This window comes from Arthrobacter sp. SRS-W-1-2016 (genome assembly GCF_002009585.1).
In the GTDB taxonomy this organism is placed as follows: domain Bacteria; phylum Actinomycetota; class Actinomycetes; order Actinomycetales; family Micrococcaceae; genus Arthrobacter; species Arthrobacter bambusae_A.
The window spans coordinates 1-104,069 of record NZ_MTPV01000006.1 but is presented as its reverse complement, the minus strand read 5'-3'; the positions used below and the strand labels follow the sequence as shown (position 1 = coordinate 104,069).

General features: G+C 64.0%; 94 protein-coding genes and 1 pseudogene. 39 read left to right on the top strand and 56 right to left on the bottom strand.

Annotated features, from left to right (window positions below):
- Positions 1-373: 373 nt before the first annotated feature.
- The 4 genes from BMF89_RS02020 to BMF89_RS02005 all read right to left on the bottom strand — a co-directional run bounded on the left by BMF89_RS02020 (position 374) and on the right by BMF89_RS02005 (position 6,276).
- Positions 374-1,240, bottom strand: a complete 867-nt coding sequence (locus BMF89_RS02020; protein ID WP_078105419.1) for a MurR/RpiR family transcriptional regulator — start codon at positions 1,238-1,240, stop codon at positions 374-376.
- 89 nt (positions 1,241-1,329) lie between these two features.
- Positions 1,330-2,574, bottom strand: coding sequence for a pyridoxal phosphate-dependent aminotransferase (locus BMF89_RS02015; protein ID WP_078105418.1), 1,245 nt, complete (start codon positions 2,572-2,574; stop codon positions 1,330-1,332).
- A 102-nt stretch (positions 2,575-2,676) separates the two neighbouring features.
- On the bottom strand, positions 2,677-4,110 hold the full coding sequence (locus BMF89_RS02010) for an amino acid permease (protein WP_253190658.1): 1,434 nt from the start codon (positions 4,108-4,110) through the stop codon (positions 2,677-2,679).
- A 1,404-nt stretch (positions 4,111-5,514) separates the two neighbouring features.
- Positions 5,515-6,276, bottom strand: coding sequence for an FCD domain-containing protein (locus tag BMF89_RS02005; RefSeq protein WP_078105416.1), 762 nt, complete (start codon positions 6,274-6,276; stop codon positions 5,515-5,517).
- Between the two features lie 142 nt (positions 6,277-6,418).
- On the opposite strand from BMF89_RS02005, the gene BMF89_RS02000 reads away from it, so the two are divergent.
- From BMF89_RS02000 to BMF89_RS01970, 7 genes are all read left to right on the top strand, one after another.
- Positions 6,419-7,720 carry a sugar ABC transporter substrate-binding protein gene (locus BMF89_RS02000; protein ID WP_078105415.1) on the top strand — a complete coding sequence of 434 codons (1,302 nt, stop codon included), beginning with the start codon at positions 6,419-6,421 and terminating at the stop codon, positions 7,718-7,720.
- Positions 7,721-7,789: 69 nt separating this feature from the next.
- Positions 7,790-8,743 carry a sugar ABC transporter permease gene (locus tag BMF89_RS01995; protein ID WP_078105414.1) on the top strand — a complete coding sequence of 318 codons (954 nt, stop codon included), beginning with the start codon at positions 7,790-7,792 and terminating at the stop codon, positions 8,741-8,743.
- A gap of 86 nt (positions 8,744-8,829) precedes the next feature.
- Positions 8,830-9,621 (top strand): carbohydrate ABC transporter permease, encoded by a 792-nt coding sequence (locus tag BMF89_RS01990; protein WP_253190662.1) that lies wholly within the window; start codon positions 8,830-8,832, stop codon positions 9,619-9,621.
- A gap of 7 nt (positions 9,622-9,628) precedes the next feature.
- Positions 9,629-10,777 carry a galactonate dehydratase gene (gene dgoD, locus BMF89_RS01985; RefSeq protein ID WP_078105412.1) on the top strand — a complete coding sequence of 383 codons (1,149 nt, stop codon included), beginning with the start codon at positions 9,629-9,631 and terminating at the stop codon, positions 10,775-10,777.
- Positions 10,778-10,782: 5 nt separating this feature from the next.
- The gene (locus BMF89_RS01980; RefSeq protein ID WP_253190657.1) at positions 10,783-11,433 is read left to right on the top strand and encodes a bifunctional 4-hydroxy-2-oxoglutarate aldolase/2-dehydro-3-deoxy-phosphogluconate aldolase; all 651 of its coding nucleotides are present in this window, start codon (positions 10,783-10,785) and stop codon (positions 11,431-11,433) included.
- Positions 11,430-12,416 carry a sugar kinase gene (locus BMF89_RS01975; protein ID WP_253190656.1) on the top strand — a complete coding sequence of 329 codons (987 nt, stop codon included), beginning with the start codon at positions 11,430-11,432 and terminating at the stop codon, positions 12,414-12,416. The genes BMF89_RS01980 and BMF89_RS01975 overlap by 4 nt, the downstream gene beginning before the upstream one ends.
- A 322-nt stretch (positions 12,417-12,738) precedes the next feature.
- A complete protein-coding gene (locus BMF89_RS01970) occupies positions 12,739-13,350 on the top strand; it encodes a carbonic anhydrase (RefSeq protein WP_139359507.1) in 612 nt (203 codons plus the stop codon).
- A 435-nt stretch (positions 13,351-13,785) separates the two neighbouring features.
- Here the strand turns inward: BMF89_RS01970 and BMF89_RS21820 are convergent, their stop codons facing one another.
- The 7 genes from BMF89_RS21820 to BMF89_RS22700 form a co-directional block, all read right to left on the bottom strand.
- Entirely contained in the window at positions 13,786-13,935 is a 150-nt protein-coding gene (locus BMF89_RS21820; RefSeq protein ID WP_171983373.1) for a hypothetical protein, read from the bottom strand.
- Between the two features lie 891 nt (positions 13,936-14,826).
- Positions 14,827-16,284, bottom strand: coding sequence for a cytosine permease (locus BMF89_RS01965; RefSeq protein ID WP_216353775.1), 1,458 nt, complete (start codon positions 16,282-16,284; stop codon positions 14,827-14,829).
- 619 nt (positions 16,285-16,903) lie between these two features.
- Positions 16,904-17,641, bottom strand: a complete 738-nt coding sequence (locus BMF89_RS01955) for a hypothetical protein (protein WP_078105408.1) — start codon at positions 17,639-17,641, stop codon at positions 16,904-16,906.
- On the bottom strand, positions 17,638-18,156 hold the full coding sequence (locus tag BMF89_RS01950; RefSeq protein WP_253190655.1) for a sigma-70 family RNA polymerase sigma factor: 519 nt from the start codon (positions 18,154-18,156) through the stop codon (positions 17,638-17,640). The genes BMF89_RS01955 and BMF89_RS01950 overlap by 4 nt, the downstream gene beginning before the upstream one ends.
- A 168-nt stretch (positions 18,157-18,324) precedes the next feature.
- Positions 18,325-18,957: a hypothetical protein gene (locus tag BMF89_RS01945; protein ID WP_078105406.1), complete on the bottom strand. Its 633-nt coding sequence runs from the start codon at positions 18,955-18,957 to the stop codon at positions 18,325-18,327.
- A gap of 977 nt (positions 18,958-19,934) precedes the next feature.
- Positions 19,935-21,821 (bottom strand): S-layer homology domain-containing protein, encoded by a 1,887-nt coding sequence (locus BMF89_RS01940; RefSeq protein ID WP_078105405.1) that lies wholly within the window; start codon positions 21,819-21,821, stop codon positions 19,935-19,937.
- A gap of 9 nt (positions 21,822-21,830) precedes the next feature.
- Positions 21,831-23,264 carry a GH25 family lysozyme gene (locus BMF89_RS22700; RefSeq protein WP_078105404.1) on the bottom strand — a complete coding sequence of 478 codons (1,434 nt, stop codon included), beginning with the start codon at positions 23,262-23,264 and terminating at the stop codon, positions 21,831-21,833.
- Positions 23,265-24,215: 951 nt separating this feature from the next.
- Between BMF89_RS22700 and BMF89_RS01930 the strand changes: the two genes are divergently transcribed.
- A complete protein-coding gene (locus BMF89_RS01930; RefSeq protein WP_216353774.1) occupies positions 24,216-24,359 on the top strand; it encodes a helix-turn-helix domain-containing protein in 144 nt (47 codons plus the stop codon).
- A gap of 324 nt (positions 24,360-24,683) precedes the next feature.
- Complete coding sequence (locus BMF89_RS01925; protein ID WP_078105403.1) at positions 24,684-24,920, top strand: hypothetical protein; 237 nt, start codon at positions 24,684-24,686, stop codon at positions 24,918-24,920.
- Positions 24,921-25,035: 115 nt separating this feature from the next.
- On the opposite strand, the gene BMF89_RS01920 is transcribed toward BMF89_RS01925, so the two are convergent.
- The 5 genes from BMF89_RS01920 to BMF89_RS01900 are packed head-to-tail and all read right to left on the bottom strand — an operon-like array spanning position 25,036 to position 30,949.
- The gene (locus tag BMF89_RS01920; protein WP_253190654.1) at positions 25,036-25,773 is read right to left on the bottom strand and encodes a 5-oxoprolinase subunit PxpA; all 738 of its coding nucleotides are present in this window, start codon (positions 25,771-25,773) and stop codon (positions 25,036-25,038) included.
- Complete coding sequence (locus BMF89_RS01915; RefSeq protein WP_078105402.1) at positions 25,770-27,266, bottom strand: amidase; 1,497 nt, start codon at positions 27,264-27,266, stop codon at positions 25,770-25,772. Before BMF89_RS01915 ends, BMF89_RS01920 begins: the two co-directional genes overlap by 4 nt.
- Positions 27,267-27,292: 26 nt before the next feature.
- Complete coding sequence (locus tag BMF89_RS01910; protein WP_078105401.1) at positions 27,293-28,300, bottom strand: ABC transporter permease; 1,008 nt, start codon at positions 28,298-28,300, stop codon at positions 27,293-27,295.
- Positions 28,297-29,850, bottom strand: coding sequence for a sugar ABC transporter ATP-binding protein (locus tag BMF89_RS01905; protein WP_171983372.1), 1,554 nt, complete (start codon positions 29,848-29,850; stop codon positions 28,297-28,299). The genes BMF89_RS01910 and BMF89_RS01905 overlap by 4 nt, the downstream gene beginning before the upstream one ends.
- A gap of 1 nt (position 29,851) precedes the next feature.
- The gene (locus tag BMF89_RS01900; protein WP_078105399.1) at positions 29,852-30,949 is read right to left on the bottom strand and encodes a sugar ABC transporter substrate-binding protein; all 1,098 of its coding nucleotides are present in this window, start codon (positions 30,947-30,949) and stop codon (positions 29,852-29,854) included.
- Between the two features lie 143 nt (positions 30,950-31,092).
- Between BMF89_RS01900 and BMF89_RS01895 the strand changes: the two genes are divergently transcribed.
- On the top strand, positions 31,093-31,893 hold the full coding sequence (locus tag BMF89_RS01895; RefSeq protein ID WP_078105398.1) for a FadR/GntR family transcriptional regulator: 801 nt from the start codon (positions 31,093-31,095) through the stop codon (positions 31,891-31,893).
- A gap of 602 nt (positions 31,894-32,495) precedes the next feature.
- Here the strand turns inward: BMF89_RS01895 and BMF89_RS01885 are convergent.
- From BMF89_RS01885 to BMF89_RS01870, 4 genes are all read right to left on the bottom strand, one after another.
- Complete coding sequence (locus BMF89_RS01885) at positions 32,496-34,142, bottom strand: NAD(P)/FAD-dependent oxidoreductase (protein WP_078105422.1); 1,647 nt, start codon at positions 34,140-34,142, stop codon at positions 32,496-32,498.
- A gap of 68 nt (positions 34,143-34,210) precedes the next feature.
- Complete coding sequence (locus tag BMF89_RS01880; protein WP_078105396.1) at positions 34,211-35,032, bottom strand: nitrilase-related carbon-nitrogen hydrolase; 822 nt, start codon at positions 35,030-35,032, stop codon at positions 34,211-34,213.
- On the bottom strand, positions 35,029-36,297 hold the full coding sequence (locus BMF89_RS01875) for a M20 family metallo-hydrolase (RefSeq protein ID WP_078105395.1): 1,269 nt from the start codon (positions 36,295-36,297) through the stop codon (positions 35,029-35,031). The genes BMF89_RS01880 and BMF89_RS01875 overlap by 4 nt, the downstream gene beginning before the upstream one ends.
- A gap of 5 nt (positions 36,298-36,302) precedes the next feature.
- Complete coding sequence (locus tag BMF89_RS01870; RefSeq protein ID WP_078105394.1) at positions 36,303-37,790, bottom strand: amino acid permease; 1,488 nt, start codon at positions 37,788-37,790, stop codon at positions 36,303-36,305.
- A gap of 154 nt (positions 37,791-37,944) precedes the next feature.
- Between BMF89_RS01870 and BMF89_RS01865 the strand changes: the two genes are divergently transcribed.
- Complete coding sequence (locus BMF89_RS01865; protein WP_078105393.1) at positions 37,945-39,168, top strand: helix-turn-helix domain-containing protein; 1,224 nt, start codon at positions 37,945-37,947, stop codon at positions 39,166-39,168.
- Between the two features lie 120 nt (positions 39,169-39,288).
- Here BMF89_RS01865 and BMF89_RS01860 read toward each other — a convergent pair whose 3' ends face one another.
- From BMF89_RS01860 to BMF89_RS01845, 4 genes are all read right to left on the bottom strand, one after another.
- On the bottom strand, positions 39,289-39,969 hold the full coding sequence (locus BMF89_RS01860) for an RraA family protein (protein ID WP_078105392.1): 681 nt from the start codon (positions 39,967-39,969) through the stop codon (positions 39,289-39,291).
- Complete coding sequence (locus BMF89_RS01855) at positions 39,966-40,391, bottom strand: RidA family protein (RefSeq protein WP_078105391.1); 426 nt, start codon at positions 40,389-40,391, stop codon at positions 39,966-39,968. Before BMF89_RS01855 ends, BMF89_RS01860 begins: the two co-directional genes overlap by 4 nt.
- Positions 40,388-41,746, bottom strand: coding sequence for an MFS transporter (locus BMF89_RS01850; RefSeq protein WP_078105390.1), 1,359 nt, complete (start codon positions 41,744-41,746; stop codon positions 40,388-40,390). The genes BMF89_RS01855 and BMF89_RS01850 overlap by 4 nt, the downstream gene beginning before the upstream one ends.
- Positions 41,747-41,903: 157 nt before the next feature.
- On the bottom strand, positions 41,904-43,121 hold the full coding sequence (locus tag BMF89_RS01845; RefSeq protein WP_078105389.1) for a helix-turn-helix domain-containing protein: 1,218 nt from the start codon (positions 43,119-43,121) through the stop codon (positions 41,904-41,906).
- Positions 43,122-43,273: 152 nt separating this feature from the next.
- Here BMF89_RS01845 and BMF89_RS01840 point away from each other — a divergent pair, with 152 nt between their 5' ends.
- From BMF89_RS01840 to BMF89_RS21810, 6 genes are read left to right on the top strand one after another with little or no spacing between them, the layout of a single operon-like run.
- Positions 43,274-44,611 carry an MFS transporter gene (locus BMF89_RS01840; RefSeq protein WP_078105388.1) on the top strand — a complete coding sequence of 446 codons (1,338 nt, stop codon included), beginning with the start codon at positions 43,274-43,276 and terminating at the stop codon, positions 44,609-44,611.
- A complete protein-coding gene (locus BMF89_RS01835) occupies positions 44,608-46,224 on the top strand; it encodes a thiamine pyrophosphate-dependent enzyme (protein WP_078105387.1) in 1,617 nt (538 codons plus the stop codon). The genes BMF89_RS01840 and BMF89_RS01835 overlap by 4 nt, the downstream gene beginning before the upstream one ends.
- Positions 46,225-46,236: 12 nt before the next feature.
- Entirely contained in the window at positions 46,237-47,643 is a 1,407-nt protein-coding gene (locus BMF89_RS01830) for a gamma-aminobutyraldehyde dehydrogenase (RefSeq protein ID WP_078105386.1), read from the top strand.
- A gap of 9 nt (positions 47,644-47,652) precedes the next feature.
- Positions 47,653-49,347: an amidohydrolase gene (locus BMF89_RS01825; protein ID WP_078105385.1), complete on the top strand. Its 1,695-nt coding sequence runs from the start codon at positions 47,653-47,655 to the stop codon at positions 49,345-49,347.
- Positions 49,348-49,373: 26 nt separating this feature from the next.
- On the top strand, positions 49,374-50,633 hold the full coding sequence (locus tag BMF89_RS01820; protein ID WP_078105384.1) for a M20 family metallo-hydrolase: 1,260 nt from the start codon (positions 49,374-49,376) through the stop codon (positions 50,631-50,633).
- 46 nt (positions 50,634-50,679) lie between these two features.
- Positions 50,680-50,829 (top strand): hypothetical protein, encoded by a 150-nt coding sequence (locus tag BMF89_RS21810; RefSeq protein WP_171983371.1) that lies wholly within the window; start codon positions 50,680-50,682, stop codon positions 50,827-50,829.
- 74 nt (positions 50,830-50,903) lie between these two features.
- Here the strand turns inward: BMF89_RS21810 and BMF89_RS01815 are convergent, their stop codons facing one another.
- The 9 genes from BMF89_RS01815 to BMF89_RS01775 all read right to left on the bottom strand — a co-directional run bounded on the left by BMF89_RS01815 (position 50,904) and on the right by BMF89_RS01775 (position 60,885).
- A complete protein-coding gene (locus BMF89_RS01815; RefSeq protein WP_216353773.1) occupies positions 50,904-51,938 on the bottom strand; it encodes a DUF4862 family protein in 1,035 nt (344 codons plus the stop codon).
- Positions 51,939-51,963: 25 nt separating this feature from the next.
- On the bottom strand, positions 51,964-52,914 hold the full coding sequence (locus BMF89_RS01810; protein ID WP_078105382.1) for a sugar kinase: 951 nt from the start codon (positions 52,912-52,914) through the stop codon (positions 51,964-51,966).
- Positions 52,911-53,597 carry a bifunctional 4-hydroxy-2-oxoglutarate aldolase/2-dehydro-3-deoxy-phosphogluconate aldolase gene (locus BMF89_RS01805; protein ID WP_078105381.1) on the bottom strand — a complete coding sequence of 229 codons (687 nt, stop codon included), beginning with the start codon at positions 53,595-53,597 and terminating at the stop codon, positions 52,911-52,913. Before BMF89_RS01805 ends, BMF89_RS01810 begins: the two co-directional genes overlap by 4 nt.
- A gap of 77 nt (positions 53,598-53,674) precedes the next feature.
- Positions 53,675-55,069 carry an MFS transporter gene (locus BMF89_RS01800; protein WP_078105380.1) on the bottom strand — a complete coding sequence of 465 codons (1,395 nt, stop codon included), beginning with the start codon at positions 55,067-55,069 and terminating at the stop codon, positions 53,675-53,677.
- Between the two features lie 50 nt (positions 55,070-55,119).
- Positions 55,120-56,172: an NAD(P)-dependent alcohol dehydrogenase gene (locus BMF89_RS01795; protein WP_078105379.1), complete on the bottom strand. Its 1,053-nt coding sequence runs from the start codon at positions 56,170-56,172 to the stop codon at positions 55,120-55,122.
- Positions 56,169-57,695, bottom strand: coding sequence for a mannitol dehydrogenase family protein (locus BMF89_RS01790; RefSeq protein WP_078105378.1), 1,527 nt, complete (start codon positions 57,693-57,695; stop codon positions 56,169-56,171). The genes BMF89_RS01795 and BMF89_RS01790 overlap by 4 nt, the downstream gene beginning before the upstream one ends.
- 3 nt (positions 57,696-57,698) lie before the next feature.
- The gene (manD, locus tag BMF89_RS01785; RefSeq protein WP_078105377.1) at positions 57,699-58,916 is read right to left on the bottom strand and encodes a D-mannonate dehydratase ManD; all 1,218 of its coding nucleotides are present in this window, start codon (positions 58,914-58,916) and stop codon (positions 57,699-57,701) included.
- Entirely contained in the window at positions 58,913-59,893 is a 981-nt protein-coding gene (locus BMF89_RS01780; protein ID WP_078105376.1) for a 2-hydroxyacid dehydrogenase, read from the bottom strand. The genes manD and BMF89_RS01780 overlap by 4 nt, the downstream gene beginning before the upstream one ends.
- A gap of 2 nt (positions 59,894-59,895) precedes the next feature.
- Complete coding sequence (locus tag BMF89_RS01775) at positions 59,896-60,885, bottom strand: LacI family DNA-binding transcriptional regulator (RefSeq protein ID WP_078105375.1); 990 nt, start codon at positions 60,883-60,885, stop codon at positions 59,896-59,898.
- Between the two features lie 571 nt (positions 60,886-61,456).
- Here BMF89_RS01775 and BMF89_RS01770 point away from each other — a divergent pair.
- Positions 61,457-61,801, top strand: a complete 345-nt coding sequence (locus BMF89_RS01770; RefSeq protein ID WP_253190653.1) for a hypothetical protein — start codon at positions 61,457-61,459, stop codon at positions 61,799-61,801.
- Position 61,802: 1 nt separating this feature from the next.
- On the opposite strand, the gene BMF89_RS01765 is transcribed toward BMF89_RS01770, so the two are convergent.
- Together BMF89_RS01765 and BMF89_RS01760 are read right to left on the bottom strand one after the other, a co-directional pair.
- A complete protein-coding gene (locus BMF89_RS01765; protein WP_078105374.1) occupies positions 61,803-62,363 on the bottom strand; it encodes a DUF6036 family nucleotidyltransferase in 561 nt (186 codons plus the stop codon).
- The gene (locus BMF89_RS01760) at positions 62,360-62,971 is read right to left on the bottom strand and encodes a helix-turn-helix domain-containing protein (protein WP_078105421.1); all 612 of its coding nucleotides are present in this window, start codon (positions 62,969-62,971) and stop codon (positions 62,360-62,362) included. Before BMF89_RS01760 ends, BMF89_RS01765 begins: the two co-directional genes overlap by 4 nt.
- A gap of 163 nt (positions 62,972-63,134) precedes the next feature.
- On the opposite strand from BMF89_RS01760, the gene BMF89_RS01755 reads away from it, so the two are divergent.
- The gene (locus BMF89_RS01755; RefSeq protein WP_078105373.1) at positions 63,135-63,314 is read left to right on the top strand and encodes a hypothetical protein; all 180 of its coding nucleotides are present in this window, start codon (positions 63,135-63,137) and stop codon (positions 63,312-63,314) included.
- 122 nt (positions 63,315-63,436) lie between these two features.
- On the opposite strand, the gene BMF89_RS01750 is transcribed toward BMF89_RS01755, so the two are convergent.
- On the bottom strand, positions 63,437-64,372 hold the full coding sequence (locus BMF89_RS01750; RefSeq protein ID WP_078105372.1) for a LysR family transcriptional regulator: 936 nt from the start codon (positions 64,370-64,372) through the stop codon (positions 63,437-63,439).
- 127 nt (positions 64,373-64,499) lie between these two features.
- Here BMF89_RS01750 and BMF89_RS01745 point away from each other — a divergent pair, with 127 nt between their 5' ends.
- The 6 genes from BMF89_RS01745 to BMF89_RS01720 all read left to right on the top strand — a co-directional run bounded on the left by BMF89_RS01745 (position 64,500) and on the right by BMF89_RS01720 (position 72,213).
- The gene (locus BMF89_RS01745) at positions 64,500-65,639 is read left to right on the top strand and encodes a PrpF domain-containing protein (protein ID WP_078105371.1); all 1,140 of its coding nucleotides are present in this window, start codon (positions 64,500-64,502) and stop codon (positions 65,637-65,639) included.
- Positions 65,640-65,696: 57 nt separating this feature from the next.
- Positions 65,697-67,007, top strand: a complete 1,311-nt coding sequence (gene dctA / locus BMF89_RS01740) for a C4-dicarboxylate transporter DctA (RefSeq protein ID WP_078105370.1) — start codon at positions 65,697-65,699, stop codon at positions 67,005-67,007.
- 566 nt (positions 67,008-67,573) lie between these two features.
- Complete coding sequence (gene istA / locus BMF89_RS01735; protein ID WP_078105369.1) at positions 67,574-69,250, top strand: IS21 family transposase; 1,677 nt, start codon at positions 67,574-67,576, stop codon at positions 69,248-69,250.
- A complete protein-coding gene (istB, locus tag BMF89_RS01730) occupies positions 69,247-70,074 on the top strand; it encodes an IS21-like element helper ATPase IstB (protein WP_078105368.1) in 828 nt (275 codons plus the stop codon). The genes istA and istB overlap by 4 nt, the downstream gene beginning before the upstream one ends.
- 506 nt (positions 70,075-70,580) lie before the next feature.
- The gene (locus BMF89_RS01725; RefSeq protein ID WP_078105367.1) at positions 70,581-70,841 is read left to right on the top strand and encodes an META domain-containing protein; all 261 of its coding nucleotides are present in this window, start codon (positions 70,581-70,583) and stop codon (positions 70,839-70,841) included.
- A gap of 307 nt (positions 70,842-71,148) precedes the next feature.
- Positions 71,149-72,213 (top strand): S1 family peptidase, encoded by a 1,065-nt coding sequence (locus BMF89_RS01720; RefSeq protein ID WP_216353772.1) that lies wholly within the window; start codon positions 71,149-71,151, stop codon positions 72,211-72,213.
- Positions 72,214-72,388: 175 nt separating this feature from the next.
- On the opposite strand, the gene BMF89_RS01715 is transcribed toward BMF89_RS01720, so the two are convergent.
- Entirely contained in the window at positions 72,389-72,727 is a 339-nt protein-coding gene (locus tag BMF89_RS01715) for a hypothetical protein (RefSeq protein ID WP_216353771.1), read from the bottom strand.
- Positions 72,728-73,245: 518 nt separating this feature from the next.
- Between BMF89_RS01715 and BMF89_RS22295 the strand changes: the two genes are divergently transcribed.
- The gene (locus BMF89_RS22295) at positions 73,246-73,515 is read left to right on the top strand and encodes a hypothetical protein (RefSeq protein WP_253190652.1); all 270 of its coding nucleotides are present in this window, start codon (positions 73,246-73,248) and stop codon (positions 73,513-73,515) included.
- Between the two features lie 1,031 nt (positions 73,516-74,546).
- Here BMF89_RS22295 and BMF89_RS01700 read toward each other — a convergent pair.
- From BMF89_RS01700 to BMF89_RS01675, 6 genes are read right to left on the bottom strand one after another with little or no spacing between them, the layout of a single operon-like run.
- A complete protein-coding gene (locus tag BMF89_RS01700; protein ID WP_078105363.1) occupies positions 74,547-76,304 on the bottom strand; it encodes a glycoside hydrolase family 15 protein in 1,758 nt (585 codons plus the stop codon).
- A 16-nt stretch (positions 76,305-76,320) separates the two neighbouring features.
- Entirely contained in the window at positions 76,321-77,439 is a 1,119-nt protein-coding gene (locus BMF89_RS01695; protein WP_139359504.1) for an enolase C-terminal domain-like protein, read from the bottom strand.
- Entirely contained in the window at positions 77,439-79,232 is a 1,794-nt protein-coding gene (locus BMF89_RS01690; protein WP_078105362.1) for a thiamine pyrophosphate-requiring protein, read from the bottom strand. The genes BMF89_RS01695 and BMF89_RS01690 overlap by 1 nt, the downstream gene beginning before the upstream one ends.
- 2 nt (positions 79,233-79,234) lie before the next feature.
- The gene (locus BMF89_RS01685) at positions 79,235-80,863 is read right to left on the bottom strand and encodes a GMC family oxidoreductase (RefSeq protein WP_078105361.1); all 1,629 of its coding nucleotides are present in this window, start codon (positions 80,861-80,863) and stop codon (positions 79,235-79,237) included.
- A complete protein-coding gene (locus tag BMF89_RS01680) occupies positions 80,860-81,510 on the bottom strand; it encodes a gluconate 2-dehydrogenase subunit 3 family protein (RefSeq protein ID WP_078105360.1) in 651 nt (216 codons plus the stop codon). The genes BMF89_RS01685 and BMF89_RS01680 overlap by 4 nt, the downstream gene beginning before the upstream one ends.
- Positions 81,507-81,962, bottom strand: coding sequence for a hypothetical protein (locus BMF89_RS01675; RefSeq protein ID WP_078105359.1), 456 nt, complete (start codon positions 81,960-81,962; stop codon positions 81,507-81,509). The genes BMF89_RS01680 and BMF89_RS01675 overlap by 4 nt, the downstream gene beginning before the upstream one ends.
- Before the next feature lie 82 nt (positions 81,963-82,044).
- Here BMF89_RS01675 and BMF89_RS01670 point away from each other — a divergent pair, with 82 nt between their 5' ends.
- The gene (locus tag BMF89_RS01670) at positions 82,045-82,545 is read left to right on the top strand and encodes a MarR family transcriptional regulator (protein WP_253190651.1); all 501 of its coding nucleotides are present in this window, start codon (positions 82,045-82,047) and stop codon (positions 82,543-82,545) included.
- Positions 82,546-82,586: 41 nt separating this feature from the next.
- On the opposite strand, the gene BMF89_RS01665 is transcribed toward BMF89_RS01670, so the two are convergent.
- Positions 82,587-82,886 (bottom strand): hypothetical protein, encoded by a 300-nt coding sequence (locus BMF89_RS01665; RefSeq protein WP_139359503.1) that lies wholly within the window; start codon positions 82,884-82,886, stop codon positions 82,587-82,589.
- Between the two features lie 14 nt (positions 82,887-82,900).
- Entirely contained in the window at positions 82,901-83,920 is a 1,020-nt protein-coding gene (locus BMF89_RS01660; RefSeq protein WP_078105356.1) for an SDR family oxidoreductase, read from the bottom strand.
- Between the two features lie 585 nt (positions 83,921-84,505).
- Between BMF89_RS01660 and BMF89_RS01655 the strand changes: the two genes are divergently transcribed.
- The 3 genes from BMF89_RS01655 (at position 84,506) to BMF89_RS01645 (ending at position 86,768) form a co-directional block, all read left to right on the top strand.
- Entirely contained in the window at positions 84,506-85,030 is a 525-nt protein-coding gene (locus BMF89_RS01655; RefSeq protein WP_078105355.1) for a ferritin-like domain-containing protein, read from the top strand.
- Between the two features lie 746 nt (positions 85,031-85,776).
- Positions 85,777-86,034, top strand: coding sequence for a hypothetical protein (locus BMF89_RS01650; protein WP_078105354.1), 258 nt, complete (start codon positions 85,777-85,779; stop codon positions 86,032-86,034).
- Between the two features lie 50 nt (positions 86,035-86,084).
- Positions 86,085-86,768: a haloacid dehalogenase type II gene (locus BMF89_RS01645; protein WP_253190650.1), complete on the top strand. Its 684-nt coding sequence runs from the start codon at positions 86,085-86,087 to the stop codon at positions 86,766-86,768.
- Here BMF89_RS01645 and BMF89_RS01640 read toward each other — a convergent pair.
- Complete coding sequence (locus BMF89_RS01640; protein ID WP_216353770.1) at positions 86,736-86,996, bottom strand: hypothetical protein; 261 nt, start codon at positions 86,994-86,996, stop codon at positions 86,736-86,738. The two genes, BMF89_RS01645 and BMF89_RS01640, sit on opposite strands and share 33 nt — an antisense overlap.
- A 314-nt stretch (positions 86,997-87,310) precedes the next feature.
- Here BMF89_RS01640 and BMF89_RS22695 point away from each other — a divergent pair, with 314 nt between their 5' ends.
- Positions 87,311-87,658, top strand: a complete 348-nt coding sequence (locus BMF89_RS22695; RefSeq protein ID WP_171983368.1) for a hypothetical protein — start codon at positions 87,311-87,313, stop codon at positions 87,656-87,658.
- A gap of 30 nt (positions 87,659-87,688) precedes the next feature.
- On the opposite strand, the gene BMF89_RS22285 is transcribed toward BMF89_RS22695, so the two are convergent.
- Positions 87,689-88,927, bottom strand: a complete 1,239-nt coding sequence (locus BMF89_RS22285; RefSeq protein WP_078105351.1) for a PRC and DUF2382 domain-containing protein — start codon at positions 88,925-88,927, stop codon at positions 87,689-87,691.
- A gap of 283 nt (positions 88,928-89,210) precedes the next feature.
- Here BMF89_RS22285 and BMF89_RS22690 point away from each other — a divergent pair, with 283 nt between their 5' ends.
- Complete coding sequence (locus BMF89_RS22690) at positions 89,211-90,371, top strand: hypothetical protein (RefSeq protein ID WP_171983367.1); 1,161 nt, start codon at positions 89,211-89,213, stop codon at positions 90,369-90,371.
- On the opposite strand, the gene BMF89_RS01620 is transcribed toward BMF89_RS22690, so the two are convergent.
- Positions 90,308-91,120: an IclR family transcriptional regulator C-terminal domain-containing protein gene (locus BMF89_RS01620; protein WP_078105349.1), complete on the bottom strand. Its 813-nt coding sequence runs from the start codon at positions 91,118-91,120 to the stop codon at positions 90,308-90,310. The genes BMF89_RS22690 and BMF89_RS01620 overlap by 64 nt on opposite strands.
- 68 nt (positions 91,121-91,188) lie before the next feature.
- Positions 91,189-92,076 carry a shikimate dehydrogenase gene (locus tag BMF89_RS01615; RefSeq protein WP_290439662.1) on the bottom strand — a complete coding sequence of 296 codons (888 nt, stop codon included), beginning with the start codon at positions 92,074-92,076 and terminating at the stop codon, positions 91,189-91,191.
- A gap of 142 nt (positions 92,077-92,218) precedes the next feature.
- On the opposite strand from BMF89_RS01615, the gene BMF89_RS01610 reads away from it, so the two are divergent.
- Both BMF89_RS01610 and BMF89_RS01605 read left to right on the top strand, forming a co-directional pair.
- Complete coding sequence (locus tag BMF89_RS01610) at positions 92,219-93,547, top strand: MFS transporter (RefSeq protein ID WP_078105347.1); 1,329 nt, start codon at positions 92,219-92,221, stop codon at positions 93,545-93,547.
- A gap of 458 nt (positions 93,548-94,005) precedes the next feature.
- Entirely contained in the window at positions 94,006-94,983 is a 978-nt protein-coding gene (locus tag BMF89_RS01605) for an ANTAR domain-containing protein (protein WP_078105346.1), read from the top strand.
- A 723-nt stretch (positions 94,984-95,706) separates the two neighbouring features.
- Here the strand turns inward: BMF89_RS01605 and BMF89_RS01600 are convergent.
- The 3 genes from BMF89_RS01600 to BMF89_RS21475 are packed head-to-tail and all read right to left on the bottom strand — an operon-like array spanning position 95,707 to position 97,162.
- The gene (locus BMF89_RS01600) at positions 95,707-95,949 is read right to left on the bottom strand and encodes an acyl carrier protein (protein ID WP_078105345.1); all 243 of its coding nucleotides are present in this window, start codon (positions 95,947-95,949) and stop codon (positions 95,707-95,709) included.
- Positions 95,946-96,266: a 2-oxo acid dehydrogenase subunit E2 gene (locus tag BMF89_RS21480; RefSeq protein ID WP_171983366.1), complete on the bottom strand. Its 321-nt coding sequence runs from the start codon at positions 96,264-96,266 to the stop codon at positions 95,946-95,948. Before BMF89_RS21480 ends, BMF89_RS01600 begins: the two co-directional genes overlap by 4 nt.
- A complete protein-coding gene (locus BMF89_RS21475; protein WP_171983374.1) occupies positions 96,182-97,162 on the bottom strand; it encodes an HAD-IC family P-type ATPase in 981 nt (326 codons plus the stop codon). The genes BMF89_RS21480 and BMF89_RS21475 overlap by 85 nt, the downstream gene beginning before the upstream one ends.
- Before the next feature lie 249 nt (positions 97,163-97,411).
- Here BMF89_RS21475 and BMF89_RS01585 point away from each other — a divergent pair, with 249 nt between their 5' ends.
- A complete protein-coding gene (locus tag BMF89_RS01585) occupies positions 97,412-97,615 on the top strand; it encodes a DUF1918 domain-containing protein (RefSeq protein ID WP_078105344.1) in 204 nt (67 codons plus the stop codon).
- A gap of 224 nt (positions 97,616-97,839) precedes the next feature.
- On the opposite strand, the pseudogene BMF89_RS22265 reads toward BMF89_RS01585, so the two are convergent.
- A pseudogene (locus BMF89_RS22265) lies at positions 97,840-97,968 on the bottom strand (amino acid permease); the annotation flags it as partial.
- A gap of 15 nt (positions 97,969-97,983) precedes the next feature.
- On the opposite strand from BMF89_RS22265, the gene BMF89_RS01580 reads away from it, so the two are divergent.
- Positions 97,984-98,301 carry a hypothetical protein gene (locus BMF89_RS01580; protein ID WP_253190649.1) on the top strand — a complete coding sequence of 106 codons (318 nt, stop codon included), beginning with the start codon at positions 97,984-97,986 and terminating at the stop codon, positions 98,299-98,301.
- Between the two features lie 41 nt (positions 98,302-98,342).
- Positions 98,343-99,017: an HAD family phosphatase gene (locus BMF89_RS01575; protein WP_290439661.1), complete on the top strand. Its 675-nt coding sequence runs from the start codon at positions 98,343-98,345 to the stop codon at positions 99,015-99,017.
- Positions 99,018-99,116: 99 nt separating this feature from the next.
- Here the strand turns inward: BMF89_RS01575 and BMF89_RS01570 are convergent, their stop codons facing one another.
- Positions 99,117-99,866 carry a dienelactone hydrolase family protein gene (locus tag BMF89_RS01570; RefSeq protein WP_078105342.1) on the bottom strand — a complete coding sequence of 250 codons (750 nt, stop codon included), beginning with the start codon at positions 99,864-99,866 and terminating at the stop codon, positions 99,117-99,119.
- 514 nt (positions 99,867-100,380) lie between these two features.
- Positions 100,381-101,391 (bottom strand): aldo/keto reductase family protein, encoded by a 1,011-nt coding sequence (locus tag BMF89_RS01565; RefSeq protein WP_078105341.1) that lies wholly within the window; start codon positions 101,389-101,391, stop codon positions 100,381-100,383.
- Positions 101,392-101,616: 225 nt separating this feature from the next.
- Here BMF89_RS01565 and BMF89_RS01560 point away from each other — a divergent pair, with 225 nt between their 5' ends.
- Complete coding sequence (locus BMF89_RS01560; protein ID WP_078105340.1) at positions 101,617-102,600, top strand: aldo/keto reductase; 984 nt, start codon at positions 101,617-101,619, stop codon at positions 102,598-102,600.
- A gap of 74 nt (positions 102,601-102,674) precedes the next feature.
- Entirely contained in the window at positions 102,675-103,049 is a 375-nt protein-coding gene (locus BMF89_RS01555) for a hypothetical protein (RefSeq protein WP_078105339.1), read from the top strand.
- Between the two features lie 61 nt (positions 103,050-103,110).
- On the opposite strand, the gene BMF89_RS01550 is transcribed toward BMF89_RS01555, so the two are convergent.
- Positions 103,111-103,485 carry a hypothetical protein gene (locus BMF89_RS01550; RefSeq protein ID WP_078105338.1) on the bottom strand — a complete coding sequence of 125 codons (375 nt, stop codon included), beginning with the start codon at positions 103,483-103,485 and terminating at the stop codon, positions 103,111-103,113.
- Positions 103,486-104,069 lie beyond the last annotated feature (584 nt).

The following is a 104,069-nucleotide window of genomic DNA, read 5'->3' as shown; positions in this document are numbered from 1 at the left end:
TCAGGACAATGCCCGAGAGCACGTCAGTTATTCAGCAAGTCAGACCCGCCCGGAGCCGCAACTCCATCTTCATTGTTTATCAGACAATCCCCGGTGTTGAGCTGGGCTTGGCCTTACTCGTCCCCGTGGAGGCCTTTAGTTCGCCGAGGAGGTCACCGGTCCTGAGCGCTCGGGAGTCGCTGCGTCGAAGTTCCCGGACAATCCGCCGAACGAGTGGGGGCCGCTTCGACCGCCAGGGTCGCGAACTGTTCCTATGCCCGGAGCACGTCTGCGGCGGCGTATCGGCGGCTCTGCTCCGGGCACGCACTGGCCTTCGTGTAACTCGGCCCCTGGCGTCCTGAAGTAGGTGTTCGATGAACTGTGCGGCGCCCCGTCAGTCCTGGTAGTAGACGTTGAAGTCCTCGAGGAGCTGCTCGTCGAGCATGAGTTCGTTCCGGCTGCGTGCGCCGCTGCGGATGGTGACGGCTGTGGCGAGCGTCTGGACAACTGACGTGAACACCGACATCGATCTAAGGATAGTGACGCCTTCGGTGTCGATGTAGAACGTTGTTTCGGCGAGGCGGGCGAGCGGGGAGGACGGGTCGTCGGTCAAGGCGAGGGTTCTTAGTCCACTGTCTTTGGCGTGCTTGAGTGCCCTCACAGTGTCCGCGGTGTAGCGGCGAATCGACATCGCGACGAAGACTCCGTCTGGATCGAGGTCGCGCAGCTGGTCGATAATGACACCGGTGGCAGGGGCGATTTGTTCAACGCCGGGGCGCACCAGGTGCAGCAGGTAGGTGAAGAGCTGGGCGATGGCGGAACATTTACGCAACCCCATCACGTAGATCCTGGGCGCCTGGCTGAGCTGGTCGACAGCCCGGGACCAGTCGGCGTCCTCGATCCGGGCGTAGGTCCTGAGGAGGTTGCTTTTCTCGTGCTCCAGGACTGCGTCGAACAGTGACTGGCTTTCGGCGTGTTTCTCGGACTGTTCCAGCCGGTTGATGAGGTTCGCTTCTTTGGCCAGGTTCTGCTGGCACAGCTTAACGAGGGCCGGGTAGCCTTTCAGCCCCAAGAGAGCGGAAAACCTGACCAGTGAGGACTGGTTCACCCCAGCAATGTCCGCCGTTTCGGCGATGGTCCGAAATGCTGTTCCGTCCGGATCGTCGAGCAGGACCCTGGCGATCCGCTGCTGACCCGGCGCCAAAGTCGGGAGTCGTTCCTGTAGTACCCGTGTCAGTTCCCGGTAGGTGTCCACGGTCATGGGTTTCTCCCGCCTAGTGAGGAATGATCTGCACGCAACTCTAGTTGCAAGCAGGTCATTCCTCACTCTTTTCTCAGCGTGGCGGCTTCTTAGCTGGTCAGCTCCTGCAGGGCAGTCCGCAGGTGCTCGAGTGCTGAAGCGATCCAGGGAAGGGACAGCGGGTCGTCGGACCGCAGTGCCTCCCACCGCTCTTCGCCGGTGGCGCCGTACAGGAGGCTGGTCGCTACACGGGCGCGGAGCGCCGCTGGGTCATCGCCGAACGCTTCGCCGGCGAGGATTCCGACGCCGTGCTGGTCGAGCATTGCTGCCGCAAGGTCGCTGCCGGAGTAGATGCCTTTGGCACCGAGGCGTTCACGGAGCGGTTCGAAGTCCGGGTAGAGGTAGAAGCCGGCTACGGGCTTGCGGCACGCAGCTCCCGCGGCGATGAACTCCTCATACACGGCGTTGGCCACGATTGCGTGAAGCCGGACCGAGCGTTTGATGTGGTCCTTGACTTCATCCGGTTCGTTCAGGACGTACGCTGCTACCGCCTGCATGGGGGCGGCGAGGCTGGACCACACTTCGCTGGCGATCCCGATCATGTCGTCGAGGATCTTGTGGCCCCACTCGTTTTGGGGGACCCGTGCAAGCCCGATCCGCCATCCGCCCAGGGCGAGCGATTTGGACAGGCCGGTCGTGATGATCGTCCGCGATTCCAGGTAGGTGGCGGCGGAGGGCGCAGCTCCGGAGTGGACCACTTCCGCGTAAATTTCGTCAGAGACGATCGCCAGTTCGTACTTCTGGGCGATGCGGCAGATCCTCTCGATCGCTTCGGGACGGGCCATTGTTCCCGTGGGGTTGTCCGGAACGGTAAGGAGCAGGACGCCCGGGTTGCCTCCGGACGACATTGACCGGATGATGGCGGCCTCCAGGAGGTCCGGGTCCGGGATACCACCGGCGTCGTCCGGAATCGGGACGTCAATGATTGGCTTGTTCAACAGCGCGGCTTGGGCGGCGTAGCTCACCCATGAAGGACGCGGGAGAATGAGGTCGCCGGGGACGGTGGCGAGTGCGGCGAAAAGCAGCGCCTTGCTGCCCGGAGCGAGGAGAATCTGCTCTGCGCCCGTGGGAAGTCCCCGCCGGCTGAACCAGCCCGCCGCGGCGGTTCTGGCCTCTTCCGACCCGACAACGGCTCCGTAGCTGTTCTGGTCAGCGGAGATCCGGAGGACCTGGGTGATGAACTCGGGGACTGGAAGGCCGGACTCTCCAAAGCCGAGGTGGAGAAGCTTTTCCCCGTTGGCCTTACGTTTTTGTATCGCTTCGTTGATGGCCAGGGTGGCCGAGTGCATGGTCATGATGCCGCCTGTTGGAAGTCTTGGTAATTAACGTTGGAGTGGGCTGCGTCCCGGACTGGTAGTGGGACGCAGGGGGGCCTCTTCAGGAGGATCGCCCGCCGCTCAGTGGCCGTTGGTGAGGACGTCATCCAGTTCCGGACGGTCACTGTTAACCGGGGCGGTGACCGCCCGCGCTCTCCGCTTCTGGTGCACCACACCGGCAACAACCGCGATGGCCGTGATCAGGCTGGTGAGTTCCAGCGGCGTCCGGGAAGCCGGCGTCAGTGCCATCCCGCCGATAATGACGAGCAGGATGGCGGCAACCAGATAGGACAGGTAAGGGAAGCCCCACATCTTCACGGGAAGCTCATTCCGTTGGGCGGGCGTCTTTTTGAGGCGCCCAACAATTTGGGTTGCACAGATCGTGAGGTAAACAACGATGGCCACGGATCCCGAGCAGCTGAGCAGGAAGGTGAAGACGGTCCCGGTCGGAAGGAAGTAGTTGGCGATGACGGCCAGGAACCCGGCACTGGACGCGGCCAGGACAGCCTTCACCGGGACACCGTTCGTCCCGGTGGTTCCCAGTGCACGCGGGCCCTCGCCACGGCGGGCCAGGGAGAACAGCATGCGGGAGGAAGAATAGATGCCGGAATTGAGGCACGAAAGCACGGCGGTCAAAACGACCAGGTTCATCACGAGCTGGGCGCCGGGAACATGCAGTTCGTTCAGTACCGCCGTGTAGGGGCTCTTGGTTACTTCCGTGGCGTCCCAGGGGAGCAGCGTCACGACAATGAGGATTGAGCCAACGTAGAAGATCAGAATCCGCCAAGAGACGCTCCGCATGCTCCTCCGGACAGCCAGCACAGGGTCCTTGGCTTCGCCGGCGGCTATCGTGACGAGTTCCGTTCCGAAGTAAGAAAAGAAGACCGTCAGCGTAGCCAGCAGCACCGGGGTCATGCCCTTGGGAAAGAGACCGCCGTGCCCGAGCAGGTTGGACGCTCCCGGTGACTGGAACCCGGGAAACACACCAAGGAAGGCTGCGATGCCAACGACGATAAAGAGGACGATGGCAGCAACTTTGATCATGGCGAACCAGAACTCGAAGCGGGCGAAGGACGTCACCGCCGCCAGGTTGACCGCGGTAAGTATCACCATGAAGATCAGCGCATAAACCCACGTCGGCACGCCGGGAACCAGCTGGGCGGCCACGGCAGCGCCGGCAATCGCCTCAAAGGCCACCGTCACACACCAATGGAATGCATAGAGCCAGCCCACCGCCAAACCGGCCCAGGATCCCAGCTCCCGGGAAGCATACGTCGAGAAGGACCCGGTTTCCGGGCTGGCGGTAGCGAGTTCGGCCAGCATCCGCATGACCAGGATGATCACCAGGCCAACGAAGAGATAAACGAAAACGATACCGGGACCCGACCCGGAGATGGTGCTTCCGCTACCGACGAAAAGGCCGGCGCCAATCACGCCGCCGATGCCGATCATTGTCAATTGACGGGTATTGATCGAGTGCTTCAACGGATTCGAAGCAAGAGCCGATGTTGGCAAAATGTCCTTCTTTCATCCAGAAAATGTGATCCAGGTAACTAGCCCCGGTCAATACAACCCCGATTTTCAACATTGCGCAAGTAGAGTTGCATGTATGGATGTAGCTGCAACTTGAATTCTCTTTTAAGGTCGACCGGAGAGGGTTTGGTCCCCTCAGTCGCCCACTTGAATTGGAAATTTGTTGCCATGGGGTGAGTGGTCGGTCCCGATCTGACCGGGATAGCTTGCTGTTACCAACGGGGCGCGGGTGGACGCTGAAGCAGTGCAACTCACTGGGGGAGTTGGAAGTCCCCTCGGATAAGAACGGCCCCGTCGTTCGCCCGTTCGTGTTGAATCGCCGGCTTGGCACATCATCCGTGGCGGCGGTGGGTTGGGGTAGTGCATCCATCCACTCGGCACGCTCTGATCGATCCTTTGCCCGGGTGACGGCCGTCTTGGCTCCGTCTGCTGCTATGAATCCCCAGCCGGCGGAACACGCGCAGTTTGACGGTATCTGCGACGAGGGCTGCCCCCAGAATTGCGGCTGCCACGCCTGCCACCACGGGTGGGGGCAGGGGCTGCATCAATGTGCCGGTCAGCGCGAGGCCAGCGGCGGCCAGGACGGCCAGGACGGCCAGGACGGCCAGAGTAGTGGCGGCCAGCAACCATCTCGAGGGCGCGCGTTGACTCATAAAAAACCTCCGCGTAGCCGCATACGTTGCCTCATGGGAAAAGATCCGGGAAGGGTGGCCGCGGAGATCCTTGAGGGATGGGATTGACGATGGGTGAACGCAAAGCCGTGACGAAGCACCTGGCCGAGTCCTACCGGGCCCTCTGGCTGTGCATAATTCAGCCTTTTGTGGGCCCTTTGGGGCTGTTTTTGTTGGTGGCCGTCGTGTGGCCGGGTGCCTCTTTCCTTTGTGTCGGGCGTTAGGTCTGGGTTCTTGCTTCTTCGTGGGTTGACGAGGGCGGGCTATATGACTTGGCTTACGTGGGCTGGAGAAGCGGAAACCCGTCTAAAACGCCGCACCGGCTGGCTTCAACGCTGCGAGCTGTCGCCGGGTCACGCCGCCAGCCGCGACCCGGTTGGCTGACCTGCCATCGTTGCCCGCCCGGCCGGCAACGGGCCTCCCTACCTGATGGAGAAGGATGGAGCCAGAGGAAGGCTTCGCGTTACCAAGGCCCGGAGCCGTCGAATGAGAGTGTCCCGCGGCTGCCTGCACGTGAGTGTTTGCCGGGCCGGATGGTGTGAGGCCGGGGTTGTCTGCGTTGGAGCGGTTTTGGTGAGTGAGATGGCCGGCGCCAAGGTTCGGTAGTCAGAGTGCTCTGGCTGGGTATGGGCTGAGGACTGCTCACCAAGCCCTCCGGACATGTCGTCTGGTGCCGCAGGTCCAACGTGGTGGGGTGTCGCGGGCTGCGTGGATGTTAGTCGGCGGCCCCGGGCTCCTGTGCCGGCCCCGAGGGGGTTTGATGCTGTGACCAGATGTCGGTCATTTCCTCAGCGAACTGTTCGACGATCCTGCTCATGGCGGCATGCGCTTTTTCCGCTTCGCCGCGTTGGATGGCGCTGGCCACATCCACGTGCAGTTGAAGGGCTTCGTGGTCGGGCAAGTGCGGCATCAGTCCGTGTTCCGCGCGTCCGGTCAGGAGCTCTTGGACGAGGTTGTGAAGCTGGGAGAACATGGGGTTGCCCGAGGTGCGAAGAACTGCTGCATGGAATTCGATGTCCAGTCGGAGGAACTCGTCCTGATTGCCGCCATGGCCTGCGGCCCACAACCGGGCGGCCAGCGACACCAGATCACTGCCGGCATCCAACGAGGCGCGCCCGGCCGCGAGCCGGGCGGCTTGCGGCTCGATCGCACCTCTGAGTTCGTTAAGCGCCTGTAGTTGGTTAAGTCTCCTGGAAGACGCGAGTCGCCAGCGGATGACCTGCGGGTCGTAAAGGTTCCAGGATTCTTCGGGTTGCACCACGGTGCCGAGGCGCCGCCGTGATTCCAACATGCCCATCGAGCAAAGCACCCGTGTGGCCTCCCGGACCACTGAGCGGGACACGTTGTGTTCATTTTCCAATTTATCCAGGCGCAGGACTGAGTGCGCGTGGAGCGTCCCCTCGGCGATGGCAAGCCCCAGGTTCTGGACCAGCGCCGAATGAAGGTCTGGCGTGGGCTCCGTCTTGGGGTTTTCCATAAATAAATCATACCGGTGGGCGCCAAGGTCTTGTTTAAGTATGCTTTATTTCTCTAAGCTCTCATCCGGAGCAGATGTATAGGTACATCTGCGGTTGGCCGGATGATGGTGTCCGGCTCTGAACACTAAACGGGGAGTCGTAATGAAGCGGCGTTCAATTGTGAAATATGCGGCAGCTGCCGCAGTCCTATCGCTGGGCCTGACCGCATGCGGCGGCAGCGGCGGCAGCGGCAGCAGCGACAACAAGGCAGCAGGGACCGTCCGGGTCACGCTGGCCAACCATGTCTGGACCGAGGGAATCAAAGCTGCGATTCCGGAATTCGAGAAGTCCACAGGGCTCAAGGTCGAACTCACCCAGCTAGGCGAAGACCAGCTCTCGGATCAGTACAACGTCAAGCTCAACGCAGGCAGTGACGAGATTGACGTGATGATGTACCGCCCGCTGCAGGAGGGCAAGGCTTTCGCCAAGAACGGCTATCTCGCCGACTTGACCAGCAAGGTTTCCCAGGATGCCGGCTGGGACTGGAAGGATTACCAGGATGGCCCGGTCAAGGCAAGCACGGTTGATGGCAAGGTGGTCGGCGTCCCCATCATTACCGAACGCGAAGTGCTTTACTACCGCAAGGACCTGCTGAAGGCCGCGGGCCTTGAGGTTCCCAAGACCATGGACGAGCTCCAGGCCGCAGCCCAGGCTATCTCCACCTCCTCGCCGGGCACCGCGGGTTTTGTGGCCCGCACCAACAAGTCCGCTGCCGTCACCCAGTTCTCCAGCTTCCTGTACAGCTTCGGTGGCGATTTCGTCGACGCGAGCGGCAAGTCGGCCGTCGGCAGCGACGCCGCCAAAAAGGCGTATTCGTTCTACGGCGGCCTGATCAAGAACTACGGCCCGAAGAACGTCAGCACCGACATGAGCTGGCCCGAGGCCATGGCGATCTTCACCCAGGGTAAGGCGGCCTTTTACACCGAGGCGGACTCGCTCTACAAGAACGCGACAGACCCGGCCAAGTCCAAGGTTGCCGACAATGTCGGCTTCGCAGCCCTGCCCGCTGGCCCGGCAGGTTCCAAGCCTTACAACATCGCCTCGTGGGGCTTGGCCGTCAATAAGGCCTCCACCAACCAGGACAACGCCTGGAAATTCATCCAGTGGGCTACGAGTAAGGAACGCACCCTGGCCGCACAGAAGGCCGGCGTGCCGGGAGCGCGCTCCTCGGTCTGGGCTGATCCGGCAGGTACGTCGACCTATCCGAAGGACCTTGCGGAGGCCATCGCCGCCAGCGCCAAGAACGGCGTCGGGCACGACCGTCCCGAGGTCATCACGGTAGGCAAGGCCCGCGAAATCGTAGGCACACCGATCGTTTCCACGATCACCGGAGCCGATGCCTCGGCGGCAGCTGAGAAAGCCAACAGCGAATTCCAAAAGTTCCTGGACAGCGAAAAGAAATAGCCTTAGTGCCCGCCGGCCCGGCCGCCGTCTGGCCGGGCCGGCCTTTCACCCCCAACTCTTAGGTGAGCCATGTCTGTACAAACTGCTCCCCCCGCCGCGCCTTCCCGCCGCGCCCTCCGCGCTCCCGGCGCCCGTGAGCCTTTCTCGGCTTGGGCCAACCGGCACCGCAAGTGGCTCTTCGCGGCCCCTGCCATGATTTTTGTCGGGATACTGATCGTCTTCCCCCTCGCCTGGACGCTTTACCTGAGTCTGACGGATTCACAAGGTTCCGTCCGGTCCGCCTCGGAGTTTGTAGGGCTGCAGAACTACGTCACCGTCCTCGCAGACGCGGAACGCTTCTGGCCTGCCGTAGGAAGAACCCTGTCCTTCACCGGCGTTGCGCTGGCCTGCGAAGTCGTGCTGGGTATGGGCATCGCCCTGCTGTTGTGGCGCCCATTTCGCGGCGAGCGTTGGGTGCGAGTTGCCATCCTCCTGCCGCTCGTCGCCACTCCTGTGGCCGTGGGTATGATGTGGCGGCTGATCTTGGATCCGAACATCGGCTTCGCCAACCAGTTGCTGGGCCTCGTCGGCGTTCCACCGCAGCCGTGGCTGTCCGGGCAGGATTCAGCGCTTCCCACCACCATCTTCATGGACGTGTGGCAGTGGACCCCCATGGTGGTGCTCATACTTCTTGCCGGCCTCACGTCCTTATCCGATGAACCGGACGAGGCCGCCCGGGTGGACGGTGCCAACGCGGTCCAGCGGTTCTTCTTCGTCACCCTGCCCCTTATGATGCCCACCCTGATCGTTGCCATACTGCTGCGGGGCATTGATGCGCTGAAGACCTTTGACATCCTGTATGCCACCAAGGGCAAGGGCGGCGGTTCCTTCCACGAGGTAGAGACCCTGAACGTCTACGCCTACGGACTGAGCTTCGACTACAACCAGTACGGGTTGTCCTCCGCAGTTTTGATCCTGTTCTTCATGATCATCATCGGCGCCATGTGGCTGCTGACCATGCGCAAGAAAGCGGTAAGTAAATGACCGTCCTGACCGAATCCCGCACCACCGGCTCAGGCCCCCGAACGGCTAATCGCCGTCGGAAGCCGGTACGCACCCGTGCATACAAAATGTTCCGCGTGGCTGCGCTTATTGCCGTGGTGCTGTTCCTCGTCGCGCCGCTGCTCTGGATGCTGCTGGCCTCCCTCAAAACCAACGTGGACATCTACGACGCCGGCAAGTCCTTCCTGTTCACGCCCACGGTCGAGAACTACGCGAACGTGCTGCAGCGCAACAACTACTTCGTCTTCATTTTCAACAGCTTCTGGGTGGCGTTCGTCTCAACGGCGCTCTCACTGATCCTCGGAGTCCCTGCCGCCTACGCGATGAGCCGCTTCACCATGCATCGCTCAGCCCTCGTGGTCCTGATGGCCCGAGTTATCCCGGGCGTATCGCTTCTGGTGCCTTGGTACTACGTCTTCTCGAACTTGAAGATGGTCGGCGGGTTCGAAGTGCTGATCCTCAGCCACATGTTCGTGGCTCTGCCGCTGATCGTTTACATCATGATGAGTTACTTCGACTCCCTGCCGATTGAGCTCGAGGAGTCGGCCCAAGTGGATGGACTCACGCCGATCGGCGCGTTCCGCCGCATCACGCTGCCGCTCTCCGTTGGCGGCATGGCCACGGCAGGAATCTTGTCGTTCATTTTTTCTTGGAACAACTTCATGTTCGCGTTGGTTCTCTCGGGTTCCAAGACAAAGACCCTCCCGGTCGCGATCTTCGATTTTGTGTCCTATGCCAGCATCGACTGGGGCGGGCTCATGGCGGCGGCCACTGTAGTCACCATCCCGATCATGATCATCGCGCTCTTCACGCAGAAATACATCGTTTCCGGCATGACTGCCGGCGCGACCAAAGGCTAGGCGCAGCATGACGCGAATCAACAGGATCGAAACCTTCCTTGTGCCTCCGCGCTGGTTGTTCGTCCGGATCGAGACCGAGAGTGGAATCGTCGGGTGGGGAGAGGCCAGTTGTGAGGGTCGCAGTGAAACGGTGCGGACCGCCGTCGAGCAGCTTTCGGAGGTGCTTATTGGAAACGATGCGCTCCGGATAGAAGATCACTGGCAGGTCATGACCAAGGGGTCCTTCTACCGCGGCGGACCGATCCTGGCTAGCGCGGTTTCGGGCCTGGACCAGGCGCTTTGGGACATCGCCGGCAAGCATTTCAACGCTCCGATCCATCAGCTCCTGGGCGGCCCCGTGCGTGATCGGATCCGGATGTACGGCTGGGTGGGCGGCGATGAGCCAAACGAAGTTGCGGATGCCATTAGCGCCCAGCTTGAAGTAGGCCTTACTGCGGTCAAGATGAACGCCAGCGGCCGGATGAGCCCGGTCGCCTCAGTAGCGGAGATCGACGGCGTCATTCGCCGGGTTGCCGCCGCCCGCGAAGTTCTGGGGGACCATCGCGACGTGGCGGTGGACTTCCACGGCAGGTTCAGCCTCGCCAACGCGCGCCGGATTGCTCCGCTGCTGGAACCGTACAGGCCCTTCTTCCTTGAAGAGCCGGTGGTCCCGGAAAACACTCACCTCCTGCGCGAATTCACCTCCTCCACCACGACGCCGGTCTCAACGGGCGAGCGTCTCTACAGCAGGCAGGAATTCCTGCCTGCGCTGCAGGCGGGTATCGCTGTGGCCCAGCCGGACCTCTCCCACGCCGGCGGCATCACCGAGGTCCGCAAGATCGCTTCTCTGGCCGAAATCTACGAGGTCCAGCTCGCCCCGCATTGCCCTTTGGGCCCGCTCGCCTTGGCGGCTTGCCTGCAGGTGGGCTTCGCGACGCCCAACTTCCTGATCCAGGAGCAGAGCATCGGCATTCACTACAACCGGGGTGCCGAGGTTCTGGACTATGTGCTGGACAAGGCGCCGCTGAAGTTCGTGGACGGGCACATTGAACGCCTGACCGGGCCGGGCCTCGGTCTCGAAATCGACGAGGCCGTGGTCCGCGCCGCCGACAAACAGGGGCATGCATGGCGCGGTCCCGTGTGGCGCCATTCCGACGGCTCCTTCGCAGAATGGTGAGGGACATGACTCCAGAACAGTTTCTTGACGGACTCAGCGAGTCCAGGCTCGTGGCGATCGTGCGTGGTACGGACGGAAGCGCAGCGGCGGAAGCCGCACTGGCTGTCATGGAGGAGGGTTTTTGCTACGTTGAGGTCGCCCTCACGACGCCGGACGCCCTCGGGGCTATCACGCGCATCCGTGCTTCCGCACCGGAGTCCTGCTTCGTGGGAGCCGGAACGGTTCTTACGGAGCATGACGTGCATGACGTGGTCGCGGCCGGCGGCCAGTTCATTGTCACGCCGGCCCTGGCCGGGTCCATCGAGGCCGGTGCCAGCCTCGGGCTGCCTGTCCTCGCCGGCGCGTTGACCCCCAGCGAGGCGCATGGGGCGATGACCCGCGGCGCGACCGCGGTGAAGCTCTTCCCGGCCTCGCTTGGTGGCCCGTCGTACCTCAAAGCGCTCCGTGACCCGTTTCCACGGACCCCGTTCGTCGCGGTCGGCGGCGTCGGTCTCAAGGAAGCTCCTGCCTTCTGGGAGGCCGGCGCCATCGCAGTTGGCCCGGGAGGGCCGCTCGTCGGAGACGCTGCGTCCGGCGGTGACCTAAACGCCCTCCGCGACCGCGCCCGTGCTTTCGTTGCCCTTGCTGCGCGTCACGGGGAAGGCAAGCGGCCTTGAGTGCCGCCGTCGACCTCCTCACGTTCGGCGAATCCATGGTCTCGCTGAGGAGTCCCGGCCCGCTGTCGGCGGGCGGGAGCCTTGGCATGCACGTCGCCGGAGCCGAATCGAACGTGGCCGTTGGCATAGCGCGGCTCGGCCACACCGTGACGTGGGCCGGGGTTCTGGGGGCAGACCCGCACGGTGATTTCATTCTGCGACAATTGCGCTCCGAGGGGCTCGGCGTGCGGCACCGGGTGGACCTGACCCGCGGCACCGGGGTCATGTTCCTCGAACAGCGCACAGCGGACATCAGCCGAGCCTACTACTACCGGGCAGGTTCGGCCGGTTCCACTCTCCGAAGGGACGACATTGAGTCGGCGCTCGACGCCGGTGCCAAGGTCCTGCATCTGACCGGGATCACTGCCGCCCTGGGACCGCTGCCGCTGGAAGCCGTGGAATACGCGGCTGAACGTGCCGCCCGGGAAGGGATTCTGGTTTCTTTGGACGTCAATTACCGCAGCAAGCTTTGGTCCCGGGATGAGGCGCGCACGGCCCTCGCCCCCATCGTCCGGCACGCCGGGATCGTGATTGCTTCCGAGGACGAACTTGATCTGCTCAATTCCAATCATGGGTCCCCGCGGGGCACCGGAAATGGCGGATCAGGGGCAGAGGCTTCCATGGCGGCCGGACTCCTGGATCGCGGAGTGCGGGAGGTCGTGGTCAAACGGGGAGCAGATGGAGCGTGCGTCTACACCGCCGCCGGTTGTCTTGAGAAGCAGGCAGTGCCCGTCTCCAGTATTGACACAGTGGGGGCCGGCGACGCCTTCACCGCCGGTTACCTGTCCGCACTGCTCGACGGCGACGACCTTGCCGAGCGTCTGCAGCGCGGTGTCCTGGCCGGTGCTTTCGCGGTCAGCACGGCGGGCGACTGGGAAGGACTCCCCCGCAGAGGGGAACTGGGGCTGCTGGGCGATCACTTGCTCGGAAACACCCAACGCTAGGTTGTCCTGGTGAGGGTTGGAACCGGCACGGCGGTGAAGTGGCTGCGGTGCGGAAAGACCCCGGCGGGGGGCGAAGGTAGTAGTGGACAGGGGATAAGCAGTAACACATGCTGGACAGGCCCAACCTCGCCAACCGGATCGAGGGGACCCACTCGCCGCAAGGAATTGTGAAGCGCTCGTCACCTTGTGGCCAGAAGTTCGCCGGTGTGCGGGTGGCGGGCGACTCGACGAAGGCAAAATGAGGGTTGTGCGCACAACCCCAGACCCGCAAGGCGAATGGTCGCTTTCATGCAGTCCCGGTCGGAACCGTAAAGTAAGTAGGGTGACTAATCTGATCAGCCCGTCCGAAGCCTGGCAGCGCCTGCGCGAAGGCAACGAACGTTTTGTTTCCGGGGCCGCCCTGCACCCGAACCAGGGCGCCTCGCGGCGCAGCGAACTGGTGAACACCCAGAACCCCTTCGCGGTCATCTTCGGCTGCTCAGACTCCCGCCTGGCCGCGGAGATCATCTTCGACCTCGGCCTCGGTGACGCCTTTGTGGTCCGCACGGCCGGGCATGTGCTCGACGACGCGGTCCTCGGTTCCCTCGAGTACAGCGTTTCGGTGCTCAATGTCCCGCTGATTGTTGTCCTGGGACACGACAGCTGCGGCGCCGTGACCGCCACCAAGGACGCAGTGGAGACCGGGCAGATGCCCCCGCGGTTCATCCGGGATCTTGTCGAACGCATTACCCCCTCGGTGTTGACGTCGCTCCGGGAAGATAAAACGGACGTCAATGACATGGTCGTCGAACACGCCAAGCAGACCGTGGACCGGCTGCTAGAAAGTTCTCAGGTGATCTCCGCCGCTGCGAACAACTCCTCCACGGCCGTGATCGCCGTCGCGTACCGGCTCGAAGAAGGCCGCGCGCAACTCGTCACGGCAGGAGTCCTCTAAAGCCGGCGACGTGATTTGGCCACGACGGCAGGATACTGGCCCGGCTCATGCAGGAACACGGGGCCCAGGTGTCGTATTCAACCGGAGCACACACGTCGGTGCGGGCCGGCGCTTAGCAATTGGTGACGAAGGTTCTTGAGTGCTGAACTCCTCAGCACGGTGCGGGCTTTCGAAAAGTGCCGAGGAGCCGTTGGCCACAAGGGAGTGATTGCCTGTAGTCCGGCTAATCCTTCCAGCCCGCGAAAGGTTCGGCTTATGCGACAGTCGACGGAATCCAATGAGGGCCGGTCCCGGCGGTCTAGCTCACGGTAGTGCCGTCGGCCAGGCTACTAATTCTTCCTTCGACCGAAGCCCCATCCAGGCGCCGATGACCACCGTCTGCAAATAACCTCCTCAGCGCTTGCAGGACTCGTCGCCACAAACTGCCCGCTGAGGTCAGGGCACGGGCGTGTCCAGGTTGGCGGGGAAGGCGTACGTGGCCGGGACTGGTACGGGGGAGATCCCCTGTACGAGTGCGATTTCTTCCTTCGGGTGCAGGACGACGGTGTCGGGTTTGTCCTCCGATCGGGTGCCGTTGACAAACACCGACCAGTCGCCGGCGGGGTGGCCGCCAAATGCTCGCCTGTTCCTTCGTTCGCCAGCAGCGGCAGGCCTGTGTCCCGGATCGGGTTCGCGGCGCGTAGGAGCCCGGGCCCGAACCAGGACACCACGGCGAGGGTGAGACCGAGAAGAATCAGGGCGCTCAGGCCGTGATCGCGAGTCCGTAATGGTCCGGGCGTATCCGTCCCGGCGTCCTGGCCATTGTGCAGGGGCCGGCTTTCCTGCCGCGCGGGTTGCGGGGGCTGGCTCCGGGCCGTTCGTTGGATGCTCATTGTGCCGGTTGTGGGCTGGGGCGCAGTGACCGGGAGCACCCAGCGCTAGCCTGCCGTTGTGAGCGCGCCGGTGATATTGGCACGGGCCTGTGGTGGCTGCGCGGGGTGGCAAGCCCCGTAGGGATCCCCGGTGGGGATCGAAGACAGCGGCGGACGGGGATACTCTCCCGGTCCGCGGCTCCGGTGGTTTTGGTACGCCCCGCTTGACTTGCAGCGCGGCGCCAGCCCGATCGACAGACACCTCCTTCGCCGGCAGGTGTGGTGAAGCGGTCCCAAGCTGATGGCCCGGAGTTGGGACTCCCACCCGAAAGAGCGAGGGACACGCCGGGGGCTAGGAAACCACCGGCTGCACTATCAGAAAGCTCGTCAGGCCTTGCGCCCGCTCCGCGCGGCGACGATCGCCTTCGGGGCCGACGGATCATCAACTCCGGCCCCACCGATCATCGGGCAAGACGCTCGCGGGATCCTCGACGGGCTGCCACCCATCAACGCTCCAGGGCGCTGAACCTGGCCGGGTCAGGCGGCGGGTTAAACACGACGGCGCACGACGGCGCCGCCCCCCGCGGTGGGGAGCGGCGCCGTCGTCCGTTAGCGGACCGCGGTGCTACGGCATCACGTGCTCGTGGGCCGCGATGTCGAGGCCTGCTTCGCCGGATTCCGCAACCTCGTTTTCGGCCGCGACATTCGTCTTACGCGCGAGAAGCCAGTAGAGCACGGCTGCCACGGGCAGCCCGATGAACAGGGAGATGTCTGCACCACTCATCGCCTCGGCCACGGGACCGACAAAGAGCTTTCCAGCGGAGAAGAAGGGAATCATCACCGCGAAGCCGACGAGGTACGAGATGATGCCAGGCCATCCCCAGCGGCCGTAAATGCCGTTGGGCTTGAAGATCTCGGCGATGGCGTAGTGGCCCTTCCTGACCACGAAGTAGTCCATGAGGTTCACTGCGGTCCAGGGGATGAAGAAGTACAGCACCAGCAGCAGGAAGTCGTTGAAGTTGGCCAGGAAGTCCTCGGAGGCGATGTTGGCGAGGACCACGGAGATCGCGGCGGTGATAGCGATGGTGACGATCCGCAGCTTGAGGGTCGGCTTGATCTTCTTGAGGCTGTCGATCGAGGAGATGAGGGTCAGCGAGCCGCCGTACATGTTCAGCGCCGTTACGGAGACGAGGCCGAGGGCAGCGATGAAGAGCGCGATCGAGCCGAACCCGCCGAAGAGCTTGTCCGCCGTCGCCTGGATAGATCCAATGGTGTCGAAGTCCTTGCCCGCGGAAGAGGCAATGAACGCTCCGAGGAACATCACCCAGATTCCGCCGAGCGCGCTGCCCCAGAAGGTGTAGCTGAACGTTCGGCGTGCGGCGCTCGGGGGAAGGTACCGGGAGTAGTCCGAAACATAAATCGCCCAGGAAATCTGGTAACCCGCGGCAACGCCCAACTGGGCGAGGAAAGGCACCGGCTGGAAGTCCCCGAGGTTAAGCGCGCCGGCAGGGAGGTCGAGCCTGGTGAGTGCCGCTATGGTCAGCAGTGCGAGCATCGCGATCGTGAGGTACGTCAGATAGCGCTCGAAGCGGTGGATCAGGTCATATCCGAAAAGGGCGACGACGACGGCAACGACCGTCACGACCCAGAACCAAAGGTTGTCCGAACCGACGTGAACGGAGCCGGCGATGGCCTGCCCGGCCAGCACAGTGTTGAAGATGTTGAAGCCGGCGTACTGGAGGTAGGCGAAAAGCCAGACCAGGAGAGCGCCGACGTATCCGAATTGCGGGCGGGACTGGATCATCTGAGGCAGACCCAGTTGAGGCCCTTGGGATGAGTGGGCCGCCATGAAGAGGGTCCCGACGAGCACGCCGACGGCGATCGCGATCAGGGACCAGGCCAGGTTGCCGCCGGTGGTGACGCCGATGAGGCCCACTGCCAGCGTGGCGATCTGCGCGTTGCTCATGAACCACAGTGGCCCAATACTGGAGACTTTTCCGTGTCGCTCGTCCAACGGGACGTAGTCGATAGAGCGGACCTCAAGTCCGCCGCTTTGGGCTTGGCCCGTTGTTGAGGTGGTCAAATTCCATCTTTCCTTGAACTCGAGTCGGCCCTCTGGGATCCGATCGCCGGCAGTAATGGCAGCCGCGCACATTGTGGTCTGCACAACATTCGAATAGAGACTAAGGGGGCCAGAAGCCAGCTGAATATGTGCGGTTGCACTGTCGGGCTACCTCGGTTCTAGGCAGGCGCACCGTTTGTAACCGTGGCGTGCAACCTATGTATTCTCATTGTGAACAATGCCGAGGCGCGATAAGGAGCCAAGTCATCGTTGATCATCACTCACAGGGAAAGTGTCAAACAAACCTTCAGCATTCCCTCTTGGGTGCCTGCGCTCTGTAGATGGGTCCGGGCCAGTTCCAGTACCCGCTCAAACTTCGGGTCGACGAACCCGATCAAGGTGCTCTTGTAGGGCCTGAAGGGTGCCGGCATGTGATCGTTGAAGAGCCGCCGGGGACTGGGGTCGGGGGGCTCTGTGGCGTGGGGTACTTGTCTGCTTGCGGGCACTGTCAGGGCCTTGCTCCCGGCGCGGTCCATCGTTCCCCCTCTTCCCTCGATTTTTCTGCGTTTACGAATCTAAGTTCGGCCAAGATCACCTGCGATGCCGGCGCTCGTCCCCGGTCGGCGCAGCGGCAGCGTTTTTAGGGGCGTCCGGGGTGGGACGTGGTTTGGCTGCCGGGCGCGGGCGCAGGGACAGGGGTTGCGGGCGCGGACGCAGGGACAGGGGGTGCGGGCGCGGGCACCGCTGGCTGGGGCATAACCGGTGCAGGGTGTGCCGGGTGTTCGGTGACCGGGGGGCCATGCCGGCCAGAGTTGGTTTGAGGACCTGGCACAGTTTCGTCCCGGTGCGGGACGGAGCTTGCCCGCGGCGTCGCTGTGGGTCCGCCCGGCACGGCTTTGCCGGGCGGTGTCGGTTGGCCGGACGTAGCGGGTGCGGGGCTGTCAACGGGCCCCGGTGTGCCTGGTGGCCGGTCGTTCGGAGTGGACGTGAGGGTGTTGATGAGGGTGGTGACGGTCTTTTGGACGGTGTCGCGAAAATCCGGGTTCACGGCGGCGGCGGCTGCGCCGGCTCCCACGGTGAGCGAGAGCGCGGTGGCGGCGATGACCAGCCGGGTGTGCCGTTTCCGGCGCCGGGTTTCGAGGCTGGAGAGGGTGCCTGTTTCCGGGGCCATGGTTGGTCCGGTATCCAGGCTTGCCAGCAGGGCGGCGAATTCACCCCGGGGTATCGGCCGCGGGCCGTGCGCGACGCCGCGGACGTGCATCAGGGCGGGCTTCAGTTCTCCTGCGTCGGCGGGGTCCATACCGGTTTCGGCCAGCAGGTCCTCGACGATCTGCCGGTCGTGCACTTCTTCGGCGCTGCGGAAATCATTGGTGGTCACGATCTACCCTGGCCTTTCGATTCCTGCTGGGCTTCCTTGAGGCGGGCCAGCGCGCGGCGCTGCAGTTGCTTGATGGCGCCCGGTGTTTTGTTCATGATCCGGGCGGTGGACTCCAGGGACAGTTCGGCGATGATCCGCAGGGCGAGAACCTCCCGGTAATCTTCGGTCAGGTTTTTCAGCAGCGCGAGTCCATCGGCCATCCCCTCGAGGGCCTGTTCTTCAGCCGACTCCGTGAGACGAGGATCCCAGGCGGGGTCATATTCAATCGAGACCGGTGTCCGGCCTCTGCTGCGGTGGGAATCCACGGCCCGGGCATGGGCGATAGTGAAGACCAGCGTCCGCAGCCCTGCTGGGCCGCCCCGGAGGTCCCCGAGTCGCGGGTAAAGGGCCAGAAAAACGTCCTGGGTCACAGCCTCGGGATCCTCCACCCCGCGGGTCCGCAAATACCCGCAGACCCCGGGCGAGTACTCCCGGTAGGCATCAACGAACAACGCATCCGGGTCTATTCGTGCCAAACCCGTCCCGTCTGTCACCGATGTCTTCACCAACCACCCCCGGCAGCCACTCTATCCAACCAGGCAGGACGGTCCGGACCCGTCGGCCCTTTCCACGCCTTCGCGTGCTGCTGGTCGGGGACGCCCCCAGTGGCGTCCCCGACCAGCAGCAAATGCAGGCAACTTCCCCTACGGCCGGCCGGCCGTGGCAGGCTTGTGCGCGGTGCCGGCGGCCTGCTGCGGTGTCGCCGAAACGACTTCCTGGGCCGGCAACTGCGGCGCGGACGGGACAACTGCCTGAACGGGCAGCTTAGGTGCTGCGGGGACGTGTCCGGCGGCGTCGGCAGGAATGTGGGCGGTGGCCGCGCCAGCGCCGGTTTCGGCCGGGCGGTGGCTTGCGGACTCTCCCGGTGAGACAACGGCGGCGCAGTAGGCAGCGATGTCCGATGCGCCGGAGGCTGCGATGGTCAGGGACCTGTAAGCGGTCGATGAGCTGTCCAGTCCGCCGCGGGTGAAGGCCTGGCAGAGCCCGTAGGCTGCCGGTCCCGTTGCATCAGGGCCGACCGGGGTCGCCGAGGGGCTATCCGTGGCCGTTGCCTTCTCGGTGGCTTCGGTGGTGGTGTCCGTGGGGGTTGCCCGGGTTGCCAGGGCGGCCGAAGCTGCCGGCGCCGGCGCGCCGACCAGGTTGTGGGCGCTCTGCTGCAGCGGTGTGGGCAGGCTCCCGGTGTAGGCGGCGGCAGCAGTTCCCCCGACGGCTAGGGTTCCGGCGGCCAGTGCGCCGGCGGCGACCTTGCTGGTGAGCAGCGCGGTGAAGAATGACATGAGACCTCCAAGGCCAAACAAAGTGAACACCCGGAAGGGTGCAGGGTCCCAACCCCTGGCTATGTAATCGTTACTGAGACCCGAAAAGTTACGCCCGGCCGGAAAAGTTCTGCCGGCCACAGTCAGCCAAACAAGAGGATCTAACCTGCATGGTAAGCCCGGGCCTTCATACGGGTACTGCCTCTTTGACCACAGAGGCATCCACCGTCTCGTCACAGGGCCTCAACAAGCCCCTCGGCTGCAAGAGCGTGGGCCTTCCAGGTGCGGACTTCACTACCGACCCACGGTATCTACTACCGGATGCGACGTCCTGCGGAAATGCGGCCGATCGAACTTGGGAGCTTCCCGCGCACATTGGACCCGCGTGAGAGAGTGACCAACCGTAGCCATCTCGGCGATGAACATGTTCGCGTTCGCCCGCTTCGAATGCGAAGGGCAAGAATTTTGTCTTTGCGTTGCTGGTGACAGGTCTGATGATCCCTGGAATCGTCGTTATACACCGGCGTGGATTGCGAAAAAGTGAAGGGCCCGACGCTCGCGTTCCAGGTTCCGGTTCAAGGGTCCCGACGGGAGCGAGCCGAGGGCGGTATCGCGCAGAAGCCCGGATTTCCAGGTCGACGGCGAGGTGTGTTTTGCCGCTGCTTGAAGGCCCGGGCAGGACGATCTTCTTGCCCTTCGGTCGGCAACCCGTCCTGCTCAGATGGGCGATCGGCGTGCGGTCCGCGTACGGTGGACGGTCGACCTGGATGTGTCTGGCAAAGGCGGTCAAGGAGCGATCGAATCCGGAATGCTGAGGGCATCCGGTGCCGTCGTTTTGGGTGAGCACCTGGCGTCCGGACAACGCACCGCCAGGGTGGTTGATGCCGTAGCCGGTGGTCCTTCGTGTCCGGTTCAGGCCTTCGTTCTTATGTGCGCAACGCCGGTCTTGGGTTGCTGTGCTGGCAGCGCCTTCCGGGCGAGTTCACCCGCCGGGCGGGTCAGTTGTTGGGAAACGCGTTGCTGTACCGGTGCATGAATGCCGCCATCGCGTCCCGGTTCACCGGGCTGCCGGGCCTGAAAGTGCCGTCGGGGTATCCGGTGCTGATCCCGGTGGAAGCCAGCCAGCTGATCTCCTTGTAGAACGGGTCCGTCGTCGCCACGTCGGTGAATGCAGACGTGGCCGGGGGCGCGTAGCTCGGCGACCCGGCGAGGCGGTAGAGGAACGCGGCCATGGCGTCCCGGTGCACAGAGTCGAGCGGTCGGTAGGTGCCGTCCGGGTAACCGGTGGCGATACCGTTGGTCGATAGCCAGCTGATTTCTTTGTAGAACGGGTCCGTCGGTGCCACGTCGGTGAACGGGGATGTCGTCGGAGGCGTATAGGCAGGGGAGCCTTTCAGCCGGTACATGAACGCGGCCATCGCGTCCCGGGCCACCGGTGTGGTGGCCTTGTACGTTCCGTCGGGATATCCGGTGGAGATCCCGACCGAAGACATCCAGCACATATCCGAGGAGAACGGGTCGACGACGAGGACGTCGGTGAAATTGCACTGCCGCGGGGCGATGGCGCGCAAACCACGGAGTGTTCCGGTGCCGGTGGGGCCGTCGTAGCCGGTCTGGGCGTTGCAGAGGTAGGCAATGCTGCAGGTGCCGTTGCTGCCGTTGCCGGGATCGAACAGGCCGGTGGGTGCCGTGTAGGGAAGTTTGGCAGGGTAATCGGTGGTGGGCTTGCCGGTCAGCGCGTAGGCGGCGGCGATGATGGGAGCGGCGGCGCTCGTGCCGCCGATGACTTCCCAGCCGTTGAGGCCGTTCTGGTCCGGGATGCTGTCATAGATCGAGACCCCGGTCGAGGGGTCCGCGACCGCGGCAATGTCCGCTTCCGTCCGACTGCTGCATCCTGGGTCGCGCTCCCAGACGGGTTTGGTTTCGTAGGCCGAGCAGCCGCTGCCTCCCGCGTGCCAGGCACTCTCGGTCCACACGCCGGTGTCCGGGTTCTGGACCAGGCTGGTTCCTCCGACAGCTATCACGTCGGGCGACGTGGCCGGGTACTCCGGTCCGAAGTTGTAGCCGGCGTCCCCGGTGCTGACTGTGATCGGGATCCCGGGATGGTTGTAGTAGGCCTTGTCGTAGGCTGGTTCGCTGTTGTATTCGCTGTTGCCGTAGCTGTTGGAGACCGCATTGGCGCCCAGGCTGACCGCGGTGTTGACTCCGCGCCCGAGGTCATCCATGTACGTGGAGTCGGTTTCGACGAGCAGGATATTGCAGCCCGGGCACGCGGCGGAGACCATGTCCAGGTCCAGCGATATTTCCTGCGCCCAGCCTTGGTCCATCGCCGGGTAATTCGTTCCGCCGCGCTGGTCGACCTTCCGGAAGCAGCCGTTCGCGGTGGTGCAGGCCGGCAGGCCGTACTTGCTGCGGTAAAGGCCGAGATCGGACTCGGCATTCGGGTCATTGTACGAGTCGACGACGGCCACGGTTTTACCTGTTCCCGCCGCCCCGCCGGGCAACCCGTAGGCGGACTGAAGGTCGGCCGGAGCGTAGCCGTAGGGGGAGATGTCCGGGCTCACCTGCCCGCTCACGTCCAGGTCGACCACCGAGTTGCAAGCGGCCCGGCCGGGTTGGGCGGTACCGCATACGGGTGCATGGCGGTGGCCTTTGAGTTGGGCTGGCACCTGCGCGCCGTGGCGGTCCGGTGACGGGTTGCTGTCCGCGGTGGTGGATGCCGCCGTTGCGGCGTGCTCCGAGGCAAAAGCCGCGGTCGGGACACTGAGGTTCAGTCCCAGCACCAGGAGCGTTGGCAGCGCTAGCGCCGCGAGTCGGGAAAAGGGGATGAGTGCGCGCGAGGTCACGACGGCGTTTTCGGTTCTTCTGCGGGTCGGTGAGGTCATGGTCGCTGCCTAGCCATGGAAGGTGTTGCGGAAGCGGTAGAGGAACGCGGCCATGGCGTCGCGGTGCACCGGGTCCAGCGGCCGGAAGGTCCCATCCGGGTAGCCGGTGCTGATACCGGTGGAGGCAAGCCAGCTGATCTCTTTGTAGAACTGGTCGGTGAGGCCGACGTCGGTGAACTGGGAGGTGGCCGGTGGGCTGTATGCGGGTGATCCTTGGAAGCGGTAGAGGAAGGCTGCCATGGCATCCCGGTTTACCGGCTGGCCCGGCTGGAAAGTTCCGTCGGGGTAGCCGGTGGCTATCCGTGTGGACGCGAGCCAGCAGATTTCCTTGTAAAACGGGTCGGTAGTGGCGACGTCGGTGAACGGGGAGGTGGCCGGCGGGGTGTAGGCCGGGCTGCCCGCGTATCTATAGAGGAAGGCAGCCATCGCGTCGCGGTTGACGGAGTTCAGCGGGCGGTAGGTGCCGTCGGGGTAGCCGGTGGACAGGCCTGTGGAGGCCATCCAGCTGATCTGGCTGTAGAACCCGTTGTCTGGTCCGACGTCGGTGAACGCAGAGCCGGCGGCGAACCGTGAGAGCTGGTCCAAGGAGCCGTTGAAGACATCCTGGTCACCCGGGAAGGCGCCGCTGTCGGCGTATTGCCAGAGAGTGTAGTTGCTCCAGCTGGCCGGCATCGGCCCTGCCGAGGATGAGTAGTTGGCGATGAACAGGGGTTCGCTGCCGGAACCGGAGCTGTTGCCGGTGCATTGGCTCCACCAGTCCGTGGTGGTGTAGATCGCCGGCGGACGGCCGGTACGGGCCTGCATTGTGTTGGCGAAGTCAAGGATCCACTGGGACATGGCTGCCTGGCTCAGGCCGTAGCAGATACTGCCGTACGGGTCATATTCGATGTCCAGCAGCGGCGGCAGCGTGCGGCCGTCGGGGGACCAGCCACCGCCGTTGTCGGCGAAGAAGTTCGCCTGCGTCTTGCCGTCGGATAGGTCCGGGCGGGCGAAGTGATAGGCGCCCCGAAGGAGGCCGGCGTCGTACGAACCGTTGTACTGGCTGCCGAAGTAGTTGTTGGTATACCCGGTGCCCTCGGTCGCTTTGACGTAAGCGAATTTCGCACCGTTGGCGGCAGAAGCGCCCCAGTCGACGGTGCCTTGCCAGCTGCTGACGTCCATGCCCGGGGCGCCGACCGGGGCAGTGGAAGCAGTAACCGATCCCGGCAATGTGCCAGATGAGAGCTGGTGGGCGCGGACGGTCGAACCCATGGCGTGATTGCCCTGATCAGGGCTGCTCGAGAGACTCGAGAGAGAGGGTGTGGCGTCTGCCGTTGCCACAGGGATTCCGGCGGCGAGACCGAGGACGGTCAAGAGGGTGAGGACTGGAAGATTGACGATTCCGCGGCGGCGCGCAGCAGTAACGCGCAGCGCGGGGCGCGGCGAAGGGCGGTCGCGGAACATGGTGTGAGACCTCTCCGGGCAACCCGGGTTTGAAAAAAATATGACACATGTGTAATCGTTTGCCGGCCTATCAAAGTTACGCCTTGATAAAAAATCATTTTGTCCCTGCCACAGGCCGGGGCAGTTGTCGAGACACTGAACGAAGGTCCACCATCCGCGTATCGCCCCTGCTCGGACGTAACCCATTCAGAAAGGAGCAACTCTCCCGAAGCATCAGGGGCGGAGCGAAGTCTTTGGCCGAGGGCTGGGTAGGCCGTCAGTAATCATGAACGGCCCCTTTTGACGATTTTGTAACGGCATCCAACACCTCCACGATCAGGTGTTACTTCGACCGGTTGAATACGGCCTGGGTGCTGGTCTATTTATTGTCGTTCGTGGTTAAGTAGGGGCCTGCGGCGGGGAACCCGTCGCTGTCGTGACTATGGCCCCGCGTCAAGAACCGGTTTTTGCTCGCCTCAAAGGGCGACCAGCAGCTGATCTTCGCGGACCGGGCAGGGAGCCCGAAGTAGTCGCTGCAGATGACACCGCCTTCGCTAAGACGTCCCAGCAGGCACTGTGGATCACCGACCCCGACCGCACACGGTGCTCTCTCCGTGACCGGCCCTTTTGAGGCCGGCGATGCCGCTCGACCGTGCGAGTGGATCGCTCCGTCGGCAGTTGAGCGAGCACTCGGACACCTGTGGCGAACTCCTCAGGGCCCTGCCGGAAGCGGCTTCCACGAGGTAGTTTCGTTCCTCCACGGACGTCTTCGTACTTGACCGCGCCAAACTCGGGCCTGGGGTGGAAGTGATCCCGTTGGTGATGATTCACGTGTCAAGCACCATCGTTGGATCTTGCGACATCTAGTTTCAGGGGATGCACGTGCTTCCCGCCGGGACGCCATGGAACGGATCGGCGACACGATCGGGGGAGCCTCGGATCTGACGCAGGTCGAGTTGGCTGCACGGCTGCGTGAGCCAGAACAGGGTCTCTCGTATCGAGCACGGTGACATTGATCGCGCCCAGGTCGACACGCTGCGGCAATATGTTGACGCAGTCGGTGGCCGGCTTCGTGTCGAGGTTGAACTCGGCGACGAACGGATCCAGATCGCCTGACCCGACAGCCCGTTCCTGTGCTCGGTATGTTTCCAAGACTTTCGAGTGTTTTCAAGCCCCGGAATGCGGTTCGAGTCCCACCTCGGGCACAGTGTTTCCGCAGGTCAGGGGCCCTGTTTGGCCCCTGACGGTTGACAAAACTTGACCGTTTGCACTGGTTGGTTTTCCCACCGCATCAATCGTATCGGTAGGCGGGACGATTGATGCGGCGGGACTTGCCATTCCGCGCTCTCCCATGCGGCCTTGGAAATCGTGGTGACGGCGCCAGCCCGAAGCTGGAAAAGACGCTGCCGGAAGTACTCACACCAAAATAGATCGCCAGCCGTGGCAAGGGTCCTGGTCAACCCCGACGCTAACGCCGCAATCGTGACCGCGAGCCGGCCCGAGCATCTCGATGACCCTGTCAAAGCCGCCGAGCTGATCCTGGACCGGGAGATTCTCGACCGGATCGACGGCGGCTGGGCGACGTCATTGAGCGGAACCCCGCCAAAGTCGAATCCTTCCCGGGACGCGTTTAACTCCGGCCTGCATGGTCCAGGACCTGGTCCTGGTGACTCGTGAACGGGAAATTGGCCTCGGTTCTCCACTTGATCGAGCGGGAGACCCGCTCATTGCGGCTTCGCCGGGTGCCAGAATTCATCGGGCACCCGGCTTTATTGGGCTTGGTGGGCGCGGATCAGTCGTTGAGGGCTTTCCGGACTGCGGTTGCCAGTTCGACGGAGTTTGCCTGGTCGGAGTGGATGCAGATGGTATCCGCCCTGACTCTGACGGTTTCGCCCGTGACTGAAGCTATGGCTCCTTCCTCCAGGTACCTGTGGGTGCGTTGAACGGCTTGTGCTATCCCGGATACATGGCTTGAGCGGTTGACGATGACGGTGCCATCGGCGTTGTAGTCAAGGTCGACATACAGTTCGCCGACGAAAGGGATTCCCCGGCGTACCGCGGTTGTTTCGTGGCAGGTTCCCGGAAGTCCGTAGACCGGCACCTTGAATTGCTCTGCGACGTCGCAGAGGGCGTCCATGAGTTCCTCGCTTCTGGAGAGCATGGCGAACAGGGCACCGTGGGGCTTGATGTGGTTAAGAGGAACCCCTTCGGAGTCGAGAAATCCCCATAATGCGCCAACCTGGTATCGGACCAGGTCCCGGACCTCGTCTTTCCGCAAAACCATTTCGCGTCGTCCGAAGCCCACGGGGTCCGGCAGGCCGGGGTGGGCGCCGATGCGGACACCGGCGGATGCTGCCGCAGTGACGATGCGGTTCATGGTGCCGGGGTCACCTGCGTGCATGCCGCAGGCGACGTTGATGGAGTCGACCAGGGGCAGCAGTGCTTCGTCGTTTCCGAAGGAATGGATCCCGTAGGACTCGCCCATGTCCGAGTTGAGTGTCAGCTGGGGGATCAAGGTCTTGCCTTTCACGCTTTCACCTGGGACAGGCTGGGTGCCCTGCGTGCTGACGTGGCCTTCTCGACCCCGTGTGCCAGTCCGAGCAGTTGCGGTTCGGAGTAGGGCAGCGCCATGATTTCCAGCCCGACGGGCAGTCCGCGGCTGGTGAATCCGGCGGGAACTGTGATGGCGGGGAACAATAGTTGGGAGGCGATGACGGTGTTGGTCGGGTAAGTCAGGCAAGTCCAGCGGTCGGCGAAGATGTCCTCGTGGCTCGGGGCTGCGAGTTTGACGTCCGGGAAGCAGATGGCGTCAAGCTTCTGTTCGGCCATGATTCCTGCCACCAGTCGCTGGAAGTCGCCTTGGAGGGCCACCCGGTCCGGGTACGTGGGGTCGTCTTTTGCCGTCGCCGGACCGGTCGCAATCCCGACGAACAGATCCAGCTTCTCGTGGAACTTGCCCTCCGCGTGAAGCTGTTCGATCGAATCGATGCCGAGCTCCGGCCGTTTGGCGATGAAGGCGTTCATGTCCTGCCGGGACCGTGAGAAGTACACCGAAGTGTCGGCGACGTAGTCGTTCAGGTTCGGTACTTCCACATCGACGAGCTGGGCTCCTGCCGCTTCCACGGCAGCCAGGGCCTGGCGGACGACGTCGTTGACTTCCGCCGATTCTGCGTCCGAATCGCGCCCGAAGGCCTGGCGCAACACACCGATGCGTTTGCCTGTGAGACCGTTCTTGGCCACGGCTGCGGCGTAGGTACCGGAGTGGCGGGCAATGGCGTACGCCGCGGTGTAAGGGTCTTTCGGGTCGAAGCCGACAAGTGCATCCAGGACGACGGCGGCATCCGTGACGGTTCGGGTGATGGGCCCGGCCGTGTCCTGCGGCACGACGAGGGAGGACATCCCGGTCCGGCTGATCAGGCCCGGCGTTACGCGGAGTCCGACGACGTTGCAGAAGGAAGAAGGCAGTCGGATGGAACCGCCGGTGTCTTCGCCGATGCCCACGAGGGCGAGGTTGGCGGCGACGGCGGCTGCGGAGCCGCTGCTGGATCCGCCCGGGTCGCGGGCAAGGTCGTAGGGGTTCCGGGTGATCCCGCTCCTGGAGGAAGTGGAGAACCAGGATGTGGCGAAGTCCGGCATGGTGGTCTTGGCAAGGATGATCGCGCCGGCTGCGCGCAGCTGGGCGATCGCGGTCGCGTCCTGGGCGGCTGTGTAGGCGCCGGTCGCGGCGCTGCCGAAGCTCGTCGGAATTCCGGCGGTTTCGATCTGGTCTTTGACCACTACCGGAACCCCGTGGAGCGGTCCGGAGAGCTTGCCGTTCGCGGCGAGGTACGCGTCCTGCGCGTCGGCCTCTTCGAGGGCGGTGCCGGAGACGGCGACGATGGAGTTCAGTGCCGGCCCCTCGGCGTCGAGGGTGCGGATGCGTTCCAGGTATGCCTCGACGAGCTCCCGCACGGTGAAGGTTCCTGCGAGGAGTGCATCGTGGACCTCGGCGATGGTCAGTTCTTCGATGGTTGTGATGGTCATGGTGAGTCCTTGGTGGGTTCTGGTTCTTATTTGGAGGAGTTGGGGCGGCGCAGTCTGAGTGCGGGCCGGATTCCGGGGAGCCGGGTCAGGGCGGCGATGATGATGATGCCCTTGATGATGTTCTGGTAGTACGAATCGATGTCCAGGAGGTTGAAGCCGTTCTGGAGGGTGGCGAGGATTGCCACGCCGACGGCGGTCCGCCAGATGGCACCTTTTCCTCCAGTCAACGATGTGCCGCCGACGATGACAACGGTCAGGACATCGAAGACCAGGTTCGGGTTGAGGTTGGGCTGTGCCGATCCCAGTTGCGAGGCCGTGACGACCCCGGCGATGCCTGCGCACAGCCCTGAGAGCGTGTAGGTGCTGGCCACGACGCCGCGGGTCCGGATACCCGCGAGTCGGCTGGCTTCCTGGTTCCCTCCGACCGCGTAGACGGATTGCCCGTAGGGCGTGAATGCCAGGATGCAGCCGGCCAGCAGAAGCAGCGCGACCAGGAGCATTCCCGAGTACGGGATGCCGGCGAGCCGCCCGCTGCCGAGTTCCTGGAACGGGGCGAAGCTGACGACGACGGCCCGGTTTCCCGTGATGACCAGCGTGGTGCCTGAGATGATCAGGGAACTGCCGAGGGTGGCGATGAAGGGGTTGACTTTCAGCCCGGTGACAATCCATCCGTTGACGAGCCCGGCCACGATACCGGCCCCGGCGGATGCGGCGAACGCGACGATCGGGGCCTCTGTCCGGCCGACGGTCGCCGCGATGACGGCCGTAAGGGAGTAGATGGCCCCGACGGAGAGATCGAATCCGCCGGTGATGACCACGTACGTCATGCCGATTCCCATGATGGCCACGGGGGCCCATTGGCTGACGATGTTCATCAGGTTTCCGCCGGCGAGGAAGCCCGGCTGGGCGAAACTGATGAGGAGGACCAGGACCAGTAAGGCCGCCACGACGCCGAAACGGCGCAGGGTTGGACCTATCCGTGGCGTCCGCGCGGGCACGGACATCCGGGTGTTTCGAAAGGTTGTCGTGCTCATGATGTTGCCATATCTGTTGTTGTGGGCCCGATGCTTCCGGGCGCCGGTGCGGTGTAGGTGTGGGTGAGGATGTCCTGGACCGTAGACCCTGCCGGCAGTTCGCCCACCGCCCGGCCGGAGGCCAGGACGATGATCCGGTCGCTGTACCGGGTTACCTCGTCCAGGTCACTGCTGCACCAGATGACGCAGAGCCCCTCGTCGGCGAGCTGGCGGACCGTGGCAAAGATCTGGGCTTTGGCGCCGATGTCGATGCCCCGTGTTGGTTCATCCAGGAGCAGGCAACCGAGTCCGCGGTCCAGCCATCGGGCCAGCACGAGTTTCTGTTGGTTTCCGCCCGACAGGGTCCCTGCGGGACCGTTCAGCCGGCTCGGGTCGAACCCCATCCGTGCGGCGCCGGGACTTGCCCATCCGGCCAGCGCGCCGTTCCGGAAGGGACGTCGGCCCGATGCCTTGGCGAATTGGCCCAGGGCCACGTTCCAGGCCGCGCTCCGGTCCAGAACCAGGGCTTGGTCTTTCCGGTCCTCCGGGGCCAGCGCGATCCCGCGTCGGATGGCGTCCCGGGGGGAACGAGGCCATGGAACCTGCTTTCCATCGAGTGTGAGGGTTCCGGTTGTTTGGCGGTTCGCGCCGGCCAGGGTCCGCAGCAGCCTGGTGCGTCCCGAACCGACGAGTCCGGCCAGGCCGATGATCTCGCCTTCGCGGATGTCCAGTGTTGGCAGATCGACCCCTGGGGCCGTCAGCCCGCGGACGCTCAGGGCGATCCGGCCTTTGGTGTGCGCCGGGGCGGTGGGCTGGACCTCGGCCGGGGTGCCGCCGAGCATCGCGACGATCAGGGAGGGTTTATCCCAGTCGACTGATGGTCTGCTGTCGATCACGGCGCCTTCGCGCAGCACGGTGATGCTGTCGGCGATGTCCAGGACGTCGTCGAGATTGTGGGAAATGTAGACAACCGAGCATCCGGCGGAGGTGAGTTCCCTGATGGCTTTGTGGAGCGAACGGCTGTCTTCCGGGCCGAGCGAGGCCGTGGGCTCATCCATGACGATCAGGCGACGGTGGCTGGCCAAGGCCCTCATGATTTCTAGCATCTGCTGGTTGGCCGTGGACAGGTCCCCGGCCCGGGTGCCTGGGGGTATGGAGGTGCCGGCTGCTGCAGCAGCCTCCCGGTACTGAGCCAAGGCCGCCGGGCGGTCGATGAAACCAAACCTCCGCGGTGACCTGCCGAGCAACACGTTGGCCAGAGCTGTCATTTCCGGGACGATGGTCAGCTCCTGGTAGATCACCGCAAGCCCCGCGGCGGCAGCCTTGCCGGGCTGCCCGCCGTCGAGCTCCTGACCCCAGATGCTGACCGTTCCGCTGTCCTGCCCGACGGCGCCGGCCACGGTTTTGATCAGTGTTGACTTTCCAGCCCCGTTTTCCCCGACGAGAGCATGTACTTCACCTGCCCTGACTGTGAGGGAAACGTTCCTCAGGACCGGGATGTCCCCGTACTGCTTGTTGATGCCACGGACGACGAGTGCGTCGGCAGCGGGGGATGGATCGTGGGTGCGCATGTCAGTACTCCGGGTGGAATTTGCTTGCATTGGCTGCGGTGATGAAGATCGAGCCGGGGCCCTGCGTGACGGCGGGTGCCTGAGCCAGGTACGCGAAGCCGGGCGTGTTTTCACCGCTGGAAAGTGCACGGACCAGTTGGGCGACACCGTAGGAGGATTCCTCGTACGGAAGCAGGACCGATGTTGACGTCCACGCCCCGCCGGTTACCTTGGCCACGCCTGCATTGGTGCCTCCCACGCTGTAGATGCGGACGTCCTTCCCCGGGGTCTTCCCGGCATCGCGAACGGCCTGCTCCACACCGCGGGTCATGTCGTCCCAAGAGGAAATCACGAGGTCGATCTTGCCGTTCGCGCTGATCGCGTCCTGGACCACCGAGAGGGCTTTGGAGGGGTCGAAGTTTCCTGGCTGGTCGGAGACAACTTTGACGTTGGGGTATTTCGCGGCCGCTGTCTTGATGGCGGTCTCCCAGCGGGTGAACAAGTCGGATCCGACGAAGCCTCCGACGGCGATCGCATTACAGGAAGCCGTGCAGGACTTGAAGGCGTTTTCGACGTGCTCGGTGAAGAACTGGGTGGTCTGCATGCCGACGAATCCGGCAGTCTCCGGCGTGTAGTCGGGGTTGCCGCACATGGGGCTGTTGATGGTGGTGACGGGCTTGCCGCTGGCCTGCAGCAGGTGGAAGTCCGAGCATCCGGGGGCGTCGGCCACGGGCGAGAAGATGTATCCGTCGAACCCTCGCTGCACGGCGTCCTGGACTTGCTGCAACTGGGCGGCCGTGTCGAAGTTCGCGTCAAAAACGGTCAGCTCGACACCCATTTTGGCGGCCGTCTCCTGAGCGCCCTTCAGCCGGGTCTGGCAGTAGGCATTGGCGGCTGCGCATTCTGCCAGATAGGCCACCTTCTTGCCCGCGGGCGCCTTGGTCCCGGCATCGACGAACTTCAGGGTATTGCCCATGGCTTCGGTGCTGGCCGCGGCCCCGGATGTCGTGGCGGTGGCCGGGGAATCGCTTGCAGCTTTGGGAGGTGCGGTGCATGCGCTGAGGGCGATTGCCGACACGAGTGCAGCGATCCCCAACGCTGTGCTGATCTTCAGAGTCATCGGTTTCTCCAGGGGTTGGATGGGTTGGCTCCCGCAACGGAATGTTGAGGGAAAAGCGAATGTCTAACTTTGGACATTATGCAAGGAGTATCCTTTACTTGTAAAGGGGTTTCCACCGATGTGAAGGCAGGGTGCGTTTAGCGATGCCAGAAGAGTTCGTGCCGGTTCAGCTCGGCCGCAAGGACGCGTCCGGGCAGATTGCCCGCCAACTGCGGAGGGCGATCAGCGTCGGCCAATGGCTACCGGGAGAGCGGTTACCCTCCGAGCTTGAGCTGGCTGAATCGTTCGATGTGGCACGGGCAACCGCCCGGGAAGCACTGAAGATCCTGGCGGCAACAGGACTCGTGGTTTCATCCCGCGGAAGCAGGGGAGGGACCTACGTCGCGGTGCCCGATGCTGAGACCGTCGCCGAACAGCTCAGTGACGCCATCCGATTGTGGTACCGGGCAGGCAACGTCTCCCTGCATGACGTCGACGAGGCGCGCTGGGTGCTGGAAATGCAATGCGTCGATCTGGCCGCAAGGCGGCGCACGGAGGAAGACCTTGAGGCGATCTACCAGCCGATTCACCTCGCTTCGAACCCCGACCTCGACCTCGCTGAATGGCTTCAGCTCGACATTGAGTTCCATACTGCGATCACCAGGGCCGCAAAGAACCAGATTCTCGAACTCGCGATGATGTCCGTGCATCTCATGCGGCCGGCCACCAACACCGTCTTCGTCGATCTGCTGGACCGCGAAGCCGTCTGGGCGCAACACACGGTCATCTACCAGGCCATAGCGGACCAAGACCCGGGAGCCGCCCGGGCGGCATTCCAAGGCCACGTCGGATACCTCGACGACACCCGGCGCAAGGCACTGGCGGACATCAGCGCGACGGACATTTTCGTGGCAACGCTCCCCGACTCGAGCCGACTGGCGGCCTCGAGACCCCGCACTGAATAACTGCATACACTGGCCCGCGACGGGAGCTGTGGGTCTTTGACGCGCCGCTCCCTCAAGGCAGCCGGCCTAGCATCTCGCGGCATTTCTCCCGACCCGGAAAAGGGCGCTTCCTATCCAAGACCGCGTCGCCCTTTTGGTGCGGGGTGCCGATTGAATGATGATCTCGGTTTGGCTTTTGCGGTCCGCGACCGGGACGGCGACGCATTCTGCCCGGCTAGAGTCGATGAGGCTTCGTTCACGAACCGTCGGGGCCGACTGCCCGTTGCCCGATTAGCGCTGGAACCGGCCCCTGGTGGCGAGCACGCCAAGGTCGGACGTGACGTCCCGCACCCCATCACAATGGTCAAGCAAATGTCGGCTTCCGACGTCTTGGCGCGGGACCCACACAACCCTGGAATCCTGGGTCATGGAATGAACAACCGCCTCGTAATTGGTGCCGTCAGGGCCGATAACATCAACGTCGGTTTTCGGTTCCAACGTGCTCCAGTCCTGTTGGACGTGGGACACCTTCTCTATGAGGGAAATGGTTCTCTTCAACGGGTGACTCCGCCGTGATCGGGTGGATGGGCCGGGCGAACGCCTCGGCCCATCCGGATGGAACCTCAGGGGAGGCGGATGGGCTTGAGTTCTTCGAAGCGGTCGCCGGGGCCGGGGTTCTCCGCCGGCGATGAGCCGCCCAGCTGGTTCATCACGCCCCACACAGCGTTCAGGCCTGTGGTGACGGCTCCGTCGGCCCAGCCTCCGGTCCAGGAAACGTCATCGCCTGCAAGGAAGATGCCGCGGTGTTCCGGCGGGTGGCCTTCCTGCATGAAGTGGGTGTAGAGCCGTTCCTGGTAGCGGTAGTGGCCTGGGAGGTTGTCACTGAAGGCGCCCATGAAGTTGGGGTCGTCCTCCCACGAGACAGTGATGGGGTCGCCGATGATGTGCGAGGCGATGTCCACCGTGGGGTAGATCTGCCTGAGGGAGTGCAGCATGAGCCGCACCCGCTCGTCGGCATCCAAGGGGAGCCACTTGAGTGCGTCGTCGTTCCAGGTGTAGGACAGGCAGATTAGCGCGGGCTGGTCCGGGCCGTTGTCCAGGAGATAGGTTCCGCGGGTGAGCCTGTCTGTAAGGGTGGTGCTCATGACCTGCCGTCCTGTTTCCGGGTCGATGTCCTTCCAGAAGGGCCGGTCCACCACCACGAAGGTCTTGGACGACTGCATGTAGTGGCTGCGTTCGATCGCGGTCCAGAGTTTGTGGCTGAAGAGCGATTCGTCGACGTCGATGCGCGCCGAGAGCAACCAGCTCTGGCACGTGGCGATGACCGCCGGGTATTCGGCAGTCCGTCCCCAGCGGTCCGTGACGGCGATGTCGCCGGGGCCGCCGCCGTCGTTCTTCACGCGCGCGACGGCGGCAACGGCGCCGCGGGGGTGGCCGCCATGTAGCGACGCCAGGCTGGTGCCCGTGGGCCAGTGCGTGAGGTTTTCCGGTGCATGCTGCCACAGGCATTCGGGGACTAGTTGCGCTCCTCCGATGATGCGGTGCTGGTCTGCGTCTGCGTCGACGTAAACCACCCTGAGGATTTCCAGGAACGAGTCCGGGAAGTTGGTGTCCCAGCCGCCGGTGCCGAAGCCGACCTGGCCGAAGGCTTCGCGGTATTCGAAGGGCAGAGCGGAGAAGGCTTTGGAAGTGGCGAGGTAGCCGGAGAAGGAAACGTCGTCGAACTTCGGGACCAGTTCGTTCCAGAGTCTCTTGATGGTGGCCAGGTCGCGGTTCCGGATGGCGTCCTGCATCGCCGTGAAGTGGGCGCGTTCCTCGAGGCAGTCGTCCCATGCTGCGGCGACGTCGCCGAAGAACTGCGGAAGATCCGCGGCGGTTTCGGCGTAGTGGGCCTTGCCGCCGAGTTCGATCACGGTGCTGCCCGCCGCCGGCGTCAGCGGGTTGGGAAAGGGCTGGGTTTCGATCCCGAGCTTATCGGCATAGTGGAAGAACGACCTGCCCGAGCGGGGGAAGCGCATGCCGCCCAGGTCCGCCACAGGTCCGGCCTGACCTTCAGGACGGCCGGCACGGAGGCGGCCGCCGATCCTCGAGGATTCGTAGATGATCGGTTTGAGGCCCATCTTCATCAGCTCGTACGCTGCCACCAGCCCGGACAAACCGGCCCCGATGACAGCGATCTCAGTGCCGTGCATGTGTTCCGGCACCGCCCCGAGGCCGGCCGGGTGCGCGAGGTAGTCGTCGTAGGGGAACGGGAAGTCCGGGTTGAGCATGGTGATGGGGGCCGCCGCCGGGAGGGACCCTGCTGCGGGGGTTGTTGCTGCGATGGTCACTGCTGTCCTTACAGGTGTGAAGAGGGGATGGATTGCGTGAAGCGGGCCAGGTAGTCGGTATCCCTTCGAGCCTCAACCAGGGTCTGCAGGTCAATGTCGGCGACGATGAGTTCGCCGTCATCGGCTGCTGCCGAGAGCTGCCGGCCGTAAGGGTCGGCGATGGTGCTAAGGCCTGCGAAGTTTGGTCCGGCGTGGTTGGCGTAGGCGATGAAGAGCTGGCTTTCGAGGGCGCGGGTTGGGACCACCATGGCGGGGATCAGCCGCGTGTTAAAGGGCTGGCCGCCGGCGTCGTCCGTGGCACGCAGCGGAACGGCCGTCGGCACGCACAACAGCTCGGCGCCCGCCAGGGCGGTGGACCGCACGAACTCGGGGAACTCGACGTCGAAACAGATCCCCAAGGCGATCTTGAAGCCGCTGAATTCGACGACGGCGGGCGGCTCGGTTCCGGGCGTGAACACCGATTTCTCGTCGGCGCCAAACAGGTTCTGCTTGCGGTAGCGGGTCAGCTCCGCGCCGTCGGGGCCGAACAGGGAGGCGCTGATGTAGTGCCTGCCGGCCTCGTGTTCGACCGTGGAGGCCACCAGCGCGATGCCGTGGCCCGCGGCGATAGCCGCGAGCTGCTGCCGGTGCGTGGTGCCGTCCGTGCCGTGGACCAGGGTCGGGGCGTAGCCGCTGGCGAACAGCTCGGGGGTGACGAGCAGGTTTGCGCCGCGTTGCCGGGCTTCCTGCGCCCGGGCGGCGATGCGCCGGATGTTCTCCGCTGCCGAGTTGACCAGGCCGGTGGCCTGCAGGACCGCTACACGCAAGCCGGGCTGGCGCGCTGCTGTCATTTCGCCCCGTCGAGTTCGCCGCGGCAGAGGCGGGCGACGACTTCGGTAAGCATGTCCACCCCGGCGCAGGCGTCGTCGTCGTGCGTGAACTCGCGCTCGTTGTGGGAGATGCCGTCCACGCTGGGGACGAAGAGCATCACGGTGGGGACGATGTCTTTCATATTGATGGAGTCATGGCCGGCGAGGGTGAACACGGGTGCGTGGCTGAGCTCGAGTTTGTCGGCGCATTCGCGGGCGAGGTCGACGCCGGCGGGCTGGTACGGGTTGAGGCCCCAGGCATGTGATTGCTGGACGTCGATGGTGACGTTGGCGTCGGACTCGATCCGCGTGATGCCCTCGTGGAGCAGCTTCTGGGCGGCGGCGAGGACTTCCTCGTCGGCGCTGCGCAGGTCCATCACCAGGTCCACCCTGGACGGAACCACCACGGGCGAGTTGGGGTAGACATCGAGCTGGCCGACGGAGGTGTGCAACACGGCGCCGGAGAAGGCTTGGGCGGTTTCCCGCAGCAGCACCACCAACATCGAAGCGCCGAGCAGGGCGTCCTTGCGGTCGGCGATGACCGCCGAGCCGGTGTGGGCCTGCTCGCCGTGGACCGTGACGCTGTATTTGGCCGCGGCCCAGCAGGAGTGGACCAGGCCGATGGTGATTCCGGTGTCTTCCAGGGACCGGCCTTGTTCGATGTGGATCTCCGCGTACGCTGCCGCGGTGGGGCCCGTGCCCGTGCCCAGGTGGCCGATGGCTTCCAGTGCCTGGGCCACAGTGGTTCCTTGTTTGTCCTGGATTGCGAGGGCCTCCTCGACGGGGAGCTTGCCGGTGTACACGGAGCTGCCCATCATGGACGGGGCAAAGCGGCAACCTTCCTCGTTGAACCAGTCCACCACCGCCAGGTTGTACTTTGGCTCCTCGCCCGGAACGGTGGATTCCGCAAGGCGCCGTCCGGCATGCAGAGCGGCCGCGACCCCGTAGGCGCCGTCATACTTGCCGGCGGTCGGCTGGCTGTCCAGGTGGGAACCGACCAGCACATAGGGCGCACCGGGCGTCCACTCGAGGAGGGCGAAGACATTGCCGGTCCGGTCGACTTCGGTCCTGAACCCGTACTGGGCGGCCAGGGAGGTGAACCAGGCTCGGGCCTGCGCGTCGGCCGCGGTGGCTGCCTGGCGGTCCACGCCGTGCCCGGGGGTTTCTCCGATGACGGACAAGCTCCGGAAATCGCGCAGGAACGCCTGCGCGTCGGCTGTCGTGGTGGTGCTTTCAGCGGTACTCATGGTGATCAGCTTTCCTTCGGGTCGTTCTTAACAGGACTGGAGAGGAGCGGGAGGACATGGCTTCCCGGGTTGACGAGAGCGAGTTCGTTGACGCGTTTCCTGACGGCGAACCAGCCGATCGCCAGTGCAGGGATGAAGATGACAAGAGCTGCCACCGTGTAGGTGCCCACCGGGAAGTCGAACAGCATGAGGACCAAGACTCCGCCCAGGAAGGACAGCGTCAAGTAGGACGTCCAAGGAGCACCCAGCATCCGGAACGACGGGCGCTGGATGAGTCCTTTCTTGGACAGTTTGTAGAGCTTGAGCTGGCAGAGGACGATGGTTCCCCAGGTGCACAGGATGGCAAGGGCCGTTGCATTCAGGGCGATTTCGAAGGCCATGGCAGGGACCACTGCGTTCAGTCCGACCCCGAGCAGGGTGATGGCAGCGGTGAAGAGGATTCCGCCGTAGGGGACGCCGCCGCGGCTCATGCGCTCCATGAATTTGGGGGCTGCGCCGGTTTGTGCCATGGAGCGGTAGATGCGGCCTGTTGAGTAGAGACCGGCGTTGAGGCTGGAGAGGGCGGCAGTGAGGACCACGAAGTTCATCACGTCGCCCGCGCCGGGAACCCCAATGGCCGCAAAGAATGTAACAAACGGTGATTCGCCGGCTTTGTAGGCGTTGAATGGCAGCAGCATCGCCAGCAGGGCCGAGGATCCTACGTAGAAGATAGCGATACGGAAGATGACGGCGTTGACGGCTTTGGGCATGACCTTGTGGGGGTTTTGCGCCTCGCCGGCGGCGACGCCGATGAGGTCGATACCGGCGTAGGCGAAGACGATGCCCTGGACGATCACGATGGCAGGGAGCAGGCCGTTCGGCAGTAGTCCGCCGTTGTCTGCGATCAGGGAGAGACCGGGGCTGTGTCCCGCTACCGGGAAGTTGCCGGCGAAGAAGATGCCACCGACGAGGAGGAAGGTGACCAGGGCGCCGACTTTGATGACTGAGAACCAGAATTCGAGTTCGCCGAACAGCTTCACTGAGATGAGGTTTACCGCGGTGACGACACCCAACGCGGCCAAGGCCAAGACCCACTGGGGGACGCTGCTGAAGGCAGTCCAATAATGGAAGTACACGGCGATGGCTGTAATGTCCACGATGGCCGTGAGGGCCCAGGAAATGGCGTACACCCAGCCGGAAACATAGGCAGCCTTCTCCCCGTAAAATTCCCGCGCATAGGAAACGAACGATCCGGAAGAGGGGCGGTGCAGCACCAGCTCGCCAAGAGCCCGCAGGACAAAGAAAGCGAAGACGCCACAAATGGCGTAGATGATGGGGAGGACCGGGCCCGCGGAAGCCAAGCGGCCGCCTGCACCGAGGAACAACCCTGTTCCGATGGCACCGCCGATGCCTATCATCTGGATCTGCCGGTTGGAAAGGCCCTTCTTATAGCCTGCTTGTTCGTCCACGCGGACCGCCGTTGGTCGCTCCTGGACTGGATCTGCTGTGCTCATGGAAACTCCTGGATGTGATTGCCGCCACTGGGCGACAGGAATCGATCATTCCAGCGGATTCGACTCCCGCCAATGACAGGGAGCAGGAGAAAGAGGAGCAAAAATTGGATGAAAGTACAGTGCTTTTTGCGCAAGCCAGAGCCATGCTATTTGTATGTCACACGTGGAGGGGAAGAACTTGATCGAAGACGCACAGTGGCAGCGGATCATCGAACGTTTGGCCGGTCAGGTGCCTGAACTTGCGGAGAATTTCCTGGGCCGGATTCTCCTGGATCCGGCCTACACGGAATCCGGGCTCACTTTGGAAGACTTGAGGAGCAGCAGCGAAAAGTGCTTCAACGCAATGCTTGAGTCCTTGGCCAAGGGCGGCACGGACATGTCTTCATTGGAGCTGCTGGCTGCTGAGCTGGGCGCCAAGCGCGCGCAGCAGGGGATCCCCTTGGAGAGTCTGGTGCGGGCTATCCGGACCGACTTCTCGGTGCTCTGGGAGGCGCTCTCGGCACCGTCCCTTGGCGTCAATCCAGGGCTGCTGGTCCGCAAGACAGAACTGGTCTGGCAAGTAGTGGACACCTTTGCGGTCCGCGTCAAGGAAAGCTATGTCGCGGAGGCGGAGGATCTTGAGACAGCGACCGCGGATTTGCAGCATCAGTACCTTACGAAGCTCCTGGCAGCTGCCGAACCGTCGCCGTCGGACATGCTGCGCATAGCAGGTGCCCTCAAGATCGACCCTGGCGCCGAATTCTTGGTGGCCGCCATCAGCAGGGACGACAGCCTGATGCTACGCCGGCGGCTGGGGAGTTTGTCTGCACCGCGAGCCGTAGCGGGGTTCGCCTTCGACCAAGGGCACCACACGATCGTGATTCTGCAGCGAAAGCAAGGCCTGCGTCTCGACCTGGCGTTTGACGAGCGCGCTCTCTTCGAAGGACTCGCCGCCGGCGTCGCCCCCATTGCCCAGGGCATCGCCGGCGTCCGCATGGCGGTCCTTGCCGCACGGGAAATCATGGCCGACCTTGCGGTGGGTGAAACCGGTGTTTTTCGGCTCGAGGATCGTTGGGAGTCCGTGACGCGTTATCGTCTGGCGCAAGTAGGGTGTGATCCGGCCTTTCTTGTGGACCCTTATCTTCGCCGCTGCTCACCGGGGGAGCGGCAACGATTGTTGGAAACGGTCACGGTCTTTCTGGACTCCGGTAGCCTCTTGGAGACCTCCGCGATCCTCGGATGTCATCGGAATACGATCGTGAATCGCTTGGCGTCCTTCGAAAAGTACACCGGGCTTGATCTTCAGATGCCCCGCGGGGCTGCTATTGCGTTTCTGGCGCTGTCCAAGCTGCGGAGTCCTGATTCAGGCCGGCCGGCGATTTTTGCAGCGCGGCAATAGCTACGGTGGAAGCGCACTTTCCTGCTCCATGGCGACTGCTCGGAGTTGCGACGCGCAGCGCGGCGTCCTTCTGTCGTTCGCCCCGACGGCGGGACGTTGACCAGGATCGAGTTAAGGGCCTCACCGGACCGTATCCTCAAGGGCGAGGATCGTATCGAGTGACTCGCCGGCGGCGATGCGCGCCAGGATTGCCGGTTCGGCAGCATCCGAGGCTGCGGCCAGGTCCACGACGGCGCTGGCCGCTTCCCCGCTCAGCACCAGAACACCATTGCTGTCCGCGAGCACGATGTCACCGGGATTGACTGTGACGCCGCCGCACTGGACCGGTTCGTTCACGGCCGAGCCGGTGCCGTAGACGCGCTTCGTGGTGAGGGACGAGGTACCGCGGGCAAAGACGGGGAGCGCCGTCTGCCGCAGTTCCAGCAGATCGGTCGCCACACCATCCACGACGACGCCGGCGGCGCCTTGCGCTTTCGCCGCAGCGACCGTGACGGCTCCCACCGGCGCATGCCGGTGGTCGCCGGACATGTCCACCACCAGAACGCTGCCGGGAGTCAGGGCAAGCAGCGCGCGGTTCATGGCGATGGCGTCGTTGTCGACGATCCGGACGGTGACGGCCGGGCCGGCAATCTTGTCGGCGTCGATCCCGTCCTCCGTCAGCGAGTGTTCCAGTAGCGATTGGATGGCCGGATCGACAAATCCGTTCTCGAGGAAGTGACCGATCGTGGGGTAGCTGACCTCGGCAAGCCGCGCCAACAGGCCTGCCGAGGACAGAAGCTCCGCCGTGGAAGCCTGGCTCATGCGAGCACCGCCACGCATTCAATCTCGAGGGAGACTCCCCAGAGGCTCACGCACACCGAGGTGCGCGCGGGCATCGCCGGGCCGAAGTACTCCGTGTAGACGCGGTTGTACTCCTCGAGTTGGTCCTTGCTGGTCAAGTACGTGTTGACCTTGACCACGTGCGCCAGGCTGGAACCCGCTGCTTCCAGTACCGTACGCAGGTTTTCGATGGTCTGCCGGACCTGCCCTTCGAAGCTCTCCATTTGGTCATCCAGGCCCGTGATGGCCGGGATCTGGCCGGAAGTGAACACGAAACCGTTGGCGATGACCGCGTGGGAGAAGGGCCCGACGGCGGCCGCCTGGCCAGGAATCTCGGCGAGTCGGGTGACGCTGGCCGGATGCGTGGTGATCCCGGCCGCGTTAGTCGGTAGGGAATCGCTCATTTTGCAGCCGCTTCCACAGCATGCACGGGGGCCTCGTCGACGGCGTCGATGTTGCCGTGACGGGTTTCGGTCAGGACGAACAATGCCGCCAAGGACATCAATGCCGCGGCCGTGATGTACCAAGCAATCGAGGAGCTCTGGTGCGTGATGCCCAGGAGCCAGGTGGTGATAAACGGGGTAGCGGCGCTGCCGAGGAGGCCCGAGAGCATGTAGGCCACGGACAATCCGGAGTAGCGGACCGTGGAGCCGAAGAGTTCGGCCAGGAATGTGGCGATCGGTCCGTAGTTGGCAGCGAAAGCCGTCATCATTCCGAGGTATGCGACAAACAGAAGGGGGACGGATTTGGTGTCCATGAGCCAGAACATGGGGAAAGCGAACAGAGCCTCAGCTGCCACTCCGGCATAGATGATGGGCTTGCGGCCGTACTTGTCCGAGAGCTTTCCGAAGAAGGGGATGAGCACAAAGCACAGTGCGCAGGCTGCCAGGACAACCCAGAGCATGAGGCTCTCCGAGTGACCGAGGTCTTTCTTGCCGTAGGAAACACCGGAGGCAACCAACAGGGTGAAGGTGCTGCCGGTAGAGAGGGTGGCGATGCCGCCGAGGACAACTTGCTTCCAGTACTTGGCCATGAGGGTGGCAAAGGGCATTTTTGCCTTGGCACCAGCGGTCTTGACGGCCTGGAACGACGGGGTTTCTTCGATGTGGAGGCGGATGTAGATTCCGACAGCCACCAGGAGGCAGGATGCGAGGAAGGGGATGCGCCAACCCCAGCTGAGCAGCGCGTCCGAGCTGACGGTGGAAGCGACGATCAGGAACGCGACGTTGGCGACCAGGGTGCCAGCGGGAACACCTACCTGGACGAGGGAGCCGTAGAAGCCACGGCGCGCGGAAGGAGCATGCTCAACGGTCATGAGTACCGCGCCGCCCCATTCGCCGCCCAAGGCCAGGCCTTGGATGACGCGTAGCAAGAGCAGCAACAGCGGCGCCATGATGCCGATGCTGTTGTAGTCAGGCAGCAAGCCGATGGCGAAAGTTGCCGCTCCCATGGTGAGCAGGGAGATCAGGAGCATGGATTTGCGGCCGAGCCGGTCACCGAAGTGGCCGAAGATGATGGCGCCCACCATGCGGGCAATGTAGGCGGACGCGAAGGTGCCGAAGGCCAGCATGGTGCCGACAATCGGGTCGAAGCTGGGGAAGAAGATCTTGTTGAAGACCAAGGCGGACGCTGTTCCGAACACGAACAGGTCGTACCACTCGACGGTGGTGCCGATGACGCTGGCGAGGGCAATTTTGCGCATCTTGGCCAGGTCAAGCCTGGCTGCGGACGCGGAGGCGGTATCTGCCGTTTGGGCCATGAGAAGCTCCAGATGAGTATGGGGCGAGTGCCCGGGTGAGGATGCAGATAACTATCCTGTGTTGCGTACCACAGTTCAATGGCGGAATTTCCATCAAAAAACGGCAGAAAGTGTGTGTTCACACAACGGCCGCCTTCCGCCGTTTCCAGGCCCAGCCTCAGGCCCAGGCCACCACCAGCCTGGCCGCTTGCGCCGGCACGGCCAGATCGATGCCCGTGAGCTCCTGGAAGCGGTTGAGCCGGTTGAGGATGGTGTTCCGGTGGCAAAACAATTCCTGCGCCGTGGTGGTGATGTTGCCCGTATGGAGGAAATTGCGCACCGTCTCGGTCAGCCGCTCGCGCTCGCCGTCGCGGCACTCCGAGAGGGCGGACTCAAGATCGGCCCAAAGGTCCAGGCCCGCGTCCTGGAGTTGCTGCTTGGCGAGCCGGGCCCACGCTGCCGCGGCGGTCAATGGACCTCGGTCCGCCGGGTGGAGCAGCAAAGCGAGGCGCTCTGCCGTCCGGGCTGCGGACGGCAGGGCGCGCAGGCCCGAAAATCCCTCGACATAACCGCAAGGTATTCCGGTGATGGCAGCTGGAATGTAGGCCGGTCCTTCGTCTTGCCGGGCTGCGCCGCCGGATCCGGTGCCATGGGCCCGGGGCAACGCCCAGAAGACGTAGGTGCTGCCGCCGAATTCGTGGACGTAGAGCCGTTGGGACGGTTGGAGCCAGCCCCCTTGGGTGGCAACCGTCCGCAGTTTCGATGCTGCGTCCCCACTCGCTGCCACGATGGAGAACCTTGCTTCCGGGTCCGTGACCAGGGCCGCCGCGGCCTGGCTGATGGTGTCTGCCGATAGCTCGGACTTGCTGAACAGCCGGGCGATGAACTCCCGGCGGATGTTTGATTCCTCCTGGGCCATGCGGACCCGCTCGCTCGAATAGCTGGAATGGGTTTGGGTGGCAAACTCATCCACCACCCGCCACACCTGGTCCACACGGGACGTCAGGAGCACGGCGTCCTCCGCATCGGCAATTTGCCGGAGATCTGCCCAGAGAATGCTGAAATCCAGGCGTACGGCTGAAATCAGGGCCTCTGGCGAAATGCCGGCACGCGCCCGTTTGGCACCCAGTTCCGAGGCGAAACGCGCCAGCGAATCCTGGCTGCCGTGGGAGTTCGAATGGCGGAACCTCTCGTCCCGCAGTCCGTCGATGAGGCGCCGGAAAGTTTCACGTGCTGTGCTCCGCAATTCCGGCGAGCTCACCCTGTTGTCGGCATATTCGGGGATCTCCTGGACACGTGTCACGAAGAGCTCGACGAGTTCCTCCAGCCGCCCGTGCAGCCCTTCCACCAGCTCTCCCCATCGCGCGGTGTCGCCGGCATTCTCTCCATTGTGCATTCACACATTCTACGGCCGATTTTCCGTGGCGCAGAGCTAGTTTTTTTGGGTGGATCTACTGGCACTATGGAAGTAGTCACTGCCGCGTGAGGCCAATCACAACCGGCGGTTCCCCGGTTTTCACGGCATCGTTCGAATCTTTTGGAGTAATCATGGCCAGCAGCGCAGGCAGCGCCCCCACGGATCTGACTCCCGGGACGCCCCGCACAGTCGACGAGAGGGTTACCAGGAAGGTCGCCCTCGCCGCCCTCGTAGGCACCGCATTGGAGTGGTATGACTTCTTCCTCTTCACCACGGCGGCCGCATTGGTGTTCAACGCCCAATTCTTCGTCTCGCAGGATCCATTCGTGGCGGCGATGGGCTCTTTCGCCACGCTCGCCGTCGGGTTCGTAGCCCGTCCCATCGGTGGATTCATCTTCGGCGCCCTCGGCGACAAAGTAGGCCGCAAGAAGATCCTCATGGTCACCATCGTCGGAATCGGCGTCGTCACCGGCCTGATCGGCTTGCTGCCGAACTACATGACGATTGGCCTGGCCGCCCCCATCCTGCTGGTGTCCCTGCGGATCGTCCAGGGGCTCGCCGTCGGTGGCGAATGGAGTGGCGCGGTGATCATCGCCGTCGAAAACGCCCCGGTTGCCAAGCGGGCCCGCTACGCGGCGCTGCCGCAGATCGGCTCTCCGATCGGGACCATCCTGTCCTCGGGAGGCTTCTTCGGCATGCTCTTCCTGGTGGGCCAGAACAGCTTCGATGCGTGGGGCTGGCGCATCCCGTTCATTGCAGCAATCCCGCTCCTGGCCATCTCCATGTGGATCCGCAGCAGGCTCAGCGAGTCGCCTGAATTCGAGGCCCTCATGGAATCCGGCGAGACCGAGCATGCCCCCATCCGCGGTGTGCTGAGCAACAGCTGGCGCCAAATTCTTGTGGGCATGTGCTCGGCACTGCTCGGCATCGGCGGCTTCTACCTCATCACCAGCTTCGTGGTCTTCTACGGCACCAAGGTCCTGAAACTGCCGTCCGAGCTGCTTCTGCTGGGCACACTCCTCGCGGCCGCACTCGAAATCGGGGCTTTGGTCTGGGCTGGCAGAATGGGCGAAAAGTTCGGTGCCAGCAAAGTCATCTTGTGGGGTGGCGTGGCCTCGGCCATCATTGCGGTCCCTGTCTTCCTTGCCATTGACAGCCGCAACCCCGTCCTGGTTGTCGCCGGAATGATGATCGGGGTTGCCGTCCTGTCCATCCCGTATGCCGTCTCGGGCACGGCACTGACGGCACTGTTCGCCACCAGGGTCCGCTACACCGGCGTCGCCATCACTTCCAATACCGCAGGCGTCATCTCCGGTTTTGTGCCGCTGATCGCCACGGCGCTGGTGGCCGCCAATGGCAACTCGTATTGGCCGGGCGCCATCATTCTCCTGATTGTTTCCGTACTGACCGCCCTGTCCGGCATCTTCCTGCCCGGCTTGAGCATCAAAGAAGAAGGAATGAAGCATTGAGCACCACTACAGCAGGCCACCTCATCGTCGAGCAGCTTGAACGCGCAGGCATCAAGCGGGTCTACGGCGTCCCCGGCGAGAGCTACCTGGACGTCCTGGACGGCCTCCACGACTCCTCGATCGAGACCATCGTGACCCGCCATGAAGGCGGAGCAGGTTTCATGGCGATGGCCGAAGGCCGCCTCACGGAACTCCCCGGCGTCGCCATGGTGACGCGCGGCCCCGGCGCCGCCAACGCCTTCATCGCCATCCATACGGCGCACCAGGACGCCACGCCCATGATCCTGTTCGTGGGCCTCATCCCCGTGGCTGACCGTGGCCGTGAATCCTTCCAGGAATTCGACATCAACGCCTGGTTCGGCAGCACCGCCAAGAAAGTCGTGACCCTCGACGACGCCGCTTCCGCCGCCCGCGTGGTGGACGACGCGATCTTCACGTCGCTCAGCGGACGCCCCGGGCCAGTCGTGATCGGGCTCCCCGAGGACGTGCTGGTGCACACTATTGATGAAGGCACCGTCGAGCCGCGCAGGGTCGCCCGTCCCGGTCCCTCAGCCGCGGCTTTGGCCGAACTGGAAACGCGTCTCGCCGGAGCCGCCAAGCCGCTCATCGTGGTGGGCGGCGAGGGTTGGACCCAGGAATCCGCGGACGCGCTGGCCGCCTGGGCGGCACGCCACAGCGTCCCGGTCGTGGCCGATTTCCGCGCCTACGACGCCGTCCCGCACAGCAGCGAGTCCTACGCCGGTTTCCTGGGCTACGGCCGCAGTGACGCCACCGCGGCGCTTCTTGACGACGCCGACCTGCTCGTTTTCCTCGGCTGCGTCCGCGGCGACGTCCTCTCCGACGGTTACACCCGCGGCCTCAATGCCGCCACGGTAGTGATCAACCCGGATCCTGACCTCCTGGGCCACTTCGGCCGGGTGGACCAGCACATGACCGCCGACGCCTCGGCGTTCTCCCTGGCCATCGCGGACACGGACTCGGCCGTGCGGCCCGCAGCAGGCTGGTTCCAGGATGCCCGGGCAAATTACCTCAAGTTCTCATCGGCCCAACCTGACGGAGGCTCGGCAGTGGATCTCGGCGTCGTGATGGAGATCCTCAAGCAGGAGATGGACGACGACGCCGTCCTCACCTTCGGCGCGGGAAACCACGCCCTGTGGCCTGCCCGCTACCTGAAGCACAACAGCGCCAACTCCCTGGCCGCTCCCCGCAACGGAGCCATGGGCATGGGAATCCCGGCCGCCGTTGCCGCGTCCCTGGCCTACCCTGGCCGACAGGTCATCTCGGTGGCCGGCGACGGCTGCTTCATGATGAACGGCCAGGAAATCGCGACGGCGATGGGCCACGGCGCGCAGTTCGTCGTGCTGGTGGTGGACAACGGCATCTTCGCCACCATCCGCGAGCACCAGGAAGCCCACTACCCGGGACGCCCGTCCGGCACGCACATGACCAATCCGGACTTCGCGGCCCTGGCCCGCTCCTACGGCGGCTACGGCGAGCGCGTGGACAGGGCGGACGACTTCGCAGCCGCGTTCCGCCGTGCCGTCGACTCCGGCCTCCCGGCCGTGCTTCACCTCCCGCAGGACCCCACCACCCGTTCCCCCAAGAGCAACTGACTGGAGCCCCACGTGATCACGCTCAAGAACATCATCAACGGCCAGGCGGTGGACGCCCCGGCGAGACTGCCCTTCTTCGATCCCAGGACAGGTAACCAGATCGGCACGGCCCCGGATAGTGACGCAGCCGCCGTCGACCTCGCCTTCCAATCCGCTGCCGCAGCTTTCAAGAGCTACAAGCGCACGACGCCGGGCGAGCGCCAGGGCCTGCTGTTGCAGCTCGCGGACCTCATCGAAGCCAACGTGGACCGGCTCCTGGACGCCGAGGTGGCATGCACGGGCAAGCCGCGGGCCGTGACCCGCGAACTGGAGATCCTGCGCGGCGCCGACCAATTGCGCTTCTTCGCCGGAGCTTGCCGCGTGGTGTCCGGCACCGCGTCCACAGAGTACGTGGAGGGCTTCACGTCCACCGTCCGACGCGAACCGCTCGGTGTGGTCGCGCAGATTACTCCGTGGAACTACCCGTTCATGATGGCTATCTGGAAGATCGGGCCGGCGCTGGCGGCGGGAAACACGCTGGTTTTGAAGCCCGCGGACACCACCCCTTGGTCCACCGTGATGCTGGGCGAGTTGGCCCAGCAGGTGTACCCGGCCGGCGTCGTGAACATCGTCTGCGGAGGCCGTGAAGCCGGTGCTGCGATGGTGGACCACGAGATCCCCGAGATGGTGTCGATCACCGGTTCCACCCGGGCGGGCGCCCAGGTCATGTCCGCTGCGTCCAAGACGCTGAAGGATGTCCACTTGGAGCTAGGCGGAAAGGCGCCGGCGATCGTTTTCGCCGACGTGGATATCGCCCGCACAGCGCAGGAAATTGCCCTGAGCGCATTCTTCAACGCGGGCCAGGACTGCACCGCCGTCACCAGGGTGCTCGTTCACGCGGACATTCACGCCGAGTTCGCCAAAGCCCTCGGCACTGCGGCCGCCGCGCTGACACTCGGGGATGACGCCTCGGACCTCGGGCCGCTGAACAGCGCCGCGCAGCTTGAGCGCGTGGAAGGCTTCATGACCCGGCTTCCGGCAAACGCCACCGTGCTGTCGGGCGGCAAGCGCACCGGCGCGGGGTACTACTTCGAACCGACAGTGATCGACGGCGTCTTCCAGACTGATGAGGTGGTGTGCGACGAGATCTTCGGCCCCGTGGTCACAGTCCAGCCTTTCACCACCGAGGAAGAAGCGCTTGAGCTGGCCAACGGAACCAAGTACGCGCTGGCCTCCAGCGTTTGGTCCGAAAACCACGGAGTGGTCACCCGCGTGTCCAATGAGCTCGACTTCGGCGCGGTGTGGATCAATTGCCATCAGGTCATTCCGGCCGAGGCGCCGCATGGTGGTTTCAAGCACTCCGGCACGGGCAAGGACCTCTCCGTCTTCGGGCTGGAGGACTACACCCGGATCAAGTCCGTCACCACCTCGCACCGCTAGGCCATTGGTATGAAACTCGAGCTGCTCCTGCGCAACGCGGACATCATCACCATGGACCCGGACCGTCCCAGCGCCCGCACGCTGGGTATCTGGAACGGCCTCGTGGTGGGACTCGATGAAGACCTTGACGGCCTTGCCGCCGCAGAGATCCTCGACCTCGGGGGTGCCACCGTCACGCCCGGCTTCATCGACGCCCATTGCCACACCACGTGGTTCGGGCTGGGACTGGCCGAGCTGGATGTGTCCAAGGCGCGGGGGCTGGAGGAGTTGTACGGGCTGTTGGAAGCTGCCGGCCCGGCTTCCGGCACCGACCCCGACGCTGGCGTCAAGGCGGCGTCCTGGCTCATGGCCACGGGCTTCAGCCAGCAGCGGCACGGCGGCGAGTTCCCGGACATCCGGGAACTTGACCGCATCACGGGCGAGCGGCCGTTATTCATGCGGCACAACTCCGGGCACATGGCAGTGGTCAACACAGCCGCGCTGCGGCTGGCAGGTGCCGAGTCGCCGTCGTACGCAGATCCCGACGGCGGCGTGATCGTCCGCGACTCCGCGGGGAGGCCCACGGGACTCGTTCAGGAAACGGCGCAGGCACTGATCCAGCAGTTGATCCTGCCGTACTCGATCAATCAGATCGAGGCGGCGTTGGAGCGGGCCACGCGGCACTACGCCTCCGAAGGCATCACGAGCTTCACCGAGGCGGGCGTGGGCGGCGGCTGGATCGGCCATAGCCCGGTGGAACTCGCGGCATATCAGCGGGCGGCCGCCAACGGCAAGCTCCATGCACGCGCCCAAGTCATGCCCGTGCTGGACGTATTGCACCGGCTTGACGGCCATGGCGACGACGGTTCCGGTCACGGTCCCGCGGGCCTGGATTTGGGCATGACCAGCGGATTCGGCGACGAATACCTCTCCCTGGGCCCAGCCAAGGTCTTCCTGGACGGCTCGCTCCTCGGCGAAACCGCCGCGGTCAGCCGTGAATTCTGCAGCCACGGGCAGAAGGACAACAGCGGCAACAGGGGCTACTTCCAAGCCGAACCCGCGCTCCTGCGGGAACGGATCGAGGCTGCCTACGCTGCCGGATGGTCGATTGCGGCGCATGCCATCGGAGACCGGGCTGTTGATCTCGCGATCGACATCCTTGCGGATTGCGACGCCACGTACGGCCCGCGCACCATGCCGAACCGGATAGAGCACGCCTCCATGACCAGGCCGGAACAGCTCGGGCGGCTCGCCGCGGCGGGGATCGCAGTGACTCCTCAGTCCAGCTTCTTCCACGACGGCGGCGACGGCATGGCCGCGTCGCTCGGTCCGGAGCGACTGCCCTGGGCCTATCGCGCATCGTCGTTCCTGTCCGCAGGAGTGACGCTGGCCGGAAGCTCCGACCGTCCCGTCGCGGACGGAAACGTTCTGCGCGGCATGCAAGCCTTCGTGGACCGGAAGACCTCCTCCGGCGCAGTGTTCGGCAACCCGTCAGAACGGCTCACTCCCTACGAGGCACTAGCCGCCTACACCACGGGAGCGGCCGCCGCCACGGGAACGTCGGCCGTGAAGGGCTCCCTGGCTCCGGGCAAACTTGCCGACTTCACCGTCCTGTCAGGCTCGCCGCTTCGCGCCGACAGAATCGCAGAGCTGGACGTCCTGGCCACCGTCGTCGGCGGACGCTTCACCCACAACACTTTGACCGCACTTCAACACAGTTCATAGATTCAGCACAGTTCATAGGGGAACCAATGACGTCCACCACCAGCTTTACCGCCCAGGACACCGCATTTGTCCGGGACTTCCAGACCATGAGCGCGTTCGGGTCCACCGCGAACGGCGGCGTGGACCGGCAGGCCGCCAGCCATCCCGACGGCGAACAGCGGCACTGGCTCACCGGCTTGCTGGAAGCCCGCGGCCTCACCGTCCGCTTCGACCGCGTCGGCAACCAGTGGGGTCTCTATGAGGCCGTGCCCGGAGCTCCCTATGTTGTGGTTGGCTCGCACATGGATTCCCAGCCGACGGCGGGACGTTACGACGGCGCATACGGTGTCCTGGCCGCCGCGCACGCCGCATTCCGGCTGGTTGAGCAGTGGAACGCGCCTGGAGCTGAGGCACCGAAGTTCAACATCGCCGTCGTGAACTGGTTCAACGAGGAAGGCAGCCGCTTCAAGCCTTCCATGATGGGGTCTTCCGTGTACACCGGAAAGCTCCCGCTGGAGGCGGCGTTGGCCACCACGGATGCCGCGGGGATTTCCGTGCAGGACGCCCTGGACGCCATCGCTTGCCGCGGTTCATTCGACGGACCCGAGCCGGCATACTGCGCGGAGATCCACATCGAACAGGGTCGAAGCATGGAACGGGAAGGCATTACGATCGGCCTGGTGTCGTCCAACTGGGCAGCCAACAAGTACGAATTCGTGGTCCACGGCGAGCAGGCACACACGGGCTCCACCGTCATCGCGGACCGCAAGGACGCCCTTTTGGGAGCCTCGATGCTGGTGGTGGCCGCCCGGGACATCGCCAACCACTTCCCCGGAGTGCTGCACACCTCGGTGGGACAGCTGAACGTCTACCCGAATTCGCCCGTTGTGGTGCCGTCCCGGGTCAACTTGCTGCTGGACCTGCGAAGTGCCGACGAATCCGTCCTCGCCCAGGCCGATGCCCTGCTGCACGAACGCATCGCGGAAATCGAGGCGCTGGCCAACGTTTCCGTGGAACAGCACCATTCGCACTCGTGGCCGGTCACTCCTTACCAATCCGAGGGCGTAGAACTCGCCGCCAAGGTTGCCGCCGACCTGGGGCTGTCCAACAAGGAAGTCATGACCCTGGCCGGGCACGACTCCACCAACATGAAGGACATCGTTCCCACCGTGATGCTCTTTGTGCCCAGCGTGGACGGCATCTCCCACAACGAGCACGAATACACCAAGGACGAGGACATCGTCGCAGGCCTGGCGATGCTCACCGAAGTGGTCAACCGGCTCTGCAACGGAGCGCTGGAGGACTAGGGCCGAGACCGGGCGCACCGCGTTCTCCCCTCCGCGGTGCTCTGCGGTGACCGTCCGCGAAAAGTGGCGGGAGCTCGTCCCACACCCCTGGGAAGAGGCTTTCGGCGCCGAGCGCCTGGACCTGACGACCGCAGAGAACTGGGAGTTCCTCGGCACACGGGTGGCGAAGCGCAGTGCGGTGCCGGAGTCTCTGTAATGGTGGAAAAGGGGTGAATGGGCTTCCCGCTTGACCTGAACACGGCCGGACTCAGGTGTTTTCTGTCAGCAGGGTCAGGTTTGTAGGTTCCGGGAAGGCTGCTGCGCGACCGTTAGCGTCTGGGCAATGGCCATGACGCGCTGTTCCACGCTGGCGTTGGGCGGCGCTGCCACCTTGATCGCCCGGAACCCTGTTTCGGACAGGGGTCCGGCAGCCCGCAGGCACTCTTCTATCCGCCCAATGGTCAGTAGCGAGCCAGGCTCAAGGAGTCCATCTGAACGGATGGTCGGGTCGGAAGCCCCGGACCGGGCTGATTCTGGCGGGGCGGGCGGTACGTGGACATCAGCCCAGGCAGGACCATACCTCGTGTCAATGCTCGAGCACCCGGAAAGTACTACCCCGCCCAGAAGTCCACGTTCACGAAGGTAGGTTATGTGTTCGTGCCCGGCCTCTGGTCGCCGCTGCTCGATGACCGACCGCCCCCAGTTGACCACCATGCCGAAAGGATGACCTGTGGCGTCACCTGCCCGCTGCACAGCCTCTGCCTCCGCTTCAAGGGGAAGGAAGCCTTTGGCGGGGGCTTGGCCTGGTATCAGGGCGTCGCAGTGTTCCAGGACGAGGCGGGCGCCGGCCGTGTCCCGGCCAGCCAGTTCGGTCAGCGAGGATTCAAGCGCGGCGGCCGACGCGGCATCTTTGGCGGCTACCGGGGCAGCATGCAGCTCGAGGGCGACGACGGCGGGCCTCCCCAACTGCCGGTTCAGGCGCTTCACCGACTCCAGCGCATCCTGGACAAAATCCAGTGCCGACCTCCGGCCGGAGGCGGACGTTGAAGCGAGGCCGAAGCTCTGGTCGGCCTGCACCTTGGCCATGGTCCCGGGGATCGTCGTCACCACGAAGCACGCATCTTCCGGGAGCTGTCGCAGGAACCAGGCTTCATCCTCTTTGTGCAGCTTCCCCGAGAAGGGAATTTCCAGGCCGGCCACACCGTCCAAGGCAAACACGGAAGCCAGGAAATTTCCTTCAGCAGCGGGATCCCATCCCGTGAGGCTTGGTGCGGCGGCATAGGCGCCAATGAAGTAGGGAGTTCTGTCCGGGCTTGTCAAAGGCATCATGGTCTCCACGGGTTGGTGGCCGTTAGCGGCTGACGGGCTCGCGTGTCTGCAGCATCGGCAGCTCGTGTCGGCGGGGGAGGCCTTCCCAGTCACCAGGAACGAGGCAAGCAAATGCGCCGGCTGTCGTGGCGGTGATGAGCCTGTCCTGTGGTTCCCGACCTGCCACGAGTTCAGCCAGGTATCCGGCGACGAATGCGTCGCCGGCGCCAACTGTGTCCACGGTGTCGACGGCTACTGCCGCTTGGCGGAATATTGTGCCGTCGATGAGGGCCAGCGAGCCATCCGCGCCGAGCTTTATGACGGCCTGGCTTGGACCGAGCGCAGAGATGCGCCAGGCGAGCTCCTCCGGGTCGCCCGCGCCGACCGCGATCGCGGCTTCATCATCGCCCGCGAACACGATGTCGGCGAGCGGGATGATGTCCCGGTAGACACTTCGTGCAGCTTCCGGTGACCACAGGTTTCCGCGGTAGTTCAGGTCAAAGGAGACGGTCACGCCGTGGGCACGCGCCGCGTTCACCGCATACCTGAGGGTTGATTCCGCCTGCGTCGAAAGCGCGGGTGTAATACCGGTGACGTGCAGCAAGGCAGCTCCGGACACCAGTTGTTCGTTGATGTCCTCCGGCGTGATCCTGGATCCGGCGCTGCCGGACCGGTAGTAGCTGACGCGTTGGGTGGCGGGCGTCCGGCGTTCCTTGATCATTAGCCCGGTAGGGGCGAAAGGGTCGACGGCGGCCCGGACGTCAACGCCTTCGGCGCGGATCTCCCGCTCCACCAAGGCGCCCACCGAGTCAGCTCCCACGCGTCCGCACCAGACAGCCTGTACGCCGAGCCGTTGGAGCCCGATGGCGACATTTGATTCCGAGCCGCCGATGCCCAGGCTCAGTGTGGATGCGTGGGCGAGAGGCCCCACCTGGTCAGTGCGCATCAGCGCCATGGTTTCGCCGAAGGTGAGAATGTATGGGGCGTCGTTCATCGGGCTGCTCCGAGCTGGGCTGCTGTCTGGTCCACCAGGTCGCGGACGCGCCGCGCGCGGCCCTTGAGTTCCTGCAGGTCGCCGCCTTTGAAGGCATCACCCAACAGTGGGCCGCCCAGGCTGACCGCAAGTGCTCCTGCCCGGATCCAGGCGGGGACGTCGTCGATGTCCACGCCGCCGGAAGGGATGACCTGGATGTCAGGGAAGGGCCCGCGCAGCTGTGAGACATAGCCGGGACCCACGGTGGAGGCGGGGAACACCTTGACGGCTGTGGCGCCCAATGTCCAGCCGGCATGGAGTTCGGTGGGGGTAAGGCCGCCTGGGTATACGGGTGTGCCGCGGCGGACGCAGGCGGAAATAATGTCCGGATTGGTGACGGGAGTGACGATGTAGGCCGCGCCGAGGTCCAGGGCAGTTTCTGCTTCGGCGGCCGTGGTGACGGTTCCGACGCCGACTTCCAAGGCGTCGCCGAACCTTTCCTGAAGGCGGGGAAGTTCGTCCCATACACCTGGCGTGCTCAAGGTCAGTTCGATGCTCCGTACCCCGCCCAGCTGGAGGGCCTCGATGATCGGGGCGTACTCGGAAGCATGGCTGGCACGGAGGACAGCCACAACCCGGGTTGCGCTGAGGATGGCTGATGGGGCCGGGCGGAGAAGAGTGCCCTGGTCATCGAGGCGCTGCATTGAATTTCCTTCTGGTCAGGTGTGCGATGGTGACGTTCCCGACGGCGGCGCGTGCCGCCGTCGGGTGTTCAATGTTTTTATTTGGCGTGTTGGGCTGCCGTCGCGTCGGCGCCCGCACCGGCGGCTGCCGTGATCATTTCGCTGTGGTGCCGGGCGTCTTCGGGGTCGGTGAGGTCGCGGTTGAGTGTTTCCGGCGTGAGCCGGGTTGCGATGAAGCTGACCACCATGGTCAGCGACATGTAGATGGCGACCGGGATCCAGGAGTTGCTGAAGAGGCCCAGCAGCCCGGCGCAGATCATTGGTGCGACACCGCCGCCGATGATGGAGGAGAATTCGCGACCCAGGGTGACGCCGGCGTAGCGGTAGCGGCTGCCGAAGATTTCGGGGAAGTAGCTCATGTGGACGCCGACGACGCCCTGGCAGGCCAGCATGAAGCCCACGATGATCACCAGGACAATGGCCACGGGGGACCCGGTGGTGAGGAGCATGAAGGCCGGTGCCGGAAAGAGGATCAGTGCCCCGGTGATGAGCGAGACGACGCGCCGGCGGCCGATCTTGTCCGACAGGATTCCGAAGGACACGGCCGCGACCCCGCCGCACAGTGCACCAATGAGGAGGACCGGGGGGATGAACTTGGGGTCGGTTCCGACGACGGTGATCAGGTAGGAGGCCATGAACACCTGGATGGTGTAGGACTGGGTGCTGACTCCGAGGTTCATGAGGATGACCCGCAGGACGTTGGCCTTGCCGTTCTTGGCGACTTCCTTCAGCGGGGCCGGGGGGACGGTGCGGGCCTGCTTGATTTCTTCGAAGACGGGGGACTCGTCGAGCTTGCGCCGGATGATCAGGGCGGCGATGGTGACAAAGATGCTGGACAGGAACACCAGCCGCCAGCCCCAGGTGAGCATGTCGTTCGGCGCGAGGGATTGGGCCGCGATCCATACGAGAGCGCCGAGGGCCGTCCCGGCAGCGGCGCCGACCATGATGAGTGAGGCGATCTTGCCGCGGGTGCCGGGCGCTGCGGATTCGGTGAGCAGCGTGGCGCCGCCGGACTGCTCGGCGCCGGCGCCGAAGCCTTGGGCTGCGCGGCAGACGCAGAGCAGGACCGGGGCGAAGATGCCGATCTGGCCAAAGGTCGGCAGGAGCCCGATAGCCAGCGTGGCGCCGCCCATGAGCAGCAGGGTGACCACCAGAACCCATTTGCGGCCGAGCCGGTCGCCGAAGTGGGAGAAGAAGATCCCGCCGAGGGGGCGGAACAGGAAACCCACGGCGAAGGTGGTGAAGCTGGCGATCAGGGCCGCCGCCGGGGAGACGTTAGGGAAGAACAGTTTGCTGAAGACCAGGGCGGAGGCGGTGCCGTAGATGACGAAGTCATACAGTTCGAGGGTTGTGCCGATGAGGCCGGCCACGGCTGCCTTCCGGACCTTGCTTTGGTCAACGTTCCCCGGGGGGACGTGCGCTGCTGTGGTCATTTCCATACTCCTTTGAATGGATGCCTGCTGTGTTTCTTGTTTGTGGTGATTCAGTAGGTGATGAGGACTTTGAGGTTGGTCGGGTCGGCCACCGGTGCCGTGAGCGCGGTCGCGGCGTCTTCGAGTGGGTAGGTGCTGGAGATGATGGACTGCAGGTCCACCACGCCGGAGGCGGCGAGGTCGATCGCCGTCGGGAACGCGTTGGCGTACCGGAACGCGGTGACGAGGTCGATCTCGTAGCGCTGGAGGAATCCGAGCGGAATCCCGTCCACGGTGGGTTTGGCCTGGCCGACGACGGTGGCGCGGGTTGCCGGTGCCAGGGTCTGGATGCCGTCGGCGAGGGCCCGGGTGTTCCCGGAGCATTCGATCAGCCGGTCCATGCCTGCGAGGTCCAGGGGTGTGGTGGCAGTGTTGATGGTGCGGGTGGCGCCGAATTTTGTGGCGACGGCGAGGCGGTCGTCGTTCACGTCCGTCACTACGATTTCGGCGGCGCCTCGGGATGCCGCGACACGGGCGACGAGCAGTCCGATGGGTCCGGCGCCGGTGATCAGGACCCGGTGGCCTTTGCGGACCTGCGCCCGTTCGACGGCCCAGACGGCGACGGCGAGCGGTTCGATCGCGGCGCCAATTTCGGCCGGGATAGTGTCCGGCAAGGGGTGGACGGCGGCTTCGGGGACCACCATGTGGCGCGCGAAAAGCCCATCGGTCGGGGGAGATCCGAAGCAGGTTCCGGTGGGGCAGAGGTTGTAGCGTCCGGACAGGCAGGTGGCGCATTCCCGGCAGGGCAGTGCGGGTTCAATGACGACGGCGGTGCCGGCGGCCATTTTCGCGTCGGGTCCTGCGGCCATGACGACGCCGGCGCCTTCGTGTCCCAGGACCGTGGGCTGGCGCAGCACGTTGGTGCCGTTGCGTCCCTCGGCGAAGTAGTGCATGTCCGAGCCGCAGATTCCGCCGGAGCGCATTTCGACCAGGAGGTCGTTCGGGCCTAGGGGTGTCAGTGGTTTGTGCTCGATGCGCAGGTCCCGGGCGCCGTGCAGCACGGCGGCCTGGGTGCCGGTGGGAAGCGCGGATGCGTTCGTTTCGTGGATGGCTTGGGTGGTCATGGTGTGCTCCGTGTGGGTTGGAGGGCCCGGGCTGAAGCGAGGGAAACGGGTGTTCCGGCTTCTGCGATGGCGGCCAGTGGTCCCGCTGTGTGAATGATGTCGATGAACTCGCCGGTGCGCAGGATGAAGGCTTCGCGTTCGGCCAGTTCCTCGCCAAGGAGGTGGTGGTCGCCGATGACCTTGCGGGCGAGGTCGTGCCCGGAGCGGGATCCTGCTGCGAGGCCGGCCAGCATTGCGCGTGCCGGGTCCTCCATGGCGTGGGCCTGTGGGCCGGGATCGAAGCCTGGCAGCGGGGCGATGCATGCGAGATACGCGGCGGTGGTGAGGGCCAGGAGCTGGGGCATCCCGCCGTCGTCGAGCATCTGCAGTGCAGGCAGCGGGATTCGCTGGCGGAGTTTGACGGATCCGTCGGATCCCACCTGGCTGGTGCGGTGGCCGAGGGCCGTGTTGCGCCACCGGGTGAAGAGCTCTTCCTCATAGGCGTCCACGTCCACATCGCGCGGCACCGAAACGCTGGGCAGGTACTCGTGGCGGAGCACCGAGCGGGCAGCCAGTTCGATGGAAGGGTGCGAAACGGATTCGGGGATGGTGACGGCGCCGGCCAGGGCCCCGAGGTAGGCGATGAGGGAGTGCGTGCCGTTGAGGAGCCGGACCTTCAGTTGCTCGTACCCGGCCACCTCGTCGGAGAACACTGCTCCGCCGTCCTCCCATGTGGGGCGACCGGAAATGAAGTTGTCCTCGATGATCCACATGCTGAACGGTTCGGCGGCGACCGGGATCCGGTCGTCGTAGCCCCGGTGGGACGCGACCATCCTCCGGTAATGGTCCGTGGTGGCCGGCACGATGCGGTCCACCATGGAAGAGGGGAAGCTGGTGCAGGCGTCGATGAAGGCAAGGGCTTCGGCGGCTTCTGCGGCCGGGAGAAGGGAGGCGAATTCGCGAACCAACCGCTGGGTGTGGTGGCCATTGTCGGCCAGGTTGTCGCAGCTAAGGATGGCGACGGGTTCGCCGTGGGACCGGGACCGGTGCTGCAGGCCTCGGACAATCTGCCCGATTGGAGTCTGCGGTGAGCCGGGGTGGGCCAGATCGTGCCGGATTGCCGGGTCCTGGAGGTTGAGTGAGCCAGTGGCGGGCGTGTAGTTATAGCCGTTCTCGGTGACGGTGAGGGACACGATCCTGGTACCGGCGTCGCCGATTGCCTTTGTTACGCGGTCCGGGTCGGCGGCGGCCGTGAAGGCGTCCGTGTGTACGCGGGGAACGGTGAAACCTGAGCCCGCGGGTGATATTTCCACCACGGTGTAGAGCATGTCCTGGACGTGCATAGCGTCCGGGATGGTGGTGGAGCGGCTGGCGACGCCGATGATGCCCCAGTCACCGCCGTTGGCGGTGATGGCGGCGTCGGTGTAGACGGCCTGGTGAGCGCGGTGGAAGTTGCCGAGGCCCAGATGGACAATCCCGGGGGCCGGTGCTGCCGGCCGCCGCAGGATTCCGGGGATGGCCGCAGTCAGTGGAGAGGTGGCCATGGTTCACCAGTCCTTCATGGAGCCGTCGAGCTCCCGGGCGATGGGCAGGTAGGCCTGTTTGTAGGGGAACCGGGCTGCCGCTGCTTCGTCGACCTCGACGCCGAGGCCGGGTTCTTCGCCGGGGTGGAGGTAGCCGTCCTCGAACCGGAAACTGGACTGGAAAACCTCCGACACCAAGGGGTCGTAGCCCATGTATTCCTGGATGGCGAAGTTGGTGGTCGCCAGGCCGAGGTGCAGCGATGCCGAGAGGTTGATCGGGGAGACATCCGAGGGGCCATGCGGTGCGCCCTTGATCTGGTACACCTCGGCCAGCGCCAGGATTTTGCGGACGTGGGAGATGCCTCCGGCGTGGACGACGGCGGTGCGGATGAAGTCGATGAGGCGTTCCGTGATGAGGTGCTCACAGTCCCAGATGGTGTTGAAGACCTCGCCGATGGCCAGCGGGATGGTGGTTTGCTGGCGAAGGGTGCGCAGGAGACGCTGGTTTTCGGCCGGGGTGACGTCTTCGAGCCAGAACAGGTCTACGTCTTCGAGGGACCGGGCCAGGCGGGCGGCTTCGGTGGGGTTGAGACGGTGGTGGACGTCGTGGAGCAGCTTCAGTTCGGGCCCGACGTGCTCGCGGACCGCGGTCAGGATTCTCGGGGCGTGGCGGAGGTAGGCGGAAGTGTCCCAGTCCTCTTCGACCGGTCCGGCGCCGCGGCCGGCGGGCTCATAGCCGGCAGCTCCCTTGGTGACGCCGTAGACCTTGTCCAGGCCGGGGACCCCTGACTGGGCGCGGACGGCACGGAAGCCTTGTTCTCGGCGGCGGTCAACGGAGTCGAGGAGTTCGGGGAGGTCCCAACCGGTCGCATGGGTGTAGGTGAGGATCTTGTCCCTGGCGGCTCCGCCGAGCAGCTGGTAGACGGGTACGTCCAGCGCCTTGCCCTTGATGTCCCAGAGGGCCAGGTCAATCGCTCCGATGGCGGCCATGGTGACGGGTCCGCGGCGCCAGTAGGCACCCCGGTAAAAGTACTGCCAGGTGTCTTCGATGCGGTCGGCGTCCCGTCCGAGCAGGGCGGGGGCGAGGTGGTCGCGGAGGTAGCTGGCTACGGAGAGTTCCCGGCCGTTCAGGGTGGCGTCGCCCCAGCCGACGATGCCGTCGTCGGTGGTGATTTTGAGGGTGACGAAGTTGCGGCTTGGGCTGGTGACAATGACGTCGACGTCGACGATTTTTCGGGTCATCGGGAGATCACTACATTCTTCAGGGGCTGGTTCGTGGACAGTCGGGTGATGTTTTCAGCGATTTCGATTGCGCGGCCGCGGAAGGTTTCGGCGGTGACGCCGGAGGAGTGTGGGGTCATGATGATGTTGTCCAGGCGGCCGAAAGGCAGTGCTGACGGTTCCCCGCGTCCCTCCGGGCCGGGGTACTGGTACCAGACGTCGATGGCGGCGCCGGCGATCCGGCGGTCTTTCAGGGCCTCGTAGAGGGCCGCTTCGTTAACGACTGGGCCCCGGGCGACGTTGACGATCTGTCCGCTTGGGCCGAGGTCGTCCAGTTCTGCCGAACCGATCAGGGAGGTGGTTCCGGCGTCGAGCGGGATGCTGACCACCAGCACGTCGGATTCGCTGAGGGCCTCGCCCAGCTGGTCGGTGGTGCCGGTCCAGCGCAGGGAGTGTTCTTCGGTGTTGACGGTTCCGCTGCGGGTGATGGCGATGCCTTCCGCGCCGAACGCCCGCAGCAGGTTCCAGGCGGCACTGCCGATGTGTCCGAATCCGAGGAAGGTGACCACGGCGCCCCGGAGTGTTTCGGGCTGGCGGATGTCGGGGGAGTAGACGGACGAAGACCAGACGCCGGTGCGCAGGGCGGCATCCTGGCCGAGCAGGTTGCGTCGCAGTGCTACCAGCACGGTGGCGATGTGTTCGGCGATTGAGCCTTCGTGGTGGAAGGTGTTGGCGCAGACGGCCCCGGCTGGCAGCGCGTCGGCATCGATCCCGTCATAGCCGGCCCCGGCGACGTGGACCAGCCGTAGGTTCCGGGCCTCGGCGCCCATGGCAGCGGTGAACTTCGGTCCTACATAGACGTCGGCGTCTTTCAGGTCTGTCAGGACCGAGTGTTCGTTCCAACTCTCGTGCCAGGAGGTGACGGTGCCGTTCGGCAATGCCGCTTCGAAGGTGGCGCGTTGCGGCATCAGGTTGGAGTCTGCGATGACGATTCTCATGGTTACTTTCCCTGGAGGGTGTGGTCTGCGTTGCGGGCGGCGAAGGTTGATCCGCGCACGATGAGCTGGGAGTTGAGGTGGACCGCCTCGGTGGCGTTCGGTTTGCCGGCAATTTGTTCGAGCAGGAGTTCCAGGGCCAAAGAGCCACTTCGGGTAATAGGTACACGGACCGAGGTCAGCCCTGGCTCGGCCGCCGCAGCGATGTCAAGATCGTCGATGCCCACCACACTGATGTCCTCAGGGCAGTGGTAACCGAGGGTCCGCGCGCCGGCAAGCACACCGATGCCGACCAGGTCGTTGTACGCGATGACCGCCGTGGCACCGCTTGCGACCACCGAAGCGGAGGCGGCTAGTCCGCCGTCGACCGTGGCGTTCTGGTTACCAACGGTGACCAGTTCGATGCCCCACTCATCACAAAGCCGGGTGACCGCGGCGAGGCGCTGGCTGTTGGCCCAAGAGGACGCCGGGCCGGGAACGTAGGCCAGCTTCCGGTGCCCCAACGCATAAAGGTGTTCCACCGCCTGGCGGAGTCCCTCGCCGACTTCCATCAACACACGCGCTGCGTGCTCGGCTTCGCCGTTGATGACCACGAGCGGTGCGTTGCCGGCAAGGTCGTGGATGTCCTTGGACGGGAGCCGGGGGGAGCACAGAATGATGCCGTCCACCCCGGATGCAAAACCGGACAGGTGCTCACGTTCACGGGTGGACGACTCTGCGGTATCAGCCAGAATCATGCGGTGCCGCCCGTGCCAGGCCTGGTCCTGGATGGCCTTGATCAGGGCCGCGAACACGGCGTTGGAGATGTCCGGAACGATCACACCGAACGTCCGGCTGCCCGTGAGTCCCGGGACGTCGTAGCCAAGTTGAACGGCTGCGTCCATGACTTTCTGCCGGGTTTCAGCGGCAAGCCGGCCCGGATCGCCAAAGGCCCGTGACGCCGTTGCGAGGGACACTCCCGCGAGTTTTGCGACGTCAGTCAGTTTTGCGGCCATCGGTCCTCCAGTTGCTTCGTTGAAACCTTGCTTCATCAGTATGGAAATACTTGTACAAGTTTGTCAAGAAGTTTCCATGATGTGCATCACGGAGTTTTCGGGATTCCGGGTAGGTGGTTGCCGGCAACATTCATCGCCGACTCGGGCGACATCCCTCGAGACCGCGCGGCAGAGCTGCGGCCGCGGCGCCGCCTGCCCTGCCTCCGGTCCGAGAGGCATCGTCTCCGACCAAGGTGTCGGGGTGGCTCGGATCGTGTTGTGTCGGTGAAGTGCAAGGTAAGCCTTGTCCCAGATCCCTGCGGCCTCGTGGACCGTCCCGGCCGGGCATTTACGGGGCAGCCTTAAGCGATCTGGGCATCATCAGACCTGCTATGACTGCGTATTGGCCGAGCCCTACCGCGGTCACCCGGTCGGCTCGACCCGTTTACGTTCAGTGTTCCCGCGAACGGTGGGCTGGTTGGCCGGGTGAGATTCATAAGATTCATCGACATTCACAGGGACAGGTGCGGAGAACCCTTTTCGGCCGACGGCTAGGACGGCGCCGCCGGATCTCATCGGGTGCGGCAGAGCGTTGGATGAGTTCGCTTATGGTCTGCGGATCGCGTCGGGGGCGCCAGGGCTTCTGATTCTCGAGGTCTTGCCGATCGGGCTGGTTTTCGCGGGTTTGCCTGCGGCTGTTTCCGATTTGCTGAACGAGGGAGTGGCCGCGTTCCTGCGGCGCGCTAACCCGATCGATCTGCATGCGGCCTCGATCGCGGAGGTGGAGCGTTCGTTCGCGGAAACTTTCGCCGCGGCGGGCGTAGCCCCGGACGGTGAGCTGGCTAGGGTCGCGGCGGAGGGTACGGGTGGTTATCCGTTTCTGATCCAGTTGATCGGCTGGGACTGTTTCCTTGGCCAGCGGTCGGGGACTGTCTAGCCTATTCTCCGGATTCCGGTTTGAGGGTAGCGGCTGCGTCAAGGGCGTCGTCGACGACGATGAGGTAGTTGTCCCGGCCCGCAGCCAAGGGGAGGGCGTGGTCGCCATATTTGTCATAGGCGAGGTCGACGGCGTCGTTCGCGTCCGTGATGCTGAGCCTGCGGAGTAGCCGGGCGATGTCGAGCGTGTCCTTGTCCCGTTCGGCGGCGATTTTCATCGCCAGGAGAGTTTCGATGTCCGCGGCCTGGATGGTCAGCCCGTCGAGTTGTTCCAGCTGGACCCAGGTGGCGTTGCGTGGGATGAACGCTGCTGCGCTGGAGTTCAGCCAGCCGGGGGAGAGGTCATAGTCATCGGCCATCTCACCGACGACGGCGTTGACCGCGTTGGGGTTGGCATAGCTGGCGTCGATGTCGGCGGTCGGGCGGTTGCCGATCCCTTGGAGGATGAGCGCGGCGCCCCCGACGAGTTTGATGTCACCGTGCACGTCTTGGGCTTGCAGGCGTCCGCCGAGTTCGTACAGGAGTGCCCGGATTTGAGCGGCGGTGAGTTCTCCGCCGCTCATGCGGTGGCCAGGCTGCGTTCGCGGATGAAGACGTTGAGGGCGGCGAGTTCGGCTGGTGTTTCCGACATGGTGAGTTTCTTCATGGGTGCCCGGACACTCCGGTATGACTCGGCCGGCATCCACGCCTCGTTGAGGGCTTTGACGCGTTTGGTCCAGGACGGCGCGGGTTGCCCGAGCCGGTGTGCAGTGTAGTTGGTGATCCCTGCCAGGGCCGCGGACCAGTGTGGCTCCTTGAGCCGGGGGCTGCGCTGGAGCAGCGGTCGTCCGGCTTTGAGGGATGCTGTGGCGTAGTCGGCGAGCATCTTGATGGCGAACTCGAAGTCGCGCGAGTTGATCAGCTGGACGAAGGTTTCGGCGTAGTCCCGGCGCGCCGGGTCATAGTCGCTACCGCCGGGGATGGCGTCGGTGGCGGTCAGGGACACCCCGAGGGTGTGGAGGACGGCCATGGTCTTGCCGAGTTCGGCCCGTTCGTGGCCGGCTTCGAGATCAATAATGAACTTCCTTGAAACGCCGGCGGACTCTGCGAGTGACTGTTGTGAAAGACCGCGCTCCTGGCGCCGGGCGCGGATGATCGCGCCGGCAGCTGCAGGTGTGTCGATGCTGGTCATGGTCGTCAAACGTCCTCCTTCACCTTTTCATTATGTCACCGAATGGTGACAGTGATGGCCTCCGTTATTTCTGGCGACGCCGCTGTGACTTGCGTCGACATGACCCCCAGATGCCCTAGCTGTTACGCGTGCAGGGCTTCGCCGTCGTCTGGTGAGGGCACTGGTGACGACTTCCCTGCGCTTGGCATGGAATCATTACCCGAACTGGACGCCTGTCGTCGACGCCGCCGGGTTCGGCGTCACCCAGTCCGTGGTGACAACCATCGCATCCGTGACACCGGTGGTCCGGGAGTTCGCCAAGCGCTCGGACGAGAACCCCGGCCTGACCGGCCGCACCAAGTGATGCCGGGTAGCCGTGCAGGTCTGTAGTTAGCACCATGATGGCCGTTCATCGGGCAGGTGGCATGATCGGTGGCCGCGGGCAGCCTCGACAGAGGACCTAACAAACGACTACGACACGAGTTACTACGCGCTGGCGTTGCCTGCCGCGGGTGCGAGGGTCTGCATCCGTTTCGCCGTTGACCGGAAAACGGACGAGGCTTGCTGGCCGGCGGGGCTGAGCCTGCGGTTCGCGAGGTGGGCGAGGAGGATCCTGCGGGTGGGGGAGCTGGCGAGTGGAACGGCGATGATGTCGGGGCGGAGCGCGCTCAGGGCGAGCTGCGGGGCCAGTGCGATGCCGATGCCCGCGGCGACCATGCCCTGCGTCTCTTGATAGTCGTTGGCGGCGAAGGCGATGCGGGGTTCGAAGCCGGCAGCGCGGCAGACCCGTCGGAGGACGTCGGCCACGGGGTGTTCGTCGCGGACGATCCACTCCTGGTCGCGGAGCGTGCCGATCCCCACCGACCGATGCGCCGCGACAGGGTGGTCGCGGGGTACGAGCAGCATGGTGGGGTCGTTCATGAGCCGGACGACGGTCAGGTCCTCGTCCTCGATGCGCTCCCAGGGGTAGTCCCACAGCAGGGTGAGCTCGATGTCCCTGCGCCGCAGCCGTTCGAGGAGGCCGTCGCGACGAGCGCTGACTACCGTGACGGTGACCTCCGGATGGCGCGCGCGGAATGCGAGCACGACGTCGGGCATGAGGGAGGCGCCGACGGTGGGGAACGTCCCCATGCGCAGTTGGCCTCGCCTCAGCCCGGCGAACTCGCCCATCTCTGCCCGGGCGGCCTCGATGGTCCGGTCGATGTCGTCCGCGTAGCGCAGGAGCGCCTGGCCGGCATCGGTGAGCACGACGCCCCGTGGATGGCGGTCGATCAGGGCGACGCCCACTTCGTGTTCGAGCTTGGCAATCTGCTGGGAGACGGCTGAGGTCGTGAAGGAGAGGGCCGTCGCGGCGGACGTCAGGGAGCCGGAGCGGCTTACCTCGCGGAGCAGGTGGAGGCGGTGCAGGTCAAGGTCGGCCATGCATTGAGTTTAGCAAAAGTGAAGGCCAGTCGAGAATCCTGTGATTGTGCTCAACTCTCGGGGCGTGGATCGTAGAAGGAGCAGGCGCCGCGAGGTGCAACACAACGACACGTGAAGGAAGAAGACCATGCAACTCCGCGGTCATTGGTACCGGGGCGGCACGAGCAAGTGCTGGCTCTTCGACGCCGAAGACGTGGCACCTCATGCCGGGAGCCGCGAGGAGATCCGCAACCTGCTGGCCGATGCCTTCGGCGCAGCGGATGCCCGCCAGCTCGACGGCGTCGGCGGCGGCACCTCAACGACGTCGAAGGCTGCGGTCATCCGCGCCACCCCCGAGGGACCGGCGGACCTGGACTACCTTTTTGCCCAGGTCGGGATCGGTGATCCCACCGTGGAACTCGGTTCCAATTGCGGGAACTGCGCCACCGCGATCGCCCTGTACGCGGTCCAGTCGGGTGTCGTTCCTCCCCGGGCGGGAACAACGCGGGTCAGCATGCGCAACCTCAACACGGGAGCCGTGCTGAGCGGCACCATCGCGACCCCGGGCGGCCACATCCCGACGTCGGGCATGGCAAAGGTTCCGGGCAGCAGCGCGCTGGGCGTTCCTGTCAGCCTCTCGTTCCACGCCCCGTGGGGGCGGACCACGGGAGCGGTTCTGCCGACTGGAACGGTGACCGACGAAATCTCTGCCGGCGGAACCACTCTTACAGCGACCCTGGTTGACGCGGGGGCACCGGCGGTGCTGATTCCGGCTGACGAAGCAGGCATCGACCTTTCCTCGATGACGGGCAATCTGTCCGAGCATCTAGCCAGGCTCGTGGCGGCCCGGGCGTCTGCCGGTCTGAAGATGGGGCTGAGGAAGCCTGAAGATCCACCGCAGAACGCTGTGCCGAAGGTCGGCGTCGTTGCAGCGCCCGGCGACTACACCGCAGCCGACGGAACGAGGATCGCGGCGGACAGCCACGATCTGCGGGTGCGGATGCTCTCGATGCTCGCGCCCCACCCCGCCATCGGCCTGACGTCCGCCGTGGCAGTTTCCCTCGCTGCTGCCCTGCCTGGATCGGTTGTGGCCAAGGCGCTGCGCCCGGCGGACAGTGCTCACCAAGGGCGCCGGCTTCTGCGCATCGGAACGCCTGCCGGTGTCATCACCACCGAGGTCGTCAGCGACGACAACGGTTGCGTCAGCGAGGTCGCCCTCCACCGGGCGGCCCGCCAACTCGCCGTCGCCGACATCGACGTCGCTCAGCCTGTGGCACAGACTGCCTAGCCCCTTCAATCCGCCCTAGCCATCATTTGATGCGGCATTCACCCAGGAAGTTGTTCAATGAAGATCAAATCCATTCTCGGACACCTCTATGTCCAGGTACTCATCGGCGTCGCGCTCGGCATCCTCGTCGGCGCGCTGTGGCCCGACCTCGGTTCCTCCCTTAAACCGCTCGGCGACGGTTTCGTGAAGCTTGTGAAGTTCATGATCGCGCCGATCGTCTTCTGCACCATCGTCAGCGGTATCACCTCCCTGACCGACACCAAGAAGGTCGGCCCGACCCTGATCCGTTCACTGGGCTTGTTCTACGTGCTCACGTTGGTGGCGCTGGCCATCGGCTTGGGTGCGGTCATGCTTTTCCAGCCGGGCGTGGGCATGCACATCAACCCGGCCCGCCTCGATACTTCGGTCGCCTCGAAGTACACAACCCAACTGCCCAGCAGCAACCCTGCCGACTTCCTGCTGAGCATTATCCCCACCACCTTTATCGGAGCCTTTGCCGACGGCGAAGTCCTGCCCGTGCTCGTCATCGCGCTGCTTTGCGGCTTCGCCTTCAGTAAGCTCGGCGCACCGGGCCAGCTGGCCCTGAACGTGGTCAACAGCTTCAACAAACTGCTGTTCGTCGTGTTCGGCTACCTCATGAAGGTCGCCCCCATCGGGGCGTTCGGCGCCATGGCGTTCACGGTTGGCAAGTACGGGGCCCACTCGATCGGCAATCTTGGAATGTTGATCCTCGCCTTCTACGCCGCGTGCATCATCTTCGTGGTCCTCGCCCTCGGCATCCTCGCAAAGCTCACCGGTTTCAGCCTCTGGCGGATCCTGCGCTACTTCCGCGACGAGTTCCTCATCGTCCTCGCCACATCCTCAAGCGAGCCCGTCCTTCCGCGCCTGCTCTCCAAACTCGAGCGCCTCGGCTGCGACCGCGGTGTCGTCGGCCTCGTGGTCCCGACCGGCTACTCCTTCAACCTCACCGGCACCGCGGTCTATCTCACGCTCTCCTCGATGTTCATTGCCCAGGCCTGCGACATCCATCTCAGCTGGGACCAGATCCTGCTCATGCTCGGAATGATGCTGCTGACCTCCAAAGGTGCAGCGGGCGTGACGGGCAGCGGCTTCGTCGCCCTCGTCGCGACCCTGACGGTCATGCCCACGCTTCCGGTTGCCGGCGTGGCCCTCATCGTCGGCATCGACCGCTTCATGAGCGAAGCCCGCGCCCTCACCAGCACCATGGCCAACATCGTCTCGTGCGTCGCCATTGCCAAGTGGCAGCACGCGCTCGACACCAACAAGCTCCAATCCGAACTCAAAGCTGGCTTCGTGCCCACCGAGGCGGAAAAGCACCAGCTGAGCGAACCCGCCATGGCCCACTGAGGGAGCCCACCACGAGTCAGGCTCCTACCCCCTGCACGGGGCCTGACGCGGAGGAACGCCAGACACACCGACACATCTCCGCGCAGCCGCCCCGGGGACCCTTCGAAACCGAATCAGGGACTCAGCGGCCCCTCCAAAAAGCCGCATCGGATACCAGGCCCTGCATATTCCATCGCAACAGGTAACCCGAAAGTCGGGCGCAGGAGCCGGGTCCGATGCCAACGGGGCGGGGAGCAGGCACACTGTTCCCCGCCCCGTCCCCACGCGGACCGGATCAAACAAGACCAAAGACAGTCCAGGAAACACCATGACACCCCTCTTGCAAAAGACCACTCCGGACGAACTCACGCAGGCACCGAGCGGCGCTCCGACGCCGCAAATGCAGTGCATACCGGACTGGAACAAACTCGCCCGCGCAGATGATTATGGCAGTTTGAGTGGAGACCACTTCTGCAGTTTGATTTGAGCCCACTTGGCGGCTCGCCGGTCGATGAATCGCAGTTTGAACTGAGCCCACTCCAACGTTGATTTCATCAGGGTTGTTTTTCCGACGATGGAAGGCAGTGATGGAGTTGAGGGTGGAGTTATTTGCAAGGATCCGGCGGGACGCACGCGTCAAGGGATTCTCGATCCGGACGCTGGCCAGACATCATCATGTTTCCCGCAGGACAGTCCGGCAAGCCCTCGCCGCCGCTGAACCTCCGACCCGTAGGATTCCTGCCCGCAGGGCGCCGAGATTGGAACCATTCCGGGCCGTGATCGATCAGATGCTCATCGCGGATCTTGATGCTCCGCGGAAGCAGCGCCATACCGCCCAAAGGGTCTTTGACCGCCTGGTTGATGAGCACCAGGCGGTCATTTCGTATTCGACGGTGCGCCAGTATGTGAAGGCCCGCCGGGCGGAGATCGCCATTGAGGCCGGGCGGGCCCCGGTGGAAGTCTTCGTGCCTCAGGAACACGCCCCGGGCGCGGAGGCTGAGGTCGATTTCGGTGACGTGTGGGTGGATCTGGCGGGAGTCCGCACCCGTTGTTACATGTTTGCTTACCGGCTCTCGAACTCGGGGAAGTCCATTCACCGAATTTTTCCTACCTGCGCGCAGGAAGCTTTCCTTGAGGGGCATATCGAAGCATTCAACGCCTTGGGCGGTGTCCCGACGAAGCACATCCGGTATGACAACCTCACCTCCGCGGTCACGAAAGTCGTTTATGGCGCCGGCCGCCAACGCGTTGAGAATGAGCGATGGGTCCTGTTCAAATCCCACTACGGTTTCGATTCCTTTTACTGCGAACCAGGACTCGGCGGGGCTCATGAAAAGGGCGGGGTTGAGGGTGAAGTCGGCCGGTTCCGGCGGAACTTCCTGACCCCGGTTCCGGTAGCAGGATCATTGATCGAGCTGAACGAGAAGCTCCGGTCCTGGGACGAGAATGAGGACCGGCGCCGGATCTCCCAGCGGTTACGCACGATCGGGCAGGACTTCGCCGTTGAACAGCTCTTGCTGGCACCGCTGCCGGAAGAGGACTTCGATCCGGGCCTTGTCCTCACACCCAGGGTGGATCGCTCCGCGCTCATCACAGTCCGTTCCGCGAAGTATTCGGTTCCGGCGCGGTTCATCAACCGTAAAGTCCGGGTCTCCCTGCGCGCTACCGAGGTGCGGATCTTCGATGGCAGGACCCTGATCGCTGCCCATCCCAGGACCGTGGCTCGGGGCGGGCAATGCGTGCAACTGGATCACTATCTTGAAGTTCTCAGGATAAAACCGGGTGCGCTGCCCGGGTCCACGGCGTTGGCACAGGCCCGTGAATCAGGGGTGTTCACCCCGGCTCATGACGCTTTCTGGGCCGCAGCCCGAAGGACCGATGGTGATGCCGAAGCGACCCGGGAACTCATTGATGTGCTCCTCCTGCACCGCGCGATGGAAGCCGAAGACGTCATCGCCGGGATCACCGCAGCTCTGAAAGTCGGTGCCGTGAGCGCGGACGTCGTCGCCGTGGAAGCCCGGCGCGTTGCCACCGAAAGGCTAGCAGGGTGGGTCCGGCCCGATTGCGATCCCGGGGCAAAAGCCGATGTTCCCGAGCACCGCGTTCTCAGTCTCACCCAGCGCCGCCTGGCAGACCCGGCAGCGGTCATCGCCGGACTCCCGCCGGACAAACGCCCGCTACCCTCAGTGGCCGGCTATGACGAACTGCTTAGGCTCCGCGCCCAGCCATCATCCACCCCGCCGTCAAAGGAGCAGGTTTCATGAGCCCCACCGCACCCGTAGTTGTGTCCCAGACCCTTCGCCGCCGCCGCGGCCTGACCGAACAGGCAGCAGTCGCGGCCGTGGACCAAGCCTGCCGGCGGTTGCGCCTGCCCACGATCAGGGCAGTGCTGGATGAAGCGCTGAGCGTGGCAGGGAAGGAACAGCTCTCCTACCAAGGGTTCCTGGCGGAGTTGTTGCTGGCGGAGTGTGATGACAGGGACCGCCGCTCGTCCATCCGAAGAGTGAAGTCGGCGAACTTCCCCCGGGATAAATGGCTCGGTGACTTCGACTATGAAGCCAACCCGAACATCAACCAGGCAACGATCAATACCCTGGCCACCGGGGACTGGATCCGCAAAGGCCAGCCCCTGTGCCTGATCGGGGACTCGGGGACCGGCAAATCCCACCTGCTCATCGGCCTCGGCACCGCGGCTGCGGAGAAGGGCTTCCGGGTCAGATACATCCTCGCCACCCGGCTCGTGAACGAACTCGTCGAAGCAGAAGACGAAAAGCAACTCGCCAAAACCATCGCCCGCTACGGACGCGTTGATTTGCTGTGCATTGACGAGCTTGGCTATATGGAACTGGACAAACGCGGCGCCGAACTCCTGTTCCAGGTCCTCACCGAGCGGGAAGAGAAAGCCTCGGTCGCGATCGCAACGAACGAATCCTTCTCGGGCTGGACGAAGACCTTCACGGATCCGCGCCTGTGCGCGGCGATCGTAGACCGCCTCACGTTCAAGGGCACGATCATCGAAACGGGCACGGATTCCTACCGCATGGCCCACAGCAAACAACAGAACCTCGTTGGTCACGGACAGCTGTAACGGACTTGGTTGCGTAAGCCATCACAACCGACAATACGGGTCACCACCAATCACTCCCGTTCGCGGACCATCACAGCAACACACCGGACCTTGCCAAATGGCATCCACGATTCCCCTCCAAGGGTGGTGATCTTCACCCCGCCTCTCGTGAAAATCGAGGTTCGTAGGAATCGTCGAAAACAACATACTAGAAACTGAGTGACAAAAACCTCATCCACATATATGCTCCGATCAGCTTCAATGTTCAGGGGGATTCGATGAAGCGTTCTCGGTTGTCGCAATCGACTTTTTGCCTACTTTTCGTCGGCCTGCTTATGACTTCTTGTGCGTCCGGTCCGGTCGGCAAAGCCGGCACAGCGGTACCCACTCCGCCTCCGATCAGTTCCGCAACTCCACAGGTATCCTGCGCGCCATTCCTCCCCTCTGCCCCGTGTTCTCAATACGTCAGCATTTCGGGGAGCTCGAACGGCGCCACCCTTCCGTGGGTAGCGGCTGGAGGGCTTACGGTGGAGCTGAATTCAGTAAATGGTGGACTCGAGCTCACCGCGAAGACCCCATGTAATCCGATCAGCGGACCGGCAATGATCAAAGGGAGCACTCTCGTTGTCGAAAAGCTGGCGCTCGGAGCGGTTGGATGCGTCGGCGACCCGGCTGAACAGGAAAAATGGGTCGTACAGTTCCTGAAACAGCCTATTGAAATGACCTTTAATCAGGACACTTTGACATGGAAGAGCGGAACCGACACTCTCAGCTTCAAAAGCAAATAATGACCACGCTGCGCGGACCAACGCCCTAATTGCGGACGGCCCGCTGTAGCCGACCTGTGCAAAATCAAATATCGATGAACTAATCAAAACTGGGGGTAAATTGAAGTTCTTATCGCTTGCTGTCCGCGCGTCGGCGGCAATTCTGCTGGTCTCAACCGGAATCGGTGGTGGCGCTGCGGTGGCGGCTACGACCTCGCCGACAGCCCCTCCGGGGTCAAGCGAGATCGACCGCTACACGGAGGCGACTGGCCCGACATTCGTGGCTAATCAGCAGAAATTATCCGACTTCAAGCATTGGGTGACATCGGTGCCTGGAGTGGAAGAAGCCGGATATGTAGAACAGGTCAACAACGCAAACACCTTGTCCACCAAGATTCTATGGAAGGGCCCGTCGCTTCTACGTGACAAGGTCCTTGCCGAGGCAAATGCGCGAGGAATCCACGCTACGTTCTCCGAACGTCCATACTCGCTTCCGCAAATCAAGGCCGCGATTACCAAGATCGATGCCCAGAGCAAGGCCTTCAAGGATCTCGGTTTCCAGGTCGATGGCATCGTGGGCGTGCGCGATGACGAGGGCGCCATCGCCATCGAAGGGCACTCCGTTGGCCAGTCGGCCCCGGACCTGGCGAAGGTGTCAGCAACCGCAGCGATGGCAGCTGGCGGGCCCGTGAAAGTGACCGACAACCGCCGAGCGACTCCGACAACAGCAACGCGCTCGAATGACTACGCGCCGTTCAACTCCGGCGACTACATGATCGAATCAGGCCATACCTGCAGCACGGGCTTCTCGCTGAAAGACGCCAACCGCTCCTATGCCGTAACTGCACGCCACTGCCCCCAAGGCTCTTACTATGACCGTGACAACTCTGGGGTCTATGTAGGGTATGAACTCCGTGACTCCCCCGATGGCCAGGCATCCTTGCTTGACGGCACGGGCAGCAGTTGGATGTTCGACGGTGCCTGGAATAACAGTGCGGGATACTCGAAAGCCGTCTCCGGGTTCCAGGATGTCTCCCCGGGCGACATGATCTGCACGAGCGGCGGCAACTCCGGAGTGCACTGCAATATCCAGGTCATCGGCATGTATTACTGGTGGAACGACGGCTACGGTGGCACTTACAACATTGAGGGCTATCAGCAAATTTACGGCCAGATTGCCGCGATTCAGGGTGACAGCGGCGGCCCCGTCCTCATGCCTCGCTCCGATGGATCGGTCGGTGCTGTTGGGATGATCCAAGCGGTGCTGAACGCTGACACGAACAATTGCGGATCGGTACACGACCAGGGTGCAAATGTGTGCTCACCCGATGTGCTCTTCACCTCCACCCGGACAATTGCCAACAGCCTCGGCATGAGCTTGGTTACCTGGTAGACGCTTTTGCCGTAGAAGTCCCGGCCCCTCATCAACCAGATCAGGTGCCGGGACTTCTCGTTGCTGGAAGTATGTCAGCCACAGACCTAAGGGTGTAAGCGGTCAGGACCGCGGCCCGCCAGTGACCTGGTCGAGCCCGTGGACCTTGAGCAAGCTACTGGGTCACGGGCGGATTTCAGAAGCAGTAGGGCCATCTGCCGTCGGCGATAGGTGAGTCAGGATCGAAGCGCGGGCGTGCCTCGTCGGGGCTCGTGCCTAGCAGACCTGCGATCCGGTCCCAGGTGGAGCCCTTGGCCCGGGCATTACTGACGGCCTCAGGCAGGCAACGCTCGGCTTGCTCGCTCAGGGACGCGAGCAGCTCAATCATCTCGAGGTCGTTGCTGAGGTTGCTGCCGCGGCGAACGGCCACCGCGGTGAGAGCATCGTCGACGACGGCGAAGGTATCGTCGTCGCTCAGGGGTTCAGGGGAACCAAACGATGAATCCTGTTCCTCGGGCCCTTCGGTGCTAGTCACGCCGCCCATCGCTCATCTCAAATCGGGAACCTGATACACAGACCATTTGACACCCGGTCACCGCGAAACCATGCCGGCAGGACCCAGGTCACCCAAGGACAGCTGCACTGGCCCGATTCAGGCCACCATACCGGGACCTAAAGGGGCCGGGTGACTGCTACAAGACACGCCTATCGAGGTGGGTCCAGATCAAGTTGCGATTTGCCTTCAGGAACGTGAAGTGTGGGCTCAACTCAAACTGCAATTCTCGGCCCAAGTGGGCTCAAATGAGATTGACATTCTCACGCAGACGAAGTCTCAATCCGCCGCGCCGACGGACGAATTTCGTCGGGACGAATCGACATGCTCTCCATGGACCGAAGGGTCTTCTGGATCATCCAGAACAACGGCAAAGGGCGCATCATGATCGATAAGAACGAAGACAGCACGGTCTTCCGTCGCACATCCGACAGCAGCAACGAAAGGCACCCAAGGTCTTAGCGGACATAGAGATTCATGCCCACCCGTCTTGAGGACGAGTGGCAGCGTACCTGGAGATCGAGGACGCACTCCAGGTTGTCGACCGGTACCGATTCCATCCGCTCATCGATGGCAATAAGCGCGCCGCATGGACGTTGCTGGTGTTGCTGCTGTGGATCAATGGATACACCGTCATGGCTTCACGACTGACCAGAGGTCACCGAAGATCCGGAGACTTCGAGGACGTGCGCGAGGGCCCCGCTGGGCAGCGTGCCGTGGTCGCGAAAGGGCGAACAGCATGCGCATCTGCGGCATGGAAAGGTCTGTGACATCGTCCGCACTACGCATGGCGACGGCGATCAAGTCGCGCGTGGCCTGCTGAAGGGCAGCGATGTGGCGATCGAGAGGATTTGACTACGACAACGATTGCATAGTGCAAGGCTTGCTATTGCCCACGGCGCGAGTAGTGGCCCGTGCACGCGTTGTCCTGGAATGCCGTCGCGAGGGTGGTCCTGGCCGCATCAGGTGCCGTCTTTGTTGCTTGCCAGGCGATATGGGACCGCCGTGTTGCCTACCATCGTTCGTATACCGGCGGACTCCACCACCGACCCTCATGCGCGTCGGTGTGCGCTTCCAAGTTATTCACCTGCAAGCGCCAACTGTGAGAGCAGGCGAAGTGGGGCGCCCTCTACGCTGGCGAAGGACCACGCCGACCGCGGCCGCGGCCAAGGCGATGAGGAGCGCGCTTGCAATCAGTCGTCCCGCCGGAGGGTTGGACGCGTCTGAAGCGCGACGAGGGTGCGCGGCATCGCGGTTGTTTCGCGATTCCGCTACTGGGGTCATAGGGTGTCCTGATTCCTCACCTTCGTCCGTTGTCTTTGTGGCTGCCTGAGTCGGGTGCTGGCTGCGGGTGCTGTTTTCGGACCAACGGAGGATACCGCGCTTGCGCAGGTCGCTTTCGACTTCCGGGTCCGGAGCAGCTGAGATGCTGTTGGCGGCTACCGCTGCGGGGAGATCTATAAGATAAGGCTTTCCGTAGGCCGCCTCAGATGCCACAGCATCCAGCCAGGCTCCCGGTTGCCTGGAGAGGGCGCGCTCGGCGAACGCCTTGATCAGCATCGCCTTGATTTGCGGCAAGCTCTTGCCAGGAGCACGTCTGACAACGTCAAAGATGGCCAGTTGTCGCTGCACGTTATTCGGATTCGCTGGTGTTGGGCTTTCCACAGCCGCCCTCCCTCTTTGGACGGCCGCACGCCTTCTGGTGCGAGATACCGTTCTGTGAAATTTTGGTTTTGGAGCTGTCTTACTGCGGGCTCCCGGAGCGTCATCTGGCGGGGTCCAAAGTGCGGTGTGATGATCGTCAGGGTGCGCGCGCCTCGGCGAGCCGATGGGCTGTTTCGAGCAGGGCGGCGTGGACGAAGGCCTGGGGAAAATTCCCGCGAAGCTGGCGTTGTTCGATGTCGTATTCCTCGGTGAAGAGTCCGGGGGAGCCGCAGGCGGACCGGTTGCGTTCAAAAAGCCTGACCGCTTCCACGGTGTTGCCTTGCTGGTGCTCCGTAAGTGCCAGGTTGAATCCGCAGAGGAGGAAGGCGCCTTCGGAATCCGCCAGGGGACCTGGCCCGTGCCGGTACCTGTAAACGTATCCGTCGTCGAGGAGTTCTTTTCTCACCGCCTCTGCGGTGGCGAGGGAGCGGGGGTCGCGGGCGGGCAAGGCTCCGCGGATGGCGGGAAGAAGAAGTGCGGCGTCGATCCTGTCGTCGGCGGGTGATCGTTGCCACCTGCCGCTGGGATGGGTGCACGTGGACTGGGTGTGTGTGAGGATCAGACCGGCCAGTTGGTCCAAGGCGGCGGCGTGTGTGGCAGGGGCGTAGGGGGCGATGGCCTTGAGACCGGCGACGCAGCTCAGGCGGGACTGGGTCCACCGTTCGTTTCCGAGTTCCCAGATGCCTGCATCGGGAACGTCCCACTTTGCTTCTATGGCTGCCACTGCCTGTTCGACGGCGAGCCAGTGCACCGCCTCGAGGTGGTCGTGGCGCGCGGCTGTAGCAAAAAGCAGCAGGGCTTCACCGAAGCTGTCCAGTTGAAACTGTTTGTTTACCCGGTTACCCATGATGTCTGTGCCGCCCGGGTAGCCGGGAAGGTCGAGGGGGTGCTCGTCCGGTACCTTGCCCCCGGTGACGGTATAGGCGGGCTTGAGGCTGATCCCGTCCGTCAGCAGACGCTCGCTGACGAAGTGGACAGCACTGTCGAGGAGGTCGGTGGGCGCCCCCGCTCCGGCGGCCTGACCGGCAAAGCATTGGTCCCGGATCCAGGCGTATCGGTAGTCGTAGTTGCGTTTTGCCTTGGCTCGTTCCGGCAGGCCCAGGGTGGCGGCAGCGACCATGGCCCCTGTCGATCCGGTCATCCCGCGCAGGACCGCGTACGCCCGGCGCGCGTCGGCAGGCGTAACGGTCTCGTCCATGGCTGGTACCGAAGCGCTCCAGGCTTGCACGGTGGCAGCCCAGAGATCGGCGGGTCTCGGCGGTCTTGACGGGAGGAGTTTGCTGGAGAGCTCCAGAACGAGGTGGTGTTCCCCTCCGGGCCCAAGCTGAATATCTTGCCTGAGCATGCCGTCGATCACCTTTGCCTGGCCCATCCCGCTGATCCGGAGCCTCATTCCGGCGTCGCTGGCACCTGACCACACTCCGTCGTTGGACCGAAAGAAATCCACCCCGTTCCGGCCGAAGCCGGGCCGGGGTTGAAGGAGGATCCGGACCGGAGCGGTCCCGGAGATGAGTCGGATGTGGCGCATGAGTACAGTCATCGCGGGGTCCCCGGGCATGGCGAGGGCTTCGCGGCATTCGACGATCCCGTCGGTCGTGACCCAGCGGCTGTTCCAGATCAGCGTACCGTCGTCGTAGTGTCCTCCCCAGACGTGGCGCGGGTTCAAGGGAGTCACGGCGAACACGCCTGATCCGCCCACCAGCGACGAGAACACGGCGGGGCTATCCCATTGCGGGGCACACATCCAGACGACGTCTCCGCGCGGCCCGATCACTGCGCCCCGTTCGCCATCGCCTATCAGGGAGTATTCGCGGAGAACCTGGGCCGGAAAAAGCGGGGTGCTGTCGGACTTCATTGCGGATTCCATCTGACTATGCGTTGATTCGGTACTTTTCGGCGTCCCGTGCCCGCAAGGTGAGTCCGTTGCCTGGCCGATCCTCCCTGGGCCGCACACTGCCACCATGCGGATCGCCGGTCCCGTCGAAGAACAATTCCTCAATCCGGACGTGGTCGTGGAACCACTCAAGATGACGGAAATTCGGTGTGCCTGCCGCCGCTGGTACGGTCAGGTTAGGGGCGCAGTGTCCGGAGACTTCAAGCCCGTGTGCCGCCGCCACCGCACTAGCGCGGAACCACTCGGTGAACCCTCCGCAGCGGCTCACGTCCACTTGCAGGCAGTCGACGGCGGCGGCTTCGCACATCCGCTGGAAATAGAAAAGGGTTGTGCCGTATTCGCCGGCTGCGACGTCGGCTGTGACGGATTGCCGGACCTGGCGAAGTCCTGCAAGATGATCGCTGGACACCGGTTCTTCGAACCAGGCCAGGTCCTGCTCGGCTGAAGCTTCGAAAACCCGCACGGCTTGCTTCGCCGTGTAGCCACCGTTGGCATCGACGAAGAGTTGAACGCCGGGGCCGATGGTTTCCCGGGCCTGCCGGATCCGGGCCAGATCGCGGACTGTGTTCGTGCCTCGGTCCTGCCCGATCTTGATTTTCACCCGAGGGATCTCCTGATCACCGGCCCAACCCGCCAGCTGGGTGCGGAGCTGCCCTTCTGAATACGTGGTGAAACCGCCGCTGCCGTAAACATCCACTGCCGTGCGGGCCGCACCGAAGAGCCGGTGCAAGGGCAGATCGAGGATCCGTGCCTTGAGGTCCCAAAGGGCGCAGTCGACGGCGGAGATGGCGTAACCTGCCATTCCGGGGCGTGAGGTGTTCCGGACGGTCCGGGCCATGGCTTCGGCCGCAGCGGGAACATCGAAGCAATTGAGCCCGACGACGGCCGGCTCCAGGGTTTCGCTGATGAGAGCCGCGCAGGCGGCCGGCGCGTAGGTCCATCCGATCCCGGTCCACTCTCCGGCCGTGGCCTGCACCAGGACCATCGTGGTGGCATCCCAGGTGTACGTGCCGTCAGCCTCGGGTGTACTGGTCGGGATTGTGTAGGCCGAAACGCCAAGGGACTTCAGGGTAAGCGTCGAGTCGGTCACGGCCATCAATCGCTCCTTTGCGGGAGGAACTCCTGGGCCTTGGTTTTGATTCCTTCCTTGATGAGGCCCCAGGCGCTGTCGTCTCCCTTCAAGACAGCCTTGGCGCTGTTGAGGGCCTGCTCGAAGGTTGCATGTGGCGGAATTGGAGGGACGTCGGGGTCGGTGCGCACATCCAGTACGGTAGGCCTGTCCGCAGCGAGGGCTTTCTCCCAGGCGTCTCCGAGCTCGTCGGGGGAGCCGACGTTGATGCCCTGCAGCCGGAGGCTGGAAGCGAAAGCTGCATAGTCGACGTCGGGCAGGTCCTGCGACTCACGGAAGGACGGGACGCCGCCCATGGCCCGCATTTCCCAGGTGACCTGGTTCAGGTCGTCGTTGTGCAGGACAGCGACGATCAGCCGGGGATCACTCCACTCGCGCCAGTAGCGCTGGATGGTGATGAGCTCGGCCATGCCGTTCATTTGCATGGCGCCGTCTCCGGCAAAGGCGATGGCGGGGCGTTCCGGATGCGCGAATTTCGCCCCAATGGCATAGGGGACCCCCGGGCCCATGGTGGCCAGATTGCCGGACAGGGAGCCCCGGACGTGGCCGTGAAACTTCAACTGCCGGGCGTACCAGTTGGCCGCGGAACCGGAGTCGGCCGCGACGATCGCATCCTCCGGCAGCCGATCGGAAAGCTCCGAGAACAGCCGCATGGGATTGATCGGGTTGGCTTCCACCATCGCCTCGGCGCGCATGGTCTCCCACCACCGGGTGATCTTGGACTCAAGGTCTATGCGCCAGGCCCGGTCCTCCTTTCGTTCCAGGTGCGGAATCAGCGCCCGCAGGGCGGCCGCCGAATCGGCGACGATGTTGAATTCGTACGGATAACGCAGTCCGATCATGCCTGGATCGATGTCGATCTGGACACCGCGAGCCTGCCCTTCTTCCGGCATGAACTGTGTGTAAGGGAAACTCGATCCGATAGTCAGCAGCGTGTCGCAGTCGCGCATCATTTCATAGCTTGGCCGGGTGCCGAGCAGGCCGATCGATCCAGTGACATATGGCAGATCGTCCGGCAGGGAGTCCTTGCCAAGGAGCGCCTTGGCAACCCCTGCACCAAGCAGTTCGGCGACCTCGCGGACCTCCGCCGCAGCACCACGCGCGCCCTGGCCAATCAGTATCGCCACTTTGCTTCCGTGGTTGAGAAGCTCGGCTGCGCCACGGATCGCGTCGTCGTCGGGCTGGATTTCAGGCCAGCGCATGTCGAGGCTGGACGGAACCATTTTGAAAGCGTGGGTCGGTGGCGTGTACTCCAATTCCTGGACGTCGGAAGGGATAATGACCGCTGTCGGTGCGCGTTTGGCCAGCGCAATCCGCAGGGCCCGGTCCAGGACGTTGGGAAGTTGCTCGGGAACCGTGACCATCTGGACATAGTCCGAGGCGACGTCCTTGAAGAGGCTGAGCAGGTCGACCTCTTGCTGGTAAGAACCGCCCATGGCGCTGCGTGCTGTCTGGCCGACGATCGCCACCACCGGGACGTGGTCCAGCTTCGCGTCGTATAAACCGTTGAGCAGATGGATGGCGCCGGGGCCGGAGGTGGCCATGCAGACTCCGGCCTTTCCGGAGAATTTGGCGTAGCCGACAGCTTCGAAGGCGCACATTTCTTCATGTCTGGCCTGGACGAACTTCGGCTCATTGCCGGCCTTTCCGAAGGCGGCGAGCACCCCGTTGATGCCGTCACCGGGAAAAGCGAAGACTTTGTCCACGCCCCATTCACGGAGCCGGGCGAGCAAGTAGTCAGCGACCGTCTGTGATGCCATGATCAATCTTCCTTCCCTGTGCTTAGTCTTTCGGCGGTGCGTGCCGCGACCGCCATGATCGTCAGTGCAGGATTCGCGCTTCCCTGGGTCGGAAGCACGCTGCCGTCGGTGATGAACAGGTTCGGGACGGCGAAACTGCGGCACATCCGGTCCACCACGCCGTGATGCTCGTCGGCGGCCATCCGGGCTCCCCCCACCAAATGAGCGAACCGTTTGATCGTGATGACTTCGTCGGCACCGGCGGCCTTCAAGATCTTCTCCATGACGGCCTGGGCGGCACCCATCAGCTGCCGGTCGTTCTCGCATTGGCTGTAGCTGAACCGGGCAACGGGCAGCCCGAACCGGTCCTTTTCGTCAGCCAAGGTGACGCGGTTTCCTTCCAGCGGAAGAAACTCGCAGAGCGCACCGAGGCAGGCCCAATGGGGAAAATCGCTCATATACCGGCGCAGATCCGCTCCCCAGTGCCCTTGGGCTGCTACATGCTCGGCCCATGCAATGGGTAGCGGGGAGACGGTCTGGATGGAAAATCCGCGCTTGTAAGGCTTGGCGGGATCCGTTTCGTAGAAGTCCTCAGTGCTGACTTCAGGTGGGGGGGCCTTCCACATGCGTACTTCGGCGTCGAACCGGCCCGCCGTTTGCGGTGCTCCTTGGACCATCAGGTAACGGCCTACCTGGTCGAAGTCATTGCACATGCCTTGGGGGAACCTCCTGGAGGTGGAGTTCAGCAGAAGGCGAGGTGTTTCGATCGAATACCCGGCGACGGCGACCGTGCGGGCACGCTGGAATCGTTCCTTCCCGTGGCGGACATAGTGGACGCCGGTGGCCCTGCCTGTCCCTTCGTCGAATCCGATGCGGGTCACCATCGAATCGGCCCGGATTTCGGCGCCGTGGGCGAGGGCATCCGGAATGTGGGTGATCAGGGGCGAGGCCTTGGCGTTCACTTTGCAGCCCTGAAGGCAGAAGCCGCGGTAAATGCAGTGCGGCCGGTTTCCGAAGCGGCCGTTGGCGATCGCTACCGGCCCGACCTTGGCAGTGATTCCGCACGCCCGTGCTCCGCGGAGGAAGAGCTCTCCGTTGCCTCCGATGGGGTGGGGACGGTGCGGGTACCGGTGCGGCTCGCCCCAGGGCCAGGCCTCTCCGGCGACCGGGAGTTCCCCTTCTATGTCCTCGTAATACGGGCGCAGATCCGCGTATTCGAGGGGCCAATCGGCACCGACGCCGTCCGTCGTGAAAGTGCGGAAATCGCTGGGGTGGAAGCGCGGAGTGTAGCCCGCGTAGTGCACCATGGAGCCGCCCACCCCGCGCCCCGAGTTATTCGATCCCAGCGGCACGGGATCCTCGCCGCCGATCACTCGCGGATCGGTCCAATACAGGTGGTGCGATCCCGCCTCATCGCTCACCCAGTCGCGCTCGGGGTCCCAGAAGGGCCCGGCGTCGAGGGCGACCGCCCGCCATCCCGCGCGGGCCAGCCGCTGTAGGAGAGTCGAGCCTCCCGCGCCGCATCCCACGACGACGATGTCCAGTTCGTCGCGGTCTTCGAACGTTCGCATGTCCTCGCGCAGGCGATGGATGCTGCCTGGGCGAGGTGGTAGCAGCCACGCCGATTCGTTGCGGCTCCGTACCTGGCTCATGGACGGGCTTCTCGGTCCGGAACGACTGGGTCTTCCTGCGGCCTCGCATCGGCCACTTCGAACGGTTCCAGCCTGCCGACACCGAGGTTCTTGTAGCCGCGCGGGTAGGCGGGTCCGCCAAATCCGATTTCATCCCACGCCCAAGGATGCGAGTAGAAGGCCGTGCAGGCGTAACGCGTCCACAGCCCCCACACGTGCCCGGCCGGCATGCCGTGCCACGTCGAGGTGCCGAGGTCCCGGACGCCCCGGAGCACTGCTGCTTGTTGTTCGTCGCTGCAGTTGGCGAATATCTGGTTGAAGGATTTCTCTGCCGCCCGATCCAGCGCCACCAACGATCTGCGCCACGCCTCGCCGTCTTCCGGCATGTCGTCGTAGCGCCAGCCGTCGGTCTGGTTTTCCGCCAGTCGCGCGTCGACAAAATTGACCACTGGTATGCGCGGTTCGGCATGCTGGGCCAGCAGTTGGTCAAACAGCGCTCGGGCGGTGGCCTCTTCCGGGGGAGTGAAGAACCGGATGTCGGCGGGCCGGGCGAGCCGGCCCAGGACGACGCCGGCGGTGGCTTTGTCCCAATGGCCGGATTGGGCGACGGTGCTGAAACCCGGATATCGGCCACCGCCGGCATCCTTGTCCAAAGGAAGCGAGCTCATTGTTCCCGCCTCAGTACCGAAGCGAGCAGCCCCATGCCGCCGACAAACGTCACCAAGAGCGGGGCGAGCAGAGGCGGTCCCATCTCCAGGTTGTAACGCAGATTGGCGAATCCGCCCGGCTTTTGGGCGATGCCGCGGGCGTGGAGGTACGTGCCCTGCAATCCATTGGCGACTATTGCCGCGCTCGCGATCGGCAACGCAGTCTTTGCCATCCGCCGGCTGAAGACCCCTGCAACGCCGGCCGCGGCCCCCACCGGACCCAGCGCCACCGGAACCCACATCCACTTGGTCCCGAAGCTGGCCTTGTCATGTTCGAAGTAGATCTCCGCGGCCGTCACCAAAGCCCCCGCAGCCGTGAGCCCCGAAAGGGATCTTTCGAATCTTCCCGTCTTCACGTTGCTCACCATGCGGTCAATGAGGTGGCTCACTTCGCCCTCGGCTTCATGTTTCATGGCGTTCCTCCTCAATCAGTCATGTTCGGTGCCGCGGCGCAAACGTTGTTGTCCCGCAACCACCAGGGTGATACTGGGGTGCGTGGAGAGAATCGAAGACGGAGACGCCGGGGCCCAGATAGATGGGGCCCAGATCGATGCGGTTCTTAGGGCCGCCAACGTACTGCTTCGGGTAGTGGCGCAGTCGGTCGTGGAAGTCGAGGACATTGTCACGAGTCCCCAGTTGCGTGTGCTTGTCATGATTGCCTCCCGCGGACCGCAGAATCTCGGCGCCGTCGCAGCGGAGCTCGGAGTCCATCCCTCCAACGCCACGCGCATCTGTGACCGGCTCGTCAATGCGGGGCTGATAGGCCGGCGCGACGACCCCGGTGACCGTCGGTACCGGGCGTTGTCGCTGACCCCCGAGGGAGCCGCCTTGGTCAACACCGTCCTGGAACACCGCCGCAAGGCCGTTGCCGCGGTGATGGGACGGATGCCGGCGCAGTTGCGCGGGGTTTGCGCGGTAGGCATGGATGCCTTTGCGGCGGCGGACGGTGGCGAAGGTACCCAAGACGGCAGGTTCAGCATCGACCTTCACGGGTAATGGCCGCTGCTCAGTGGGGGGACGGGTGCCGATGGCGGTAGTCACTCGAATTCTCCCGCCGCGAAGACCAGAGCAATGACTGCGTTAGCGGTCGCCGGCGTCCGATACCTGCCGTCCAGGGCGGCCAGCAGCACCATGCTCGCGGCGTGCGCCGCATCCACGCTGCCGCCGATGCGGTGGGCGGTACGCCCGGCCCGGGCCGTGAGCAGCGCCTGGGCGATGTGCCGTGCGCCGAGGATCCGGATCACCAGGCGGGCTCCGCCGTCGGGAGCCTCGCCGAGCAGTCGACCGGAAAGGAAATCCGGCGCCAGCAGCTCGCACAAGCCGTATGCCGCCCGCACGACTTCCAGCGGCTTCACCGGTTCGCCGTCCGCGAGAGCGCCCGGCCCGCAATTGCCACGGCCGCGAGAAGTCCGACGGCGGTGGCGCCCACCGCCGCATGGTGCTGGGATGCCCAAAGCTGCGCGCTGCGCTTGGCGGCCCTGCGGTCAAAAATTCCATGCGTCCCGAAATCCTTCGCTGCGTCAGCAGGTTCCCAGAGGTTTACCGGCTGGTCTGCAGCTTGGCGTTCCGAGGTCTGTTGGGCCTTGAAGCCCGTCTTGGCCAGGTAGCGGTCGAGCAGGCCAGGAGCGAAGGAGTTCACGATGAGGGTCCCGGCTGTGCTGCCTCCCACCCAGTATTCGCGCCGCTGTGGATGGTCCGCCGCATACACGACGGCCCGGGCGGCGACCTCCGGCTGGTAGATGGGCGGCACAGGTTGCGCCTGATGCGGAAGACGGGACAAGACCCAGGAAAATTGGGGGGTGTTGACCGCCGGCATCTGGACCATGGTGGTTCGGACCTTGCTCGACTCATGCAGCAGTTCGCACCGCAGTGACTCATTGAATCCCTGGATGGCGTGTTTGGCACCGCAGTATGCGGTCTGCAGCGGGATGCCCCGGTAGGCAAGGGCTGAGCCGACCTGCACTATGACACCACGGTTTCGTGGTCGCATGCGGCTCAAAGCCGCCATGGTTCCGTAGACGTAGCCGAGGTAGCTGACCTCGGTTACGCGCTTGAACTCGGGGGCAGTAATTTCGGAGAAGGGGGAGAAGACAGAGGTGAAGGCGACGTTCACCCAGACATCGATTGGACCAAGCTCGCGCTCAATTCGCTCGGCGGCGGCATCGACCGCGTCGGCGTCGGCGACGTCGACGCGCAAGGTCCATGCTCGCCCACCAGCAGCCTCCACCTCGCGGGCGGCTCCGGCCAGTCCGGCTTCGCCCCGGGCCAGCAGGGCAACGACGGCTCCTTGCTGGCCGAAGGCAACTGCCGCAGCGCGCCCGATTCCGCCGCTGGCTCCGGTGACGACGACGATGCGCCCCGCTTTGTCCATGGTGGCTCCTTGGCGTGTCAGCATTCTTGCCTCAGCATTCCGTCCTTTACACAGGGCGGTGAGGCCGGTCTTCGCTCAGTATTCAATCTAACGGGAATGGTTGCGCGGGCGCAATGGTACGTAGGCTTAGAACTTCGTTCGGCCGACGTGGATGGCCCTAACCGGCGAGAACCGGGGCGGGAAGCGCCGGGAGGACAGCCGCCCCGGTCATGGCGGTCGTTGGTGCGGCACGACATACCCGGACCGAAGGTGAGCGCAGGTTTCCAGCGCCAGCGCGGCCAGTGGCGTGACGGCAACGGCCGCGGTCCCGCCGGGCTGAGTCCTGCGGGGGCGCCTGAAGTGGCTGGGACTAAAAGTTCGGCGGTTGTGGTGACCGTGGGCGCCGAGTGCATCACTCAGCGCTTGAGAATGGCGAGAGCGTTGCTCGCGTTCGTCCGGCGTCGACGGCCGGCCTGTCAGGGCCGTGCGCGCCCTGGCCGGCACGGAGCCCGCTACATGAAAATCACTCTTGCCGCTTGATACTAAGCATGCTTAGCTTAATGGACCGCACTGTTCTTTGATCTCTGCTTTAGATAGGAGAATCAGATGTTTGAACACTTCAAGACTGCGGAAGAAATCTTCAGCTTCAAGCTCGGTTCCGCGCTGACGATGGAGCATGACTCCTTGGACATGTTAGGCGAGCTGGAGAGCGCCGCCACTAGGCAAGAGTTGAAAGTCCTCTTCCGTGAGCACGCCAACGAAACCCGGCAGCAGATCACCAATCTGGAGCAGTGTTTCCAGCTTCTGGGAGAGGAGATCAACACTTCCCCATCCCCCACCACCAAAGGCTTGGCCAAGGAGGGTAAGTCCACCATCGGCAAGACAGACGACAGTCTGGTGGACGCCGTGGTTCTGGCAGGCGCGTTGGAGACCGAGCATTATGAAACCGCCGTCTACGAGATTCTAATCACGAATGCCGAAGCCCGTGGCGCAGCTGATGTTGCTCAATTGTTGAGCCAGAACCTGGAACAGGAAAAGGCTGCAATCGAGAAGATCAAGACAGCGGCCCAGCAGATCGCAGGCGAAGGAATCGCGACGCCGAGTGATAACGAGAACCCGAGAACCCGCTGATCCGCAGCGCCAGAACGCGCCGCCTGAAGAAGGCGGTGCGTCAGACAGACAAGCAGAACGGTTGAGATGAACGCAGTTCCTGTTGAGCCCGCTGCTACCCGGTTTTCACGTTCACGCATTGGTTGGCGGTAGCGGTCCTGGTATGGGCGTCCTGTTCTAGCTCCGGTCGCGGCGGGTCGGCTAGTCCCCGGGTGGCGTTGGTGGAACCGAGGATAATCTTGGGGCGATGGTGGTGACGTTCCCCGACGGGGGTGCGGCAGCGAAAGGGGATGCCGACATCATCGAAATCGCCTGGACAGCCATGGTGAGGGACCGGGGCACGGGAACGGGAACGGCGAAGTGTCCACCTACCCGAAATGCCATGCCCCTTCCTCGCGGCGCGGCGTGGAAGAGGTTTAGGAAAACAGCAGGACGCTGACCGGCCCCCGCGCCGGCCTCGGCCACAGAGCAGCGGGCAGTCCCCGCGGACCTTGATCCGTGACGGAAACTGGAGGGAGCCCCGACGGAAGCCGGGGTCCGCGATGAACACGTTTCCCCGAACCAAATATGGGATCCATGTCTGGACCCCGCGCAGTAGCGCGAACTTGCACCGCTCCCGTACCGTTCCATCACCGGATCCCTTATCAGTTCCAGCCCTTCCCGTGACGGATCGGGCGACAATCCTGCGCTGCCGACCTTGGCTCCGGTGGGGTGAACCGCGGGCGACGAGTCCGTAACGAAATCCTGACCGAACGCGAGCAGAAAACATGGCGAACAACAAGAATCCGAGCCTGAATGACCGCGAGTTGTACGAAGCACTCGGGACCGTTGGTGGACACGGGGCCAACGCGGATGACTACGAATGCGCCGGTCCGGAACTCAAGGCCCGGGCCAAGAAGCTGGGCTTGCAGCGTCGGCACGTGAAGGAACAGGGCCGAGGCGGACTGATCCGCTGGATCAGGCCCAAGGGCGTCGTCGTGGATTTCCGGGCCGACCGGTGCCAGACTCAAGCAGTACTTTCTTAAGGCCAGCGTGGTACCCCCGAACCGCAGCCGATGCCATGAAGGAGAAGCTTGTGAGCACGAACCCCCTAGTGATTGTGTTTGACGTCAATGAAACCCTGTCCGACATGTCGCCGATGGCGGGGCATTTCGCGGAGGTTGGTGCCCCGGCCACCCTGGGTAAACTCTGGTTCGCGGCCCTCCTCAGAGACGGATTCGCCCTCACCGCGGCCGGAGACAACGGCACGTTCGCCGAGATAGGGGCAGAAGTGCTGCGCGGCCTGCTAGCAGGCATCGACCTCAATCGTGACGTGGGCCAGGCCGTGGAACACATCATGTCGGGCATGGCCTCGCTGGGCCTGCACTCCGACGTCCCCGACGCCGTCCGGGGACTTCGACAGGCCGGTTACCGGCTGATCACCCTGACGAACGGCTCCGCCACGGTCGCCGAGAAGCTCTTCGAACGTTCAGGCATCCGCGGGGAGTTCGAGGCCCTGCTCTCGGTCGAAAACGCCCAGGCCTGGAAGCCGGCACCGGCTTCCTACGGCTATGCGGCACAGGCGATCGGCGCTGCACCTTCGGAGATGCTGCTGATCGCCGTGCACCCCTGGGACATCCATGGGGCAGCCAAGGCGGGTCTGCAAACGGCCTGGATTAATCGCGTCGGCGCTCCTTATCCCGGTTACTTCACCCCTCCGGACCACACCGTCAACGGTTTGACCGAACTACCCGCCGTCCTGGCCGACAGAAAGACATGAGATGTCGCTGCTGTAGGACTGGGCTGCGATTTTGATGCGTTCGGCCGTGGTCAAGTAAGGGGCCAAGGAGGTCGCGACGTCCTCCACGCTCATTCCGGCTTTGAGAATGTGCACGCCCGCGGCGACGAGGTCTCCGGCGTCTTTGGCCAGGGAGATCAGGCCCGGGATTTTGCCGGTGCGATTATCGGTGGCGATTTTTATGAAGACCGGGTTGTCCCGGTTCACCAAGCCGGGGCCCATATTCCAGGGACCCGATCCGCCATTGGCGGCCGATGGCTTGGCCTTCGGCTTCCCTATCGATGAGTCCGACCGCCGCCAGGGCCGCGCTGGTGGCGGCCTCTGCTGTGCTAGTTCGTCCCTGATGGGCTCTGTCAGGAGCTATTCGGCCCGGCCGCTGCCTGTTCGGTCTAGGGTTCGGCGCTGGCGGCAACGCGCTGCGGCGTCGCCATGTCAGTGCCGCTGCCGCGGAGACGCCGGCCGCGGTCGGCGCCTCCGAGTTTCCGTTCCGCCCCGCGCGGGGCTGCTTCGGCTGACTTCCGGATATGTCTGGCGGCCTTCTTCTTCCCGGTGAGCGGCGTGTCGCGGACGTCAGGCGGGTGCGGGCCCGGAGCTGGATGATGCGTACTGCACCGGCCACGGCGACCAGGGCCCCGCCGCCGACCGCGGCGATGAGCAGGGCAATGCCCAGGGAGATGGTCCCGTCCGGGCCGAAGAACCTGACCCCGGCCGCGTCCTGGTTCTGCACGATGAACGCGATGAGCAGGACCAGGAGCACGAGGGCGGCAATGATGGCCGTCCAGGCCATCCCGGCACGTGTGACCACCGGCTGGCGCCCTGCCGGCGCGACCGCCCCCGGTATGGGTGCGCGGGAAGGATCCGGAGCTGGCTGACCTTGCCCCGACGGTTGATGCTTCTGTCGCTTAGCCGTTGTCCCCTTGGATGTCTTCGGATCCTTCGGTGCCGAGGTGTTCCTTGCGGACTTCTTCGTTGACGGTGACCTCCTCGGTGACCGTTTCCGTGCCGATGCGGACCCGTTCGACCGGAACGCTTTCCTTCGTGACGATGATTTGTTCCTCGTGAAGGATGATCTCGCGCTCATCGTCGCTGCCTGGACGGTTTAGCTCCTCTTCGCGGTTTTCGTCCGTGATCGGTTCCCGGTCGATTCGGATTTCCTCGCGCTGCACCGGGACAGTCCTGGTCACGTTTTCCGTAGTGACGTACTTGCGCAGGCGTCCGCGGCCCGTTGCCGGCTGTTCGGCGCCATGGCCCGGAGTTGTCCGGGGTCTGGCCACAGCGTCCTCGGTGGTGGGCGCGGCGGTCTCGTGTTCGGCGCGTGCGTCGGTTCGATCGGGTCCGGTGGTGGTTCGTGTGCCGGTGCGGTCGGTTCCGGTGGTGTCCGTGGTGGCGCGTGCGTCGGTTCGGTCGGTTCCGGTGGTGTCCGTGGTGGCGCGTGCGTCGGTTCCGGTGGTGTCCGTGCTGGCGCGTGCGTCGGTTCGCTCGGGTCCGGTGGTGGTTCGTTGCGCGGAGGGTGCCTGGGCGTCGGAGGTAGCCGGCGGCGTGGTGCCGTATCCGGTGGTGTCCGTGGTGGCGCCTGCGTCGGTTCGATCGGGTCCGGTAGTGTTTCGTTGCGCGGAGGGTGCCTGGGCGTCGGCGGTAGCCGGCGGCGTGGTGCCGTATCCGGTGGTGTCCGTGGTGGCGCGTGCGTCGGTTCGCTCGGGTCCGGTGGTGGTTCGTTGCGCGGAGGGTGCCTGGGCGTCGGCGGCGTGTGCGTCGGTGCGGTCCGTTCCGAGCCCGGTGGTGCCATTCGGGGTATCTTTGGTCGCGTCTGTGTAGGTGCGTGCACCCTCGAGTTGGTAGTGCTGGTACAGCCGTTCTTCTTCGGAGGGATCCAGGGCCCGGCCCGATTCGATTCTTGGCGCCTCCTTGACCTGGTTCTTGCTGTAGGGGATGACGATGTCAGTGCCCTCTAGCCGGGCCCCTTCGAGCGGCACAAAGGATTCGGACATTCCGAACAGGCCCGTTTTGACCGTCGCCCAGCTCGGCTGTCCGTCATCGTTGTCGACGTAGGCCTGGCCGATGGATCCGATCCGTTCTCCGTCCGCCGAAAGGATATTTGCGCTTTCGCTGAGTGCACGATCAACTTGTTCCCTGGTGAGCATGATGTCTCCTTGGATCTCATTGGTTTGGTTTATGGTCCGGTCCGGGAGCCCTCGACGGGCTTCCTGACCCGTACCGGCCAGGACACAGCGGGCCTGACCGGAGTTTCTTGCTGTGGGCGTAGAACCCGCAGGACGGGCGGCTGATAGAAGAGTTCTGCACTCGCCGCCCCAATCCGGGCGGCCACTCGCGCGTCGGCAGGGCAGGAGTCCAAGCAGCAATCGCGAGCGGCAAACGGAAGGCGAGACCGACCGGGACGTGGGGAGTGAGCGTTCTCAATGCCCCATGTCCGGCGTGGATCCGGTGCGAATAATCCAAAGGTGTGCGCCGCCATTTGATCAGGAGGCGGGGAACCGGCCCCGTCGCGCGGCACGTTTTCCCGTCCCTTTTCCGTGTTATATCACGGGTGCGGAGCTGTTAGAAAGCCCCCTTATGAATCGTTTGCCCTCTGCTTGTCGGGGCGCTAAGTGCGGTTGGTGGGGGAGTCTGCCGGGCTGGATTCGGGGTGTGCATTACGGGTGCACCTCTGCCGTCGGACTGGGCCGTACAGGTTCCCACTGTTTCCAAAGCCTGGAACCCGGCTCGAGTCGCACGCTTGTCGGACACCCTTCGACGCGCAGCGACGAATTCCGCACGCGGTGGGCCGCGCACAATGTCCGCTCCCACACCGCCGGCACCAAGACTCTTCATCACCCGATCATCGGTGACCCGGTGAGGTTCGTTCAGTCTCCCTTGTGGCTGACACGCACCTTTGCGGCACGTGGCCATAACGGTATTTGTATCCCGATGGAGGTGCCGGAGGGAGATCTTGAGGTCGTGATGGCGGGCCTCACCGCAACGCCGAATGTGGATGGCATCCTTGTCACGATGCCGCACAAGTTCGCCGCCTTGGAGCACTGCGCCACCAGCTCCGCGCGGGCCAGGATGCTTGGGGTCGTGAGTGTCATCCGGCGCAACGCGGACGGCACCTGGCGCGGGGACGTGCTGGACGGGCTCGCCTTCGTCAAGGCGCAGCAGGACCGCGGCGCCCGGATTACAGGGGCCCGGGCGCTTCTTGTCGGCGCTGGTGGTGCGGGAAGCGCTATCGCTATCGCGCTTCTTGAAGCGGGTATTGGCCAACTAATCATCCACGATGCCGACGAGGCGCGCGTGGCCGGGCTTCTCGAGCTACTCGCAGACTTCGGCAACGGACAGGTGAGCACCGGCAGTCCGGATCCCGCAGGATGCGATCTGGTGCTCAACGCGACTCCCATGGGAATGGACGTCGGAGACCAGCCCCCGGTCGACGCGACTCTGCTCACGGCTTGCGACGGCGGGCGAAGGGAAGGGAAGCGGGTTGCCGGGCACGCGGAATGGCGGGAGGCTTACCTTGGTGTGGCTGGTCAGCGGGGTTGGTTCGGGCAAGCGCTTGGTTTCATTCCCGGATTCGGGGGGCGTCCGCCATAGTCCCGGCCGATTTGGTAGGCAGCTTCCTGCAGGAGGGGAACCACGGTCTTTTCGACTTCGTCGGTGGTGGCCCGGTGGGATTGGAGGGATACGTTGACGGCTGCGACAATGTCGTTTCCGCGCCGGACGGGCACGGCGACGCCACGCAGTCCTTCCTCGAGTTCCTGCGAGACCATTGACCAGCCCTTGGTTCGGCTCAGGGCTATCTCGGTGCGCAGTTCCGCGAGGCTTCCGACTGATCGCTCAGTGAAGCGCTGCAACTGGACCGAGTCAAAGTAGTGTTCCAATTGCCCTTCGGAGAGGCCTCCCAGTAGTATCCGCCCCATGGACGTCGCCCACGCGGGGAATCTCGTGCCGACGGTGATGGAGATGCTCAAGAGCCGTGGCGACGGCACGCAGGCCACATAAACGACATCGGTTCCATCGAGGATGCACAAGGACGTTGTTTCGTTGAGTTCGGCAGCCAGGGATTTGAGGTGCGGTTCCGCGATCTTGGGCAGCGCCAGGTTGGCCAGGAACGACTGGCCCACGTCCAGCGAGCGGGGAGCCAGCTCGAAATAGGGGCCGTCGGCCCGCAAATACCCCAAGTCCGCAAGGGTCAACAGGAACCGCCGGGCGGATGCCCTCGTGATGTCCACCTGTGACGCGATCTGGGAAACGGTCATCCGGGGATTCTCCAGGGAGAATGCGAGGAGGACGTCAAAGGCTTTGGCGACCGACTTCACAAAATAGGCGGGATTCTCCGACATGGACTTCCCTTCCTTCGTTGCGCCCGTACCTGGACCCGACGGCAACCGGCGCCGGACAGCAGCTCCGATTATATAGGCCCGACGGCGGCGCTTCCGCCGTGGATCGTTGCGAGCGTGCGCTCCAAAAGCAAGCCGGTCTGAGGCGGCAAGCCGAGAACAGGAACCATCGCCGCTGCCTGTTCCCGCAGGTGGTCCCACCCGTCCGCGTAGCGCAGTCCCTGTTCCTTTGCGCTGGCAATGCTGGCAGTGACGTGCTTTGCGTAGACGAAGTCGTACACCATTGCGTCGTCAGCGAGGCCGGCCATGCCCCAGACCGGGCCGTCCTGCCGGTTCTTTCCAAGAGGTGTGGCGTTGACTATGAGCGAAGCCCGAAGCGCCTGGCGTTGGGCCCCGTCCCAGGTTGTCTCACTGGCGTCCATGCCCAGGCGCGCGGCGAGTTCGAGCAACTGGCGTGATGCCTCCGAATCCCTGTCCGCAATGCTCACGTGATCGACCCGGTCCTTTAAGGCGACAAGGGTTGCCCTCGCAGCGCCTCCAGCTCCGAACATCACGGCGTGACGTTCGGACCGATCTCCGTGCAGGGCAGTGACCGCCGTGATATCCGTGTTGTGCGCTTCGAGTTGCTTCTCATGACGCACCAGCAGATTTGCCGCGCCACTGAGCCGGACCGGATCCGTGACGGTCTCGCCGGCACCGGCCGCCCATTGTTTGTGGGGCATGGTGACGTTGGCGGCCACGACATCGGTCTCAAGCAGCTTTGCGCGGACCTCGGCCATGGAGGCTCCGGCAGGCACATCCCATGCCTCATAGCTCCAGCCGATTGTCATTTTCCTCAAAACCGGATTCCAGAGGTCCGGCGACATGGCCTTTGAAGCCTCGGATCCTATGAGAAACAACCGTCTCGCGGACGTGCTGGTTTCCACGCTGGTGCCTTTCCGTTGATGTGAAGATGGCATGCGCAGTAGCCATTGTGAGGCAACTCACTCATGCGCTACCATGTTCAATAATCGCATATCGCACAGTTGTTCGCAATGCGCACAATTTGATCAATCTCTCCATCACTAAATCCTTGTCTTTCAACGCGGAAGGACCCTCAGAATGACAAACCTCGAAACGCCGTCAACAGCGGATGTGGCCCTGCGTCGACTCAAGCGCGCCAGGAAAGCGGCCCTCGCCGGGTTCCTTGGCGGGGCGCTGGAGTACTACGACTTCTTCATTTACGCCACCGCGGCATCGCTGATCTTCTCGAAGATCTTCTTCCCGTCCGGTGACCCGACCATCGCTCTTCTGGCTTCCTTCGCAACTTTCGGGGTTGCCTACGTCGCCCGGCCGTTCGGTGCGGTGGTATTCGGCCATCTCGGCGACAAGTTGGGCCGGAAAAGCACCCTGGTCCTCACCCTGGTTCTGATGGGGTCCGCCACCTTCCTCATCGGTGTGCTGCCCGACTTCCATTCCGCCGGCTACTTCGCGCCCGCGCTCTTGGTGTTGCTGCGCCTCCTGCAGGGACTTTCCGCCGGTGCCGAAACCGCGGGCGCTTCGGCGCTGACCATGGAGGAAGCGCCCGCCGGGCGCCGCGGCTTCTTCGCCAGCTTCGCCATCAGCGGCATCTCCTTCGGCATCGTCCTGGCTTCCCTGGCCTTCCTGCCGGTGGCCGCAATGGGCGAGGCCGAGCGGCTCGCCTGGGGCTGGCGCATCCCGTTCTGGCTCTCCATCCTGGTCCTGATCGTCGCGTTCCTGGTTCGTCGATCACTGGAAGAACCCGAGGTCTTCGAGGAAAAGCACGACCACGGAGAACTGGTCAAACTCCCGTTTGCCAAAATGTTCTCGACCCACCCGGCACAGTTCTTCCAGGTTGCCCTGATGTCCTTCGAAACCGTCACCAACACCTTCATGCAGTCCTTCGGTCTGGCCTACGCCGTGTCCGTCGGGGTCCCCGCATCGACGATGTTGTGGGTCAGCATCGTCGGCAACGTCCTCGCCGCCGCCACTCAACCCTTGATGGCACGTCTTTCGGACACGTTCGGGCGGCGCAAGATCTTCATCAGCGGTGTCCTCGGATCCGGCCTGATGATCTTCGCTTATTTCTCGGTCATCGCCACGGGCAACGTCCCGATGATCTTCCTGACCAGCACCCTGATCACCGCGGGCACCTACGCCATGTCGAACGCCGTCTACCCCGCCTGGTTCGCCGAACTCTTCAACGTCAAGGTCCGCTACTCCGGCATGGCGATAGGACTGCAGATCGGCATCGTCTGCGCAGGCTTCACGCCCCTGCTTGGCACCGCCCTCGTCGGCGCGGTATCAGCAAACTGGGGTCCCGCCGCCTGGATCGTCGCGGCCTCCTCGGTCCTTGCAGTGCTAGGCGCACTGTGGGCCAGGGAAACAGCCAAGACTCCGCTGCGCGAGCTGGGAAACTCCGTCCCCTAGCCAAGTTTCCGGGGTGGGGCTACATCGACCGGTCCCACCCCGAGGTTATCGTCGGCCAACTCGGCCGGGCCCTCGGGACAAGCGTCACAGTCTTCCTGCTCCTGTCCCTGCTCACGATGGGCGCCCCAGTTGGCTGTACCCATCGCAGACAGGGCATGCTCGCGCGTTTGGGGCGGGACCTGGTCGTCTTCCCCTCATCGTCCCCACCGATGGCCGGTCCGCCGGCCGGGAAAGTGGCGCGACTCCAAGCGTTGAGCGTGGGGCGAGCATGGACGGGTTGTTCGTGCAGCTCTCAGACGTGCGCAGGTGCGAATCATCAGGTTTCAGGACCTTAGCCTCTGACGGTTGCCGGCAAACAAGGTCATTCTATGAAGGCAAGCACCGTGCACGGCAACCTCTTATTCGGGCTTTGAAGGCCCTGGCGTGATCCCTGGCGGGGACACGGGAAGGACGACACGATGGCTGGACTATTCGAACTCTTCACCGATGTTCACTCCCAGACCCGGTTCCGGCTCCTGGCAGCTGACGGAGCAGTATTGGCCATCTCGCAGGCCTATCCGGATACGGCAACTGCGGCGGCAGCCATCACCGATGTGCGCGAGTGCGCCGGAACCGGCCTGATCCAGGACCGTTCCGCCGACACCCCGGCTGCTGTCGACCTGCCCCGATCACACTGGCGGACAACGTTCAGGACGATCACGGCGCTGGCGACACTTCCGGGAAACATGGACATCCGGCCTCTGGACTTGGTCCTGATCAACGACGATGTTGTGCCGTTCCTCGCCGATCTGGCCACCCTTGCCGCAAGGACACTTCCCTCTGCCGGCATGGAGCTATCCTGCCGAATCGCCGTCCACCGGCAGAAGAAACCTGCGGCAGCGGCCGGAAGCGAGCCTGGGGCCAGCTCCATGGAGGACCTGGACAACATCATGGACGAGGGCCCGTCCCGGACTGCCATAAAGGACCAAAAAGCAGTCCTGGCCGCAAACCTGGAACACGAAGACCGCTGGCCACGGTTCGTCCCCGCGGCGGTCGGGCATGGTTTCAGGTCTATCCTTTGCGTCCCTTTGTCCGTTGAAGGAGATTCCCTGAGCGCCCTCACCCTTTACTCCAGACGCCCGAACGCGTTCTCCCCGGAAGACATCGACACTGCGGAAGCTTTCGCAGTACAGGCTTCCATCGCCCTCCGCCTGGTACTGCTCATCGCGCATTTGAAAGATGCCAATCAGGATCTGACTGCAGCCTTGGCAAAGAGGACGGTCATCGACACCGCGCTAGGGGTGGTGATGGCACAAAACCGCTGCAACCATGACGCCGCCTTCTCCATGCTGCAACGGGCCTCCAACACCAGGAACGTGAAACTCCGGGCCCTCGCGGCGTCCATCATTACCTCCGTCGCCGGGGCGGACATTCATGCAGTTCACTTCGACGCCTGACGACGGCCACCAGGGCGCAGGTCCAGTCTCCACCGGGCGCCCATGGCTTCATCCTCAGAGACCTGATCCAAAGCCCTGGAGCCCATGAGATCTTGACCAGGTTTGGGGGGAGCGCTTGAGCAGGCCGTGCTGTAGTTCAAGGGCGATGTTACTTGCCTGTCAGCCACGCATCATGTCCGGTCCTGGTGGTCGGCTCCACGGCGTTACTGTTCTTCGGGCGCACGAACTAGCCAAACGATCCGTCTGGACCGTCAGCCTCGGGATGGCCAAGGCCCTGCCGAAGCTGTTTCGCAAGCGCGGCACCGGAAGATATCGCACGAGCCCGGGAAACCCCGCTGCGCGGCCCAGACGTGTCCTACTTTGCGAGACTGCACGGCAACGCCTGGCCACGGAGCAGAGATTGCAATGCCAGCCCCTGAAAGCGAAGCAGATCCCGCCGGTGTGAGTACCGCTTGTCCTGTCTTCGGCCAGGATCGCTAGCGGTAGCGCGGTCAGGGGACGGGATCGTAAGCATGAGTGCAGCCCCGATGCGGCCGATTCGACCCGCACGGATGTCAGGGCCTGGGTGCTTCGTGCCGTCACATGGCCCCCGTCCGTGACCCCGGGCAGGGGAGCAACCGAGGTCTCTGTGCGGGTGAGGATGCTGAGCTTTTGAACCCGGCGTTATCTGATGGCTACCTGCAGGCGCCTAAATACCCCCGTACCTGCCATGCACGGGGGTATTTAGGCGTGGGAGGCAACGTAAGCGATAAGTCCCTTGACGGTGGTAACCCCAGGGTAGTCACGCTCGGGAATGTTGACGCCGGTGTCGGTGTCGATGGTTTCCACAAGCCGCAAGAAGTCCAGTGAATCAAGTTCAAGGTCCTGCCGCAGCCGGAAATCCTCATCGACGTCCGCCATATCGACATCCGGTGCGACCTTTCCGATGGCGGCGTGGACGACCGCACGGGCTTCCTGCTGGTTCATAGCTCCTCCGGTTTCTGCAGCAATTCTTCGATGCGGGCGAGATAGCGGGCGCCACGCATGCCGTCACTGACACGGTGGTCGGCCGAGAGGGTGGCAATAGCGGCATGCCGTACCCCGATCATTCCGTTCTCTGCCCACGGCTGTTCCATCACACGCCCGAAGCCAACCATTGCGACTTGCGGGGGATAGATGACGCCATAGACGCTCTCGACGCCGAGATCCCCCAGATTGGTCACGGTGATGGTCGGATCCGCCATTTCGGCACGCTGCAGGCGGCCGGCACGCGCGCGGCTGACGAGGTCCCGCAGTTGCTCCATCGGCACGCCCATGGGCAGGGTGTCAGCGTCGTGGATGGCAGGGGCCCCCGGCGCGCGAGGACACGCACGCCGACGGCCAATGCGAGGGTGATGGTCGGCAGCAGGCCTTCGGGGACATTGGCTACCAGCAGCCCGATCGCAAACTTCAGGGTGTCGCCCAGCGAAAGACCGCCGAGAAGTGTGCCCACGGGGATGAAAGCGATGCCCATGGCGACCGCGACGACGGTTATGATCCGCGCCACCCTGGTCACCTGCTTTTCGAGCGGACTCGGATCGTGGCCGACGCGTTCAGAGAGCGCGGCAATCCGGCCGAGTTCGGTGCGCATCCAGACCTCCGCGCTCCTGGAAACGGGAAGGGATTCCTCTGTCAGGGTGGAGACGTCCATTTCCACGGAACCCTCGAGGAGCCGTGCATCGGCGGCGCTGACACGATCGCCTTCGCGCACCACCAGCACAGCCCCTGGAACCAGCTGCCTGGCCTGGATTTGCTTCTCCTCGCCGTCGCGCAAAACCCGGGCCTGTGGCGGAAGGTAGGCGGAGAGGGCTTCGACGGCCCGTTCCGCGTAGCGTTCCTGGAGGAAAGCGAACCCAGTGTTAAGGAGGATGACCGCGACGATCGCCGCTGCCAGAGTAGCTGAACCGCTGATATAGCTCAGCAGCGCGGCAAGCCAAAGCAGCAACGCGAGAGGGGGCACCAATTGCCGTACAACCTGTCGCGGCCACTGCAAGCCTCCACGTCGGGCGAGTTCGTTCGGTCCGTACGCCACCAGACGCCGTGCCGCTTCCCGCTCCGACAACCCCGTACGGCTCGCCCGCAAGTCACGAAGCACCCTTTGAACAGGTGCCCGTGGGTCCGCAGACCCACCAAGTTCGTCCGTGGCAGGTGTGGAAGGCATTTCGAGGGGGGATGGATCGTTATCCAGATCCATGGAGCCAGTGGAGCGCGGATCAGCTCAAGGCGCCAGAGGCCAAAGGACATGGCCTGTGCGGCAAGCGGCCGTTCCGCTGTGCATCGCGCTTTTGATCTATGAACGATTCCATTCCGGTGGGCTTTGCTGCAGGGGTGACGAAGACAGCCAACGTCAATGCCCCTTCGTGTCGCCGGGGACACGCAGTACCATTGGAGGGAAGCCAGGGAGGTCCGCATGCATGCAAATGTCGGCGACCGGATCATTGTGCACGCCGCGCACATCGACGAGCCGAGTCGCGACGGCGAGATCATTCAGGTGCGCGGACCCGACGGTGCTCCACCCTACTTGGTCCGCTGGTCCGACACCGGTCATGAAGGCCTGTACTTTCCCGGTCCCGATTCCGTGGTTCACCACCAAAGATCAGATCACTCCGGCTGAACGCGGCTCCCGCCCGCCTGAGGATACTGAACTGATTCTGGTCACAGCGATCTCCTCGGGTTCGCGCCCCATTCCGCTCGACTGAGCCTTCAGGTCAACCGACGCTGTCGGGGCAAAGGGGAAGCCCCATCAGCAATGCCGGAGGGGCTTCGATTTTTGATTCCGTTATGACGAACATCATCTCCCGAACTTGCGTGAATCCCGGTGGGGAACCTTGTAACCGGGGGGTGGACGGCGGAGAGCCGGTGCGGCAGGTCGTGTTCGCGGGCTATCGCCAGACTGGTGCGCCCCAGCCCTGCGATAGGGGCCAGCAGGGCACCCAGAGCCGCGACCGCCGCCCCGGTCCTGTGTAGCGTGAAGGCGACACGGTGCTGGGGCGTGCCCTATTTCAGGACTTTTCTCGTCAGTACAGGACAACTTGTCCGCAAATACTCCGGGCCACAGCTCTCGGACTGACCTGGCTCAAGGCCTTCCCCGCCTCGTTGCTCGGACCCGAATGGATCAGGGCCATGAAAGGGCCCTTTCCGGACGTGCAGTTCGTCGCGACAGGCGGCATGAAAGCCGCCACCGCCGCCACCTATCTCTCAGCGGGAGTCAGCGTCGTAGGCTTGAGCTCGGACTTCTCCTCCGACGCAGGGGCGGCTGCGGTCCGGGACCTTCTGGCCTCCACGTCCACAGCTGCTTAGCGAAACCATCTTTCAGCCGATCCCAGCGGAAGGGCACCCCAGTGACGAATTCCGGAAATCAAGATCACCTACGAGCAGTTCTCTGGGACATGGACGGCACTCTCGTCGATACAGAGCCGTACTGGATGGCGGCTCAGCAAGAAATAGCAAGATTGCACGGACTTGAATGGACCGCAAAGGAGGCCCGCTCTACGGTTGGTCAGGCGATGCCGGCCTCCGCGGCGATTCTGCAAGAACATGGTGTCCCACTTTCGGTCGAGGAGATTATCAACGGACTCCTCGAACGAGTGGTTGAGAAACTCGAAGAAGGCATACCCTGGCTACCTGGCGCCGAAAGGATCCTCGCAGATCTCGCAGCAGCGCACATTCCCTCCGCCTTGGTCACCATGGCATTCAGCCCGGTTGCAACCCGCGTTGCAGCGTCTGCACCCCTTGGAACCTTTCACGCCATTGTGGCCGGAGATTCAGTTCAACAGGGAAAGCCGCATCCTGCCCCATACCTGACGGCCGCCGAACTCCTCGGGGTGCAGCCGTCAAGCTGTGTCGCGGTGGAAGACTCGGTGAGCGGGACAACAAGCGCCCAGGCCGCCGGGATGCAAGTTGTCGTCGTCCCCGGAGTTGTCCAGCCACCCCCTGCTCCTGGCCGGCATTTCGTACCTTCGCTAGAGACTGTCACTGTGGAAAGCCTTCAGAACTTGATCCAACCGCAGTCTTGAGCCAGGCACAAAACAGGAGCAAGGGATCGTTCGGCCGTGTCTGTCGCCTGACAGTCAGGCGATTCGAAGTGGCAATCCGGCTTCGGGCGGTGACCGGGGTCAGCCTTTCAGCGTTGCGTCGAGTAGAGCCTGCAGCTCCTGGAAATGCCGCTCGGTGGCCGCCGCGTTGAAGGCGGAGGTGTCCGCCATGGTGTAGCCGTGCGGCGCGCCTGCATAGATTTCGTTCGACGCCTCGAGCCCTGCGGCCTTTAAGGCTTCGCCGAGCCGAGCGACGGCGTCCGGTGCCATACTGCGGTCATTGTCCGCGTGGCCGAATACGAACCGGGCCCGTGCATTTCCAAGCTTCAGATGCGGGCTGTCTGGCCCGTCGGTGGCGAGGCCGCCGCCGTGGAAGCCGCCGCACGCTGCCACCACGTCCGCATGGGACGTGGCGGTGCGGACGGCCAGCCGGGCGCCCATGCAGTAACCGGTGGTCCCGATGGGGCCGGGAGCTACGCCGTTGAGCCCGGCAAGTGCGGACACCCACGCATTGATGTCCTGCAGCGCCTTTTCCGGTGTCAGGCGGCCAACCCGGGGAAAGGCAGCCATGCCTGCCGCTTCCCTGCCTGCCTGGGCGGACATGTCCACGGCCGGGGCGAGCTCGGCTATTGATCCTTCACGGTAGAAAACGTTCGGCGCCAGCACCACGTAGCCCCAGTCGGCGATGCGCTGGGCCATCTCCTGGATTCGGGGACGCAGGCCGAAGGCGTCCATGTAGAGGATGACGCCGGGAAGAGGGCCGATTGCAGCGGAAGGGCGGGCCACGAGGGCCTCAGCAGTGCCCTCAGCGGCAGGGATTTCGATTGGCATAGGCCCACAATATCGGAGCTCAGGAGTAAAGCCGGGTCACGGTCCCGCACGAAGTCGAGGGAGTTCGCGTCGAGACCGTTTCGAGCCCGCGCTTCACATACTCGAACGATCGCGATCGAACGCCCGCCGGAGAAGGAGCTCCCTCCATAGGGTGCCCGAGAAGCGTCTGCGGACGAAACCGGCCCGTCGTGATTCGGGAATGCAGGATGCAACAATTCGTGGAACGTGCTGATGGGTGACGGGTGTCCGGGAACGGAACTCGCCAACCTGAATTCGCAGGCATGCTGCGAGCTCGTCTACTAGCACACAATCCCGGAGTCTGGAAGATCATGATGGCCGAGAAGGTCTCAGTATTCCGAGCACTGCCATTGTCTCCGGGCAGTGAGGGTTGCACCCTACGTTGCATACTGCGGAACCTGAGCACAACGAATCAACGCCCGAGGCGCACACCCCTTGGGCGGTTTGGACGAGGATGTGCAACAAGGGCGTCCGGCCATCCCCTGCCGTTTGGTGCCTATGCTTCCCGGGTGGCGGGTGAGGAATCTTTGGTCCGGGCGGGGTCGCGTTCGGCGAGGGCGCCGATCGCGGCGTCGATTTTGTCCATGATCTCCTGATCCAGCTTCATTCCCGATGCCGCCACGTTGGCCTCGACCTGCTCGGGCCGGGACGCGCCCGTGATGGCCGAGGCCACGTTCTGGTTCTGCAGGACCCAGGCGATGCTGAGCTGAGCCATGGTCAGTCCGGCTTCTTCCGCGATCGGTTTGAGCTTCTGGACCCCGGTCAGGACCTCGTTGGACATCCAACGCTTGATCATCTGCGCTCCGCCCTTGGTGTCTGTGGCGCGGCTGCCTTCGGGAGCAGGTTGCCCGGGCTCGTACTTGCCGCTCAGTACGCCCTGGGCCATGGGGGACCACACGATCTGGGAGAGGCCGAGTTCTTCGGACGTCGGCACCACTTCGGCCTCGATGACCCTCCAGAGCATCGAGTACTGCGGCTGGTTGGATATCAGCTGGAATCCCAGATCTTTGGCCAGTGCGTGACCGTCGCGGATCTGCTCCGCTGTCCATTCGCTCACGCCGATGTACAGGGCTTTGCCTTGCCGCACGATATCCGCGAAGGCCTGCATGGTTTCTTCCAGCGGCGTCTCGAAATCGTAGCGGTGGGCCTGATAGAGGTCCACGTAGTCGGTCTGCAGGCGCCTGAGGGAGCCGTTGATGGATTCCGTGATGTGCTTGCGGGAGAGACCGAGATCATTGTGGCCCTTGGGCCCTGTGGGACCGAATACCTTCGTGAAGATCTCCAGCGATTCCCGCCGTTCGCCGTTCAGGGCGTTGCCAAGGACGGTCTCGGCCGCGGTGTTGGCATAGACATCGGCCGTGTCGAAGGTGCTGATTCCGGCGTCGAGCGCTGCTCGGACGCATGCGGTCGCGGTGTCGTTCTCGACCTGGGAGCCGTGGGTCAGCCAGTTGCCGAACGTGATTTCCGAGATCTTGAAGCCGGAGTTGCCAAGGTACCTGAATTCCATTGTTTGCTGACGCGCTTTCTCTCGTCCGTGAAGTAGCCGGCCGTGCGGCGGCACCCAGGGCCCTGACCACATCGTTCCATGGGCGGCCCCTGTGTCTGTAGCCGTTTCCGAGACTACGCCTCCGACGGGATCTTTTGTCCAGGCGTGGCTGGCCCTTCGGGTCCTAGGATCAGCTGTCCCCCTTCCATGCGGACGGGGCAGTTGTGCCGTGGTTATAGTCGAAGGATGAAGCAGCGAGTATTAGGCAAGACAGGGCGCTCCGTCTCCGTTGTGGGGCTGGGCACGTGGCAGCTTGGTGCCGACTGGGGCAACGTGGATCTGAAGGATGCCAGCGACATCCTGGAAGCCGCAGTGGATTCCGGGGTGACCTTCTTTGATACTGCCGATGTCTACGGCGACGGGCGGAGTGAGCAAATCATTGGCACGTTCCTCGCTGCCAACCCCGGGCTGGACATCACAGTAGCTACCAAAATCGGGCGGCGCCTGGAACAGAAACCGGAAAACTACACATTGGCCAACTTCCGGCAATGGGTTGACCGGTCCAGGCGGAACCTCCGGACGGAGTGCCTGGACCTTGTGCAGCTGCACTGCCCACCGACCCCGGTTTACAGCCGCCCGGAAGTTTACGATGCGCTGGAGACGCTCATCAGTGAAGGCGCAATCAAGGAATACGGTGTCAGCGTTGAGCGGACCGACGAAGCACTCGAGGCCATCCAGCACGGCACGGCGACCGTCCAGATCATTCTGAACGCCTTCAGACTCAAACCCTTGGACGAGGTCCTGCCCGCGGCGAAGAACGCCGGAGTCGGCATCATTGCCAGGGTCCCTCTGGCCTCCGGCCTGCTCTCGGGCAAGTACTCCAAGGACACAGTCTTTGCCGAAAATGACCACCGGAAATACAACCGGAACGGTGCAGCATTCGACGTCGGAGAGACCTTCTCCGGAGTTGACTTTGAACAGGGCCTCAAAGCGGTGGAAGAATTCAAAAAGCTTGTCCCGTCCGGAGCGACGACAGCCCAGGCGGCCATCGCCTGGATCGCGGCACGCGACGGAGTCAGCACCGTCATACCAGGGGCACGAAACCCCGGACAGGCCCGCACTAACGCCGCCTCCGCCCAACTACTGGACCACCTAGAACCGGACTTCGAGAACAGAGTCAGGGAAATCTACGACACGTACTTCCGCGAGATGATCCATTCGCGCTGGTAACCCTCGGAACTCACGACTGGCGGCCGCTGTGGGCGTGACTCAACGAAGGGGGAACACTTCCCGTCGGCGTCCTGATGACCGCCCGGCCGGGCGAGGCCAACGGCGCGCCGCTGCTGGAGTCCAAGTTCGGCGTGTTCGAGGCGCCCTTGGAGGATTACGACGTCGTAGAGCTGACCCGCTTCGACCGCCCCTTGGCGCGGGGCCGGGTGGCGTTCGGAGATGGATTCGCTGTGGTGGGCCCCATCACGAGGCCCTCGGCTGGACTCGGGAGGGCGAACTCGCCCTCTAGGGGCAATGCCGCTTGCTTGGAGCTCGCTTGTGCCCATTTTTCGGTATGGCGCCTAGTGGAGTCCACGGCGGCTGGTCCAGTCATGCGCAGCCCAGGGAAGGCTCTGCCCTTTCGGGTCAGCGCGTCGGCGTTGATCCCCGAGTCGCCTGCGTCATCGTGAACAATGCAGTCCCGAAGGAACGGGCTGATCTGTGGAGGGGGCATGGTGTATTCCCGAAGAGTCAGGGTTGGGTTCCGTAGATGAATTCCTTGGCGTGTGCGACGGCTTTTCGGAAGGCGTCGTTGCGCAGGCTGGCTTGCTCGGTGTTCTTGGTGTCGGTCTCGAGGTAGTTCGTGTACCCGGGTCGCAGGACCCAGATATCGCCGGCCGGGGGAAGGTAGAACACCCCGAAGGAGCGGTGCTGGGGATCCTCGGTCCAGATGGGGACGACCGCGACCGCGGCCCCGGTGTCCGGGTTGATCCACTGGGCCCTCGGCATGGGTTGTTCGTGGGTCTCGGGGTCCAGGAACGGCGCTGTTCCTTTGCCCCATCTCTTCTCGAAGCGTTCGTAGAACGCGGGCATCAATTGGTTGTCGTACGCGCGCCAGGCACTCATGGGGGCTCCTTGGACTTGTGCGGTTTTCCGGCTCTCAGCGCCTGATCTGCAGGATCAGCATGTGGCCGGTTGGCGGATATGACCGTTGCCGGACCGGCATTCCCGGGGATCGTCCGGCGGGCGGCGCCGAGATGACCAGTCCGATAAGGAGTGACGGGGGGAAGCAAATGCCCTGGAATCCGAACGGAGGCGGCGCCGGGCCGTGGCGGCGCGGGTTTGTAGCGGTGGGGGCGATATGCAGGATGTCGTAGGGAGTCGGGCCGTTGTTCCTCATCGTAGGTGCTTGGTTCAGGTGGGCGGGGGGATGGTCCCCGGTCCGTTGAACCGGGGACCATCGTTGCGGAAGTCATCCTCGGGGCCTCGTCATCCCTGTGCTGGCTGCGCTGTGGCGTGGTCTGTGAACTCGACCGCCCTCTGCGTGTGATGGGCCGCTGAGGTGCTCCCGGTCCGGGAGGCTGCGCCGATGGTCAGGCGCTGATTTCCTGGCGCTGTTTTCCGGCGGTTTCAATTTCGATGCGGCGCGGCTTTGCTTTCTCCGCCACCGGGATGCGCAGGGTCAGGACTCCGGCGTCGTAGCTTGCTTT

Coding starts and splice junctions, on each gene's coding strand:
- BMF89_RS01765 (WP_078105374.1), bottom strand. CDS start 62,363: ATGAGCGGCGGAGAACTCACCGCCGCTCAAATCCGGGCACTCCTGTAC.
- BMF89_RS01600 (WP_078105345.1), bottom strand. CDS start 95,949: ATGAACCAGCAGGAAGCCCGTGCGGTCGTCCACGCCGCCATCGGAAAG.
- BMF89_RS02000 (WP_078105415.1), top strand. CDS start 6,419: ATGAAGCGGCGTTCAATTGTGAAATATGCGGCAGCTGCCGCAGTCCTA.
- BMF89_RS01695 (WP_139359504.1), bottom strand. CDS start 77,439: ATGGCCGTGACCGACTCGACGCTTACCCTGAAGTCCCTTGGCGTTTCG.
- BMF89_RS01650 (WP_078105354.1), top strand. CDS start 85,777: ATGGCGAACAACAAGAATCCGAGCCTGAATGACCGCGAGTTGTACGAA.
- BMF89_RS01655 (WP_078105355.1), top strand. CDS start 84,506: ATGTTTGAACACTTCAAGACTGCGGAAGAAATCTTCAGCTTCAAGCTC.
- BMF89_RS01915 (WP_078105402.1), bottom strand. CDS start 27,266: ATGACCATCACAACCATCGAAGAACTGACCATCGCCGAGGTCCACGAT.
- BMF89_RS01865 (WP_078105393.1), top strand. CDS start 37,945: ATGTCACACGTGGAGGGGAAGAACTTGATCGAAGACGCACAGTGGCAG.
- BMF89_RS01825 (WP_078105385.1), top strand. CDS start 47,653: ATGAAACTCGAGCTGCTCCTGCGCAACGCGGACATCATCACCATGGAC.
- BMF89_RS01560 (WP_078105340.1), top strand. CDS start 101,617: ATGAAGCAGCGAGTATTAGGCAAGACAGGGCGCTCCGTCTCCGTTGTG.
- BMF89_RS21475 (WP_171983374.1), bottom strand. CDS start 97,162: ATGCCTTCCACACCTGCCACGGACGAACTTGGTGGGTCTGCGGACCCA.
- BMF89_RS01840 (WP_078105388.1), top strand. CDS start 43,274: ATGGCCAGCAGCGCAGGCAGCGCCCCCACGGATCTGACTCCCGGGACG.
- BMF89_RS01910 (WP_078105401.1), bottom strand. CDS start 28,300: ATGAGCACGACAACCTTTCGAAACACCCGGATGTCCGTGCCCGCGCGG.
- BMF89_RS01605 (WP_078105346.1), top strand. CDS start 94,006: ATGGCTGGACTATTCGAACTCTTCACCGATGTTCACTCCCAGACCCGG.
- BMF89_RS01760 (WP_078105421.1), bottom strand. CDS start 62,971: ATGACCAGCATCGACACACCTGCAGCTGCCGGCGCGATCATCCGCGCC.
- BMF89_RS01585 (WP_078105344.1), top strand. CDS start 97,412: ATGCATGCAAATGTCGGCGACCGGATCATTGTGCACGCCGCGCACATC.
- BMF89_RS01885 (WP_078105422.1), bottom strand. CDS start 34,142: ATGCTCAACCCGGACTTCCCGTTCCCCTACGACGACTACCTCGCGCAC.
- BMF89_RS02005 (WP_078105416.1), bottom strand. CDS start 6,276: ATGGAAAACCCCAAGACGGAGCCCACGCCAGACCTTCATTCGGCGCTG.
- BMF89_RS01775 (WP_078105375.1), bottom strand. CDS start 60,885: ATGGCCGCAAAACTGACTGACGTCGCAAAACTCGCGGGAGTGTCCCTC.
- istB (WP_078105368.1), top strand. CDS start 69,247: ATGAGCCCCACCGCACCCGTAGTTGTGTCCCAGACCCTTCGCCGCCGC.
- BMF89_RS01700 (WP_078105363.1), bottom strand. CDS start 76,304: ATGAAGTCCGACAGCACCCCGCTTTTTCCGGCCCAGGTTCTCCGCGAA.
- BMF89_RS01675 (WP_078105359.1), bottom strand. CDS start 81,962: ATGAAACATGAAGCCGAGGGCGAAGTGAGCCACCTCATTGACCGCATG.
- BMF89_RS01570 (WP_078105342.1), bottom strand. CDS start 99,866: ATGCCAATCGAAATCCCTGCCGCTGAGGGCACTGCTGAGGCCCTCGTG.
- BMF89_RS22700 (WP_078105404.1), bottom strand. CDS start 23,264: ATGTTCCGCGACCGCCCTTCGCCGCGCCCCGCGCTGCGCGTTACTGCT.
- BMF89_RS01780 (WP_078105376.1), bottom strand. CDS start 59,893: ATGAGAATCGTCATCGCAGACTCCAACCTGATGCCGCAACGCGCCACC.
- BMF89_RS22695 (WP_171983368.1), top strand. CDS start 87,311: ATGTCTGGCGGCCTTCTTCTTCCCGGTGAGCGGCGTGTCGCGGACGTC.
- BMF89_RS01550 (WP_078105338.1), bottom strand. CDS start 103,485: ATGAGTGCCTGGCGCGCGTACGACAACCAATTGATGCCCGCGTTCTAC.
- istA (WP_078105369.1), top strand. CDS start 67,574: ATGGAGTTGAGGGTGGAGTTATTTGCAAGGATCCGGCGGGACGCACGC.
- BMF89_RS01815 (WP_216353773.1), bottom strand. CDS start 51,938: ATGCCTTTGACAAGCCCGGACAGAACTCCCTACTTCATTGGCGCCTAT.
- BMF89_RS01845 (WP_078105389.1), bottom strand. CDS start 43,121: ATGCACAATGGAGAGAATGCCGGCGACACCGCGCGATGGGGAGAGCTG.
- BMF89_RS01905 (WP_171983372.1), bottom strand. CDS start 29,850: ATGCGCACCCACGATCCATCCCCCGCTGCCGACGCACTCGTCGTCCGT.
- BMF89_RS01810 (WP_078105382.1), bottom strand. CDS start 52,914: ATGAACGACGCCCCATACATTCTCACCTTCGGCGAAACCATGGCGCTG.
- BMF89_RS01995 (WP_078105414.1), top strand. CDS start 7,790: ATGTCTGTACAAACTGCTCCCCCCGCCGCGCCTTCCCGCCGCGCCCTC.
- BMF89_RS01875 (WP_078105395.1), bottom strand. CDS start 36,297: ATGAGTACCGCTGAAAGCACCACCACGACAGCCGACGCGCAGGCGTTC.
- BMF89_RS01850 (WP_078105390.1), bottom strand. CDS start 41,746: ATGGCCCAAACGGCAGATACCGCCTCCGCGTCCGCAGCCAGGCTTGAC.
- BMF89_RS01750 (WP_078105372.1), bottom strand. CDS start 64,372: ATGGCCGACCTTGACCTGCACCGCCTCCACCTGCTCCGCGAGGTAAGC.
- dgoD (WP_078105412.1), top strand. CDS start 9,629: ATGACGCGAATCAACAGGATCGAAACCTTCCTTGTGCCTCCGCGCTGG.
- BMF89_RS01555 (WP_078105339.1), top strand. CDS start 102,675: ATGACCGCCCGGCCGGGCGAGGCCAACGGCGCGCCGCTGCTGGAGTCC.
- BMF89_RS01945 (WP_078105406.1), bottom strand. CDS start 18,957: ATGTCATTCTTCACCGCGCTGCTCACCAGCAAGGTCGCCGCCGGCGCA.
- BMF89_RS01690 (WP_078105362.1), bottom strand. CDS start 79,232: ATGGCATCACAGACGGTCGCTGACTACTTGCTCGCCCGGCTCCGTGAA.
- BMF89_RS01855 (WP_078105391.1), bottom strand. CDS start 40,391: ATGAGCGATTCCCTACCGACTAACGCGGCCGGGATCACCACGCATCCG.
- BMF89_RS02015 (WP_078105418.1), bottom strand. CDS start 2,574: ATGACCATGCACTCGGCCACCCTGGCCATCAACGAAGCGATACAAAAA.
- manD (WP_078105377.1), bottom strand. CDS start 58,916: ATGACCCGAAAAATCGTCGACGTCGACGTCATTGTCACCAGCCCAAGC.
- BMF89_RS22285 (WP_078105351.1), bottom strand. CDS start 88,927: ATGCTCACCAGGGAACAAGTTGATCGTGCACTCAGCGAAAGCGCAAAT.
- BMF89_RS01940 (WP_078105405.1), bottom strand. CDS start 21,821: ATGACCTCACCGACCCGCAGAAGAACCGAAAACGCCGTCGTGACCTCG.
- BMF89_RS01870 (WP_078105394.1), bottom strand. CDS start 37,790: ATGAGCACAGCAGATCCAGTCCAGGAGCGACCAACGGCGGTCCGCGTG.
- BMF89_RS01900 (WP_078105399.1), bottom strand. CDS start 30,949: ATGACTCTGAAGATCAGCACAGCGTTGGGGATCGCTGCACTCGTGTCG.
- BMF89_RS01990 (WP_253190662.1), top strand. CDS start 8,830: ATGTTCCGCGTGGCTGCGCTTATTGCCGTGGTGCTGTTCCTCGTCGCG.
- BMF89_RS01680 (WP_078105360.1), bottom strand. CDS start 81,510: ATGAGCTCGCTTCCTTTGGACAAGGATGCCGGCGGTGGCCGATATCCG.
- BMF89_RS01685 (WP_078105361.1), bottom strand. CDS start 80,863: ATGAGCCAGGTACGGAGCCGCAACGAATCGGCGTGGCTGCTACCACCT.
- BMF89_RS22690 (WP_171983367.1), top strand. CDS start 89,211: ATGTCCGGCGTGGATCCGGTGCGAATAATCCAAAGGTGTGCGCCGCCA.
- BMF89_RS01805 (WP_078105381.1), bottom strand. CDS start 53,597: ATGCAGCGCCTCGATGACCAGGGCACTCTTCTCCGCCCGGCCCCATCA.
- BMF89_RS21480 (WP_171983366.1), bottom strand. CDS start 96,266: ATGGAGCAACTGCGGGACCTCGTCAGCCGCGCGCGTGCCGGCCGCCTG.
- BMF89_RS01745 (WP_078105371.1), top strand. CDS start 64,500: ATGCAACTCCGCGGTCATTGGTACCGGGGCGGCACGAGCAAGTGCTGG.
- BMF89_RS01980 (WP_253190657.1), top strand. CDS start 10,783: ATGACTCCAGAACAGTTTCTTGACGGACTCAGCGAGTCCAGGCTCGTG.
- dctA (WP_078105370.1), top strand. CDS start 65,697: ATGAAGATCAAATCCATTCTCGGACACCTCTATGTCCAGGTACTCATC.
- BMF89_RS02020 (WP_078105419.1), bottom strand. CDS start 1,240: ATGACCGTGGACACCTACCGGGAACTGACACGGGTACTACAGGAACGA.
- BMF89_RS01860 (WP_078105392.1), bottom strand. CDS start 39,969: ATGAGCCAGGCTTCCACGGCGGAGCTTCTGTCCTCGGCAGGCCTGTTG.
- BMF89_RS01565 (WP_078105341.1), bottom strand. CDS start 101,391: ATGGAATTCAGGTACCTTGGCAACTCCGGCTTCAAGATCTCGGAAATC.
- BMF89_RS01880 (WP_078105396.1), bottom strand. CDS start 35,032: ATGACAGCAGCGCGCCAGCCCGGCTTGCGTGTAGCGGTCCTGCAGGCC.
- BMF89_RS01790 (WP_078105378.1), bottom strand. CDS start 57,695: ATGGCCACCTCTCCACTGACTGCGGCCATCCCCGGAATCCTGCGGCGG.
- BMF89_RS01895 (WP_078105398.1), top strand. CDS start 31,093: ATGCCAGAAGAGTTCGTGCCGGTTCAGCTCGGCCGCAAGGACGCGTCC.
- BMF89_RS01800 (WP_078105380.1), bottom strand. CDS start 55,069: ATGACCACAGCAGCGCACGTCCCCCCGGGGAACGTTGACCAAAGCAAG.
- BMF89_RS01820 (WP_078105384.1), top strand. CDS start 49,374: ATGACGTCCACCACCAGCTTTACCGCCCAGGACACCGCATTTGTCCGG.
- BMF89_RS01610 (WP_078105347.1), top strand. CDS start 92,219: ATGACAAACCTCGAAACGCCGTCAACAGCGGATGTGGCCCTGCGTCGA.
- BMF89_RS01615 (WP_290439662.1), bottom strand. CDS start 92,076: ATGCCATCTTCACATCAACGGAAAGGCACCAGCGTGGAAACCAGCACG.
- BMF89_RS01660 (WP_078105356.1), bottom strand. CDS start 83,920: ATGGACAAAGCGGGGCGCATCGTCGTCGTCACCGGAGCCAGCGGCGGA.
- BMF89_RS01620 (WP_078105349.1), bottom strand. CDS start 91,120: ATGTCGGAGAATCCCGCCTATTTTGTGAAGTCGGTCGCCAAAGCCTTT.
- BMF89_RS01795 (WP_078105379.1), bottom strand. CDS start 56,172: ATGACCACCCAAGCCATCCACGAAACGAACGCATCCGCGCTTCCCACC.